General features: G+C 39.1%; 107 protein-coding genes and 2 pseudogenes (1 of these 109 running past the window's edge). 43 read left to right on the forward strand and 66 right to left on the reverse strand.

The genetic code is table 11. The features are described from left to right. Nucleotides 1-420 precede the first annotated feature (420 nt). Complete coding sequence (locus tag CWC16_RS07170) at nt 421-1,395, forward strand: transposase (RefSeq protein WP_138541035.1); 975 nt, start codon at nt 421-423, stop codon at nt 1,393-1,395. Nucleotides 1,396-1,729: 334 nt separating this feature from the next. Here the strand turns inward: CWC16_RS07170 and CWC16_RS07175 are convergent, their stop codons facing one another. After that, nucleotides 1,730-2,761, reverse strand: a complete 1,032-nt coding sequence (locus tag CWC16_RS07175; RefSeq protein WP_138541036.1) for a methionine synthase — start codon at nt 2,759-2,761, stop codon at nt 1,730-1,732. A gap of 29 nt (nt 2,762-2,790) precedes the next feature. After that, nucleotides 2,791-3,765 carry a DUF1852 domain-containing protein gene (locus CWC16_RS07180; RefSeq protein WP_138541037.1) on the reverse strand — a complete coding sequence of 325 codons (975 nt, stop codon included), beginning with the start codon at nt 3,763-3,765 and terminating at the stop codon, nt 2,791-2,793. Between the two features lie 557 nt (nt 3,766-4,322). Here CWC16_RS07180 and CWC16_RS07185 point away from each other — a divergent pair. From CWC16_RS07185 to CWC16_RS07200, 4 genes are all read left to right on the forward strand, one after another. Beyond that, nucleotides 4,323-5,336, forward strand: coding sequence for a DUF5924 family protein (locus tag CWC16_RS07185; protein ID WP_138541038.1), 1,014 nt, complete (start codon nt 4,323-4,325; stop codon nt 5,334-5,336). Nucleotides 5,337-5,407: 71 nt separating this feature from the next. Further along, nucleotides 5,408-5,644 (forward strand): hypothetical protein, encoded by a 237-nt coding sequence (locus CWC16_RS07190; RefSeq protein ID WP_138541039.1) that lies wholly within the window; start codon nt 5,408-5,410, stop codon nt 5,642-5,644. A 17-nt stretch (nt 5,645-5,661) separates the two neighbouring features. After that, complete coding sequence (locus CWC16_RS07195) at nt 5,662-6,105, forward strand: hypothetical protein (RefSeq protein ID WP_138541040.1); 444 nt, start codon at nt 5,662-5,664, stop codon at nt 6,103-6,105. Nucleotides 6,106-6,298: 193 nt separating this feature from the next. After that, entirely contained in the window at nt 6,299-7,204 is a 906-nt protein-coding gene (locus CWC16_RS07200) for a cation diffusion facilitator family transporter (RefSeq protein WP_138541041.1), read from the forward strand. A 13-nt stretch (nt 7,205-7,217) separates the two neighbouring features. On the opposite strand, the gene CWC16_RS07205 is transcribed toward CWC16_RS07200, so the two are convergent. Further along, nucleotides 7,218-8,417, reverse strand: coding sequence for an Nramp family divalent metal transporter (locus CWC16_RS07205; RefSeq protein ID WP_138541042.1), 1,200 nt, complete (start codon nt 8,415-8,417; stop codon nt 7,218-7,220). Between the two features lie 631 nt (nt 8,418-9,048). Between CWC16_RS07205 and CWC16_RS07210 the strand changes: the two genes are divergently transcribed. Beyond that, the gene (locus CWC16_RS07210; RefSeq protein ID WP_138541043.1) at nt 9,049-9,708 is read left to right on the forward strand and encodes an NADPH-dependent FMN reductase; all 660 of its coding nucleotides are present in this window, start codon (nt 9,049-9,051) and stop codon (nt 9,706-9,708) included. Between the two features lie 58 nt (nt 9,709-9,766). Here the strand turns inward: CWC16_RS07210 and CWC16_RS07215 are convergent, their stop codons facing one another. After that, nucleotides 9,767-11,782 (reverse strand): TonB-dependent receptor, encoded by a 2,016-nt coding sequence (locus tag CWC16_RS07215; protein WP_138541044.1) that lies wholly within the window; start codon nt 11,780-11,782, stop codon nt 9,767-9,769. A 234-nt stretch (nt 11,783-12,016) separates the two neighbouring features. Here CWC16_RS07215 and CWC16_RS07220 point away from each other — a divergent pair, with 234 nt between their 5' ends. Beyond that, nucleotides 12,017-13,834 (forward strand): protein kinase domain-containing protein, encoded by a 1,818-nt coding sequence (locus CWC16_RS07220; protein ID WP_138541045.1) that lies wholly within the window; start codon nt 12,017-12,019, stop codon nt 13,832-13,834. Nucleotides 13,835-13,882: 48 nt separating this feature from the next. On the opposite strand, the gene CWC16_RS07225 is transcribed toward CWC16_RS07220, so the two are convergent. Together CWC16_RS07225 and CWC16_RS07230 are read right to left on the reverse strand one after the other, a co-directional pair. Continuing rightward, complete coding sequence (locus CWC16_RS07225; protein WP_138541046.1) at nt 13,883-14,407, reverse strand: hypothetical protein; 525 nt, start codon at nt 14,405-14,407, stop codon at nt 13,883-13,885. Between the two features lie 23 nt (nt 14,408-14,430). Then, nucleotides 14,431-15,420 carry a YHYH protein gene (locus CWC16_RS07230; RefSeq protein WP_055019551.1) on the reverse strand — a complete coding sequence of 330 codons (990 nt, stop codon included), beginning with the start codon at nt 15,418-15,420 and terminating at the stop codon, nt 14,431-14,433. A gap of 166 nt (nt 15,421-15,586) precedes the next feature. On the opposite strand from CWC16_RS07230, the gene CWC16_RS07235 reads away from it, so the two are divergent. Next, nucleotides 15,587-16,018, forward strand: coding sequence for a DUF3859 domain-containing protein (locus CWC16_RS07235; protein ID WP_138541047.1), 432 nt, complete (start codon nt 15,587-15,589; stop codon nt 16,016-16,018). A 255-nt stretch (nt 16,019-16,273) separates the two neighbouring features. On the opposite strand, the gene CWC16_RS07240 is transcribed toward CWC16_RS07235, so the two are convergent. The 3 genes from CWC16_RS07240 to acuR all read right to left on the reverse strand — a co-directional run bounded on the left by CWC16_RS07240 (nt 16,274) and on the right by acuR (nt 18,436). Then, complete coding sequence (locus CWC16_RS07240; protein ID WP_055014778.1) at nt 16,274-16,690, reverse strand: VF530 family protein; 417 nt, start codon at nt 16,688-16,690, stop codon at nt 16,274-16,276. A gap of 73 nt (nt 16,691-16,763) precedes the next feature. Beyond that, nucleotides 16,764-17,753, reverse strand: coding sequence for an acrylyl-CoA reductase (NADPH) (gene acuI, locus CWC16_RS07245; RefSeq protein ID WP_138541048.1), 990 nt, complete (start codon nt 17,751-17,753; stop codon nt 16,764-16,766). 50 nt (nt 17,754-17,803) lie between these two features. Further along, entirely contained in the window at nt 17,804-18,436 is a 633-nt protein-coding gene (gene acuR, locus CWC16_RS07250) for an acrylate utilization transcriptional regulator AcuR (RefSeq protein WP_138541049.1), read from the reverse strand. Between the two features lie 602 nt (nt 18,437-19,038). On the opposite strand from acuR, the gene rmf reads away from it, so the two are divergent. Continuing rightward, on the forward strand, nt 19,039-19,209 hold the full coding sequence (gene rmf, locus CWC16_RS07255) for a ribosome modulation factor (RefSeq protein WP_004586522.1): 171 nt from the start codon (nt 19,039-19,041) through the stop codon (nt 19,207-19,209). Nucleotides 19,210-19,275: 66 nt separating this feature from the next. Here the strand turns inward: rmf and fabA are convergent, their stop codons facing one another. Further along, the gene (fabA, locus tag CWC16_RS07260) at nt 19,276-19,791 is read right to left on the reverse strand and encodes a bifunctional 3-hydroxydecanoyl-ACP dehydratase/trans-2-decenoyl-ACP isomerase (RefSeq protein ID WP_004586523.1); all 516 of its coding nucleotides are present in this window, start codon (nt 19,789-19,791) and stop codon (nt 19,276-19,278) included. A gap of 205 nt (nt 19,792-19,996) precedes the next feature. Between fabA and CWC16_RS07265 the strand changes: the two genes are divergently transcribed. The 3 genes from CWC16_RS07265 to CWC16_RS07275 are packed head-to-tail and all read left to right on the forward strand — an operon-like array spanning nt 19,997 to nt 22,105. Then, nucleotides 19,997-20,854 carry a 6-carboxytetrahydropterin synthase gene (locus CWC16_RS07265; protein ID WP_138541050.1) on the forward strand — a complete coding sequence of 286 codons (858 nt, stop codon included), beginning with the start codon at nt 19,997-19,999 and terminating at the stop codon, nt 20,852-20,854. Beyond that, nucleotides 20,847-21,665: a M23 family metallopeptidase gene (locus CWC16_RS07270; protein WP_138541051.1), complete on the forward strand. Its 819-nt coding sequence runs from the start codon at nt 20,847-20,849 to the stop codon at nt 21,663-21,665. Before CWC16_RS07265 ends, CWC16_RS07270 begins: the two co-directional genes overlap by 8 nt. A 5-nt stretch (nt 21,666-21,670) precedes the next feature. Next, entirely contained in the window at nt 21,671-22,105 is a 435-nt protein-coding gene (locus CWC16_RS07275) for an acyl-CoA thioesterase (RefSeq protein WP_138541052.1), read from the forward strand. 291 nt (nt 22,106-22,396) lie between these two features. Here the strand turns inward: CWC16_RS07275 and CWC16_RS07280 are convergent, their stop codons facing one another. From CWC16_RS07280 to CWC16_RS07300, 5 genes are read right to left on the reverse strand one after another with little or no spacing between them, the layout of a single operon-like run. Next, nucleotides 22,397-23,719: a Na+/H+ antiporter family protein gene (locus tag CWC16_RS07280; protein WP_138541053.1), complete on the reverse strand. Its 1,323-nt coding sequence runs from the start codon at nt 23,717-23,719 to the stop codon at nt 22,397-22,399. An 8-nt stretch (nt 23,720-23,727) separates the two neighbouring features. After that, entirely contained in the window at nt 23,728-25,689 is a 1,962-nt protein-coding gene (locus tag CWC16_RS07285) for a transglutaminase TgpA family protein (protein ID WP_138541054.1), read from the reverse strand. Then, complete coding sequence (locus CWC16_RS07290) at nt 25,682-26,695, reverse strand: DUF58 domain-containing protein (protein WP_138541055.1); 1,014 nt, start codon at nt 26,693-26,695, stop codon at nt 25,682-25,684. The genes CWC16_RS07285 and CWC16_RS07290 overlap by 8 nt, the downstream gene beginning before the upstream one ends. Then, a complete protein-coding gene (locus CWC16_RS07295; protein ID WP_138541056.1) occupies nt 26,679-27,584 on the reverse strand; it encodes an AAA family ATPase in 906 nt (301 codons plus the stop codon). The genes CWC16_RS07290 and CWC16_RS07295 overlap by 17 nt, the downstream gene beginning before the upstream one ends. Before the next feature lie 12 nt (nt 27,585-27,596). Continuing rightward, nucleotides 27,597-27,980: a response regulator gene (locus tag CWC16_RS07300; RefSeq protein ID WP_029772290.1), complete on the reverse strand. Its 384-nt coding sequence runs from the start codon at nt 27,978-27,980 to the stop codon at nt 27,597-27,599. Nucleotides 27,981-28,446: 466 nt separating this feature from the next. On the opposite strand from CWC16_RS07300, the gene CWC16_RS07305 reads away from it, so the two are divergent. From CWC16_RS07305 to CWC16_RS07330, 6 genes are all read left to right on the forward strand, one after another. Beyond that, nucleotides 28,447-29,769 carry a hypothetical protein gene (locus CWC16_RS07305; RefSeq protein WP_138541057.1) on the forward strand — a complete coding sequence of 441 codons (1,323 nt, stop codon included), beginning with the start codon at nt 28,447-28,449 and terminating at the stop codon, nt 29,767-29,769. Between the two features lie 139 nt (nt 29,770-29,908). Continuing rightward, entirely contained in the window at nt 29,909-31,213 is a 1,305-nt protein-coding gene (locus CWC16_RS07310; RefSeq protein ID WP_138541058.1) for an ABC transporter substrate-binding protein, read from the forward strand. A 118-nt stretch (nt 31,214-31,331) separates the two neighbouring features. After that, complete coding sequence (locus CWC16_RS07315; RefSeq protein ID WP_138541059.1) at nt 31,332-32,204, forward strand: carbohydrate ABC transporter permease; 873 nt, start codon at nt 31,332-31,334, stop codon at nt 32,202-32,204. 2 nt (nt 32,205-32,206) lie between these two features. Further along, nucleotides 32,207-33,037, forward strand: a complete 831-nt coding sequence (locus CWC16_RS07320) for a carbohydrate ABC transporter permease (RefSeq protein WP_004586533.1) — start codon at nt 32,207-32,209, stop codon at nt 33,035-33,037. Nucleotides 33,038-33,047: 10 nt separating this feature from the next. Beyond that, on the forward strand, nt 33,048-34,061 hold the full coding sequence (locus tag CWC16_RS07325; RefSeq protein WP_138541060.1) for an ABC transporter ATP-binding protein: 1,014 nt from the start codon (nt 33,048-33,050) through the stop codon (nt 34,059-34,061). Nucleotides 34,062-34,260: 199 nt separating this feature from the next. Next, the gene (locus tag CWC16_RS07330; protein WP_138541061.1) at nt 34,261-35,220 is read left to right on the forward strand and encodes a sugar-binding transcriptional regulator; all 960 of its coding nucleotides are present in this window, start codon (nt 34,261-34,263) and stop codon (nt 35,218-35,220) included. An 841-nt stretch (nt 35,221-36,061) separates the two neighbouring features. On the opposite strand, the pseudogene CWC16_RS07335 reads toward CWC16_RS07330, so the two are convergent. The 14 genes and pseudogenes from CWC16_RS07335 to CWC16_RS07400 all read right to left on the reverse strand — a co-directional run bounded on the left by CWC16_RS07335 (nt 36,062) and on the right by CWC16_RS07400 (nt 51,507). Further along, nucleotides 36,062-36,837: pseudogene (locus tag CWC16_RS07335) on the reverse strand (DNA/RNA non-specific endonuclease). Nucleotides 36,838-37,304: 467 nt separating this feature from the next. After that, on the reverse strand, nt 37,305-38,129 hold the full coding sequence (locus tag CWC16_RS07340) for an alpha/beta fold hydrolase (RefSeq protein ID WP_138541062.1): 825 nt from the start codon (nt 38,127-38,129) through the stop codon (nt 37,305-37,307). A 335-nt stretch (nt 38,130-38,464) separates the two neighbouring features. After that, complete coding sequence (locus tag CWC16_RS20230) at nt 38,465-41,296, reverse strand: response regulator (RefSeq protein ID WP_249929192.1); 2,832 nt, start codon at nt 41,294-41,296, stop codon at nt 38,465-38,467. Further along, the gene (locus tag CWC16_RS07350) at nt 41,293-42,456 is read right to left on the reverse strand and encodes a hypothetical protein (protein WP_138541063.1); all 1,164 of its coding nucleotides are present in this window, start codon (nt 42,454-42,456) and stop codon (nt 41,293-41,295) included. The genes CWC16_RS20230 and CWC16_RS07350 overlap by 4 nt, the downstream gene beginning before the upstream one ends. A gap of 9 nt (nt 42,457-42,465) precedes the next feature. Next, nucleotides 42,466-43,281, reverse strand: coding sequence for a type II secretion system F family protein (locus CWC16_RS07355; protein ID WP_138541064.1), 816 nt, complete (start codon nt 43,279-43,281; stop codon nt 42,466-42,468). Further along, on the reverse strand, nt 43,278-44,153 hold the full coding sequence (locus CWC16_RS07360) for a type II secretion system F family protein (RefSeq protein ID WP_138541065.1): 876 nt from the start codon (nt 44,151-44,153) through the stop codon (nt 43,278-43,280). The genes CWC16_RS07355 and CWC16_RS07360 overlap by 4 nt, the downstream gene beginning before the upstream one ends. Further along, nucleotides 44,146-45,444, reverse strand: a complete 1,299-nt coding sequence (locus CWC16_RS07365) for a TadA family conjugal transfer-associated ATPase (protein ID WP_138541066.1) — start codon at nt 45,442-45,444, stop codon at nt 44,146-44,148. The genes CWC16_RS07360 and CWC16_RS07365 overlap by 8 nt, the downstream gene beginning before the upstream one ends. Nucleotides 45,445-45,450: 6 nt before the next feature. Then, a complete protein-coding gene (locus CWC16_RS07370) occupies nt 45,451-46,218 on the reverse strand; it encodes a hypothetical protein (protein ID WP_054982510.1) in 768 nt (255 codons plus the stop codon). 64 nt (nt 46,219-46,282) lie between these two features. Next, nucleotides 46,283-46,672, reverse strand: coding sequence for a hypothetical protein (locus CWC16_RS07375; protein ID WP_024033620.1), 390 nt, complete (start codon nt 46,670-46,672; stop codon nt 46,283-46,285). A 393-nt stretch (nt 46,673-47,065) separates the two neighbouring features. Further along, entirely contained in the window at nt 47,066-47,743 is a 678-nt protein-coding gene (locus CWC16_RS07380; RefSeq protein WP_138541067.1) for a tetratricopeptide repeat protein, read from the reverse strand. Further along, entirely contained in the window at nt 47,740-49,659 is a 1,920-nt protein-coding gene (locus CWC16_RS07385; RefSeq protein ID WP_138541068.1) for a secretin GspD/PilQ domain-containing protein, read from the reverse strand. Before CWC16_RS07385 ends, CWC16_RS07380 begins: the two co-directional genes overlap by 4 nt. Before the next feature lie 183 nt (nt 49,660-49,842). Beyond that, entirely contained in the window at nt 49,843-50,415 is a 573-nt protein-coding gene (locus CWC16_RS07390) for a MiaE family protein (RefSeq protein ID WP_138541069.1), read from the reverse strand. A gap of 75 nt (nt 50,416-50,490) precedes the next feature. Next, nucleotides 50,491-51,120, reverse strand: a complete 630-nt coding sequence (locus CWC16_RS07395) for a sulfotransferase (RefSeq protein WP_138541070.1) — start codon at nt 51,118-51,120, stop codon at nt 50,491-50,493. A 12-nt stretch (nt 51,121-51,132) separates the two neighbouring features. Further along, on the reverse strand, nt 51,133-51,507 hold the full coding sequence (locus CWC16_RS07400; protein ID WP_138541071.1) for an MAPEG family protein: 375 nt from the start codon (nt 51,505-51,507) through the stop codon (nt 51,133-51,135). A 119-nt stretch (nt 51,508-51,626) separates the two neighbouring features. Here CWC16_RS07400 and CWC16_RS07405 point away from each other — a divergent pair, with 119 nt between their 5' ends. Then, complete coding sequence (locus tag CWC16_RS07405; protein WP_138541072.1) at nt 51,627-52,979, forward strand: DUF2254 domain-containing protein; 1,353 nt, start codon at nt 51,627-51,629, stop codon at nt 52,977-52,979. 1 nt (nt 52,980) lies between these two features. Here the strand turns inward: CWC16_RS07405 and CWC16_RS07410 are convergent, their stop codons facing one another. The 3 genes from CWC16_RS07410 to ggt form a co-directional block, all read right to left on the reverse strand. Then, nucleotides 52,981-53,709: an SIMPL domain-containing protein gene (locus CWC16_RS07410; RefSeq protein ID WP_138541073.1), complete on the reverse strand. Its 729-nt coding sequence runs from the start codon at nt 53,707-53,709 to the stop codon at nt 52,981-52,983. A 152-nt stretch (nt 53,710-53,861) separates the two neighbouring features. Beyond that, complete coding sequence (locus CWC16_RS07415) at nt 53,862-55,556, reverse strand: NAD-dependent malic enzyme (protein ID WP_055017630.1); 1,695 nt, start codon at nt 55,554-55,556, stop codon at nt 53,862-53,864. 142 nt (nt 55,557-55,698) lie between these two features. After that, the gene (ggt, locus tag CWC16_RS07420) at nt 55,699-57,477 is read right to left on the reverse strand and encodes a gamma-glutamyltransferase (RefSeq protein ID WP_138541074.1); all 1,779 of its coding nucleotides are present in this window, start codon (nt 57,475-57,477) and stop codon (nt 55,699-55,701) included. A gap of 97 nt (nt 57,478-57,574) precedes the next feature. Between ggt and rrtA the strand changes: the two genes are divergently transcribed. After that, nucleotides 57,575-58,165, forward strand: a complete 591-nt coding sequence (rrtA, locus tag CWC16_RS07425; RefSeq protein ID WP_138541075.1) for a rhombosortase — start codon at nt 57,575-57,577, stop codon at nt 58,163-58,165. 33 nt (nt 58,166-58,198) lie between these two features. On the opposite strand, the gene CWC16_RS07430 is transcribed toward rrtA, so the two are convergent. The 5 genes from CWC16_RS07430 to CWC16_RS07450 form a co-directional block, all read right to left on the reverse strand. Beyond that, nucleotides 58,199-60,703 carry a S9 family peptidase gene (locus tag CWC16_RS07430; RefSeq protein WP_138541076.1) on the reverse strand — a complete coding sequence of 835 codons (2,505 nt, stop codon included), beginning with the start codon at nt 60,701-60,703 and terminating at the stop codon, nt 58,199-58,201. Between the two features lie 104 nt (nt 60,704-60,807). Further along, nucleotides 60,808-61,971, reverse strand: coding sequence for an endonuclease/exonuclease/phosphatase family protein (locus CWC16_RS07435; protein ID WP_138541077.1), 1,164 nt, complete (start codon nt 61,969-61,971; stop codon nt 60,808-60,810). Between the two features lie 103 nt (nt 61,972-62,074). Then, nucleotides 62,075-63,226 carry a 5-(carboxyamino)imidazole ribonucleotide synthase gene (locus tag CWC16_RS07440; RefSeq protein ID WP_055014799.1) on the reverse strand — a complete coding sequence of 384 codons (1,152 nt, stop codon included), beginning with the start codon at nt 63,224-63,226 and terminating at the stop codon, nt 62,075-62,077. Nucleotides 63,227-63,228: 2 nt separating this feature from the next. Continuing rightward, complete coding sequence (gene purE, locus CWC16_RS07445) at nt 63,229-63,711, reverse strand: 5-(carboxyamino)imidazole ribonucleotide mutase (RefSeq protein ID WP_138541078.1); 483 nt, start codon at nt 63,709-63,711, stop codon at nt 63,229-63,231. A 150-nt stretch (nt 63,712-63,861) separates the two neighbouring features. After that, nucleotides 63,862-65,451, reverse strand: a complete 1,590-nt coding sequence (locus tag CWC16_RS07450; protein WP_082422686.1) for an ABC-F family ATPase — start codon at nt 65,449-65,451, stop codon at nt 63,862-63,864. A gap of 634 nt (nt 65,452-66,085) precedes the next feature. On the opposite strand from CWC16_RS07450, the gene CWC16_RS07455 reads away from it, so the two are divergent. Continuing rightward, nucleotides 66,086-67,297, forward strand: a complete 1,212-nt coding sequence (locus tag CWC16_RS07455) for a porin (protein ID WP_138541079.1) — start codon at nt 66,086-66,088, stop codon at nt 67,295-67,297. A gap of 16 nt (nt 67,298-67,313) precedes the next feature. On the opposite strand, the gene CWC16_RS07460 is transcribed toward CWC16_RS07455, so the two are convergent. Continuing rightward, on the reverse strand, nt 67,314-68,249 hold the full coding sequence (locus tag CWC16_RS07460) for a LysR family transcriptional regulator (RefSeq protein WP_138541080.1): 936 nt from the start codon (nt 68,247-68,249) through the stop codon (nt 67,314-67,316). 106 nt (nt 68,250-68,355) lie between these two features. On the opposite strand from CWC16_RS07460, the gene CWC16_RS20355 reads away from it, so the two are divergent. From CWC16_RS20355 to CWC16_RS07470, 3 genes are all read left to right on the forward strand, one after another. Continuing rightward, the gene (locus tag CWC16_RS20355) at nt 68,356-68,943 is read left to right on the forward strand and encodes an MFS transporter (RefSeq protein WP_283957365.1); all 588 of its coding nucleotides are present in this window, start codon (nt 68,356-68,358) and stop codon (nt 68,941-68,943) included. Between the two features lie 59 nt (nt 68,944-69,002). Continuing rightward, nucleotides 69,003-69,449, forward strand: a complete 447-nt coding sequence (locus CWC16_RS20360) for an MFS transporter (protein WP_283956917.1) — start codon at nt 69,003-69,005, stop codon at nt 69,447-69,449. Nucleotides 69,450-69,600: 151 nt separating this feature from the next. After that, nucleotides 69,601-70,686, forward strand: a complete 1,086-nt coding sequence (locus tag CWC16_RS07470; RefSeq protein WP_249929193.1) for an MFS transporter — start codon at nt 69,601-69,603, stop codon at nt 70,684-70,686. Between the two features lie 436 nt (nt 70,687-71,122). On the opposite strand, the gene CWC16_RS07475 is transcribed toward CWC16_RS07470, so the two are convergent. From CWC16_RS07475 to CWC16_RS07485, 3 genes are all read right to left on the reverse strand, one after another. Continuing rightward, on the reverse strand, nt 71,123-72,019 hold the full coding sequence (locus tag CWC16_RS07475) for an alpha/beta hydrolase (protein WP_138541082.1): 897 nt from the start codon (nt 72,017-72,019) through the stop codon (nt 71,123-71,125). Between the two features lie 20 nt (nt 72,020-72,039). Next, a complete protein-coding gene (locus tag CWC16_RS07480; protein WP_138541083.1) occupies nt 72,040-72,651 on the reverse strand; it encodes a MarC family protein in 612 nt (203 codons plus the stop codon). Between the two features lie 172 nt (nt 72,652-72,823). Further along, nucleotides 72,824-73,306 carry a GNAT family N-acetyltransferase gene (locus CWC16_RS07485; protein ID WP_138541084.1) on the reverse strand — a complete coding sequence of 161 codons (483 nt, stop codon included), beginning with the start codon at nt 73,304-73,306 and terminating at the stop codon, nt 72,824-72,826. 99 nt (nt 73,307-73,405) lie between these two features. Here CWC16_RS07485 and CWC16_RS07490 point away from each other — a divergent pair, with 99 nt between their 5' ends. Further along, on the forward strand, nt 73,406-73,606 hold the full coding sequence (locus CWC16_RS07490) for a hypothetical protein (protein ID WP_055014808.1): 201 nt from the start codon (nt 73,406-73,408) through the stop codon (nt 73,604-73,606). Nucleotides 73,607-73,667: 61 nt separating this feature from the next. On the opposite strand, the gene CWC16_RS07495 is transcribed toward CWC16_RS07490, so the two are convergent. Next, nucleotides 73,668-73,862 (reverse strand): CPXCG motif-containing cysteine-rich protein, encoded by a 195-nt coding sequence (locus CWC16_RS07495; RefSeq protein WP_138541085.1) that lies wholly within the window; start codon nt 73,860-73,862, stop codon nt 73,668-73,670. 223 nt (nt 73,863-74,085) lie between these two features. On the opposite strand from CWC16_RS07495, the gene msrA reads away from it, so the two are divergent. Then, nucleotides 74,086-74,685: a peptide-methionine (S)-S-oxide reductase MsrA gene (msrA, locus tag CWC16_RS07500; RefSeq protein ID WP_138541086.1), complete on the forward strand. Its 600-nt coding sequence runs from the start codon at nt 74,086-74,088 to the stop codon at nt 74,683-74,685. A 46-nt stretch (nt 74,686-74,731) separates the two neighbouring features. On the opposite strand, the gene CWC16_RS07505 is transcribed toward msrA, so the two are convergent. Beyond that, nucleotides 74,732-75,046 carry a hypothetical protein gene (locus CWC16_RS07505; protein ID WP_138541087.1) on the reverse strand — a complete coding sequence of 105 codons (315 nt, stop codon included), beginning with the start codon at nt 75,044-75,046 and terminating at the stop codon, nt 74,732-74,734. 174 nt (nt 75,047-75,220) lie between these two features. Here CWC16_RS07505 and CWC16_RS07510 point away from each other — a divergent pair. Beyond that, nucleotides 75,221-76,135 (forward strand): annotated as a pseudogene (locus CWC16_RS07510) (2OG-Fe(II) oxygenase family protein). 138 nt (nt 76,136-76,273) lie between these two features. After that, on the forward strand, nt 76,274-77,023 hold the full coding sequence (locus CWC16_RS07515) for a substrate-binding periplasmic protein (RefSeq protein WP_138541088.1): 750 nt from the start codon (nt 76,274-76,276) through the stop codon (nt 77,021-77,023). A 106-nt stretch (nt 77,024-77,129) separates the two neighbouring features. Here the strand turns inward: CWC16_RS07515 and CWC16_RS07520 are convergent, their stop codons facing one another. The 5 genes from CWC16_RS07520 to CWC16_RS07540 all read right to left on the reverse strand — a co-directional run bounded on the left by CWC16_RS07520 (nt 77,130) and on the right by CWC16_RS07540 (nt 83,833). Next, nucleotides 77,130-79,241, reverse strand: a complete 2,112-nt coding sequence (locus CWC16_RS07520; RefSeq protein WP_138541089.1) for a TonB-dependent siderophore receptor — start codon at nt 79,239-79,241, stop codon at nt 77,130-77,132. A gap of 84 nt (nt 79,242-79,325) precedes the next feature. After that, nucleotides 79,326-80,597, reverse strand: a complete 1,272-nt coding sequence (locus tag CWC16_RS07525; RefSeq protein ID WP_138541090.1) for a DUF3526 domain-containing protein — start codon at nt 80,595-80,597, stop codon at nt 79,326-79,328. Then, on the reverse strand, nt 80,594-82,042 hold the full coding sequence (locus CWC16_RS07530; protein WP_138541091.1) for an ABC transporter permease: 1,449 nt from the start codon (nt 82,040-82,042) through the stop codon (nt 80,594-80,596). The genes CWC16_RS07525 and CWC16_RS07530 overlap by 4 nt, the downstream gene beginning before the upstream one ends. Continuing rightward, nucleotides 82,042-82,857 carry an ABC transporter ATP-binding protein gene (locus CWC16_RS07535; protein WP_171037635.1) on the reverse strand — a complete coding sequence of 272 codons (816 nt, stop codon included), beginning with the start codon at nt 82,855-82,857 and terminating at the stop codon, nt 82,042-82,044. Before CWC16_RS07535 ends, CWC16_RS07530 begins: the two co-directional genes overlap by 1 nt. A 139-nt stretch (nt 82,858-82,996) precedes the next feature. Further along, on the reverse strand, nt 82,997-83,833 hold the full coding sequence (locus CWC16_RS07540; protein WP_138541092.1) for a LysR family transcriptional regulator: 837 nt from the start codon (nt 83,831-83,833) through the stop codon (nt 82,997-82,999). A 143-nt stretch (nt 83,834-83,976) separates the two neighbouring features. Between CWC16_RS07540 and CWC16_RS07545 the strand changes: the two genes are divergently transcribed. The 5 genes from CWC16_RS07545 (at nt 83,977) to CWC16_RS07565 (ending at nt 90,007) form a co-directional block, all read left to right on the forward strand. Further along, nucleotides 83,977-85,131 (forward strand): YbfB/YjiJ family MFS transporter, encoded by a 1,155-nt coding sequence (locus CWC16_RS07545; RefSeq protein WP_138541093.1) that lies wholly within the window; start codon nt 83,977-83,979, stop codon nt 85,129-85,131. Nucleotides 85,132-85,206: 75 nt separating this feature from the next. Next, nucleotides 85,207-86,400: a beta-ketothiolase BktB gene (bktB, locus tag CWC16_RS07550; protein ID WP_138541094.1), complete on the forward strand. Its 1,194-nt coding sequence runs from the start codon at nt 85,207-85,209 to the stop codon at nt 86,398-86,400. A gap of 277 nt (nt 86,401-86,677) precedes the next feature. Then, a complete protein-coding gene (locus tag CWC16_RS07555) occupies nt 86,678-87,940 on the forward strand; it encodes a hypothetical protein (RefSeq protein ID WP_138541095.1) in 1,263 nt (420 codons plus the stop codon). A gap of 2 nt (nt 87,941-87,942) precedes the next feature. Next, nucleotides 87,943-88,383, forward strand: a complete 441-nt coding sequence (locus CWC16_RS07560; protein ID WP_138541096.1) for a type 2 periplasmic-binding domain-containing protein — start codon at nt 87,943-87,945, stop codon at nt 88,381-88,383. After that, a complete protein-coding gene (locus tag CWC16_RS07565; protein WP_138541097.1) occupies nt 88,376-90,007 on the forward strand; it encodes a sensor domain-containing diguanylate cyclase in 1,632 nt (543 codons plus the stop codon). The genes CWC16_RS07560 and CWC16_RS07565 overlap by 8 nt, the downstream gene beginning before the upstream one ends. Nucleotides 90,008-90,017: 10 nt before the next feature. Here CWC16_RS07565 and CWC16_RS07570 read toward each other — a convergent pair whose 3' ends face one another. Beyond that, the gene (locus tag CWC16_RS07570) at nt 90,018-90,440 is read right to left on the reverse strand and encodes a hypothetical protein (RefSeq protein WP_138541098.1); all 423 of its coding nucleotides are present in this window, start codon (nt 90,438-90,440) and stop codon (nt 90,018-90,020) included. 224 nt (nt 90,441-90,664) lie between these two features. Between CWC16_RS07570 and CWC16_RS07575 the strand changes: the two genes are divergently transcribed. Both CWC16_RS07575 and CWC16_RS07580 read left to right on the forward strand, forming a co-directional pair. After that, nucleotides 90,665-91,366, forward strand: coding sequence for a metal-dependent hydrolase (locus CWC16_RS07575; RefSeq protein WP_138541099.1), 702 nt, complete (start codon nt 90,665-90,667; stop codon nt 91,364-91,366). Between the two features lie 223 nt (nt 91,367-91,589). After that, on the forward strand, nt 91,590-92,192 hold the full coding sequence (locus tag CWC16_RS07580) for a thiamine biosynthesis protein ThiC (protein ID WP_138541100.1): 603 nt from the start codon (nt 91,590-91,592) through the stop codon (nt 92,190-92,192). A gap of 178 nt (nt 92,193-92,370) precedes the next feature. Here CWC16_RS07580 and CWC16_RS07585 read toward each other — a convergent pair whose 3' ends face one another. From CWC16_RS07585 to CWC16_RS07625, 9 genes are all read right to left on the reverse strand, one after another. Continuing rightward, nucleotides 92,371-92,937, reverse strand: coding sequence for a PDDEXK-like family protein (locus CWC16_RS07585; RefSeq protein WP_138541101.1), 567 nt, complete (start codon nt 92,935-92,937; stop codon nt 92,371-92,373). A gap of 394 nt (nt 92,938-93,331) precedes the next feature. Further along, complete coding sequence (locus CWC16_RS07590) at nt 93,332-93,688, reverse strand: hypothetical protein (RefSeq protein WP_138541102.1); 357 nt, start codon at nt 93,686-93,688, stop codon at nt 93,332-93,334. A 105-nt stretch (nt 93,689-93,793) separates the two neighbouring features. Next, the gene (locus CWC16_RS07595; RefSeq protein WP_138541103.1) at nt 93,794-94,207 is read right to left on the reverse strand and encodes a hypothetical protein; all 414 of its coding nucleotides are present in this window, start codon (nt 94,205-94,207) and stop codon (nt 93,794-93,796) included. 366 nt (nt 94,208-94,573) lie between these two features. Next, nucleotides 94,574-96,484, reverse strand: coding sequence for an SMC family protein (locus CWC16_RS07600; RefSeq protein WP_138541104.1), 1,911 nt, complete (start codon nt 96,482-96,484; stop codon nt 94,574-94,576). Continuing rightward, on the reverse strand, nt 96,477-96,971 hold the full coding sequence (locus tag CWC16_RS07605; protein ID WP_249929194.1) for an ABC-three component system middle component 5: 495 nt from the start codon (nt 96,969-96,971) through the stop codon (nt 96,477-96,479). The genes CWC16_RS07600 and CWC16_RS07605 overlap by 8 nt, the downstream gene beginning before the upstream one ends. Next, entirely contained in the window at nt 96,971-97,585 is a 615-nt protein-coding gene (locus CWC16_RS07610; RefSeq protein WP_138541105.1) for an ABC-three component system protein, read from the reverse strand. The genes CWC16_RS07605 and CWC16_RS07610 overlap by 1 nt, the downstream gene beginning before the upstream one ends. Then, nucleotides 97,585-97,941 carry a hypothetical protein gene (locus CWC16_RS07615; RefSeq protein ID WP_138541106.1) on the reverse strand — a complete coding sequence of 119 codons (357 nt, stop codon included), beginning with the start codon at nt 97,939-97,941 and terminating at the stop codon, nt 97,585-97,587. The genes CWC16_RS07610 and CWC16_RS07615 overlap by 1 nt, the downstream gene beginning before the upstream one ends. A gap of 220 nt (nt 97,942-98,161) precedes the next feature. Continuing rightward, entirely contained in the window at nt 98,162-98,809 is a 648-nt protein-coding gene (locus tag CWC16_RS07620; RefSeq protein ID WP_138541107.1) for a hypothetical protein, read from the reverse strand. Nucleotides 98,810-99,069: 260 nt separating this feature from the next. Next, nucleotides 99,070-99,666 (reverse strand): cold shock domain-containing protein, encoded by a 597-nt coding sequence (locus tag CWC16_RS07625; protein ID WP_138541108.1) that lies wholly within the window; start codon nt 99,664-99,666, stop codon nt 99,070-99,072. A 416-nt stretch (nt 99,667-100,082) separates the two neighbouring features. Here CWC16_RS07625 and CWC16_RS07630 point away from each other — a divergent pair, with 416 nt between their 5' ends. Next, nucleotides 100,083-100,703 carry a trimeric intracellular cation channel family protein gene (locus tag CWC16_RS07630; protein WP_007586765.1) on the forward strand — a complete coding sequence of 207 codons (621 nt, stop codon included), beginning with the start codon at nt 100,083-100,085 and terminating at the stop codon, nt 100,701-100,703. A 71-nt stretch (nt 100,704-100,774) separates the two neighbouring features. Here CWC16_RS07630 and CWC16_RS07635 read toward each other — a convergent pair whose 3' ends face one another. Together CWC16_RS07635 and CWC16_RS07640 are read right to left on the reverse strand one after the other, a co-directional pair. Continuing rightward, nucleotides 100,775-101,284 carry a DUF421 domain-containing protein gene (locus tag CWC16_RS07635; RefSeq protein WP_138541109.1) on the reverse strand — a complete coding sequence of 170 codons (510 nt, stop codon included), beginning with the start codon at nt 101,282-101,284 and terminating at the stop codon, nt 100,775-100,777. 106 nt (nt 101,285-101,390) lie between these two features. Then, entirely contained in the window at nt 101,391-101,831 is a 441-nt protein-coding gene (locus tag CWC16_RS07640) for a GNAT family N-acetyltransferase (RefSeq protein WP_138541110.1), read from the reverse strand. 108 nt (nt 101,832-101,939) lie between these two features. Here CWC16_RS07640 and gloA point away from each other — a divergent pair, with 108 nt between their 5' ends. Beyond that, nucleotides 101,940-102,467 (forward strand): lactoylglutathione lyase, encoded by a 528-nt coding sequence (gloA, locus tag CWC16_RS07645; protein WP_138541111.1) that lies wholly within the window; start codon nt 101,940-101,942, stop codon nt 102,465-102,467. Between the two features lie 80 nt (nt 102,468-102,547). On the opposite strand, the gene htpX is transcribed toward gloA, so the two are convergent. The 6 genes from htpX to bioB all read right to left on the reverse strand — a co-directional run bounded on the left by htpX (nt 102,548) and on the right by bioB (nt 109,151). Beyond that, nucleotides 102,548-103,411, reverse strand: a complete 864-nt coding sequence (gene htpX / locus CWC16_RS07650) for a protease HtpX (protein WP_138541112.1) — start codon at nt 103,409-103,411, stop codon at nt 102,548-102,550. Nucleotides 103,412-103,640: 229 nt separating this feature from the next. Then, nucleotides 103,641-105,212, reverse strand: coding sequence for an FAD-dependent oxidoreductase (locus CWC16_RS07655; RefSeq protein ID WP_138541113.1), 1,572 nt, complete (start codon nt 105,210-105,212; stop codon nt 103,641-103,643). Nucleotides 105,213-105,358: 146 nt separating this feature from the next. Beyond that, entirely contained in the window at nt 105,359-106,042 is a 684-nt protein-coding gene (gene bioD / locus CWC16_RS07660) for a dethiobiotin synthase (protein ID WP_138541114.1), read from the reverse strand. 33 nt (nt 106,043-106,075) lie between these two features. Then, a complete protein-coding gene (locus CWC16_RS07665) occupies nt 106,076-106,945 on the reverse strand; it encodes a methyltransferase domain-containing protein (protein ID WP_138541115.1) in 870 nt (289 codons plus the stop codon). Continuing rightward, nucleotides 106,942-108,099: an aminotransferase class I/II-fold pyridoxal phosphate-dependent enzyme gene (locus CWC16_RS07670; protein WP_138541116.1), complete on the reverse strand. Its 1,158-nt coding sequence runs from the start codon at nt 108,097-108,099 to the stop codon at nt 106,942-106,944. The genes CWC16_RS07665 and CWC16_RS07670 overlap by 4 nt, the downstream gene beginning before the upstream one ends. Before the next feature lie 11 nt (nt 108,100-108,110). Continuing rightward, complete coding sequence (bioB, locus tag CWC16_RS07675; RefSeq protein ID WP_055017659.1) at nt 108,111-109,151, reverse strand: biotin synthase BioB; 1,041 nt, start codon at nt 109,149-109,151, stop codon at nt 108,111-108,113. 92 nt (nt 109,152-109,243) lie between these two features. On the opposite strand from bioB, the gene bioA reads away from it, so the two are divergent. From bioA to CWC16_RS07705, 6 genes are all read left to right on the forward strand, one after another. Continuing rightward, nucleotides 109,244-110,545, forward strand: a complete 1,302-nt coding sequence (bioA, locus tag CWC16_RS07680) for an adenosylmethionine--8-amino-7-oxononanoate transaminase (RefSeq protein WP_138541117.1) — start codon at nt 109,244-109,246, stop codon at nt 110,543-110,545. A 163-nt stretch (nt 110,546-110,708) separates the two neighbouring features. Continuing rightward, the gene (locus CWC16_RS07685; RefSeq protein ID WP_055014838.1) at nt 110,709-111,521 is read left to right on the forward strand and encodes a hypothetical protein; all 813 of its coding nucleotides are present in this window, start codon (nt 110,709-110,711) and stop codon (nt 111,519-111,521) included. Continuing rightward, complete coding sequence (locus CWC16_RS07690) at nt 111,522-112,562, forward strand: extracellular solute-binding protein (protein ID WP_138541118.1); 1,041 nt, start codon at nt 111,522-111,524, stop codon at nt 112,560-112,562. It begins immediately after the preceding gene. Next, nucleotides 112,563-114,062, forward strand: coding sequence for an ABC transporter permease (locus tag CWC16_RS07695; protein ID WP_138541119.1), 1,500 nt, complete (start codon nt 112,563-112,565; stop codon nt 114,060-114,062). It abuts the gene before it with no gap. 14 nt (nt 114,063-114,076) lie between these two features. Continuing rightward, nucleotides 114,077-115,096 (forward strand): ABC transporter ATP-binding protein, encoded by a 1,020-nt coding sequence (locus CWC16_RS07700; RefSeq protein WP_138541120.1) that lies wholly within the window; start codon nt 114,077-114,079, stop codon nt 115,094-115,096. 176 nt (nt 115,097-115,272) lie between these two features. Continuing rightward, nucleotides 115,273-115,343, forward strand: partial view of a Vat family streptogramin A O-acetyltransferase gene (locus CWC16_RS07705; protein ID WP_138541121.1) — the 5' portion only. Its footprint extends 568 nt past the window's final position; 71 of the gene's 639 nt are visible here — the first part of the coding sequence; the start codon lies at nt 115,273-115,275; its stop codon lies beyond the right edge, outside the window.

Consider the following 115,343-nt stretch of genomic DNA (forward strand, 5'->3'; position numbering starts at 1 on the left):
CTTAAGAACTAAGCTATGAACTAGTTATAAGTTTTATCCTATATCTATTAAGGATTCATCCGGTAATGAATGGGTTTATGAAAATGGAGAGAAGATTCTTAAACCACAAAAACCGATAATAGATGAGCTACCTTCATTAAATACTTACAGTCTCCGAATCTTAAAAAAAAGTCGTAAACCTAAAACTACGGGATCGTTACCTATAGGAGGCTCTCTTCCAAAGGTAATAAATTTAAAAAGCTAACAAGTCATTAAACAGGGACAATGCTAACAGTTGGCTCGGTTTCGCTTCGCTACACATTTTAGCCAACAATTATCAGCCCCTTGACAGAAAATAAAATAGACACCCATCTTAAATTTTGCTCTTTTTAAAATTGAAGACTACGTTTTAATCAGTGTAAAAAACGAGCTGGGTGTCTTATGGCAATTGCAAGAAAGCGACAAGTAAGTTTGGTTGATACAAAATACTACCATTGTATTTCACGGTGTGTTCGTCGTGCTTTTTTGTGTGGAGAAGACCGTTTTACTGGTCAATCTTACGAGCATCGACGAGGGTGGGTTGAGGATAAGTTGCTTGAATTAGCTAAGGTATTTTGTATCGACGTGTGTGCTTATGCCGTTATGAGTAATCACACGCACTTAGTACTGTATGTAGATGATAAAAAAGCGAATAGGCTAAATGATAAAGCGATTATTATTCGCTGGCATAAACTCTGTAAAGGCACATTGTTAACACAAAAATACATACAGGGTGAAAAGCTAAGTAAAGTTGAACTTATCTTTTTTAATCAAACAGTAAAGCAATACCGAGAGCGCCTATCAAGTATCAGCTGGTTTATGCGGTTGTTAAATGAAAACATTGCTCGCAGAGCAAATAAAGAAGATAACTGCACAGGACGATTCTGGGAGGGAAGGTTCAAATCGCAAGCATTACTAGATGAAGCAGCATTTGCAGCCTGCATGGCCTATGTCGATTTAAATCTCATTAGAGCTAAAATGGCTAACAAACCAGAAGAATCAGACCATACCAGTGTACAAAATCGCTTAACATGCGCGGCAGAAGGTAAACAACCTAAGCAGTTACTACGTTTTGCAGGTATACCACGTCAGATTATGCCTAAAGGGCTGCCGTTTGAGCTTAAATCTTACCTTGAACTTGTTGAGTTAACAGGGCGAATAATACGAGAGGATAAACGGGGGCACATTGATAATATGAACCCTCCTCTGCTAGAAAGACTTAATATATCCCCCGAAAACTGGTTAAAACTCACTACGCAATTTACGCGCGTATTTCATGGTGCAGTAGGCAGACCCACTTCACAAGTAAGTTACTGTGAAAATTTAAAGCGCAAACGGCGTTCAAATATTAGCAACTGCGAAAAGCTACTCGCATAAATTAAAAATTACTCAGTAAAAATTAAAACTGCAATCTTGCAGATATTTTCATGCGTGTAATTCAGGTTTGAGAATGCCACTGACTTATTTAATGGATGAAATGAAAAGTGAGCCAGCAATAAATAATAAATTCAGAATCAGAACAGCAAATTTAGTGACACATTTTGTATGTAAATTAACTTGGGTGACACTACTAATTCTATTAATCTCAAAGCAGTTATAAATTTTGAGAATGATACGCTTGAGCTTACAAGGCCTTAAATAACTAAGCCTGCGCATTTATATTTACATAAATGCGCAGGTTTTAATTACATAGCTGATTTTAAAGTAAGCTTTAATACCCTAATAGCTCTTTTCTTACTATTTCAGCGCCTTTGCTCAATGCATTAAGCTTAGCGTTTGCAACTTCGCGCGAAAGTGGCGCCATGCCGCAGTTTGTGCAAGGGTAGAGTTTATCAGCATCTACAAACTGTAGGGCTTTGCGTAAAGTAGCGGCTACTTCTTCGGGTGTTTCTATTTCATTACTGGCAACATCAATAGCACCCACCATTACTTTTTTACCACGAATGAGTTCGAGTAAATCCATAGGTACGTGCGAGTTATGACACTCAAGTGAGATAATATCAATATTTGATTGCTGTAATTTAGGAAAAGCTTCTTCGTACTGGCGCCATTCATTGCCCAATGTTTTTTTCCAATCGGTGTTAGCTTTAATGCCGTAGCCGTAACAAATATGCACTGCGGTTTCGCATTTTAACCCTTCAATTACGCGCTCTAAACAGGCAATGCCCCAGTCGTTTACTTCATCAAAAAATACATTAAACGCGGGCTCATCAAATTGGATAATATCTACGCCTGCGGCTTCGAGTTCTTTGGCTTCTTGGTTGAGTATTTTAGCAAATTCCCACGCTAGTTTTTCGCGACTTTTGTAATGGTCGTCATACAGTGTATCTATCATGGTCATGGGGCCGGGTAGTGCCCACTTTATAGGTTGGTTAGTTTGCGAGCGCAAAAACTTAGCATCTTCTACAAATACGGGTTTTTGGCGGCTAACAGGGCCCACTACGCTTGGTACACTTGCATCGTAACGGTCGCGTATTTTTACGGTTTTTCGTTTTTCAAAATCAACACCGTTAAGGTGCTCTATAAATGTAGTTACAAAATGTTGGCGTGTTTGCTCGCCATCGCTCACTATATCAATACCAGCGAGTTGTTGTGAGTGGAGTGCAATGCGCAAGGCGTCTTTTTTGCCTTCAATCAGTTCATTGTTTTCAAGCTTCCACGGCGACCAAAGAGTTTCTGGCTCTGCAAGCCATAAGGGCTTTGGTAAACTGCCTGCTGTAGATGTAGGTAATAATGTTTTCATAATAAGAGTGACCCTTTATTAAAATAAGGTTAAACGTTTGCTGTTGTAAATTGCTCAAGCACTGATTTATACGGTTTTATAAAATGCTCTTCAGCAAACTTGCCTTGCTCGGCGGCTAATTTACTGCGCTCATCTCTGTCGTAAATAATTTGCGTGAGTGAGTGGTCGGCATTTTTTAAATTAGGCTTAAAGGCGTTACCCGCTTTGGCATTGGCGTTATAAATTTCTGGGCGATAAATTTTTTGAAATGTTTCCATTGTGCTAATGGTGCTTATTAGCTCAAGGTTGGTGTAATCGTTTAGTAAGTCACCAAAGAAAAACAAGGCAAAAGGTGCGGCACTATTTGCAGGCATAAAGTAACGCACCTGTAGGCCCATTTTTTTAAAGTATTGCTCTGTTAACGAAGACTCGTTTGGTTGATATTCAATACCTAAAATAGGGTGCTGGTTGGCAGTGCGATGATAGGTTTTGTTATCTGACACACTGAGGCATATTACCGGTGGTTTTTTAAAGTGTTGCTTATAGGTGTTTGAGCTTACAAACGATTGAAATAATTTACCATGCAGCTCACCAAAATTATCGGGAATACTAAATTGCGCTTTATTTTTATTATGTTGCTGAAGTAACACGCTAAAGTCGTAGTCACGTACGTACGACGAAAAGTTATTACCAACAATACCTTCTATGCGCTTATTTGTTTTGTTATCAACAATATTTGTTTTTAATATTTCTATAGAAGGAAAGCGTTGGCTGTTTTCATCTAAACTAATATCTACAGAAATAATCTCAAGCTCAAGGTTGTAGCGCTCACCGGTGGGGTTATCCCAATTAGCAAGGGTGTTAAAGCGGTTTTTGATCATATTGAGCGCTTTTTTTAAGTTTTGTTGGCGGTGCTCGCCTCGTGCTAAGTTTGCAAAATTAGTGGTAATACGGGTGTTTTCAGCGGGGTGGTAGTTTTCATCAAGGCGCTGACTTTTAATATTAAATGTAATGTTTTTATTCATGGTGACTCTATCCATTTTGTATATTTAAAACCTGAGCCTTTGGTGTGCTCAAAAGATGGTTTTGTAATAAACAGGCTTAATGCTTATAAGCGCTGGCCGATGGATAATTTATACGCTGATCGGTGTTTTAATAAAAACGGTTTAATTTCACATAAAACATGAGTTTGATTCATTTATATAAATCAATGCAGTTACTGAGAGAGCATATCTCTGTGTTTGAGCGTGTAAAACAATTGAACAGCATCTAAATTTTAGATGTTTAGACGTCTAGGTGGGTTTGTTGTGGTGAATTCATGTTGTGCATTAATAAAATTCAGGCATGGCCGTAACCCTTATTTTAATTAGTGCTTTGTATTACCGTTTTAAAAATTACTGTCATTTTTAAAGGCGTGTTATAGCCAGTTATTCATTATAATAGCGGTTAAATGGGGTTTATTTTTAATACAACAACTAAAAGAATACCTGCAGGCATCTATGTGTTGTTCATCTACGCTTAGTTACACTGATTTAACTAACTTGATAATAATAAAGATCATTATGCACGGACGTTTAAATAAATGAATAAACTAAAAAATCTCATTACACAATTTATAGTGGCAATGCAAAAAAGACCTGGGTTATTGGCGGTATTGGCGTTTTGTTCAGGAGTTGCAAGCTATGTAATGGTTGATAGAAAAGAGTCGTTCTCGCAGGTTATTGCTATCGTTTTACTTATTAGCTGGTTTTGGTTGATTATCGATAATTGGCTACGCGATAAAGTAGAAGAGCGTTTTGGGGTGGCGGTATCTCCCAATGTAATGCGCTTTGCCCTGCAAATGGTGCAGCAAGAAAGCCTATTTTTTGCGTTACCGTTTTTTTTAGCGGTTACGCAGTGGGATCACCCACAAGCACTTTTTACATCGCTGATTGTTTTGTGTGCATTAATATCGGTAATAGATCCATTTTACTATAAAAAATTAGCTAAAAACCGCACACTATTCACAGTATTTCATGACTTTGCATTATTCGTGGTTTTACTTGTTACCTTGCCTATTTTATTAAACCTAACCACGAGCCAAAGTTTAGCCATTGCACTTGTAACCTCTGTGCTAATTACTTTACCTAGCTTAGCAAACTTAATGCCTGATGCGCGCTGGTGGCGTTTTCCTATTTTAGTTTTAATTTTATGCGCAATAAGTGCTGGAGTTTGGCAGCTTCGCAGTTTTGTACCGCCGGCAGCCTTGCGTTTAACCGATATTACCTTGGCACACAAGATAGATGTAGAGCATAAAAAACCGTTAGGCAGCATTGATACTCTTGATTTATATACACTTCATCGTGAAGGGCTGTACACGTGGACCGCAGTAAAAGCGCCACGAGGTTTAAACGAAAAGATATTTCATGTATGGATACAAAATAAAAAAGAGATTGATAGAATTACGCTCAATATTAATGGTGGGCGAAAACAAGGCTACAGAGCATGGACGCATAAGGTTAATTTTCCGCATGACGCTCAAGGTAAATGGCAGGTAAAAGTGGTAACCGAGTCGGGGCAACTTATAGGGCTTACGAAATTTATTGTTACACCTTAAGGCTATAAATAAACTGATAAACAAATTTAAATTTGATACGCTATTTTTAAATTACTTAATGGATGAGTGTTATGAGCATTGCTTTAGATATTTTTATATGGCTAATGATAGAAACCATTTTAGGGTTTATTTTGTACTCTACCGGCTGTGCAATTTTAAATGTATTCACCTTTGGTAAGTTTAAAGCTGATATTAAAGATTATGTGAGCTTTAAGGCAAATAAAGCTAAAAATGTTTACCTAATATGTTTACTTGGTTTTAGCTTTTACGCAGCGTTAATTGGTTTTGTTGCTTATATAAACCAATAACTTAGGTTTATAAGTCTATGAAGTTTAATAAGCTATTGGTTATAGCGGGGCTTTTAAGTTTTATAGCGTCACTTTTACATATTGCCTGTATCTTTGGCGGCCCTGATTGGTATCGCTTTTTTGGTGCTGGCGAACACATGGCGCAGTTGGCTGAGCAGGGAAGTACGTATCCTACCTTTGTTACTTTAATTATATCAGCCGTACTTGCTATATGGGGCTTGTATGCGCTCTCTGGCGCAGGTGTTATTTTAAAGCTGCCTTTATTAAAAACGGCTTTGGTATTAATCACTGCAATTTATTTAGTGCGCGGTATTGCAGGTTTAACCATTCCTTTTTTAACTACCAGCCAGGCCATTCATCATAACTCTATGCAGTTTTGGATTATAAGCTCAGTTGTATGCAGTATTTATGGGCTGTTTTATTTATTAGGTACGCTTAAATATCTTCGCACAAATACATAATACCAATCCGCAATAATATTTAATCATTTTGCGGGGCTAAACGTGTCGCTATCTGCGTTAAAAAATTCTCATTTAGAACAACTAAATAGCGAATTTTTTGCCTTGCTATCAACACGTTTATCCATCCTCAAAATAGATCACTTACCTATGCGGATTGGTATAATTAATGTTATTTACTGATGTAAGGAGTCGTATGAGTCACGATCACAGCCATCATATTAGTCATTATAACCGTGCATTTGCTATCGGTGTTTTACTCAATCTTATCTTTGTATTAATAGAAGCAGGCTATGGCTTTTTTGCTAACTCATTAGCGCTTTTAGCCGATGCAGGGCATAACCTTAGCGATGTTGTCAGTTTATTGCTCGCATGGGGCGCCAATGTGTTAGCTAATAAAGCGGCAACTAACAAACGTACCTTTGGTTATAAAAAATCTACCGTATTAGCATCGTTATTGAGCTCTGTTTTACTTATAGCTGCACTTATCAGCATAGCTTGGCACGCGATTGAGCGTTTTAATAATCCTCAGCCGGTTACCGGCATGACGGTTATTGTGGTTTCGCTTATTGGTGTAGTTATTAACACATTAACTGCATTGTTGTTTGTACAAGGGCAAAAGCACGATTTAAATATTAGAGGTGCCTTTTTACATATGGCGGCCGATGCTGCGGTGTCTTTAGGTGTGGTAATTGCCGGCATTGTTATTTTATTTAAAAACTGGCAGTGGGTGGACCCTGTTGTAAGTTTGAGTATTGTAGTGATTGTGTTTATTGGCACATGGGGATTATTTAAAGACTCGCTCAATTACGCCACCGATGCTGTACCAAAAAATATTAGTATAGAAAAACTAAAGCAGTATTTTTTAAGCATTGAGCATGTTGAAGGTGTGCATGGTTTACATGTGTGGCCACTAAGTACCACAGAGTCTGCGCTTATTGTTCACCTGGTCACTGACAACAACGCATTAAATAACGACTTTTTAATTGAAGTACAGCACCATTTACATGACCACTTTGATATTGAACATGCCACCATTCAGGTTGAAAGCAGCCAGGGGAGCGAAGGTTGTATGTTTAACCATGGGCATGCCCATGATTAAACGTTGATTAGTTTTAAAAAATCAACCCTGATAGCTTGTAACAACTTAACGAAAAAATAAGTAGTAGCACGGGTAATATAACTACATTTAAAAGTGTTGAGTTGGTGTATTTGCCCATTACTGTTTTTTGGTTAACTAACCACACCAAATACGCGGTAATTATGGGCAGTAGTAATCCATTTGCAGCTTGTGCAAATATAATCACCGCAACAGGGTCAAGCCCCAATGAAGCCACAAAAGCACCAAAAGCTAAAATAGTAATGGCGACTGTTTTAAAACGGGTGTTACTCATTTCGCTTGACCAGCCAAGCATGCCACATACAGCATACGCGCCAGCTAGTGGGGCTGTTATTGCGCTGGTTAACCCTGCAGAAAATAAACCAATAGCAAAAAAGTAGTGCGCTGCTTCGCCAAGAAGAGGCTCAAGTTGTACGGCCATATTTGCTGCACTAATTTTACCGGCATCGGTGCCATAAAAGGCAACAGATGCGGTTGATAAAATGGCAAGGGTGATCACACCACCGAGCGTAATAGATAAACCTGTGTCTAAATTAGTTTGTTTAATAACAGTGTCTTTATCACTTTTAGAATGATCTTGCGCTGCTAAAACACCAGAGTGCAAAAATAAGTTATACGGCACTATGGTTGTGCCAATTAGGGCAAGTACTGTTGTAATTGAGCCACTTGGCATTGTAGGTATAAACCCAGTAAGTACCTGAGTAATGGGTGGCGCAGCCATAATTAATGTAGATATAAATACCAGGCTCATAAGGATCACCAGCAGTATTAATGCGTTTTCTACCACCTTGTGCTTACCACTGTATAAAAGAATGGCACTACATACAGCAATTACGGGTGTCCATATTTGTGCACTTACCCCTGGAAAAATACCAACGAGCCCCATACTTGCACCACTGAGGTTTCCGGCTTCATAAGCAGCGCTGCCTACACCAATTGCACTTATTACTAAAAAGCTAGCAAGTGCTTTAAGATAAGGGGTTTTAATGTGAGCACGTAACGCTTGCGCTAAATTTTGCCCTGTTGTTACGCCTAATCGAGCAGCCATAGACTGCAACAAAATAGTGGCCATAACTGAAAAGAGTAATGTCCAAATTAATGCAAATCCAAAGTTTGCACCGGCAACACTTGCCGTGGTGATTGTTCCGGGGCCAATAAATGCAGCTGTTACAAGTAATCCTGGGCCAAATCGCATACTGTTACCTTAATATTTGCTTTTAAATTTAGAACAACGTTTTATTACGTTGAACCTAGATTGCTGCCACTATATGTGCCATGCAGCGAGAGCCCACCTTGGCTAATTTTTATAACAGGGTTATCAAAAAGCCGCGTAGGATACCAACTTATAAATAGAATTAAAGAGCCAAATGTTTACTTGCTGGTAAATTACACAATACGCTTAAATTGTATTTATATTTCAGCAATGTGCATAATCTATCCTACCCATAGATTGTAATACGAGCAAATAACGGTACATTTAAAAGTGTGAGCTATTTGCTAATAAAGTAGGGTCTGTAGGCTTTTCAAGGTTAAAAATTGCAGGAACCTATTTGGTATTTAGGTAAGTGTTTGAGCAGGCTTCGAAATCTTTTCGCGGTTTTTATTTATTATTACATGAATATAAGAGATTAAAATAACTTAGCCGCAGTTATTTAGGGCACTGGGCTTCACACTGCGATTAAATAGCCCCTAGTTTGAACTAATCTTAATCCGCAAAGGTCATCAAAGTTCAATCAAAATATGTTGTTATTTAAATGCTCCTTTTCTTTTGATCTAACAAGACTTAATCCATAAAGTGTAATAAGTTTTTAAATAAAGAGGCATTTATGAAATTTTTAGTTTTTTTAGGCACCATCAGAGATAGCACGCCACCTAAGCCAGCTCGGTTAGGTGAACGCGTGGCTAAGTCATGCCTTGAATGTTTAAACGATCGTTACAGCGAGCATGAGTATGAGCTTATAGACGCGCTCGATTTTCCTTCTGAGGATGTATTTAAGCCTCATTTTGCTTATGCAAAAAGCCAAGCTCCTGAACATTTAACAGCTTTAGCAGATAAAATTAGTCAAGCTGATGGCTATATTATGGTAAGCCCAGAGTACAATCATAGTATGAGCCCAGCATTAGCTGATTTATTAAATCATTTTGGTAGCTCGCTGTTTTCGTATAAGCCAAGCGCTATTGTCACCTATTCGGCAGGGCAATGGGGAGGGCTTAGGGCAGCAATTAGTTTACGCACTTTTTTATCTGAGCTTGGGTGTTTGCCGGTTTCAGCGATGATTCATGTACCTAAGGCGCAAGAGCGACTAAATAACGATGGCTCAACGTGTGAGAGCGAAGATAAAAAATCGTGGTTTAATTATTATTCGCGTACTTTTAGCCAACTTATGTGGTGGGCACAGGCGTGCAGTCAGCAGACTAAACGTGTCGATCCTCACAGTATGCTTAAAAGCTTTAAGACAGACCCATCTGAGCGTAACGCACCTTAATGTTGTAACAAGGTGCGATTTATATGGTTACTGTATTTATATACAGTATATTGATCGGTTAAAACAACAAGCTAATTGATAAGCGGGCTGTGCGAGGTTCAATTGGATGAAAGTGGTTATCTTCAACACCTTGCGCAGGCTCGCCCGGTAGGCGCGAAGCGTAGTAGTAATCTATATCGTGATCGGTACTGTTAAATAAATTGAGTAGTTCTAGGTCGATTTTCCAGTGCGTTTGTTTATAGCTAATAGCACTATTGACTACCGTTAATGGGTTTGACCGTTTATCACCGTCATCTGTTAATGTACGTTTACCAATATGGCGTACTCTAATTGATGACTGCCATTGATCACTTATATGCCAGTTTAAACCTGTACTTGCTACTACCGGCACAGCCCCTTCTATGTAGTTATTTTTATCATTAATATCTAAGCGAGAATGCGTAAACGAGGTTTCTAAATCAAGACTAAACTTGTCGTTTATCCAATAATAAGCACTTAGCTCTAACCCATAACGTTTAGATGCATCACTTGGCTCTGTATTACCGGCATCCCCCACAAATAATAGCTCTGAGTCGAGGGTTAACCACCAAAGTGCAGCCGATATATTATATTTTTTATCATCAGCAAAGCGTAATCCAATTTCAGCGCCTTCACTTTTTACTAATAGGTCGACTTGCTGTGCCGGTTCTTCTGTAATTGGGTCAATTGTAATTGTAGAGCCTCGTGCATCGTTAGAATGAAATGATTGACCCCAATTAGCATAGGCAGCGAGCAAATCAGTGAAACGGTAATTTAAGCTTGCTTTAAAATTAATTAAATCATCGTTTGTTTTACCTGAGTTTACAGCAGTAATACTAGTAACGTTTGTGTCAAAATAGTCGTACCTTACACCCGCGGTAGCCTCAAATTTTGGTGTAAGTAAAAGTTTAGACTCCCAATAGGCTGAGTAACTAGTTTGCTTGAGTGCGTCTTGCCTTACTGTATTCAGTCGTTTTCTGGCTTTTGTGTTATACAGCCCTACGTTATTAATGTCATCGTGGCGAAGCTCAATCCCTGCAGTATGTTGCATGTTTATAGCTGGTGTTTGCGTGTCGAACTGATAGCTTACATGGGTGCCATAAATACTGCGGCTATCTTGCTGATTAAATTGATCGCCATTAATTGGATCATTTAAAAAGTAACTAAAATTAGAATACAGGTTTAAATCGTAATTGATAATATAAGCGCTGGCTTTAACATGCCCGCTTTGCCAGTTAGTTGATAAACTGTAACGGCTAGAATTGCCGCCAAGGGTTGTATCAAGCGAGCCTAATTGATTTATTAAACCTTGCGTTACAGCCCGCTTAGGAATTTGATCGGCTGAGTTCCATGTATTGTCATAAGCCATTGCACTTATTGAAAGCTCCCCATTTAACGCTTTACCGATATAGCGTAAGAGGGCATTTTTTTTATTCACGTCTTCGTTTATTTTGTCCCATGGGCCGTCGTAACCTTGCCATTCAGCTGCTGCAATGAGCCTGCCTGTTTTTAGGTTTGTAGAGCCAAGTACTACAGCACGCTTATAATTATCTTCTCCTATGCTAAGCTCGATTTGTTGATGCTTTAAATTGTCAGCCAATTTAAACTGTGCACTCCCAGCACTTGAAAAGTCACCTTGTGACGCACTGTATGACCCTTTTTGATAATTTATAGTTGAAATAGCTTCTGGGATAATAAAATTAAGATCGGTATAACCTTGGCCGTGACCATGGCTTCGCATATTGATAGGCATGCCCTCAATGCTGGTGGCAAAGTCGGTGCTATGATCTAAATTAAAGCCTCTAATAAAATATTGATTCGCTTTTCCAGAGCCACTGTGCTGAGTGACTGCCATACCCGGTATAAGCTCTAACATTTCAGCGCTTCTGAGCATCGGGCGTTGCTGTATTTCACCTTGGCCAATAATGCCGCTCGAGGCACTTATAGAGTTACCAATTAATCCATCTCTATGCCCATACACTGTAATGGTTTCAATATTTGCGTAGCTAGCTGTGCAATAAAACGCGCTTATTGAAAGTATGACTACATTTTTCATGACTAAAATCCCTATGTATTGCTATCTATAATAAGCTGATAGTTTAAATACGGCTTAGCAGGTTAATTGGATGCGGTATTTGTTAAAAAGGTGTGTTAGTTGTTGTAAGTGTTGTGTGTAATCTCGCCTATAAGCACAGGTAAAAAGAGCTATCGGGCTATTGTAATCTACCTATATAACACTAATAATCATCTGGCTAACTCACTAATTAACGCAAACAACAAAGAGCCTGTATTGAAAGCCAAAGAAATTCGTAATTTTTATATAAACGAAGAGCAGTCTATTTATTTGCTCTCTCACCGGGATGCAAAAAAACATCGTCAATGGCTTAATATTTGTATTAAGCAATTGACCGCACTTGGCTATAAAAATGTTGAGATGATTGGCTCAGGCGCGTTTGGGTTTGTATTTGCTGGCACTGACGAAAATAATTTACCTTGGGTGTTTAAGTTCTCGCGTATTACGCTTGCCCAAAGTGTGCGCGACCGCCTAGAAGACGAAGCGTATATGCTCTCGCAAATTAATAACCCGCTCGTGCCAACCTTTTATGCGTTTGAGCGTATAAAAAAGCAAGGTATTTTAATGATGGCCCGCGCCATTGGTGAAGACCTTGAAAAAGTATCACTAAAAAAAGGGCGTTTTAGTGCCTCCCATATTATGCAATTAGCGGTGCGGCTGCGTAATGTATTAATTGATCTTCGTAATCATAAAAATGGTTTAACCCCTCAACCTATAGTGCATGGCGATATTAAACCTTCTAACTTGGTGTGGGATGAGCAAAGCGATGCGCTGTCTTTAGTTGATTGGGGAAGCTCTGTTTACGCACAGGTTGATAGTAATGGCGAGCCTATAGCCAGTAATTTTATGGATTTAATGTCGGGCGATTTAAGCACTACTAATGCCAGAATGGGCGATGTGTATTTTATAGGTGATGCGCAAATGTCGGGTGAGCAGTCATCCCCGCGCTTTGACGAGCAAGGTGTTGCCTCAACGTTATATGCACTTGCCTCTGCTCAATCATGTCGTTTTGGCGCGCAAGCCATTCCTGTAAGCTCGCTTGGTTTACCCAAAGAGCTTGCCAATGTTATTGATGGCATGCTGTCTAAAAATAAAACCATACGTGATGGTGCAGGCGATTACTTTATGCGTAACATTACCAAAATGGCTAAGGCCTATCTGCCTGAGCTTAAAAAAGAGCAGCCGCGTCCTGCTATTCCGTATTGGTTTGGCAAAGGCGATAAGCCCGACACCGTAGTATATAGCTCACGCAAACAGTTTTTACGCCAGGCCGATCATAATCAGCAACTGCTTGATGTTAACGATGCGCAACTAGACCGCTACTATAAAGAGTTTTTGTTTGATACTGGGGATACCGAAAAAGCCTTTTTGGCTTCTATTAGCCGCTTAGCTAAATACCCAGTTGTGGGTGGATTGAGTTTTCATTGGAAAGATGAGTCGTTGTTTGTTGAGTCATCGCTTATTGTGCATGATGAAAGTTTAAAAGCAGCCTTTACCGATGCCATTAACAATACCGTGATGCTGGCTCTAGCAATTAATCAAAAAGGGCTATTTAAATGTTGTTTATTTGATGCGCGTAAAACGATTCAATTAGAGCGAGATGGAACAGGGGCGTTTAAGTTTGATAATCTTCCTGAGCTTGATTATGAAGTTGTCAGTATGAAAGCCAATGAAATTGCACGGCCACATTCTTATTTTGAAGACGGTAAAGACCCTGATGAGCAGCTGCAATTGCCTAAAAAGGTAATTAAATGCGTGTTTGAGTTAAACCAAATTCATCATACGGGGTGTATTATTTTTGAAGCCTTGCCTGATAGAATGAAAATACATCATTATTATCGCTTACTCGATGAAAGCAAAGAAGCAGAGTTTAAACGGTTACTTAATAAATTAATGCAGTATGCTGTGAATATTACTGATGTGGGGGTAGCAGGATTTATGAAGCTTCCTTATAAAAACACTCGCGAATTTTCGCTTTGCGAAAAACAACCAGATAATTTCTATCCTAAAAACCCCAAATTATTAGCACAGTAAAAAGGGCAGCTTAATAGTAAGTCTGCCCTTGGCTACTTAATTGTTAGTTTAAAACACTGTGCTAAAAGGTGTACGGGGTGTAACAGCGAATTGATGACTCAATTTTTGCTGTTTATTATTGGCGGTAATGTGGTATTTGTTTAAATCAGAATTTTTACTAAATAACCTAACATTTAATTTAAGCTGCTTAGTTATAACTGGCACTGTATAGCGGCCTGTAATCGTTATGTGCTCAATATTATTAGCATCATCATGCGACACTTCAGGGTTTAATAATAAGCCTTCTAGGGAAAACTTATAAAGATGATCGTTTAAATAAATGCCTTGCTTTATGATTTTGCGGATTTGCTTTTTATGGGCGTTAAATTCATCCAAAGAGACTTTTTTGTTCAAATCGTCATCAAGGTTATTAAATGCCGAAATAGGCAACGAGAGAACTATAAAGGCATGATTATCAATCACGTTTAATGTTCCGTGTTGAGCCACCATTAAATGTGCATAAGCAACTGGAGCTATAACCATGTTAGCTACTAATATAAGCGCAACCAGTGCTTTTTTTTGTATATTCATCATACTCACTTTGCCTATAATCTAATTTACAGTTCGCCTTTCACACAGCGCTGAAAAAACGGGTAAGTATCGGTTGCGTAGTAATGGTATATGCCTTGTGGGAATTCAGGGGTAACACCAAAGCGCCCGTTACACTCATCTAAATCGCCAGAGCCAGCTACATACTCCCAATCTTGTGCAAAAGTACCCAGAGGATAAATTTCGATAGAAGGGCGGTTATCGCTTACTGTACTAATATGCTGGTAGCTACCTGTCATCACTTTAAGCGGCGAACTGGCATCATCAGCGGTGCTGTAGCCATAACGCGCATAAATAGGAAACCCGTCAGCCGCCCATGCAATTAGAGTCATTGTTGAGCTGTTGCCGCCTCTAAGGGTAACAAATCCCTCTGGCATGCCATGGTAATGATAGGTGCCATCGGGCTGGACATGTGCGTTGTTATCATCTGTACCAAAACTAAAAGTATCTTGGCTTAGAGCTTCAATACTCCAGTTGCCACTATTATCGCCAAGCGAACAGTTATCGCCAGAATCATCGCAGCTGCCGCCTGTACCAGCATCAATTTTAACGCCATTTAGTACTATGCCTAATACGCCACGAGGGCCGCCCATTAAGGTTGTGGTATCGCTTTGTATAGGCGTTAGCGTAAAGCTTTCACTCACAGTTTGTTCAGAAATGGTGTTTGGATTATCGGGGTTAGGGAACGTGCCTACATCATGATCTGGAATGCCATTAGCGACTACATCGCGTGTTGTCCCTGTGCATGCCCAATCAGCAGAGCTGGTGGTTTGCACTGATGTAGAGTCGTTGTATTCATTGTAACTGTAATCACATAGCACTTGTTCGGTAGAGCTGCTACCTGTTGCTGTTGTACTGTTACTGCTTGAAGGTGTACTTTCATCGGTAGCGGTTGTTATGCTTTGCTCATCACTACCGCATGCAACAATAGAGCAAATTGCTGCGCTTAATAACGAAATTTTTAATAGTTTAATTTTATTAGGTAGTGAGTGATTCATTGTACACAGCCAATTAAGTACTAATTGACGCTATTTTTAATCTTAAATGTGCAAGCAATGTGCAAAAATACAACAACATTGAGTATGTATGTTAATGGATGATTTTACTTAAGATGTAAGTATTATAAAATCAGTGTTTTAACAGCCCAAAATAAAGAATGGTGTAATGGCAAAATCAAAACCTGAGGTGTCAATTCAAAGCTTCGGCATTTATTCTACATGGGATAGTAAAAGTAAGACGCTGCCACAAATTGAGCAATTTACAACCAATGTTATTGCTAAGCTTGATGTTGAATTTGGTTTAATAATTAATATCAAAAAAGCCAAAGGGGAAAAACTCCACTTTTGTATTTATCACCCTGATATACCAAACAGTAATGGTGAAATAATGCCGCCCTTTGCAGGCGTTGAATACATTAAAGAGAATAACTGGCAGTTTTATTTAGGGGATACGCTGTGGGAGCCTATTGAAAATAAATTAGGTGATTGGCGGATGACACTTACCCTGAACAATAAAATTATTGCTGATAAAACATTTAAAGTTGCGCTTGAAGAGCAAGGCTCAGTTAATGACTTTTGGCGCAAACGTGGTTACTAAGCTCTTATATTGCAGCGCTAAAAAAAGCCAATATACATTGGCTTTAAAAATATAACTTAACCTGGACTCTGGTTAAGAGATATACCAACATAATTTATCATGATGATCTTTAAGCTTAATTCTCTAGCCAGCGGTTTTCGGTGAAAACAAGGCGAATTTATGCGTCAATAGCTAGCCTATTGCAAGTAAATTCAACGCTGTTAGCGCTGAAAATAGCTGCTAGAGATAGATTTATTATCCAGAGTTGAGGTTAACTTAGTTACCCCACGGGTTACTGGCGTTTGAACGTTGCTTTCGTGCTCTGGCGCGTTGTTTAGTGGCCTTTTTTTCCATAATTCGCTTTGCATCACTAAAGCTTAGTTCGCACGGCTCCCCCGGTTTATGATCCGCAGGAATAACTCTATCTCGTGGCGGTAATTGGTATTGTACATCGTCGGGTTTAGGCAAGTTTTTAAGACGGTATAGGTAAAAGTTATCTACCTTTTCTTGTGCCCATTGTGTTTTACGTAAAAATTTAACCGCCGATTTTATATCTGGGTTGTTTTTAAAACAGTTTAATTGCAAATAAGCGTGCAGTAGCTCCCACCCATATTGCTCAACCAGTTCTTCAACCACTTGCTCTAATTTTACGCCTTGCAGTGGGTTATTACTGTAAAGATCTTGGTTGCTCATAGGTGTTGCCTCATTAATAAAAATACAAATGTCATTATAAATTTAATAACGAGGCTTTAATAGATAAAATTGCTTAACTTTGGCAATTAACAACGACACGGCCGCGAATTTTACCGTCCATAAGTTGCTCGGCATTTTCAATGACTTGCTCAAGTGTAATTTCGGTTGAAATTTTATCAAGGTAATCGGCTTTAACTAAGCTTGCTAGTCTGTCCCATGCTTCGATTCTGTCTTTTTTAGGGCGCATAACGCTGTCTATACCAATTAAAGATACACCACGTAAAATAAAGGGCGCTACAGAGGCGGGTAAATCCATGCCTTGGGCTAAACCACACGCAGTAACCACACCACCGTATTTAAGCGATGCACAAATATTAGCAAGTGTGTGGCTGCCTACCGAATCTATAGCGCCAGCAAAACGTTCTTTTTGAAGTGGCTTACCTGGGTTTGAAAGCTCATCGCGGCTAATAATTTGTGATGCACCCAGCTCCTTTAAGTAATCGCTTTGCTTCATTCTCCCTGTTGCAGCGGTTACGTTATAACCCAGCTGATTTAATAAATAAATGGCAAAGCTGCCAACACCACCGTTTGCGCCGGTCACTAATATTTCACTATCACTTGGTGTAATACCTTGTTTTTCAAGGGCAATAACACTGAGCATTGCTGTGTAACCCGCAGTGCCAATTTGCATTGCTTGTTTTGGCGAAAGCGCTGCAGGGAGGGGGATTAACCAGTCACTATTAAGCGATGCCTTTTGTGCAAGGCCGCCCCAGTGTTTTTCGCCTACACCAAAGCCATTTAAAATTACATTATCGCCAACATTAAATTCATCCGTACTTGTTCCACTTACTGTACCCACCAAATCAATGCCGGGCACCATAGGAAAGCTACGCACGACAGGGCCTTTACCTGTAATGGCTAGCCCATCTTTGTAATTGAGCGTGCTATAAAGTACATCAAGTTGCACGTTTTGATCTGGTAGGTCACTTTGCTGCACACCACTAAGCGCGGCAGCGTAGTTTTCGTCTTTCGTAATTACAATAGCTTTAATTGGGTTACTCATAACATATCCTTTTAGACCGATCGGTTTTTAATGGCTAAATAAAATGCGCATTAGGTGAGTAATGCGCGTAAAAACATTTCTGTATACAGTGTTAGGGGTTTGCTTGATTGGGTTAATTTAGCGCGCATAACAGCGCCTTCCCAGCCAATCCAAAAATATTCACTCATAAGCTTTGTATTAACAGATTTAGCAAGTGTGCCTTGTTGTTGTGCTTCATTTAAACACTGCTCAACTTGCTGCTGCCATGCAACATAGCTTTGTAATAAGCGTGTTTTAAACTCATCACTTAAATGGTTGAGCTCTTGATTTAAGTTTCCGACTAGACAACCGCGTTTGTACTGATATTTTTGCATGCCCATTATGGCACTTTGCGTAAAGTGTATTAAACGTTCAAGCGGCGGGGTGCTGCTATCGGTTAAGTATTTTTTAAGCTTAGTGATAAAGTATTCATCGTAGGCATTTACTAAAGCAATACCAAACGCCTCTTTACTTTTAAAGTAATGATAAAACGAGCCTTTAGGCACACCGGCTTTTTTTAAAATGGTATCAAGGCCAGTTGCGCTAAAACCAAATTCAGTTAAGGTTTCTAGGCCAATCCGAATAAGATGCGCTTTCGTATCAGCGTTTTCGCGAGGTATTTTAGGGGGCCTTCCGCGCCGTGCAGGTGCCTGAGCTGTATTCATTATTAGTAACCCCTTATACCAATCAGCAATAATACTTAATCATTTTCAGGGGCTAAACGTGTCGCTATCTGCGTTAAAAAATTCTCATTTAGAATAACTAAATAGCGAATTTTTTGCCTTGCTATAAACACATTTACCCATCCTCAAAATTGATCACTTAATTATGCGAATTGGTTTTATAGTCTTTTTTGTGTTAACCCATATTAGACCGATCGACTTTAATTAATCAAGCACTAATACCAGTTGTTCAAAAATAAATCATTTGAACTGTTTTTTATTCAAAATTAAGAGTGCAATAAAATTGTCATGATTACATTATTGTAGGGAACTAAGCCAAAAATGGTGTGTCCGACATTAAGCACATAAGTGCATTTAAGCGGTTAGATAGCCGTATTGTAAATTAAATAAGCAGTAAGAAATTAAGTGGTATGACCACTGTGTTTTTATAAATGTTAAATTATTTTTGCATCAGCAGGTTAGTTAATGTCAAACAAATTAATTAATTTTGCTATTTGAATTTAACATTTTTATTAACTATTCATTAAATGTAGATTTCACTAATGCTACAAAATTTATAATTAAAAAAGGTGAGGATATTACCGATGAAGAGACAAAAAAGAGATCGTTTAGAAAGAGCTCATTCTCAAGGTTTTAAAGCAGGTTTGGCTGGGCGCTCAAAAGAACTATGCCCTTATCAGCAAATCGATCCTAAGTCTGAATGGTTAGGCGGTTGGCGCGAAGCAATTGAAAACCGAAACATGTACAAAACCTAATTCATCACAAAAGAATTAACGTAAAAAGGCCTCCATATGGAGGCTTTTTTGCATAAATATATAATATTAAAATGCGCTCGTATCTTGAAATAAGCCCACTTTTAGATCTTTTGCTTCGTAAATAACGCGGCCGTCTACTTCAACTGTGCCATCAGCCATGCCCATAAATAATTTACGCTTTATTACACGTTTCATATCAAGGCGGTACGTTACTTTTTTAGCTGTAGGTAAAATTTGGCCGGTAAATTTAACTTCACCTACACCAAGCGCACGGCCTAAACCGGGGCCACCAGACCAGCCCAAGAAAAAGCCAACCAGTTGCCACATAGCATCTAGGCCTAAGCAGCCTGGCATAACTGGATCGCCTTTAAAATGGCAGTCAAAAAACCAAAGGCTTGGGTCAATATCAAGCTCAGCTACAATTTGGCCCTTACCGTGCTCGCCGCCATCAGCAGTGATTGAAGTAATACGGTCCATCATTAACATGTTGTCGCTTGGTAAACGGCAGTTACCTTCACCAAACATCTCACCTTGACCACATAGGATCAAATCTTCTTTTGTATAGCTATTTTTAGGTTCCATAACACTTATCTTCGCTTAGAAATTGCCAAGTACTTTAGCGTACACTTGTACGCCAAACAACTCGGAGCAGTTGAAAAAAGACACTTTTTTGCGTGATTTACCGCCAATCAGTAGTGGAGACTGCTTTTTAGACCATAAAACCGCGCAATTATAATCAGAAATCATTATAATTACCCCTGACTTATAACCAGTTTAAAGGAAGTTTATGATCCTTTTTGTTAACTCACTAACAGTGATTGATTTTTCTTACTTATGTAACAAACGCGGCGCCGTTGGCGAGAGCTGGATTGTTGACTTAACGTTGCATGGCAAGCTAAACGAAGAGTCTATGGTGTTAGACTTTGGCTTAGTTAAAAAGCAAATTAAAGGCATAATTGACGACTGTTTAGACCACAAACTAGCCATTGCTAAAGGTTTAAATGGCACGGTACAAGAATTTGATACATACAAAACGCTCGATTGTACATTTGGTGATAACCACCATTTAGCCATGAGTGCTCCGCATCAAGCTTATTGCATGATAGATGCACCAGAAATTAGTGTTGAATCAGTTACTGAATTTTTAATCGACACTATTTTACCTAAACTACCAAGTAATATTGAAAAAATTGAATTGTCGCTAAAACCAGAGCACAGCCAAAGCTTTTATTATCACTACAGTCATGGCCTTAAAAAGCATGATGGTAACTGTCAGCGCATTATTCATGGCCATCGCTCGCAAATAGGTATTAGTTTAAATGGTATGTCTATGCCTCGCTTACAAAAGCAATGGGCTGAAAAATGGCAAGATATTTATTTAGCCACACGTGAAGACCAAATCGCTGCAAGCGAACTTAAACACATTAGTGCTAAAGGCGATGATGTGTGTTTTGCTTACACCGCAGCACAAGGCTATTTTGAAATGGCTATTAGTGAATCTCGTTGTGACATTTTACCCGTAGATACAACGGTAGAATGTATTGCTCAACACTTAGCAGAGCAAGTAAAGGCAGAATACCCAGATAAAGACGTAAAAATTACCGCTTATGAAGGCGTAGGAAAGGGATCGATTAGTTATGCTTAAAACTCTTTTAGCAACAGCGCTTGTAACCACAACTAGCTTTAGTGCATTAGCGCTTGAGCTAAAAGGGCACCTCACTCAAGGCGGCTTAGTGACAGGCAAGCTTGAAAATGTAAAAACCGTGTCGTTAGATGGTAAAACATTAAAGTTAACTCAAAGTGGGGATTTTGTATTTGGTTTTGGTCGCGATGCTAAATCAAAGCACACCCTTGAGTGGGTAGATAGTAACGGTAACACACACACGCAAGATTTAATGATCACTAAACGTGATTATAAAATTGATAAAATTACCGGTGTGGCAAAAAAATATGTGTCGCCCCCTAAAGAAGTAAGCGCACGTATTAGCCGTGAAGCGCAAGCAATACGTAAAGCGCGCGCAGTTAATTCTGATTTACAATACTTTTTAGATCCTGTACTTAAGCCTGCTCAGGGTCGTATATCCGGTGTTTATGGCAGTCAGCGCTATTTTAATGGCGAACCTCGACGCCCACATTTTGGTTTAGACATTGCTAATAAAACCGGTTCACCTGTATATGCGCCTATTAGCGGCACCGTGGTGTTTGCTGATCCCGACTTATATTACTCAGGTGGCACACTTATTATAGACCACGGACATGGCGTTACTTCAACCTATATACATTTAAGTAAGTTGGACGTAAAAGTAGGCGATACTATCACTCAAGGCGATAAAGTTGCTGAAATAGGTGCAACAGGGCGTGTAACAGGCCCACACCTAGATTGGCGTTTTAACTGGGAAGGCGAGCGCCTAGACCCAGCATTATTGATGCAAGATAAACTTGCTAATAAAAAGTAGAGACTATGACAGAAACAAACCGTGATGCAATTATTGCAAAGCGTATTAAAGACTCAACCACCTCGGTAACCAAAACTGTGTTTCCTGGGCGTACTAACCATCACAATACATTATTTGGTGGTGATGCTTTAGCATGGATGGACGAAGTAGCTTTTATTGCTGCTACTCGTTTTTGCCGTAAGCCCTTAGTGACTATTTCATCAGATAGGGTTGATTTTAAAGAAGCAATTCCAGTAGGTTCTTTTGCTGAACTTATTGCTAAAGTTGTTCACGTGGGTAATACCTCTTTAAAGGTAGATGTGGATATATGCATTGAAACCATGCATAAAGATGATAAACACTCTGCTATTTCAGGTAGTTTTACATTTGTAGCCGTTGATGATGACCACAGACCCACACCGGTTGTGTGCAATAAAATGATTTATGGCTTTGATAAGTAGAGCATCGGATAATATACCAATCTCTAAAAGCTATTTTCAGCGTTAATTGTGTTGAATTTACCTACAAAAAACAAGCCATAGATGCGTAAATTCGCAATTAAATAAGCACCAATTAAGGTGCTTATTTAATTGCGGTAAAAGAACACATCATACTAAATTTAATATATGACCAATCTTAACAACTATAAAAATATATAAATCTTATGTTCACAATAGGGTAGATATAAAAAAGGCATGAAATACATGCCTTAAAAATAATGAACTATCCAACAAACCATAAGTGCAAAAGTATTAAAGCACCATAGCCGCAATCCAACCAAATATAAGTAGAGGAATATTAAAATGCATAAAGGTTGGGATTACAGAGTCTCTTATATGGTCATGTTGGCCATCGGCATTTAAACCCGAGGTTGGCCCAAGTGTAGAGTCAGAGGCTGGAGAGCCCGCATCACCTAATGCACCGGCTGTGCCTACTAAAGCTGCGGTTGCCATAACCGAGAAACCTAAATCTAAGCACAAAGGCACAAATAAGGTAGCAATAATGGGCACTGTAGAAAACGAACTACCAATCCCCATTGTTATCAATAATCCCACTAACAAAATAGCTGCTGCAGCAAGGGGCTTATTGCCATCAAATAACGCAGCGCCACTGTGTACTAAACTTGCTACATCACCAGTTGCTTTCATTACTGAAGCAAATCCTTGGGCCGAAATCATAATAAAACCAATCATCGCCATCATGGCGACTCCTTTACTAAATACGTCGCCGTTTTCTTCCCACTTAACAACGCCAAATACACTAAATATCATTACACCTACAAGGCCGCCCAATATCATTGAGCCACTTAGGTTTTGTGCAACTAGTGATGAAATCACAGCAAATAAACCGACTATCATCACTTTTTTTGGTTTCTCAATGTCGGTAGCTTTACTTTGTGTTGTTAACGGTTGCGCATTGTAGTCACGGCGCTTAACGTAACTTATAAACACCGCAATAATTAAACCAATTAACATACCACAGGCAGGAATAATCATTGCCATAGGCACTTGTGTGTTTACAATTTCTAGGCCGTTATCAACTAAGTTTTTATGCAAAATAGAATATAAGTAAATGCCACCAAATCCATAAGGCAATACCATGTAAGAGGTAGCTAAACCAAACGTTAATATACAGGCAATGGCGCGGCGGTCCAGGCGTAGTTGATTAAATACAACGAGCAAAGGGGGAATTAAAATAGGGATAAAAGCAATGTGTACAGGCACTAGATTTTGAGAAGAAACAGCAAAGGCTAATATAATTAATAAAATAAAATAGCTTAAAAAGGTTTCGCTGCCTGCACCTTGTGCATTCACTTTGTTTAATAGCTTTTCGGCAAGGATACGGGTTAATCCCGATTTTGAAATAGCCACTGCAAAGGCACCTAACATTGCGTAACTTAAAGCAATTTCAGCGCCAGCAGATAGGCCAGAATTAAATGCATCAACACTTTCTTTTATGCCTAAACCCGCTGTTAAACCGGCTACAAGTGCACTAATTATCATAGCTACAATGACATTTACACGGGCTAAGGAGAGCCCAAGCATTAAAATAACGCCTATAACAACCGCATTCATAGTTTTCTCTATTTTGAAGATTTAATTAATTTTATCAGATCTTTAGCCTGATTTTTACGTTCTTTAGTAAAAGGTTTTTTAGCGTAGCGCACTTGATTAAATAAATAGCTAAATTCGCTTAAAGGTGCAGCCGCCTCAGGGCTTTGCTCTGCAAAGTATATTAGCTGCTGATTAGGAGAATAGTGACTAGGCGCCGTTATGTTGTTTTTATTTGCCCAATGCATAATGGCTTCAAATTCTGCAACTAACGGCGGGCGCTTACTTTTATTGCGTGGCCAATTTAAATAAATAAAATAAGCAGCAAAGCTAAAAGCAAATCCTAAAATAACCGCTAAAGGTACCAACCAAAGGTGTTTACTACCAAAAAGTGATTTTAAAAAGTTACTTTGTTTTTCTTCGTCAAAGCCAAGTACCCAGCTAGTCCATTGGTAATCAAGGGTTTCTAGTTTGAGCCTTAACCAATTAACGGCTGCAAAGTTACTTAAACTCACTAAGCCAAAATCAAGATTACTTTTAAATTCATCATTGAGTTCTTCGTTTTGTGAAAGTGAACCATTTAAACGCTCGGGGGCTACCACCGCTGTGGCATCAAAAATTTGCCACTGATTATTAATATACACTTCAACCCAGGCGTGGGCATCGTATTGGCGAACCGATAAATAGTTATTTGATTGATTTTTTTCGCCACCTAAATACCCACTGGCCAAGCGCGCGGGAATACCGGCGCTTCTAAAAATATAGGCTGCTGCACTGGCGTAATGGCCGCAAAAGCCGCGTTTTTTATCAAATAAAAATTGATCAATAGTGCTGTCACCCGTCATAGGCTCAGGGGTTAACGTGTAACTAAATTCTTGTTTAGCAAAGTAGTTAAGCAATGCATTATAAAAGTCGATTTGCGACGTTGTTGATTGTTTAAGTGTGGCTGCAAGTTTGGCTGCTTGTTGGTTTGTTTGGTTATTTAAGCGTGTGTAATAAGTGGTTTGCCAATTTGATAGCTGCTCTGTACTCAGTGCTGCACTTGATACCTGATACTGCAAGCTTTTAGCTTGATATTGCTTTTTTCGTAACAGCCCTAACGCATTACTTTCAACATTTTTATTATTACTGGTAGCGTAATTAAGCCCATATAGCCACTTTTGATTAGCAGGCTCGGCAATAATAGTATAGGTACTTTGTACTAATATTTTTTTATCGGGATCGGCGCTTTGATTATTATATTTTAGTAAATCAGATGTTTTCCACGCTTTACCATCAAAGGTGTCGTGCACAAGTGCGCGCCAATAATAAGGCGAGGCAGACGTTTTATTATCAAAGCGGGCTCTAAAAACCAGTTCATCAGAATTAGACAACTTTGCAATATCAAACGGATCAACCTGTTCAGAGAGGCCTGTTTTAGCAAGCTTTGGCCCAGGTAATTGCCAAAAAGAGGGCATTTTAGGTAAAAACAACAACAAAAATATAGCTAAGGGCAAAGCAATAAATAACAGCTTAGCACTTTGTTTAGAGGCTAATTTTAAACTATGAGAAGATTCAATTAAGCTCAATACCGCAAAGTTGAGTAAAAATAGGGCGCTCATAGTTAAGGTAGTTATTATGCTTTGGTTAAACAAATACGCCGATGAAATAGAAAAAAACGTAAGTGTAACAATAATATGGTAATGCTTTTTTGTTTTAGCCTGCAGTAGTTTAAAAATACTAGAGAGCAATAACATAGCAACAAACAATATTACTGTATCGCCTATACCTAGGGTGTAAATCATTAATATTAAAGCTAAACCAGCCAAAATATTTGCAAGCCACGCGTTAGGTTTGGGTGTGTCAGTCAGTGTTAAGTACACGTTCCACAGGCATAACATCGATAAAACCCCAATAAACAGTATGGGCATATGCGATAAATAAAACGCAAACAAACAGGCATAGATAAAGCTCATTGCTAAATTTATTGCCCGGTAATTTAATAGCTCAGCCATTATTTGCTCCGCCGAATTCGCTCAGAAGTGCTAAACACTGTGATTTATCGTGCGTGTCATTGGTTGCTTTGTAACTTGCTGAGGGCAAAATGAGTGTAAACGGTGTGTTGTTTTCGCATGCATTACACACTAAAAAGCAAAGCTGACTCAAGCGTTGCTCGGTATTACCCGTTAGCTGGTTAAAATCAAAAACAATATCGGACTTTTTATAATCACTAAATTCTTTTACGAGTAACTGCTGCGATTTAGCGTAATGTTTCCATGAAATTCGCTGCAGTCCCATTTCTGGTAAATGCGTAATTAGCTCATCAAACTCTTCGCTGCCGCTCTCTTTAATACTGCCTGTTTGCGTTGTATGTTCAAACGTATTGTTGTAAGTGTCGTTTAATACATGCTCTGGCGCAGGGTAAACATAAACAGAGTCATTGGGTTGTATATAACTCCACACGCTTACCAGCCCAAATGGGTAATTACTGTGTATTTTAAAACGTTTAAGGGGATATTTACCGCGGGTATTATAGGGTAGGTTAATAATTAACGAGCTGTCTTTGGGCGTAACTTGCGCTAAGTGCTTTGCGTATTTTGAATCACTTGAGTAGCTAAGCGATACTGATTGCGTAAGTGTTGGGGCTTTTAAAATAAATTTAACCGATCCTTTATTTGGTGAGAAGCTGGCAACGCTTTTTATATATTCAACCTTTAGCCCTTTGGCATTTGTATAACCAAGCAGTACGGCAATAATCATCACCACAAACATTAAATAAGCCATCACCAAAATTAAGTTATTTTGATAATTAATCCCCATAACAAAATTTAAAATTGCGACAACAATAAAGTAAAAGCCGAGCTGCGAGGGCACCACATAAATATTGTTATGAGCCAGCGTAATGGATTGCTTTGAATGCTTGTTTTTAAGTAGTTTATTAAGTAAACGCTTTTTAAATGCACCTAATATACTGACTTTTTTAGCTTTTTTTTTAAATAACACGTTAAACTGGCACAGCAACAGTTTTTAAAATTTCATTTACTTGCGCTTCGCCCGATTCGTTATGCAGTCCTAATCGGTGCTGGCACACGCTTGCAAATACAGCTTGTACATCGTCAGGGGTGACAAAATCACGCCCTTCAATAAATGCCCACGACTTAGCCGCTTTGGCAAGCGCCATACTTGCACGAGGAGACAGCGAGCCTGCAAATGCGGCGCTTTGACGAGTATGCGTTACTAATTCAATAATGTAGTCAACCACAGGGCTACTTATTACAATTTGATTAATTAAGGTTTGAATTTGCTGTAGCTGCTTAGCGTCTATTCTTTGAGGTAATTGGCTGTAGTCTCGCGGTTTAATGTTTAAAATAAGGTGTTTTTCAGCCTCTTTAGGAGGGAAACCTAAACTTATGCGCATTAAAAATCGATCTAACTGCGATTCAGGAAGTGGGTAAGTACCCGATTGATAAAGCGGGTTTTGCGTGGCAATTACAAAAAAAGAATTTGGTAATGTGTACTTACTGCCATCTACTGTAACTTGCTGCTCTTCCATTGCCTCAAGTAATGCACTTTGCGTTTTAGGGCCCGCGCGGTTTATTTCATCTGCTAATACAACTTGGCTAAAAATTGGCCCTTTATGAAATGTAAACGTATGTTCATTAGCGTTAAATACATTAGTTCCTAAAATATCGGCAGGTAAAAGATCGCTTGTAAATTGTATACGCTGATACGACAGCCCTAGCACAGCAGCAAGTGCATGTGAGAGCGTAGTTTTACCCATACCTGGTAAATCTTCTATCAGTAAATGTCCTTCACTGAATAAGCAGGTGAGTGCTAGTTTTATTTGTTGTTTTTTTCCAAAAATAACACTCGATAAATCGTCGATAATTGCCGAAACAGTGTTTTGCATACTGACCTTATTTTATTCGCTTAGTTCGAGGCGCTTCATAACAGAATTAACTTTTTTAGCGTTAAAAGGTTTTTCTATAAAGCCTTTGGCACCTAATTCCCATGTGTTTTGCACGTTTTCAAGGGTGTTATGACCCGAGCACATAACAACGTGCGCGTGAGGGTAACTATCATTAATGTGTTCTAGAATATCAGAGCTTTCAGAATCAGGTAAGTCTACATCCAAAAATATGACATTGGGTGATTTTTTATCAAGAAGGGGTTTAGCAGAAAGGTAATCGTTGCTTTCTAAAATATCTTCAAAGCCTAGCTCCGTTAATATTTGGTTTAGGTAGTCACGTATTTCCTTAACGTCATCAATAATAAGTATAGGCTCAAGCGGGCGCACAAATTCCATATGTTAATTACTTCTATTTATAATACATCTAAAGTAATTTAATTTTATGCTAAGCACTGTATAAGCTCAAGAAAGTAAATCAAAAAACAACCAATTAGCGCTTTTACGCACCTAAACCTGCCGTATTAATTAAACACCCAAACCATTAAATTGGTTAATAAATGTTAAATAATACTCTTCAATAGTTCTTTACAGAACAGTTTAAATAAGACTTTAGTCATAATTAGCAATTTTATTTTAAAATTCAAAACTATTAAATCCTTGTTTATAAATGCAAATTTTTATAAATACGATTTCATGTAAATGTTTTGTAATAAAAGATGTTGACGTTACATTATTCATTTGTGATTATGCTCACTAGCTGAGCCAATGCCCATTGCGAAGTTTAAAAACACATTTTAGTAAAATGCTCATTTGCTTTAGCTGCACACTGAAAATACACAACACACTAAATAGAGAGTTCATTATGTTAAATAATAAGAAAGCTAAATTTGCGCTAACGTTAGTAGCAGCAGCGTTGGCGGCGCCAGCACAAGCAGATATGTCAGATTACTTTGACCGCCTTGACGTTAACTTTCTAGCAATGCAAAACTTTCAGTCTATTCAAGCTAAAGACGGTGCATTTCGTCCTGAAGATGAAGAGCAGTCATCAGGTTTTGGGCGTATAAGAGCTAACTTAATGCTTAAGTTTCATATCAATGAATACATTACTGCCGACATTGATATAGCCGAAGAGCCGAACGATTTTGGCGGCGGCGACCGTGATTTTTCGTTCCATAACGACTTTGCAGGTATCGAATTCGATTTACTTGGCTTATACGGCACACCAAACGAAAACGAAAATCTAACGCTTCGTTTAGGTAATATTGGTGCCTCTCCATTTCAGTTTAAAGGTTTTCAAGATGGCGCTGATAACCAAGGTAATGCCTTAATTGGTAACGGCATTAACGACTACGCAACCGCAGAAAACGGTGTACAATTAAGCTACACAGAAACATTTGACAGTGGTGTGCTTCGTTCTTACAACGTGGCGGGTCATATTACGACATCAAGTTTTGGTGAGGCATTTCAAGAAGATAGAGGTTTTAACTACCGCTTACAAGGTACGTTAGAGTTTGAAGGTGGCTTTAAAGTTGGTTTAAATTACTTACAAGCTAACCAAGGCGACCAGCTTCGTTTTGAAAATGGCGTAGCAAGCTTAGATGGACTTACTACAACAAATTACCGTTTTGGTGATGGCGAAAACTATAACTTTTCGGCTTCTCCTTCAAGCGAACGTGATACTCACGTAGGTGTTATGCCAGGCCTTGATCAGTCTATCATTCAATTAAATTTAGCGTATCAGCCATCAGATCAAACCAGCATCATATTAATGTTAGGTAAATCGTCTGACGATTACACCTTTGCAGACTCTGCAGGTAACGCAGTGGCAGGTATTACCTACTTTGGCACAAATGGCGTAGCAGACGAAAACGGCACCACATTTGATTCAAACAGCGTAATTAAAGGCGAGAGCTCAGTAGAATATTACGCAGTTGAAGCGCAGCAATACATTATTCCTGAAAAACTTTACGTAGCCGCGCGCTATGCAGAGTCAGAAAACACTTCCGATTTAATCAGCCAAAACGATAACACCGTTGAGCGCTTACAAGTAGCCGCAGGTTACTGGTTTACTGATTCAACACTATTAAAAGTTGAGTATGTAAACCAAGAAGAAGGCGCAAACTCAGGTGGTCAAATTGGCCGTGGTTTTGACGGTTTCACCTCAGAAATCTCAGTTAAATTTTAAATAGCTTACTAACTTACTGTTTGGTTTAAAGGTAATTTCGGCGTTGTAAATACGTTGAAATTACTCACTGCTTTATTTACTAAGGCGCTTTACAGTTATTTTTTAAGCGTCATTTAACATATTTATGAGGGTTAACCCGATGAAAACTAAATTATTAATGCTCGCGTGTTCAATTATGGCTATTAACGTAGCTGCTAAAGAAACCATAACCATTGCCACTGTTAACAATGGTGACATGATCACCATGAAAGAGCTAAGCAATCATTTTGAAGAACAAAACCCAGATATTTCATTAAAATGGGTAACACTTGAAGAAAATATTTTACGTCAACGTGTAACAACCGATGTTGCTACAAAAGGCGGCCAATACGACGTAATGACTATTGGCACCTATGAAGTGCCAATTTGGGGTAAACAAAACTGGCTAACTGAGCTTGATAACCTAGGTGAAAATTACGACGTTGATGACTTACTACCTGCTATTCGAAGTGGTTTAACGATAGATAACAAACTATACGCGGCCCCATTTTATGGCGAAAGCTCTATGGTTATGTACCGTACAGATCTAATGGAAAAAGCCGGTTTAGAAATGCCAAACGCGCCTACGTGGAGCTTTATTCAAAAAGCTGCAAAAGCGATGACCAATAAAGATGAAGGTGTTTATGGCCTTTGTTTACGTGGTAAGGCAGGTTGGGGCGAAAATGTGGCTTTAATTACTTCAATGGCAAATTCGTTTGGCGCTCGTTGGTTTGATGAAAACTGGAAACCACAATTTAACACCCCAGAGTGGAAGGCTACACTCCAGTACTATGTAGATATTATGAAAGAGTCTGGCCCTGCGGGTTCGTCAGCGAATGGATTTAACGAAAACCTAGCGTTATTTCAAACGGGTAAATGTGGTATTTGGATTGATGCAACGGTTGCTGGCGCATTTGTAACCAATAAAAAAGATTCTGAAGTAGCTGATAAAGTAGGCTTTGCACTTGCACCTGATAATGGCCTTGGTAAACGTGGTAATTGGCTATGGTCATGGACACTTGCAATTCCTTCAAGCAGTAAAAAATCTGATGCTGCAATGAAATTTATTAGCTGGGCTACATCAAAAGAATACAGCCAATTAGTTGCCGATAACAAAGGCTGGGCAAAGGTACCACCGGGTACTCGCGCATCACTTTATGAAAACGAGCAATACATGAATGCAGCACCGTTTGCACAAATAACGCTTGATTCTATTAATTCGGCCGACCCGAAAAATCCTACTGTAAAACCCGTACCTTATGTTGGCATTCAGTTTGTAGCAATTCCTGAATTTCAAGGCATTGGCACGGCTGTTGGGCAACAGTTTTCAGCTGCACTTACTGGGCAAATGACTGTTGAGCAAGCGCTTAGCACATCACAACGCCTAGTTGAGCGCACAATGCGTAAAGCGCGCTACCCAAAATAAATAAGTAGGCGGGTAAGTTTATCGCTTACCTCGTATTTTTCGTCAGCATTAGCATGTTATCTAGTAGCCGTTTGTCGTTGTTACTAAGGTTAATGCTGACTTTTTGAAGGTCACTGATATGGCAACTACACAGTCTCGTACGCTTGCACGCATAATGCTATTTCCTAGTGTAATTTTATTACTAGGATGGATGATAGTGCCGCTGTGCATGACACTCTATTTCTCATTTGTAGATTACAACTTACTTATTCCTGGTGAACGTGAATTTGTAGGCTTTTTAAACTACGAGTTTTTTTTAACAGATCCTGCATTTGTTGAATCCTTTTTTAATACCCTTTATTTAGTAACGGGTGTATTAGCTATCACTATTTGTGGTGGTATTGGATTAGCTGTTCTCCTCGACCAAGCAATATGGGGGCGAAACTATGTTCGTATTATGGTTCTCGCCCCATTTTTTGTTATGCCAACCGTATCGGCTTTGGTGTGGAAAAACATGTTTATGAACCCTGTGAACGGATTATTTGCACATTTTGCAATATGGCTTGGGATTGAGCCAATCGACTTTTTTGCACAAATGCCGTTGTTTTCAATCATTATTATTGTTTCTTGGCAGTGGTTACCGTTTGCTGCGTTGATATTACTGACGGCAATTCAATCGCTTGACCGCGAACAACTCGAAGCTGCAGATTTAGATGGTGCCGGGCCTTTTAGTAAGTTTTTTTATATAGTGCTGCCGCATTTATCACGCGCAGTTACCGCTGTTATTTTAATTGAAACTATATTTTTACTGTCTATTTTTGCAGAAATTTTAGTGACAACCAGTGGCGGGCCTGGGTATGCATCAACCAACATTACCTACTTAATTTACACCCAATCGTTATTACAATTTGATGTAGGCGGGGGCTCAGCAGGGGGCATAGTTGCAGTAATTATTGCCAATATTGTAGCCATATTTTTAATGCGCCTTATTGGTAAAAACTTAGAGGGTTAATCATGGCTAGTGCAGCAAATAAAAAATCAAAACTAATTTATACCCTGGCAGCATGGACCATCAGTGGTATGATTTTTTTCCCAATTTTGTGGACATTAATCACCAGTTTTAAAACCGAAGCAGAAGCAATATCAGCCACACCCGCGTTATTTGCTTTTGATTGGACACTGGAAAACTACCAAGATGTGTTAGCGCGATCGCCGTATTTTGACCACTTTTGGAACTCTGTGGTTATATCACTAGGCTCAAGTTTATTGGGCTTATTAATAGCGGTACCAGCCGCGTGGTCAATGGCGTTTGTGCAAACGAAAAAAACTAAAAACCTACTTATGTGGATGCTTTCTACAAAAATGCTCCCGCCGGTAGGAGTGTTAATTCCTATTTATTTACTCTTTAGAGACTTTGCTTTGTTAGATACAAAACTGGGCTTAGTTATTGTTATGACCTTAATAAACTTACCAATTATGGTATGGATGTTATACACCTACTTTAGAGAAATTCCGGGTGAAATTTTAGAAGCGTCACGAATGGATGGCGCAACTATTGGCGAAGAAATATTTCATGTATTACTGCCAATCGCACTACCTGGCATAGCCTCAACATTACTGTTAAACGTAATTCTGGCATGGAATGAAGCATTTTGGACACTCATTTTAACCGCTGCAAATGCCGCACCACTAACGGCATTTATTGCCAGTTACTCAAGCCCAGAAGGGTTATTTTACGCCAAGTTGTCGGCAGCTTCTGCCATGGCCATTGTGCCAATATTAATTCTTGGTTGGTTTAGTCAAAAACAATTAGTGCGCGGCTTAAGCTTTGGCGCAGTAAAGTAGGAGAACACACATGGGCAGCATCACACTAAAAAAAGTAACTAAAAGTTTTGATGAAGTTAACGTAATAAAACCGCTTGATTTAGAGATAAAAGACGGCGAATTTATTGTATTTGTAGGGCCATCGGGCTGTGGTAAATCAACATTACTACGTATGATTGCCGGATTAGAAGACACAACCAGCGGCACAATTGAGATTGATGGCCAAAATGCAACACAGACGCCACCGGCAAAACGTGGTTTAGCTATGGTATTTCAATCATACGCTTTGTACCCGCACATGAGTGTACGCAATAATATTGCGTTTCCACTAAAGCGTGCAAAAGTAAGCCCTGCTGAAATTGAAAGTAAAATAGCAAATGCCGCTAAAATACTAAATTTAACCGATTACTTAGACCGTAAACCAGGCCAATTATCGGGCGGGCAGCGCCAACGTGTAGCAATAGGGCGCGCAATAGTAAGGCAACCGTCGGCATTTTTGTTTGACGAACCGCTTTCAAATTTAGATGCATCGTTGCGTGTAAATATGCGCTTAGAAATTTCAGAGCTACACAAAAGCTTAGCTACAACAATGATTTATGTAACACATGACCAAGTTGAAGCGATGACAATGGCAGACAGAATTGCGGTATTTAATGGTGGTATTATTGAGCAAGTTGGTACGCCGCTTGAGCTGTATCAGCACCCGGTAAATAAATTTGTGGCAGGCTTTATTGGTTCACCAAAAATGAACTTTATTGAAGTAGATAACGATAGCCATGCACAAACGCACAGTTTAGGTGTGCGTCCTGAGCACTTTGAAATTTCAACTGAGACAGGCACTTGGCAAGGTACTGTGGGCGTAATCGAGCATTTAGGCTCTGAAAGCTTTTTACATGTAACCATTGAAGGTGGCAGTACGGTTACAGTAAAAGCAGACGGCGATTGCCCACTAAAATATGGCGACACAATTTATTTAAGTGCGCCTGAGCACAAGGTACATAGATTTGATAGAAATGGGTTAACGATTAAAAACCCAACAGTTTAATCCGCCGTTTTAAGCCAATACTTTAGAAATAGCAATTTTAACTAAAGTATTGGTTATTAAATTAATGTGACACTTCGGCATTTTATAAATGAATGATATATTTGCAAATATTATAAAATGATTGAACGTTTTAAAACGGTTTAACCATAAATGTATCACAAACCTAAGGGCATGGCTCCTTTGACAGTAAGAGGTTTATGTGGCAAAGCTAACAAATACAGAAATACGTAAGCTCGATGACGCAGCTAGAGCAGGGTGGCTTTATTATGTTGCGGGTAAAACACAAGACGAAATTGCTAAAAAGCTCAACGTATCTCGTCAATCGGCTCAACGTATGGTGGCACTATCTGTAAGCCAAGGGCTTATAAAAGTAAGGCTTGATCATCCTATTGCTAAATGCATGGATTTAGCAGAAAAAATTAAAAGCCGCTTTGGTTTAGACTCCTGTGAAGTAGTGCCTAGCGATGGCTCAGATCCAAACTCTACAGTGGGTTTAGCGCAAGCCGGCGCAGCTGAAATACAACGCCATTTAAAATCAGAAACACCGAAAATTTTAGCTATGGGTACTGGGCGCGTATTACGTGCATGCGTTGATGAACTGCCAACGCTAGATTGTAGCCAACACAAAGTAGTGGCTATGCTTGGTAACATGGCACTTGATGGGTCGGCTTCACCTTATGATGTAGTTGTTAGAATGGCCGAGCATATAAATGCAAAGCATTATCCAATGCCGCTTCCTGTATTACCAAGAAGTGTTGAAGAGAAACAGCAATTGCATTCACAACATAATATTACCAGTAACTTAAAATTGGCCACCAAAGCCGATGTAACATTTGTGGGTGTAGGTAGCTTAGGCGAAAAATCGCCATTACATATTGATGGCTTTGTTGATGAGCAAGAACTAAAAGAGCTACAAAATTTAGGAGCTGTTGGCGAAATGATCAGCTGGGTTTACGACAAACGCGGCCAATTAATTGATTGCACTGTAAACCAACGTGTTGCCAGTACGCCACTAAAAATTGAAGGTAATAAACAAATTTATGCCATAGCTGCCGGTGAAGATAAAGTACTTGCGATACTGGGTGCTGTGAGATCAAATATGATCAGCGGTTTAATTACTAATGAATACACCGCAGAACGTATTTTAAGTATGGATTAGCCAATGTTGTTTTAGGCAACTTTTTAAAACATACGGTAAAGCTGGCTGAATGAGTTTTTATTTTCAAAAAGGAAAACAAACAGGCCTTTTAAATACGAACAAATTTAGGCTTTTTAAAACGTGTTTAAAAAGTACTGTGTTGAAAGAACGTTGATGCAAGTGACAATCTAAAAGCTAATGTCGTTAAAATTTTAAAGTAACCAACGTTTAAAGTACTTTGTGAGAAATACAGTCAGTAAAGTGCTGAGTGTAATGAATAATAAAAGCGTAATGATCAGGAATAAACTAAAAAGCATAGTTTGCTATAAACGAACTTAATGTCCGATACCGTCTAGTATTGGACATAGTAGGAGTGTATTGCACACTCCTTATTACAATATACATAACTACCTATAATTTATATTATGTTAAATAATGTGAATTATTACATAACCAAAGTAAGTAGCTTCTATTATTTAGGTATAAACCACTATTTCTGGTGTTTTGTAATTGTCTTTTTAAAGTTGGTATTTCAGAAAACCGTTCAAATTGTTATGCGCAGTAACTTTTACAACACCTTACGCGCTACATTGTTTTACACCTATATTTTCGCTAATGTTTATGTAGCATTTCAATCTTATAAAGCTTAGCAATTATCAATTCCATATAGCTGCCTCTATACTCCGTTTATAAAAATTAATTACCTTTTTAAACAGGCTCAAATTTTGTAATCGTCGTTTCAATCATTTTATTTAAAGCTAATTTACTGCTACAAGGTTTTTCGCGCCTCATATCAGGTTTAGATTAAAGCCTTAGATTTAAGTTTTTCGAAACCTAAGGCTTTACGCAAAAATAATATGACTTAGTTACAACCTAGTTCAGACCTTAAACCATACACTGATGATTCAATTGTTTGTGCACTGTTATACGATAAGTTTGGCATTACATTTATACCAGAGCGCGATTCAACTTCATCAATACTTACTTCGGTATTACAAAAGTTATCACTGCGACTCGCTGATTGCTCCATAATAAATGCCGACGCTTTAATTGAACTACCAGTTTGCTGCATAACAATTTTAAAATAGCCACTTGGAATGGTATGTGCTTCATTTGCTTGTGGTAACTCTGCAAAATAATATTCGTATAATGGACCTGTTACTACATATAAATCATTTCCATTTCCTACGTGATTTCGCACTGCAGATTCAAGCCTAACCCATGGGTCTTGATTTAATGCGGATGATTGCGGCGTAATATTAGAAAGTAAGTTTGTTAGTTTCCAATCAGCCGTATTACTAAAAGATGCTAATGGAACTTGATGGCCTCTATCGGTATTTATTGTTGCATACGCATCGGTGTAATCACTAGGCTCTAACGTGTAATGTGAGTATAGATCTGGATCGGCTTTCCAACTTCTGCTTCTCGATGGTCCACTCATAGTGCTAGTCGTAACATGGTAAGCCACCCAATCTGCAAACTTTGTATAACGATTATTTTTAAAGTATAAATACTTCGCTCAATTGTATTGCCATTATCTAAACCTGTTGGGCAACCTTGTAAACAGTTGTCTGCACTTGCACTGTGCGCAAAACATAAACCTGTAAGTACTATTGATGCCTTTATTATTGTCTTCATTGTTTTATCCTCAATTAAATGAGGGTAAAAATTAACAGTACATTATTACAGCAACATGTATCTAACTAATTGTTTATAAATACAATAATATCGTCTTAGGCTTTTGGTATTACTAATATAAGTCGCGAGTATACAGTTACCCTCGCCTTATATTTAACGCAATAACGTTGTTTGTAGACCTAGCGAATAAAGGGATTTTTATACACTTACATGCATTATGTTAAATTGAGTGCTTTGTAGCTTTCTATGCGTAATCACCCTGATATAAAGCGTATACGCACACTTTTAATGTATGAATGTTGAGCAATTAATAACGATTTATACTTAAATGGTTTAATACTAAAAAATAGATAAAACAAAAAACCGTTTGAATAACTAATTATACAAAAATTAATACAGCTCAAACGGCATGGTTTTATGTACATATTAGCCAAAGTGGCTAACTAGGCCTTTAAAATTAACGTGTTTTAAAACTTTTTATCAGCCAAAAATTCACCCATTAACGAAATTACTCGTTCTGGTTTTTCATCAATAACCCAGTGCCCTGCTTTTTCTATCCAAGTTAGTGTTGCATTTGGTAAGGTTTGAGCTAACTGAGGTGCATATTTAGGTTTTTGAAAGTTATCTTCATCACCCCATAAAATGAGGGTTTCATGCTTTAAGCTTTTAAGCTCACCGGCAATTGCTTGTGTGTACTCTTTATTAAGTCGGCGCATATTAGTGAATAACGCTGCTTTACCTCGCTCATTACTCCATTGCTTTAAATACTGTTTTTTAAGTTCGTCGGTCATTATGCTTTTATCGTATACACCTTTTGGCATAAAATCATTTAGCGTATCAACAAACTCATCAACCGATGTTTCTTGCTCTACACCAGGCTCAAGCAAAGGTTCAAACTCGGGTATTGGCCAAGAATCAAAGCAAACACTATCAATTAATATTAAGCTGTTTACTTTTTCTGGGTAATTTACCGCCATGAGTTGTGCTATTCCGCCACCTATATCATGAGAGGCAATGTTTGCTTTAGAAATACCTAGCTCATCCATAAATTGACTGATTATTTTGCACTGGGCATTAATTGATACATCGGTATTTATTGGCATATCAGATTCGCCGTAATTGAGTAAATCAGGTGCAATAACACGATGTTGCTCACTCAGTGTTGGCATAACATTTCGCCATAACGATTTGTTAGTCGGAATACCATGTAATAATAGTAGAGGTGTGCCCTCACCCATTTCTTGATACGCAATTTTGTGGCCTTCAACGGTAATGGTTTGTGTTTTACTCATACATACGATCCTCATCAATATTTAAAATTTAGCATAAACCTGTGTATGTATAGTGATGAGCAATTATCATCCCAGCTTGTTTTTTAAATAATTTTTTTGAGGTTTAAATAATTACAAAAATCTGAGAGCGCTTTAAAACGCGGTCTGTGGCTATTAATGGTAAGTAGGGTTAATTTTGAGTTAAGCGAAAAGAATAAAAATAAAGAGTTATAAAATAACCTTGATTTTTAAAATTATGAAATAAAGTAGTAGCTACATGAAATAATTACTGCCAGTTTGGGCCTATTAAAAATAATAGGCCCTGTGTATTTTAAATTTATATTTTTTAATTTGGACTAGCTTAGCAAATGCTTAATTTTATTAATTAATACTTGCTGCTTTACTGGTTTTTCAAGCATGTCGTCAAACCCAAGTTCAACATACTTAGCATTACTATTTATGTCAGAATCTGAAGTGTGGGCAATAATTTTGGTTTGCTTGTCTGCGTTATGTTTTTTTATTTTAAGCATCGCGTCTGTGCCCGAGAGTTCTGGCATAACAATATCCATTAAAATAATATCGTAATTATTTTGCGACACCATCAACATAGCTTCTATTGCATTGCTCGCATAATCTATTGCTACGTTTTCATCTTTCAGCATGGCTCTAATAACCATTTCTACGAGCGGTTCATCATCAACTAATAACAACGATTTGGTGTTGTTAAATTCTGTATGCGTTGTAGTTACAGTAATGGGTTCTTGATTGTTTGCACTTACGGGTAACAATTCTACGGTGTTAACTAATAACGATAAATTAATAGATGTTGTTTTCCCGCGCTCGTGCACAGTAATATTTTTACCGCCGAGCATTTTAAAAATTGAGATAAAAAACCGCAGCTCTAATGTAGCATCAAAATTAATATCGCTTTCAAAAGACTGTTGTTTGCATACCATTTGTAACTGACTATAAAAGCTCCCCTGATTTGCTAAGTTATTTATAGAAAAGTCCAGCGACAAATAATGTTTACCTTGCTCGTTAATCAGCTCAGAATTTAACGACAATTTGCCTTGATGTGTGCTTTCTATAAGCTCACTAGCAAGCTGAATAATTAATTGCATAATCAGCTTTTCATCACTGCTTATGCCTTTATCTATGGGCACATTGTTATTAATAATTATATTTTTATCATCAGAGTCTTTATTAAGTATATCGGCCGCATTTTTAAGTAAGTCGGCTAAATTAATTGTGTTCATTTTAAGCTTTAATTTGCCGGTATCGGTTTTATTTATATTAACTAACTGCTGCACAACGCAACTTAACTGTGTACATGCATTTTCTAACTCATTGCTAAAATTGGCTTTCCTGTTTTTATAATTAAGCTCTACTATAGATTGCAGTGAACTAAGTGGCGCTTTTAATTGCATTGCTAGGCGTGCTACAAATTTATCTTTTAGCTGGTTAGCTTGCTTAGATTTTTCTACTACTTGGGCAAGTAATAACTCTTTTTGATGCGCTTGTGTTTCATCTCTAAAGTAACAAACAAAGCCACCAAAGTCGGTATGCCTTTGCACAACGGTGATCCAGCGGCCATCACTAAAGCCGATATCTATTAATTGGCTATGTTCATTAGCTAATTTATTATGTTCTTGATAATGGGTAATAATATTGTTTTGTTGAGAAATACTCATTATTTGGCTGTAACTTAATTGTTTATTATTTTGAATAACATGAGAAAACAATTCGTTAAATGCCTGATTAGTTATTACCGGAAATTCGTTACTATTAAAAATGGCAAAGCCATGCGGCAGTGCATCAAGCGAGCTTGAAAACAGCGATTCTCTATTAAGTATATGGGTATTTTTTTGTTTAATTTCATCATGTAATCGCCTTGGTAAACGTAAAAAGTAATAAACAAATGCAAATATAGCTAAGCTAATTAATGCCAGTTTAAATAAGTCGAACCTAGATACATTAGCAGGCGTTATCGGTTTGATGGGTTGCACATGCAAGCGCCACGTAGCAGGAAAACGACTACTTGCTGCGCTTATGCTGTTAGGGATAGTTTTAACATTTAGCTCCCCCCTACTACCTAATATAAACTGAGGGGTTGATATAAATAAATTATAATTTTGCGTATTTAGCTTACCTATTATGGCATTTAAAAATTTACTTAAATCAAAGGCTGTGAGTGTATAAATAGCGCTATTACCCATATTTATTTCTGAAATTAAAAACGCTGTATCGGCTACAGTAAATACCTCTACTGATTGTTTATTTGCTCGCATTGAAAAGGCGTTTAGCCAATTAGTAAAGCCATAAGCTGCTAAATCAAAGTTGTTTTTAGACCATATGGCAAGTTGTTTATAGTCATTATCAAATACAACAAAACCTTTATACGTTAAACTGCTTGATACCTGCGTTTTTACTAAATCACTTAATTGTTGCTGAGTATAACTTTGTTGGCTTTTTAAAAAGCCTGCGACAATTTTATCTTTTTGAGTAATGTAAAGTGCTTGGTTGTCAAAGCGCTCTAATGCATCAAACAGCGTTTGCCTTAACTGCTGAGTTTGTATGGCATAGGCATTTTTTTTGTCTTTTTTATCTAACGTATATAAAAGCAAAGCCGAGAACGAGCAAATAACCAGCGCAATTAAAAAGGCCACCGGCGCTAAGCTAAATAAGTGAACAAATCTATTTAGTGATTTTGTCTCACTCGGTTTAATTGCCTTAGTTGGGGTAAAATGCTTATTAAGCTGGGTTTGCAGTAATTGCGCAAAAGATACAAATTGTTCTTTTTGAGAGCCAATAAGTGTTTTAGGTGAAATATCGGCAATGATCAGTACGCCTATTAAACTGTTATCTAAATTATAAATGGGATATTGAGAGAAAAAGCGTACCTGTTGGCAGCGCCCTTTTGTTAGTGGGTCAAATAAGGTGTCCTCAATAATGTAGAGTTTTTCTTGTGTGCACGTTTGTGCCAAGCTATTTAATTCACTGTCTGCTTTGTATGGGTCATCGCAGCTAATAATTTGTTGCGTATACAAAGCATTATGATCAACGAATTTAACAATAGAAACATCGTAAAACTGCTTCATTAGGGTTAGCGTTTCGGTTATTTCTTGTTTTATTTCATCTATTTGTGTGTTGCTAAATTCATTTATATTATTTACATATGAGCTGTTCATGGGCGCACTCCTTCACCTTTCGGCGGTGTAGAAATCCAACGCGTGCTGTTAGCACTTGTATGTGATGGAAGTTTTACTCTAAATGGCGGAAGTAAGTTATTTAAAGCGCGTTCGCCTTGTGCATTTAACACCGGCTCTGCCGAAGTTAAATTGAGCGAAGCCTCGCAGTAAGTCACGCCAGGCTCTATGCCAATAAGGGCCAGCGTTTGAATAATTATGTCGTTATTTATTAAATCGATACCTAGCAGCTCAAAGGTTGTTTCTAAAATAGTAAATACCAGTGTTTCTACTATATTTTCATCTTCTTCTAGTTGCGTACCTTGTGGGCAGCAAATACTGCCTAGCTCTACATCTACACTGCTTGCTACACCTACCAGCGCCAGTGCATCAAGCGCGGTTCCTAATAACACTTCAACTTGTGGCAAATATAAATCAAGAATATCGCCTTGTGGCTCATACCCTGTTTGGCAACTATTGCACGACTGCGATAATTGCTGACTGTCTATGCCTAATAACGGATTACCAAGTGCAGTTACACCAATCAAACAACTACTATCGGCTTGCTGTTTAGCAATTGAAAAGCTTTCGCACGGGTTACCAGTAACTACCTTTTGAGACATATAGCGCGATACAATTTCGTCACCTGTTGCGGGGCACGCTAATGCTGTACTTTTTAGTAATTGCCCCATTACGGAGTTACTTAATTGCCCAATGGCATAATTAGGGCCTTGCTGTAGCGCATTGATATAACTTACATTGCCACTATTAGCGGTGTTACTAACTCCTAAACTATCTGAAAACTCATCACTTAAACTTTTTATACACGGGTTGCCTTGGCAATTAGGCGCATCGTAATAAATGGCTTCTCGTGAGGTGAACCTGTCATCGCGTATCCCAATTAAAGCGCGGTATGTTGCATTTGCTTGGCGGTCTGTGTAAAAAATTAAAGGCGCTTGGTGCTCATCAAACCCAATGGCGATACCTAAGGGGGTGTTATTAGCATCAACCACTGTTATTTGGTTATCTACCTTTGTGTGATAGCGCTTAATGAGTGCATCGCGCACTAAAATAACACCACCAATTGAGCCAATAATTAAAATGGTAATAATTAAAATCAGCTCAATAGTGAGTATGTAGCCCTGTTGGTATTGTTTATTCATAGAGCGCTCCTATAGCACTTCAACTAGCATTTTTAGTACATTCATTACCTGCAGCGCTGCAGGAAAAAACACCAGTACTAAAAACATAGGAAAACAAATTAAGATAATGGGAAAGGTGGTATGCAGTGCTTTTTTATTTACTTTTTTAGCTAATAAGATATTTTTTTTAAGCGCAAAGCTTTCTAATTGTGACTCAACCGCCTGTATTAACGGGGTGCCAAGCTTAGAGCCAATAAGCATTAGATTAGCTAATTTTTTTAAACCCGAGACCCCTGTTCTGTCATATAACGAATTAAAGGCTGTTTCGCGGTCTTTACCGGCACTGAGCTCAAACAAAAATAATTTAAGCTCTTTATATAAAGGGTGTTTTTTACTTAACCCGTGATCAACCGCTAAAGCAAATGCACGCTCTAGCGAAAAGCCAGCGCGCATATACACTAACAGCACACTTAAAAAAAACTCTAAGCTATTGTTTATTTGTACTTTACGCTGGCCTTTTTTAAATAAAAACCACATATCAGGCGCAAAAAAGCTAATAAAACAGATAATGGCTACAAGCGGTGTACTTATTACATAACCAGTGATCTCTATGGCAGTATAAGCACAAAATGTGGCGGCCATTTTAAAGCAGTACATGCTCAATAAAATTTTATTTAACTGATACCCTGCTTGTCTAAATTGGCTTTTTGAAATAACAATTAATGGATACCAATTTATATTAGTTTTGATAGGTTGCTGAACCTCAGCCTTTAATGACTGCTTTTGAATATGGATAAATGCACCCATACTCACCAATAAGCCAACAAATAAAAATAGGTCTATCATAGCGTTACCCTCAAGCTTAGGCGAAGCCATAAAAAGCCAAATAACTGGCAAAGCACAGCAACGGTAATAAAGGCCATGCCATTGGGGTTATTTAACAGCGGATCGAACCAGGTTGGATCGGTGTAATTAAATAAAGGCACTAAAGCGTAGGGTAAAACGCCACTAAACAGCGCAGCGTATTTAGTACCAGAAAGCTTAGCTTTGAGCTGCTGGCGATCTAGCGTTCTTAACGACATCATTTTGCATACACTTTTAAGCATGTCAGTTAGATCGCACTGGCTTTTTGTATGAGTAATTATGCTATGTGCAAATAACCGTACGGTTTCGCAGTTGTAGCGTTTAATCAAAGGGGCGAATGAGCTTTGTATATCACTGCCCATATTTAAGCGCTGCAGTAATAAATGACTTTGCGGTTTAATGTATTTATCGGCGTGTTCGTCGGCAAATTGCATAGCCTGAACAAGTGAAAGCCCAGTACTTAAACACGATTGTACGGTTTCTATGTACTCTAAAAATAAGTGCTCAAACTTGGCTAATTTATAGTGCGCTAAATCAATAATCACTATAAAGCAGGTTATAAATACAACCAAAGAAACAATTAATGCACTTGTAGTTGCTTGAGGATAAAAGTACTGTGCAACATACCAAGTACTGGTGGCAAGCGAGCAAGCAACGCTTATAAATAAAGCATTACTGATGTTAATCCCAAGTACCCGCAGTGACACTGTGATAATGTCTTTTTCTTCAAGTACATCGATCTCGTGCTTAGTACTTGCAGCGTGCGTTTTTACTTTAAGTGTTATAAAAACACTCAGTGCTAAAGTAAGTGACATAACACTTGCTATGGCCAGTAAGTAATCAAGTTTATTCATAATTACGCTCCCTGGCCGGTTGCAGTAATGCACTTATTTCGTTTATGTTGGCACCTTGGCTTTGCATAAAGCTCACCACGCTTGAGGTACTAATTGCCTTATCATTTACTTGCTCGGTATCGCTTACGCTATACAGCGCAGAGTATTGCGCACGTCCGTCTACTCGCTTTATTTCGCCAATACTTTTTAGGGTTCTTACACCGTTTGTATTTCGAGAAACATGTACAATTAACTGAATGCTTGATGCGATTAATGCGCTGGTGTGGGTGTCGCTTAGCTGCGCGTTATGTAATTGCACAAGCGTTGATAATCGGGTAACCGCATCGCTTGCACTATTAGCATGTACGGTGGTCATTGATCCTTGGTGCCCGCAGTTCATTGCTTGCAGCATGTCTATTACTTCCCCTGCGCGTACTTCGCCTACAAGTATTCTGTCGGCGCGCATTCTTAGTGCCGCTTTTACTAAATCGCGCAGGGTAACGGCGCCTTTGCCATCGCTGTTGGTGTCGTGCGCCTCTAATTGCACCACATGATTATGGTGCAAATTTAGCTCTGCACTTTCTTCTATAGTTACTACCCGCTCGTTAGTATTTATTGAATTAGCCAATACATTTAACAAAGTGGTTTTACCCGCGCCGGCATTACCACACACTAAAATATTGACCCCTAAGGCCACCGCGGTTTTTAAAAAAGTGAGGCAGTTTTTGCTTAAAAACTTATTGTCGATTAAAAAATCATCGTTAATTTTTTTGTGGTTAAATTTTCTAATCGAAACAATTGCAGCACTGGTGCATGCCGGTGGCACTACAATATGTACCCTGCTCCCATCTTTTAGTTTGCCATCTACAATGGGATTCAGAGCGTTAACTTGTCGAGCGCAACTATCAAGTAATCTATCAACAAAACGACGTAAGTGACGTTCATCGTCAAACTTACTGGCTGTACATAGCAATTTACCTTGCTTATCTATCCAAATATTTTGCGTATCGTTAATTAAAATATCGCTTACTTGGTCATCCAGCATAAATTGTGCTATTGGTCCTAAACCTTGTATTTCGTCGTAAACGGCTTGTACTACTTGAGCTTGTTGATGGCTGTTAAATGATGATTGTGCAAATTCGTCAATATCAATGCAAAGGGCAGATATTTTTTCAAGCAGCGCATCATTCAGTAAAGCACTTGGGTCTTGCTCGTATTCTTCAATTACTGCATCGTGGAGAATTTTTTTAAGTGATTCAAAGGTATTTAAATTGGTTTCTACAGACTCTGGTTTACTTGATAAATTAAACATAGCGCCTCACTTAGCTACATATACAGCTTGGTTTTTAACGCCTTTAACCACTTGAATTGTTCGGCTAGTTTGTAATTGGGAGAAATTTTGTAAGCGACCTTGTTCAATGTCATAAGCGCTGTGCACAATTATCGATACCTTATCTTGGGTATCAATTGCGGCTAACGAATACACATCTTTAGGAAGTACAGCCAACACTAATGACACACCCGCGCTGGTTGCTGGCTCTTTTTTTGCTAGGCTGTCCATCACGCCATTTTTTTGCGCTTTACTGCCAGGACCTTTTGAAATGCCAATAAGCTGCACATCGCGCGCAACGGTTCTTACAAGCCGGTTTGTTTTAGCAACAATATCTAAGCGGTCGCCTTTGTGCACCCGCGATAATGGAATATCTAAAGTGGTTAATTTTAATGTGTAAAGCACTCTGCCTGCGGGGATCGCCTCTGATAAATTTTGGCTTTTAACCTGCATAAAATCTGTTTCAAATAGTGGTTGTTCACCCATTTTATTAGTGGCTAATTGCTTACCAATAAATGCGCGGGGATTTTGTATACTTAGCGCCATATTTGCATAGTTACTAGGGTTTACATCTTTTTGGGCAATGTCGTGCACACTCACTACTTGCCCGGCCGACATATTTTTATTTACCACCCAGGCAGTAACTAAGTCTTGTTCGTTTACTTGTCTGATGCCAAGCGCTGAGGCCAACATGCCAGAGGTGATAAGTAAGGTGAGTGCAGCGGTAGTCGCCCCTTTATTATTTTTACTTTTCATAATTTCCTCCTGACAAATTTCACTGCCACACGGTTGTGGCAGTGTGATTTAGGTAGTTATAAATTTAATTACCTTGTGAACCACCTGCTGCTGTACGTGTTGCAGCATCGCCACTTGGCGTTGCATTAATAAGTGCAGCACTTTCACTAAAGTCAGAGGCAACAAAAGTAAACGAGCTACCATCGCCTGCGTAAACATCTACGGCATCAACATAGCCAGAGCCTGAAATTTCTGCAGTGCCTTCGGCGTTGATCATGCCATCAAATACATAGCTTTGATCTAACGAGCCAATTGCTTCTGCTACATCTTCAAGCTCGCTGGTTACAGAGTCTCGTAGGGTTGATAAACCAATTACCAGCGCTGCCACCATAGAAGTTGAAAGAATAATTAGCTCAGAAGTAAGTACAAAGCCTTGTTGTTTTTTACCGTTTAAGTTGCTTTTCATAGTTTTCATAATGATCACCTTAAATGTGTTAGAGCTTATGCCCACTTTATATATAGCGAGGACCGTGCCATTTATTAAGTCTATAAAAATCAGTACTTTGCTTTTATTATTTAAAATATGCTTTTCTTATCCTTGTTATGATTCGCATTTTGCAAATCATTATTAAAGTGCGTTACAACGCAAGCAGAAATTAATTAAAAGGCAAGCTGTTACTCATTTATACAAAGCTTTTAAATTAAGAGTGGCGAGCAATTAGATGGGGGGATGAACAAAGCGAGATAGGTTTAAACAACGCCGAGTAAGGCTATTTTAATTGTTTAGGTAGGTACGTTGTTTTTACTTTTTATGAGCGGGTTTAATTAAGGAGTGCGTAGTTTAATAAAATAAAAAGGCCTCGCGGCCTTAACTTTTACAATTACCAAGTACCGAAAGCTTCGCGTAGCGCGCTGTGGCTTGGCTGTGCTGCGCATCAAAACCTATTGCCTCATTATAATAATGACACGCCAATGCGTTATCAGGTGTCGCCTCAGCTATTAGCCCTTTATGATAGTAATAATGGCTTTTCTGCGTGCCAAATTTATAGGCAAGCTCTAAATAGTTAGCTGCAATAACATAATGCCCTTGCGCATAATAAATAGAGGCCATTTGTAAATACGGTGAAGCCTCAGTACCAAATTCATCAATAGCGTACTGGGCAATTTGTTTTGCTTTGGCTAAATTGCCTTGCTCAATAGCCAAGTTAATACCTAAAGATAGCGCGTTTAAAGGCGGATTAGGTAAATTAAGAAGCTTGTTTATTACCGATTGCGCCTGATTAGCTCGTCCGCTTTTATACAGCGCATAAGCTGATACAGATAAAATAACCTTATTGTTTGGGTGCTCAAGCATTAACTGATTAAGCTCATGCACTAAGGCTAAACAATTAACCGCGCTTACCCCTTCACAAGTTAAATCACTGCTGTTTAGTGCATACTTAGTAACAATTTCACTGAGTGCAGTATGTGGGTTTACACTGGGCGCATAATCTATATGTGCGCAGCCCGATATACTCAGTAAAATAACGATATATATTATTTTCATAACCCTTGCTCCTGTATAAAACTGGCCATTTGGCTATCTAAATCAACTGTTTGCCACACACGTAAATTATTAACCGGCTCGCGGACTAAATTAGGGGTAACCACAATAATCAACTCGCGGCTGTTTTCGCTTTTACTGGTTGTTTCGCTTAATTTACCAAACAGGCTCTCGCCGTTTGCATCAGGTACAAAGTCGTGACTAGCGTTGTTATCTGTACTAATTAATCCACCAATAATTAAAGGTTGCCCGTCTTGCAAACGGGTAGATGTTTGCATACTGCGCGTATTAAATGCACTGCTGTTTAAACTGGTGCCGGTGCTTTGTGCTATTTCTGCTGTGAGTGTGGTGTCTGGCAATGAAATAACCGGATTTAAATCAAGGGTTATGCGGTCTTTGTTATCCACTAAAGCACGAACATTGAGCTCAACGCCGAACGATTTAAACTCAGTACCACTAAACACTGAACCGCTATTACCTTGTTGCCCGCTGGTAACGCCAGATGGGCTGTAGCTTGTAGGTACTGGCACTTCGCCGCCAACTTTAAATACCGCGCTTTCGCCTGCAAGTACGGTAAGTGTAGGCCGCGAAAGCGTTCTTGAAATTCCCTCTTGCTCTAGCAAAGAAAACAACATATCAATGGCAAATTGCGAGGTTGATAACTGCAAGTTATTTGTTAATTGTCCGCCAATTAATTGCAGTGCGTTTTCTATTGATGCTGAGCCAGACTCACGGGCATTCATGCCTTCTAGGCCAAATAAACCTTGCTCGTTGTTATACCCATTAGAAAGGACACTAATATCTGGACGCCATTGCTTTAAGCGGCGCTGATTAACTTCATAAAGCTGCACCGACACCCTCACTTGAGGTAAGTCTTCTACTTCAATGCTTGATAGCACTTTACCTTTAGCCACCGAAAGCAAAGTTGCCCGCGCTACGTTTGAATTTACATTACTTAAAGTCAGGCCGGAATCGCCATTTAATAACCCGCCAGACTCATTTGCGAGTACTTCAATAGCGCTTGTTTCGTTTTGCGTTGTGCTACTGATAAGCCCGTTTGGATCTAGTGCCGATGTGGGTGCTTGGCTTGCTTGCTCTGGTTCAAATAATTTATTGATGGTATTTAACAAACGCACCAGTTCAATTTGATTTTTAACTGTGCCGCTGAGCATAAACACATCGTTATCATCGTTTGATAACTCATCAACCGAAATACGTTTTACAGTTACTTTGTCAGCCCCCATCGATTTTAACACCTGCGCTATGCGCGCTTCCTTAGGCTTTGGCGCTTGCGTAACTTTAATAAGGTTAATAATCGCTACTTTACTTGAGCTTTGTGCTAAGCCATTGTTTAAATTACCCATGCCCTGTAAACGCTGCGCTAAAGAATTAAACATTCCTTGGTTAGGCGCAGAGGTAATAACAGGTTGCGCCGATTGCGAGCTACTTGCATATAAATAGTTTTTTGCCGCTTCGTGGGCTGCATGGCGATAATTAAGCGTAGGTACTTCGCCACGTAGTACTACCGCGTGTCTATCAGGTGCGATAGTGAGCGCTAAGTTGGGATGAATATCGTTAAGGGCATTTTCAAGTACGCTGTAGTCTTCGGTCACACCCAGTAAAAATGTTTCTGATGTGTTGTCGTCATACCACACCATCATAGAGGTGCGGCCCAACTTTTTAGCTAAAATTAACAGCTCGCGCCCGTTTACTACGTTTACATCGAGTGTGGTTTCGTGGCCTAGCGCAACACGTGCTATATCGCGGTTAAATACAAAGCGAGTATGGGTCCACTTAACTAAGTGGGATACTTTTTTTACTCTATCGCCATTGGCGTTTTCTATGTAATTTAAATTGCTTTGCTTGGCGTATACACAGCACGGTAAAAAAAGTATTACAAAAATAATGGCTTTAAACATATGCGCGTCCTCAAGTATGCGTTGAATTAACAGAGCAAGTTTAAGACCAGCAAATATTTAGCTTTAAATTCAATAAATTAAAATGATTGGAGATATAAGCACAGGCGGCTTTAGTATTTTGATTTGCAAAATGCAAATGAACTTAGGAGAGAAGGCACAAAGCAGTGCTTTGTGCCAAAAGTATTAATGCAGTGCGGCAGTAAAAGGAATGCTTTTACAAATTTCGGCTTCAGCGACTAGTAGCTCTTCTAAACGAACATCAACTTCTTCTTTATCAAAGTATTCGTACGCAAGCTCTACAAATAAGTTTTTATGTTTTTCTTCTGATTTAGCTATGGCTACATAAAAGTCTTTTTCTTTACCCTCTGGTAATGCTTGGGCAACCAATGAAAAGCGCTCGTGGCCACGGGCTTCTATTACGCCGCCGACCAATAATCTATCCATTAAAAATCCATCGCGGCCATGTCTAAATAAAGCACGTATTTGTTTGATGTACGGATCTTTTTTGTCATCGCCTAAGTTTGTATCGCGTTCAATAAGCAGTTTAAGCACTTGTTTAAAATGGATTAATTCTTCTAGCGCTAAATCGGTCATGGCTTTTACCAATTTACGTTTGTCTGGGTAATGAGACAGCATAGAAATAGCCATGCCCGATGCCTTTTTTTCAGCAGCGGCGTGGTCTTGTAAAAATGTATTAAAGTCGGCTAAAACCGCTTTGGTCCATTCAAATGGGGTGTTGTATTTCAATTCAAACATTTTTTGTACTACTTAAAAAAATATGCGAGGATTTTAGCGTATTTGCAAGTAAAAATCTTGCAGCCTAGCGCAAAATTATCGCAAATAAGGTAAATGCTTATCTATGCGCCCTTTTGCTGTTGAGTCAATTTTTAAAGGGTGTTTTATATCGTTCCAGGCGGTCACTTTGCCACCACTATTCATTTTTTCAAAGGCTGTGCGCTCGGTTTTAATACCCAAAAACGCAGTGAGCTGAGCAAAACTTTGTGGCTTAGCTATATCAATTTCTAAATAATCGTTATTACGGTGCTTAAAATACTCCCTCGCCTGTGTTAAATGGGTGTCGTAACACGTTGATAAATAATCATCATTGTTAATGTTATCAATGGTTAAGTCATTAAAGGTTGTTAAGTAACAGCGTTTAATATGAATATTAAACCCGCCATCTGGGCGCGCTAAATTAGTGTGCATACGCAGCAATAATTGCCTAATAGAGGGGATCCAAGCTGTTTTATCACGGGCTAAATAGATAAATTTAGCGCCGGGGTAATGGTTATCTAATGCTTTGTAGTCATTAAATACAGGGGTATCGGCTATTGCTGTGGCATTTTCAAAACAATACGCGGTGTACGCGGTGTGCGCTGTGGCAATGCCAAAATCTAAAAAAGCGTGGCATACACTCGTGGTGCCTGTACGAGGAAGTCCAATTATAAATAGTTTACTCATAACGGCTATTGCTTAACTATTTCGTGTTACAAGCAATATAAAGGCACTAATAACCATTACTAAAAAGGTGGCAATAGTCCCAATTTGGCGATATTTAAGGTTCTTTTCAACTATGCCTAAATTGTGAAACACGCGCCCTATTAATAATGCGCCACCTAAAATATTACAATAATGGCTGGCAAGGCCTTGGTATTCGGCTAAAAAAAGTAAAATAACCGCAAAAGGTACGTATTCCATAAAGTTGGCGTGAGCACGTACAGCACGTTGTAATTTAGTGTTGCCGTTATCGCCCAGAGACACTTGCTCACTGCGGCGCACTTTGATCACATTAAAACTTAAGTAAATATAATAAAACGCTAAAAGCGCAGCATACGTTGAGATTATCACGGTGTTGTCCTGTTTTTATTTTTGGCAATAATAACATAGTTTTGCACAATCATAAGTTTACTTAGTAAGTATGCTAAAGTGTGTATTAGTTGAACTTAATAATGCAATTAAAGGAATTTATGTTTGTCCCACGCAAAGTAGCCGACCGCTACCGTGAAATGATCAACAGTATTGGCTTTTATCCTTCTGTACTTTCTGTTGGTTTTTTACTTTTTGCTGTTTTAACCATGTCGCTAGAATATATTGCACCTGTAGAGCAGCTTAAATCGTTTATATCTGTGATGTTAGTAGATAGCGCAGAAAATGCCCGTACTATTTTAAGCACCTTAGCGGGTAGTATTATTTCGCTTACCGTATTTAGTTTTTCTATGGTGATGGTGGTATTAAATTCTGCCAGTGCCAGTTTATCACCACGAGTGGTACCTGGGCTTATTACCCGCAAATCGCATCAAATGGTATTGGGCTTTTATTTAGGCAGCATAATTTACTCAATTATTATGCTCATTAATATTAATAAGCTTGAAGGTGGTGATACCGCTATTCCATCGCTGGGGGTGTTGTTGTCTTTGGTGTTTGGCTTAGTGTCGCTTGGTTTGTTTGTATTTTTTATTCATTCAATATCTAAAGCTATTCAAGTAGATAATGTACTTAATGGTTTATTTAGCCAAACAAAACGCGAAATTAAAGCCATTGTTGATAGGCAATCAGAAAAGCCATTCTCCTACTTTCCTGATTTTACACAGTGGCACTCAGTTAATAGTACGACCGAAGGGTATTACAAAGGGGTGCATACAGATAAATTATGCGCCATATTAGCCGAGGAAGACATTCGGGTGTATATCTCGGTAAACCAAGGCTATTTTACCGTTAAAGGCTATCCGTTTTTAAAATGCGATAAAGACATTTCTAACAACGAAGAACTTATCGCTAAAATTTTAGACTGCTTTATTTTTTATATAGAAGAGTACATTAGCGATCATTACCGTTATGGTTTAACGCAAATTTCAGAAATTGCCGTAAAAGCGATGAGCCCAGGTATAAATGATCCCGGAACAGCGGTTAAATCGATAGATATGCTAAGTATTTTATTAATTGAGCGGCTGTCGCTTAACGATATAAACTATTCGTTTAAACACAGCGACAACGCCCCGCTTCTCTTTATACACGAAACCAGTTTTGATGAGTTGTTACATGATAATTTTACGCCACTGCGTAATTACGCAAAAGCGGATGCGTATGTGATGACGAACGTTTTAGAAGCCTTTAAAAATATATTGTTTGTGGCGCATAAAGATGAAGATGCACGAAACAGCCTATTTAATTACTTAATCGCCATAGTCGATGACATAAATGAGCATGTAAGTAATGAATACGACAGACAAGAAATAACAAATATGTTAAATGCCATAGCGCGTATAAGTGAACAAGAAGGTAAAAAATTAGTGGCGCGTTTTGAGCGCCACAAAGCGTAGCTTAATCTATAAAGTAAACGGCATAGCTTGATGCGGTCACTTTAATTTCTCCAGCATGATACGCATCAGGTACAAATTTTCCTGGTGCACTATCTGCTACCATCATGGTTTTTTCTGCACGTGCATAAGGCTGTGCTGATATATTCATAGGGCTAAGTGACGCCGTATACAGCCCTTTTAGTTCAACACCATAATCTGTACTTAATTCTTTGGCGGCTTTACGGGCATCTTTAATGGCCAGCTTTTGAGCTTGTTTGTGTAGCTCCTCATAATTACTCGCTAAAAACTGAGTTTGGTTTATTTGGTTAATGCCATTATTTACTAAGTTTTGTAACAACTGCGGGTATTTTTCGATTTGAGATAGTTTAACGCTTAACGTGCGTGATACCCTAAAGCCTTTAAACTCTTGATTACCCGATGTGCGGTTATATTGGCTTTCACGATTTATAGAAATATGCCCTGCATTAATATTAGCGTCTTTAATACCCAGCTCTTTTACTAATTTAATTGCTTTGGCCATGGTTTTATCGGCTTTGTTTTTAGCATCAATTAGGTCTTTATCTATTTCTACAATGCCTACGCTTAATTGTACGTAATCAGGCATAGTGGTAATGGTTGCTTCACCTTTAACATAAATATGTGGTGCGTTAGGCGTTGAGTTTGCATGCGCATCAAGGCTTAAGGTACTTAAGGCAATTGCGCTACTTAATATAAGAATGTGTGTTTTCATTGCATTATCCATTGTATTTCGTTGTCTCTATTAAAGAGCCTACGTGGTTAACAATAAATGAACAAGCACAAAAAAAACAGGCAATTGCCTGTTTTTTATAACGGGCTGTAACACAGTGTTCAGCCTTATTTACTTTACGTTACTCAGCGTAATTAAATGCTACAACGTTTGTAGTTACGGTACTTAGGTAACCAGTAGTTTTTGTTAATAGCAGCCCACAGTGCATCATCGCTAATCTCTAGCGCTACGCCCTCTTCGATTGCTTTTTTAGCTACTGCAAATGCAATACGCTTACTTAATGTTTCAATTTCGGTAAGTGCAGGTAATAAGCTGCCTTTGCCAGTGTTTGCACGAGGTGATGACTCAGCAAGCATTTCACTGGACATACTCAGCATCGCATCAGTAATGCGTGTTGCTTTTGCTGCAATTACACCCAGACCAATACCTGGGAAAATATAACTATTATTACATTGTGGAATTGGGAACTCTTCACCATTGAATTCTACTGGCTCAAAAGGACTACCCGTTGCTACAAGTGCTTTACCTTCAGTCCATTTAATAACATCGGCTGGGTGTGCTTCAACCTGCTTAGATGGGTTACTTAATGGGAATATAATCGGTTGCTCACAGCCTGAGTGCATAGCGCGGATAACTTGCTCAGTAAATAAGCCCGGTTGCCCCGATACACCAATTAAAATATCAGGTGCTGCACAGTGCATTACATCTAATAATGAAGCGTATTCGCCGCTGTAAGTCCAATCACTTAAAGCCGCTTTTGGTTGTGCTAGTGCTTGTTGGAAGTCGCGTAAGCCTTCCATGCCTTCTGTTAGTAGGCCAAAACGGTCAACCATAAATACTTGGCTGCGCGCTTGTGCTTCGCTAATGCCTTCAAATACCATTTGACTAATAATTTGTTCAGCAATACCACACCCGGCTGAGCCTGCACCAACAAATACTACTTTTTGCTCGCTAAGGGTTGAGCCTTTAACACGACACGCTGCTAATAAAGAGCCTACCGTTACCGCTGCTGTACCTTGAATGTCATCGTTAAAGCTACAAATTTCGTTACGGTAGCGTTTAAGTAACGGCATAGCGTTTGGCTGTGCAAAATCTTCAAACTGCAGTAATACATTTGGCCAGCGACGTTTAACTGCTTTAATAAATAAGTCTAAAAACTCATCATACTCATCTTGCGCTATACGCTTATGACGTGCGCCCATGTACATAGGGTCGTTAAGAAGCTTTTCGTTGTTTGTACCTACATCAAGCATTACAGGTAATGTGTACGCTGGGCTAATACCACCACACGCTGTGTAAAGTGATAATTTACCAATAGGAATACCCATGCCACCAATACCCTGATCGCCTAGGCCTAAAATACGTTCGCCATCGGTAACCACTATTACTTTTACTTTGCCTTTGGTAGCGTTGCGCAGGATATCGTCTATTTGATAGCGATCTTCGTACGAAATAAATAAGCCACGTGCACTACGGTAAATATCTGAGAATTTTTCACACGCATCGCCAACGGTTGGCGTGTAAATAATTGGCATCATTTCTTCAAGGTGATCGCGCACTAAACGATAGTATAGCGTTTCGTTGTTATCTTGAATGGCACGTAAGTAAATATGCTTGTTTAAGTTATCGTTAAAGCTTGAATACTGTTGATAACAACGCTCAACCTGCTCTTCAATTGTTTCAAAACGTGGCGGAAGCAAACCGGCAAGGTTAAAGTTTTCGCGTTCTTTTTTACTAAACGCACTGCCTTTGTTTAAAAGCGGGGTTTCAATTAGGCCAGGGCCAGAGTAAGGAATATAAAGGTAGTTAGGATCAGTATTAGTTGTCATATTTCCAGGCTTTAACGGAGTCTTAAGTTATGATCTGCCATTATCATTGTAAAAGGTTAAATTGCAATGACAATTCAGCTTGTCAGACCATTGAGAGAAAACACATGCAGGCCTCACTGCCTGCATGGCTATTATACATAAATTAAAATTTGATAGTGGCGTTTTTGTCAGTTAAATCCGACAAAGCAACCCCTTCGCGACGCGGGTCGGCACCGCCATACAATTTATTATCTTTGACCTCTACCGCATGTAAACCAGAGTTTAAATCAAGTACACGCACATTATGGCCGCGTTTAGTTAATTGCGGTGCTATGGCTTCAAGCGCGGTGCCTTTTTCAAGGCTTGTGTAATCGTTACGGTTGGTGGTTCTTGGCAGGTTAATCGCCTCTTGGGCCGATAAGTTCCAATCCAGTACACCAATAACCACTTGCGCCACATAATCAATGATACGGCTGCCACCTGGCGAGCCAACCACTAAACGTAAGCTGCCGTCGTTGTTAAATACCATTACCGGCGACATAGAGCTGCGTGGGCGTTTGCCCGCTTCAACACGGTTAGCTACTAATTTGCCGTCAATGCGTGGCGAAAGCGCAAAATCGGTTAATTGGTTATTTAAAATAAAGCCATTAACCATCACCGTTGAGCCAAACGCCATTTCAATTGAGCTGGTCATAGATACGGCATTACCAAAGCTATCTACAATAGATACGTGTGATGTTGATGGCAACTCAAAAGAATCATCTTTTGCGTAGCTTAAATAGCCTACGGGGTTACCTGCTACTGCTTTTGTGTCTTGCTCAGTAATAAGCTTGGCGCGTGATGCAATGTACTTTTTATTTAACAGCTCTTTGGTAGGCACTTGCGTAAAATCAGGGTCGCCCATGTACATATTACGATCGGCAAATGCTATGCGTGAGGCTTGGCTAAAGTAATGAATTGCCTCTTCGCTATTAGGCTTAAGCGCACTTATGTCTTTGTGTTCAAGTAAGCCTAAAATTTGTAATACCGCTACACCTCCGCTACTAGGTGGGGCCATAGAGCACACATTATAAGCACGGTATTTAATACACACAGCATCGCGTTGCTTGCTTTTATAATTAGCCAGGTCTGATTCGCTTAATGTACCCGGTGCAATTTTTGAATTTTGCACTGCGCTTACCATTTGTTTAGCGTTGTCGCCTTTATAAAATGCATCAATGCCTCGTTTAGCAATGTCTTTGTATAAATTTGCTAAAGGCTGATTTTTTTTAATAGTACCGGCTTTAATTAACTTCCCATTAGGGTAAAAGTACTCGTTAATCACCGGCATGCTCATTACACCTGGGTTTAATTGGCGAGCCAATAACCCGTGTAAACGTGGCGACACCTCAAAACCCTGCTCGGCCAGTTTAATAGCGGGTTTAAATAACTCGCTCCAAGCAAGCTTACCGTATTGTTGATGCGCGTTTGCAAAGGCGTGCAAAATACCAGGCACACCCACAGAGCGACCACCTACAACCGCCTCAATCCATTTAACGGCTTTACCGTGTTTATCTAAAAACAGATTTTCGTCTGCATTTTGTGGTGCGGTTTCACGGCCATCAAAGCTTGTGAGTGTGTTATCGGCTTTGTTGTAGTACATCATAAATGTACCACCACCAATGCCCGACGACTGTGGCTCAACTAAGGTAAGGACTAATTGCGTTGCAATTGCTGCATCGACTGCGCTACCGCCTTTGGCTAAAATTTGCTGCCCTGCTTGCGAGGCATAAGGGTTGGCCGCGGCCACCATGTATTGCTCACCCGTGACTAATTGCTTTTGTACAATTGAGGTGGTGGCTTCTGGCTCGCGGATCTCTACTTTGGTAGGTTGTTTGGCTATTGTTGGCAGCGTTACTGCAAACAAACCAATAGTAAATAATGACTTAAGTTTAAAATGCATAAAAATACTAAAAACACTTAATTACGTAGTTGTATTTGGCATCTTAAAGTTAAACGGGCACAATATGCAAAAATTTTGACTAAAAAAATACAATAAAATGCTTAATTTACCGCTTAAACCTCGTTATTTACTTCCACCATTATTTTTGATGCTTTTTAGTATTGTTTTTGCTGCATTTGATTTAAATAATTTACTTGAATTTAACCGAGCGCTCATTGAAAACGGCGAAGTTTGGCGGATGTTTACCAGCCAATTTGTACATGCTAATTGGGTGCACTTAGGGTTAAACGCATTAGGTGTATTTTTAATTTGGTTACTGCATGGTGAATACACATCGCCTGGGCGTTATGCCTTTAATGTGTGTTTTTTAGCCCTTTGGTGTGGACTCGGCGTATTATGGTTTTGCCCTGCCATATCTATATATACGGGGTTAAGTGCCCTATTGCATGGTGTCATTATTTGGGGAGCGGTGAAAGACATTACCCTGTCGCTTAAATCGGGTTATTTATTATTTATAGGCGTGTGGATAAAAATAATAATGGAGCAAGTAAACGGTCCCGATGCCACTATAGGTCAATTAATTGATTCAACCGTTGCTATTGATGCACATTTAATTGGCGCTGTTGGCGGCACATTGCTTGCCTTTCCATTGTTAACTAGCTACTTAAAAAATAAAAACGCCACTTAATTAAGTGGCGTTTTTATACGTTTTATAAGCTATTTACAGGGTTTCTTTAAATAGCTTATAAATACGGCGGTATTCATCTAACCAGCTTGATGGCTGCACAAAGCCATGTGGCTCTACAGGGAAGATAGCCGTTTCAAAGTTTTGTTTTTCAAGTTCAATTAATCGCTGTACTAAACGAACTGAGTCTTGAAAAAACACGTTATCGTCAACCATAGGTGCGTTAATTAATAAGCGCTTGTTTAACCCCTCAGCGTAATAAATAGGCGAGCTGCGCTCGTAAGCAATGGGATCTACATCAGGGTGGTTTAAAATATTAGCCGTGTAAGCGGTGTTGTAATGCGCCCAATCGGTTACTGGACGAAGTGCTGCCCCCGATTGAAACAGCTCAGGTGCAGTAAATAGCGCCATAAAGGTCATAAACCCGCCGTATGAGCCACCGTATGTACCTACTGCGTTAGTATCAACATTGGCGTTTTGCGCCATCCATTTTACGCCATCTGCTAAATCTTGCGTTTCAGGTGTGCCCATTTGACGATAAATGGCAGTACGCCAATCGCGGCCATAACCTTTAGAAGCGCGGTAATCCATATCCATCACTATGTAGCCTTCATCGGCAAGTAATGAATGAAACATAAACTCTCGGAAATACACAGACCAACCCATGTGTGAGTTTTGTAAGTACCCTGCTCCGTGGTTAAAAATAACCGCTTTACGGGTTTTGCCTGATTCACCTTCTACATAGTCACTTGGGTAATACACTTTTGCGTAAATTGGCTGGTCGGTATGACTCGATGGCACAGCAACAATTTTAGGTGCGGTGAGCTTTTTAGCTAAAAACTCATCTGACACCGTATAAGTTAAACGTGTTGCCTGTGTATTGGCTTTAGCATCGGCAACATAAAGCTCTGTTGGCATTGTAATTTTAGAGTGCTTAAGCAGCAATTTACTTTCATCCGGGCTTAGCGTGTAGTCGGTCATACCGTTTAGATCAGTAATTTGCTCATTTTTACCAGTCTGCGGGTTAACACGGTAAATTTCGTAAATACCTGGGTGCTCTACGTTTGCCTTGTAATAAATAGCGCTATTATCATGAGTTAACGTAATGTCCGATACTTCAAACTGGCCACTCGTTAAAGCGGTTGCTTTGCCATTAAGGTTTTTTTTGTAAAGCTGGCTATAGCCCGATTCTTCTGAGAGGTAATATAAGGTGTTTGAATTATGTAACCAGCCAAAATTGTTAAATGCGTAAGCTATCCACGCATCATCATGTAAGCGGTGCTGCGATACAAGCTGGTTTTTATCAAAGTCGATTGTGGCTATCCAGCGGTCTTTGTTATCCCATGCTTCTAGCATAATAGCGACTTGCGTGCCGTCATCATTCCATACTATGGGGGCTTGGTTTAAACCCCAATTAGTAATTAAGTTAATGCCACGTGGTGAGTTTTTAGATTTATACGTTTTACCCTCTCGCGCGTAGTTTTCTTTTTTAACCTCAGCTAAAACATCTTCATCAAAGCCCGGTAGCGTATCAAAGCTCAGTGGCGTTTGTGTTTTATCTACAAGATTAATGTGTATTACACGTGATGTTTGCTCTTTTGCATCAGCAACACGACGGCGCACTTTTTTAGGTTCAATGGTGGCATCATCGGTGATGTAGTTGGGCATAATATCGCTTTTATCACGCCAAGATTGCTGCTTTTGCAGGACAACAATTAAAGCATCGCCGTTTGGAGATAGCTGAGCTTCTTTAATGACGTTGCCATCACCTAAGTAAAAAGCAGTGTTAGCAATAGAGCTATTTTGCGCGTTTATTTGCTCATTGCGTGTTTGACTGTCCTGTTTGTTTTTATGCTGTAGCGCCACAAATTCAATTAGCTTGTGCTGCTCTTTGGCCAGGTAACTACTTGGCTCTTGTAACCCTTTTGGTTCATCTGCCAATTTTAAGTTAACAAGCTCTGAAGTTAGCCCTGTTTTTAAATCAACTTTAAAAAACACATTACCTTGGCGGTAAACTAAATCACCATTATTTAAAAACTGTGGTTTAGACTCGGTTGCAGAGGTGGCCGTTATTTGTTTAAGTTCACCTGTCGTTAGGTTTTTAACAAAAACATTGCCTTTAAACGTATAAGCTTGAAGTGCTCTATCAGATGAATAAACCGCTTTAGAAGCGCCTATGGTATGTAGCTTATCCAGTGATACCTGTTGAGCATTTTTGCTATTAATTTGTTGGCTATAAATATCGTTTAGGGTGCTGCCTTGCTGCTTTTGAGCATAAATAATGCTAGCTGAATCACTTGCCCAGTAGGCATTTTTAGGCTGGTTACCTATCCAATCAGGGTTTGCCATGGCTTGTTCTAAGGTAATATTGTGTGAGCCAGCATCAGCAGGTGTGTTTACAACCGCTGCAACGGGACTTGCTGGTAAAGCGCTTTGCTGTGATAAAGAGGTATTAGCGGTAGCACTACAACCTGCAAGCATAATGCTTGAGGTTACAGCAAGCGCTACTAATGTTTTTGATGACGATAAGTTAAAAATCATAGTGCTTCTGAACGGTTATTATAATTGAACCGTATTTAAGCAGAAGCACTTGAGTTATTGCAATTTTTTAAGATGAATAACACATTTGCACGGTAAAGCAGAGTTTACTCTATTAGCAAATCTAGCCACACCAATCGATGATCGCTCGATGCGTTTCTGTCTTTTATTAATCTATATTGCTCGCTGTTTTTAGTAGGCCAAAACACGCCGCCGTCTTTTATTTTAAACCCATAGGTAGAAGGTAAAACATAATCTACACGTGCTTGCCAATTAGCGGTAAAGTGCTTTGCGTATGGCTGCGGGTATTGCTCTTTAGCACCGGCGCTTTGCGGTATAAATTGCGAATTTATTAGCGGGTTATTTAAAATTTGATTGGTGGTTTCAATCCGTGCTTTATCCCCTTCAGGTGCGGCGTTTAAGTCACCTAAAATTACAAACCGCGAGTTTGCATTTAATCCGCCTTTTTGGCCCTTATCATCATAAATATAAGGCTGATTAGCGACATAATCAGCAATTAATCTCACTTCATCGTGGTTACGTTTGCCGTTTCTGTCTTCATCACCATCAAATACCGGTGGTGTTGGGTGCGAAGCAAGTACATGGACTGTTTTATTGTTTACGACAACGGGTACATCCCAAAATGATTTAGAGCTGAGCCTAAGCGCTTGCCATTCTTGCGTGTTATACCAATTTTCTTTTGTTTTAGGGTCAATTGGCATTTGCGCATCAGGCATATCTTTATATTTAAAGGTTTGTAATGTACGTAGTTTTTCAATATTAATTGGGTATTTAGACAATACAGCCATGCCATAATGCCCTTCAAAAAAACCAAAGCCTTGTGCATCCCCCATTACTTTTGTTTTTTTACCGTTGTTATCAAGGTCAAAGTCAGTCGCTAAGCCCGTATTCACTGGCGCTATAAAACTGTATGGGTAATCAATGGGGACTTGTTTATTTTGACTCACATTTAAAAAATGGCGTTTAAAATAATCAATACCTTGTGCTTTTGGTACGTAGTCAAACTCGTTTAATAAAATAATATCAGGGCGAACACGCTGAATTATTTCGGCAATATTTTTTATTTGCTGGTGGTTTGATTTTAGTGCATTAACAAGTGCATCAGGATTAACTTGCTCGCCTTTTGGCGTGTGATTAGTCGCATCCATACTCACGTTAAAGGTGGCAATACGAAGGCTTTCGCTGGCTGTAGCATTTAAACTAAATGAAGCGGCAATGGCTAATGCGCCATAAAGTAATTTTTGTTTCATTTTTTTACTTCAAAAAATTAAAAAATAGACTTTACCAGTATTACACAAGTAATACCTATTTTTATGACAAAAAAATACCGGCTAAAGCCGGTATTAAATTACGCTACTCACTTAGCATGAGCGCGGTTGCGGCTTTTAAAACACCGGGGTAGTCCTGCTCAGGAAGGTAATCGGTAAGTTGCCCAAGCTTATCGGCTAAATTGTTAATGCTATCAGCAGATACATTAATATGCCCCATTTTACGCCCAGGTTTTGCTGCCTTTCCGTACCAGTGGCTAGTTACATCACTAACGTTTAAAACCTCGGTAGGAATACATCCTTGGCCCAACACGTTAATCATGGCGGTAATATGTTTAAGCTCTGTATTACCTAGTGGTAAACCTGCAACAGCGCGCATATGGTTTTCGAACTGTGAACAATGGCTGCCTTGCTGTGTCCAGTGCCCAGAATTATGAACCCGCGGCGCAATTTCGTTAACCAGTAAAGTGCCGTTTACATCAAAAAATTCAATGGCAAGTACGCCAACGTAATTAAGCTCGTTGGCAATTTTTGTAAATGCACTATGGGCTTGCTGCTCAATCAGTGTGTTATTTTTACCTGCAATCGATAATGTAAGCACGCCGTTGGTGTGCTCGTTTTCAGTAATTGGGTAAATAGCTACATTACCGTGTTTATCGCGTGCGCCAATAATAGAGACTTCACGGTCAAACGGGATCATTTTTTCAGCAATAATACTGTGCGGTGCATCCTGAGTGCCTGAGGCAATAAAGTCAGCCATTTCAGACCAAATTTGCTCTATTTGGTCATCTGATTTTAAACGCCACTGGCCTTTCCCATCGTACCCTGCTTGGCAGGTTTTAATAACTAGCGGCTTGCCTAGGTTTTTAACTGCTAATTCTAAATGCGCTTTTTCTGTGATCAGTTGATACGGCGCACATGCAACGTTTGTTTTATCGAGTAACGCTTTTTCTAGTGCGCGGTCCCCACCGGTTTTAATGGCGGCTTTTCCTGGATAAAATTTATTACTGTTACAGCACAATGTTAGTACATCATCAGGAATGTGCTCAAACTCAGCCGTAATCGCATCAGCGTCACTAATTGCTTGCTCAAGTGTGGTAGTGAAAACTTCACCTGTTAGCGGGTGCATAATCTTTTGGCTGCCTACATCGTACGCAACCACATTTAAATTAAGGGGGGCGCCTGCTAGGCTCATCATTCGCGCAAGTTGGCCGGCACCTAAAATTAAAATTTTCATTTTTACTCTGCAGGATTAGGGTTAGCTAAAATACTCTCGGTTTGCTCTTTACGAAATGCTTCAATTTTTGCAAAAATCTCTGGGTTTTGGCACCCTAAAATTTGTGCAGCTAGTAAACCTGCGTTAGCAGCGCCTGGCTCACCAATGGCAAGTGTACCTACGGCTACACCTTTTGGCATTTGGCAAATAGACAATAACGAATCGACACCGTTCAAGGCTTTAGATTTAACCGGTACACCAAGCACAGGAAGCGATGTAAATGCTGCTGCCATGCCGGGTAAATGTGCAGCGCCACCGGCACCAGCAATAATCACTTTTATGCCACGATCTGCGGCTGAATTTGCATAATCTGCAAGAAGTTGAGGAGTGCGGTGCGCAGAGACCACTTTTGTTTCGTACTCAATACCAAATTTTTCTAGCATGAGTGCTGCGTGTTCCATGGTTGGCCAATCTGATTTAGAACCCATAATAATGCCAACAGTCATAAATACTCCTCAGTAATGTATTTTAAAAATAGCGGACTTATGTCCGGTTTTAGGCGGGTATTATACCCAAACCAAGTTTAATTGCGACTCACAAAAACAAAAAAAGCCATGTTTAAACATGGCTTTTAAAGAGATTCAATTACAAAGCGATTATACTTCTTTGCTCGCTAGGTACTCACTGTAGTTGCCTCTAAAGTCAATCACCTGGCCGTCTTTAATCTCCCAAATACGGGTAGCAACTGATGATACAAACTGACGATCGTGCGAGACAAATAATAATGTGCCTTCATAGGCTTCTAATGCAAGGTTTAACGCCTCGATTGATTCCATATCCATGTGGTTTGTAGGTTCGTCCATTAACAGTATATTTGGTTTATGCATCATAATTTTACCAAATAACATACGGCCTTGTTCACCACCTGAAATAACTTTTACAGACTTTTTAATATCGTTTTGCGAAAACAACATACGCCCTAAAAAGCCTCGGACCACTTGCTCGTCGTCACCTTCTTGTTGCCATTGCTCCATCCACTCAAACAAGTTCATATCTTTTTCAAACTCGTCAGCATGATCTTGCGCATAGTAACCAATGTTCGCATTTTCAGACCATTTAAACTCACCCGTTTTAGGTGCCAAACGCCCTGCAAGTGTGTTTAGTAATGTTGTTTTACCAACACCATTTTCACCGATAATGGCAATTCGCTCGCCAACTTCCACTAAGCCTTCTAAATTTGAAAACAAGGTATTGTCTTCAAAGCCTTGGCTAAGGTTACTTATCTCCAGCGCGTTACGAAATAGTTGTTTTTCTTGCTCAAAGCGAATAAATGGAGACTGGCGAGAAGAGGCTTTCACTTCTTCTAGCTGAATTTTATCAATGCGTTTTGCACGCGAGGTAGCTTGTTTAGCCTTTGATGCGTTTGCAGAAAAGCGTGATACAAACTGCTGTAGTTCAGCAATTTGGCTTTTCTTTTTAGCGTTTTCGCTTAATAGGCGTTCACGAGCTTGCGTTGCTGCAAACATGTACTCATCGTAGTTACCTGGGTAAATACGAAGCTCACCGTAATCAATATCGGCCATGTGCGTACATACTGAGTTTAAAAAGTGACGGTCATGCGAGATGATGATCATGGTGCAGTCGCGCTGATTAAGTACATCTTCTAACCATTTAATGGTGTAAATGTCCAAGTTATTGGTAGGCTCATCCAGTAACATAATATCAGGATCAGAAAACAGCACTTGCGCAAGTAATACACGTAGTTTAAAACCAGGCGCTATTTCAGACATTGGGCCGTAATGCTGCTCAGTACCAATACCAACACCTAGTAAAAGCTCACCGGCTTTAGACTCTGCAGAATAGCCGTCCATTTCGGCAAATTCAGTTTCTAAATCGGCTACTTTCATGCCATCTTCTTCGCTCATTTCTGGTAATGAGTAAATGCGGTCGCGCTCTTGCTTAATATCCCACAATTCTTTATGACCCATGATCACCGTATCAATTACAGAGTATTCTTCGTAAGCAAACTGGTCTTGGTTTAGTTTAGCCACGCGTTCATTTGGATCTGTACTTACGTTACCTGAAGATGGTTCTAATTCACCACTTAGGATTTTCATAAATGTAGATTTACCACAGCCGTTTGCACCAATTAAACCGTAACGGTTTCCTTCGCCAAACTTTGCAGATATGTTTTCAAATAACGGTTTAGCACCAAATTGCATGGTGATGTTAGCTGTACTAATAATAGCGCTACCCTCCAAGGGGACATGATGTATTTAAATTGCGCGCAGTTTAAACTAAATACAGCTTTTTTTCTATGAAAGTTTAAGGTTGAAAGCACACGAACTGTACCCTATTCCACTCATTAAATACCTAAATTAATCCCTAGCAAAGAGTGCTTAAAACGTGATTAAGTCAGTGAATGCTTATTCAACTAAAAAATGAGCTTATATAAAATATAACATTTCAATTTATGCGCCATTTCACAATTTTACTTGCCACTAATAAAGCCATTTAACTTAATAAGTCGATTGTTTATCGCAAAGCATTTTATAAAACAGATAGAAGCGTATATATTTATGATATAAAATGCTTTTTAGAGTTTTTACACTAGCGTTTTATTTTTATTCAACTTGAAAAATTCTCATTTCTAGCGCAGTTTGATCGCGCGTTTTTTAATCCTATTTAACTAGCTTTTAATCAAATAAAACCCATTCCTTAACAGTATAAAAACACCATTAACCTCCAGTGAATATTTATTCATATTAGAACCTAATTTCAATGATAATTTTTCACTTTTGAGCCCATAATGGCTTTGCTAGTCTCATCCTTTGAAAATTTAATCTCATATTTAAAGTTAACACACACAAGGCATCACAAATGATTAAAAACTTTGTAACCCTGCTATTAGGAACAAGCATTGTAGTCGCGCCAGCGGTTTCAGCAATAGAGCTCTATAAGGACGATAAAAACACAATTAAAGTAGGTGGTTACCTTGATGTGCGCGTTATTAATACGCAAAACCAAACCGAAGTGGTAAATGGTACATCGCGTATTAACTTTGGGTTTACTCGAGAACTAAAAAAAGACTGGTCGGCACTTGCGCTAGTTGAATGGGGTGTAAACCCTGTTGGTAGTAGCGATATTATTTACAATAACCGCTTTGAGTCTATTCAAGATGAGTTTTTATATAATCGTTTAGGTTATGCTGGCCTATCTCACGAAAAATACGGACAAATTACCATTGGTAAACAATGGGGAGCGTGGTACGACGTCGTTTACGGCACCAATAACAGCTTTGTATGGGATGGTAATGCTGCGGGTGTTTACACATACAATAAAGACGACGGTGCAGTAAATGGCACAGGCCGCGGTGATAAACTAATTCAATACCGTAATAGCTACAATGATTTTAGCTTTGCAGTTCAGGCACAGCTTAAAAACAGCGAATTTTATACCTGTGATGTTGATGATATTTCTGAAGATGCATGTGAAGCCCTTTGGAATAGTGGCGACAGTGCAGCCCAAGTAGTTGAATTTAACTACACATTTGGTAGTTCTGTAACTTATAACGCAACCGATATGCTAACGCTAACAGCGGGTATAAACCGTGGTGAATTTGATGTTACCTATGGCGATGGCACTACACAAACCGTTGAAGATTTAATTTTTGGTGCCGGTGTTATGTGGGGCAGCATTGAAAAGCCAGGTTTATACGTTGCTGCTAACATTAATAAAAGTGAAAACCACGATACGGATAACCTAGGGCGCTTAATTAAGGACTCTATTGGTGTAGAAACGTTTATGTCGTACCGATTTGACAACGATGTGCGCCCTTTTGTCGCTTATAACATTTTAGACGCTGGTGACGACTATGTTATTCAACCAAACTTTAATGCAGATCCTAACGATGTATTTAAGCGTCAATTTGCTGTAATTGGCGTTCATTACTTAATTGATGAAAACACCATTGCCTATGCTGAAGCACGTAAAGATTTTAGTGACTTTGAAAGTGACGATAAAGATCAACAAGCGCAAATGGAGCAATCTGAGGACGATGGTATTGCTATTGGTTTTAGATACAAGTTTTAACTTACTCGCTCAATTTTTAAGCCCAGCAATTTAGCTGGGCTTTTTTATGCCATACTTTTTGAATTTGTTGTCTTGAATTAAGTGCAATCTCAACAAATGCATCAACTGCGGCGTTGGTAAGTGTTTTTTTAAATTGGATTTCTACTGGAATTTGCGTAGTAATATCGTTAAGTGAAATAAAATGGCACCCCGCACTGTACAACTTGCGAACGCAGTATGGTGCAATAGCTACCCCAAGCCCTGCTGCTACCTCCGTAACTAATGTTTGCATATGCCTAGGTTGGCTAATAATATTTGGCGAAAAACCAGCTTTTTTGCATTGCATAATGGTTTCATCAAACAGGCCAAGCGCTTCTTCACGGTTGAAAATAATAAACTGCTCGTTTTTGAAAACCGCTAAATCAATACTGTCGGTAGTAGCAAGTGTATGGCTGGTATTTACAATAGCGACTAAAGAATCCACATAGATACAGTGACTAAAATATTCATCAACAATTGAAACCGGTAATGGCCGTGAAAACGCAATATCTATACGCTCGTTTTTAAGCGCTTCTATTTGCTCTGTGGCTGTCATTTCAATAAGTGTAACGTGAACGTTTGGGTATTTTTCTTTGTAGCTACGCACAATCGCTGCCATAAATGTTAAACATGCAGAGCTTAAATGGGGAATGGTGAGAGAGCCAATCTGGCCGATGTGGGCACGTTTTACATTTGTTGTCGCTTGCTCTGTGAGCGCAATAATTTTATTAGCATCATTTAATAATTGCTCCCCGGCTTCAGTAATAACTACTTCGCGCGAGTTGCGAACAAACAAACTTACACCTAGTTCGGCTTCAAGACCAGATATATGCCTGCTTATTGCGGGCTGCACTGTATGTAATTCTCTCGCCGCAGCAGAGAAGCTCTTATGTTTAGCCACACTAATAAAACTTTTTAGTATTTTAATATCCACAACTACACCAATAACAAAACTGTATAGATTCAATAAAATAATAATATTTTTGTTATTTCACAAAAAGTTTTATTGTTTACACATTAATTAAACATGGGTATTAAGTATGTCTAGGGTAGAAACTAGTAATCATATAAGTCGTTTTTTATTATTGTTAATGACAAGTGCCATTGCTGCAACCGCCGCAAACTTGTATTACAACCAACCTATCCTGCCCTTAATAAAAGAAGCGTTTAATTTAAGCGACGCGCAATTAGGAAGCATTCCGGCATTAACACAGTGTGGCTATGCCTTTGCACTTTTATTCATATCTCCCCTTGGTGATTCAATCCCAAGGCGTAAACTAATTAGTGTTTTATCTACTTTGTTAGTCTTAGCATCGCTTGCTGGCGCACTAGCGCCTAACCTTATAGTGTTGCTTATTAGTGTTTTTTTAATCGGCGTAGGTGCCAATATTAAACAGCAACTTATTCCTTTTGCGGCATCAATGGTAAGCGCTGAAAACGAAGGCGCTACGCTGGGTACATTAATGATGGGGTTAACACTTGGAATATTACTTTCCCGTACGTTAAGTGGTTTTGTTGGTGAGCACATGGGCTGGCAAAGTGTTTTTTATATGTCGGCGTTATTAGCCACCTTGTTTGGCGCCCTACTTTATGTATTTTTACCCGTTAATAAACCACATGCTAATTAAGTTACTTAGCGCTTATAAAAAGTAGTTTAAGTTTATTTAAGCAATACAAACAACTGCGTATGTTTACGTTTTCAGGCGCATTTTGGTTTGCCGCTTTTATTGTGCTTTGGTCAACCCTTGCAATTTATGTAAGCGATGAGCCATTTAATTACAGTTCGCAACAAGCTGGATTATTTGGCGTTATAGCCCTTGCAGGAGTTATAGGCGCAAAATTAGCGAGTAAGTTTTTAAATAAGCTTGGCTCTAAAAACGTTATTGCACTATCGCTTAGATTAATTGCAATAGGTTTTGTAATTACCGGACTATTTGGTAGCAGTTTAGTGGCGTTAATAGTTGGCATTATACTCATAGACTTTGGGGTGTTTAGCGCGCAGGTATCAAACCAAGTGCGGGTATTTAGTATAGATCCAAACGCACAAAGCAGAATAAACGGCATTTATATGCTGGGTTATTACATTGGTGGAGCCGTTGGCTCTGCGGCAGGTGTAAAAGCATTTGATTTATAAAAATGGGATGGCGTAATTGCCATAAGTATTATTTTTATAATTATGAGCGCTCTTTTCAATGCCCTTGCTAAAAAAGCGTAACTTATAAATTAATTGGAGCAACGATGAATTCACTCAAAGCGGCCGGCAGCTTTACCTTATTATGTATTGCATGGTTGGCACTCTTTTAGCGCCTGGCTTAGTTAGCATTTCAAACGGTTTAGGCATTACTAATAACACTGTACTTTTAATTACATTACCTTCTTTAGGTGCTGTTGTATTTGCGCCAATTGCCGGGCGGTTAATAGATAAATATGGCGCGTATAAGCTTTTAATCATCGGGTTATTTTTATATGGCTTTGTAGGTGCTAGCGGCTACTTTTTATATGGCCCAGCACTTGTATTTATTAACAGATTTATTCTTGGTGGCATAACGGCCATAGTGATGGCTGGCTGCACTGTATTAATTTCTACTTGGTACAAAGGTGAAGCTCGCTTAGGCATGATAGCCAAACAAGGCATGGCTATAGAACTTGGCGGTGTCATATTTTTATTTTTAGGTGGGTATTTAGCTTCAAAGTTTTGGGGTTTGCCACTGGCGCTTTATTTAATTGCCTGGGTATTTTTAGCCATGCTTTTGTTTTTTGTTCCAAGCAAACATAAAGCAAGCAACCAAGTGGAAGAACACGTAACTGAAAATACCAAAACCGTTATTGGCGCTTTTAAATTAAAAGGGGTTTATATAGTTTCTACCCTCGCAATGACTATATTTTTTACCTCGACCGTTTTATTACCTATTACTATGAGTGCACTTGACTATAACGAATCCCAAATTGGCCAGTTACTGGCGTTTATATCGTTAGTAGCTGTAGTTACTGCGGGCGTAATGCCTAAAGCAACTAAGCTAATTGGCGAAACAAACGTACTGGCACTGGCGTTTTTAGGATTTGGGTTATCGTATGTATGCTTTAACCAACCAAGTACCTTAGTTTTAATTTTAGGTGCAATATTAATAGGGATAGGTTTTGGGTTTAGTATCCCCCTTTTGAACCATATGACGGTAGAGCTAAGCTCTGAGAATGTTCGCGGTCGTAACTTATCGTATTTTACTATGGCGGTATTCTCTGGGCAGTTTTTTACCTCTTTTATGGAATATATACCTGGGGGGATTCATAATGTATTTATTATTTGCTCCATTTTAAGTGCCATTGTAGCTGTTACCTTATTTGTTAAAAATAAAAAGCAAGCAGCTGAGTAGAACATTAGTTAAAGTTAGTTAAAGCTAAACTCATGAGAGCTGAACGGTAATCCCTCAGCTCTCTGATTATCTACTTAAAAATATAATTAGTAGTTAAGATAGATACTAAATCAAATTTAGTATGATGTGTTCTTTTAATGTTCCACCAGCGGTAAAATTTAAATAAGCCTTATTTAGCTTAATCTCACGGTGTTTATTCAAAGCAAAGTCAGGTCGCTAGCCGTATTCATGTAAAGCATTAAGCAATTGGGTTAAGCATAATAACCAAAAAAGCCAGCGCTGTATATTGATACAGTACTGGCTTTTTAAAACTAAATACGCCTTACCTTTAAAAAAAGGCTAAAACTACATAAATAACAAAACATTAGGTAAATAGTAAACGAGTGCATGTTAACTTAATAATATAGCAAACAGCGTTAACTGTATAAATATACAGTTAACGCTGTTTAGTTAAGCTTTGTGCAAACTCTTTATAATCAATAAGTGCTTTAGCCACACTTTGCTTAGGGTTGTCATTATGTTCTGCGTTTGGGTTAACTGTGCTATTCCACATTAAATTAGCGTTAGGATTTGCGTTAAGCGTTGCTTCTAAATTTTGGAAAGCCTCCAACATTAGCGGATGCTCTGCCCCGCCAACCGTTAAATATAAAAATGTAGGAGCTTTAATTTTTGGGTTATTTGTTTTTAAAAAGTCACTAAAGCATTTAACAACACTCATATCGTCGTACCAAGCTGCAGGGCTAAATGCAAAATACCCATTAAATAGCTCAGGTTTAGTATGCAGTGTATAAAGTACAAAGCTTCCTCCTGCCGAAAAACCACTTAATATACGCTGATCATTCAATTTATAATGGGTTTGCAAATAAGGGAGTAATTCGGCTTCTATAAACTTTAAAAATTTATCAGCCTCACCATTGGGTTCTGGTAGCGTTTGAAGCTCAGGGCGAGGCTCAGTATTTACATCTTGGCGAGCATAAGGAGGCACTAAGTCACGATTACGTGTAGCTTGCCAAAACTTATTAGGGATAGATACTAATATAGCACCTTCCCATTCACCGGCTTTTCTTTGCGCGGTTAACGTTCGATCCCAATTATCTAAATTAAAATTACCGTCTGTTTTAATAATTAATGGGTAAGCTTTACTCTTATCGTAATTGGTAGGGAGTCTAATAAATACCTTACGCGATTCGTTAAGCGCTTTAGACTCTATGGTTATGTCAGTAAACGCCGATACATAATGGTTATAATACCTAATAGCGATAACAGCCAAAGCAAACATCACAATGGCCAAACACACATTTACTAAATGATACTTTGACATTGTAATTGCCATTAGCGTGCCCTCTTTAGCATTTAATCTATTTTTACCCACTGCTTAATTTCAAGTGCGGTCATTATTAGCTCTACAGAAAAAGCGGCCAGTATCATCCCCATTACACGCGTTAAAATAGATGCGCCTCCTGTACCAATTAGTTTTATAATTTTGCCTGACAGCAACAACAAAATTAAGGTTACACCCAACACTGCTAATGTAATTAACGCTGTCCCCATTTGGGTGGTAATTGGGTGAATATGATTATCGGTTAATAATATAACGGCTAAAATAGCCCCTGGTGTCGCGGTAGCAGGTATAGCAAGCGGAAACACTGCAATATCGTGCCCTGGGTCTTGTTTTGCTTTATTAGAATCGCTGCCAAATATCATTTGCAGGCCAAACAAAAATAAAATTATCCCACCCCCTAACTGAAACGATACCAGCCGTATGCCCATCGCATTTAAAATAAGCTGCCCTATTAAAATAGAGCCCAGTAACACAGCCCCTGCATAAAGCACCGTTTTAAACGCAGTTTTACGACGTTGTTGATCAGTTAAATGAGAAGTGAGCGCAGCAAAAAGCGCCATGGTACCTATTGGGTCTATGGTGGCCCAAATAACGAGGGCATCTTGAGATAGTTTTTCTAGCATATAAAATCCTTGTTAAGCGAACACGTTTAAAAAAACTCGGGTAACAAATTCATTTGCTTACGCTTAACTATAAGCCAAATTGGCTATTTTTTATATTGCATTTGTTCCTCTTATGATGAAATTTACTAACGTGTATAATAAAATGCAGCACTAATACATTACTAATTCAGCACTAAACGTGTTTATACCAAATTGAATGCTCACCTAAGCTAAAGCCTAATTTAACTAATAAGTTATGCGAACGCGCATTATCTGCACTTACTTGCGCCGCTAAGTAATTAAGCGGTATAGCCTGCTTAAGTGTTTTAACAAAGCCGGTAATCACCTCAAACATAATGCCCTTATCCCAATACATAGGGTCAAGCTCAAAGCCAATAAACGCACTACTTTTACAAGGCGATAAATTATAAAGCCCGCAGGTACCCATTAACTTGCCGGTAATATTATGTTCAATAGCCACTCTTATCACTTCGCCTTCGTAATAGGCGGTAATATCGTCTTGTATTAATTGCTTAATTTGGCATTTACTTAACGGGGTTTGATAGTCGTTAAATTCGCTCACCTGCGGGTGGTTCAAAATAGTAAATAACTGCGGGGCATGCTTATGAGTAATTAAACGCAATGTAACGCGTTCAAGCTGAGTTGTTTTAAACATTTTATACAGGAGTTAAAAAAGCGCTTTATGGTTAAGCATTATTAACTTACCATAACGTATTCACAAGCATTATCTTTATAGCCAATATTGAGAGCAATAATGAGCGACGATTTTAAAGTAATTCAACCTACCACAACCGTATATTGCCCTAAACGTGGTGAGGGCTGGACCCTAACAGGCATTACTAATATAAACGAGTTTACCTCGGTAATGTTTAACGGCACACGTTATACACTCCCCGCTCGCGAAATTGTAGAAGAGCTGTTACCAAACCAACTCGCCCGAGAGCAAAATAGCTAACGCCCGTGTATAAAAGCAGTAGTGGCTGCCAGTGTGCAGCCACCTAAAGTGTAACTAGTGGCTAAAATGTATCGTCTTCACTGTATACATTTACTTTTAATTCGTCTTCATCTTCAAAAACAACAAACGTAATAGGCTTACAACATACTTGGCAATCTTCAATGTATTGCTCATCAATATCTGCTGCATCTAGCAATACCTCAATACTTTCACCACAATACGGGCAACTTATCGATTTTTCGGTTAACTGGTTCATTTACCACCTGCTACTTTGATCTCAATGCTTTCACTTTAATAAACACACTTAAATAATACAACCGTGTGCTATACGGGTACTCACTCAAATGTGGCTTAAATTAAAAAGTATTACGTACATTATTCGTAACCTTATATACGCTCACAATGAAATAGTAATAACACTTAGCAGGTCTAGCTATTAAGAATATGTATTTAAACTCAAACTAAAGGTAGATTATCCTATGAAAAAATCACTGAAACTTGCATTAACATCTGCCGCAATTTTGTTTAGCACGTTTACTCATGCAGCTAAAACCGAAAAAGCAGTGTTAGCCGGTGGTTGTTTTTGGTGTATGGAAAGCGACTTTGAAAAACTCGAAGGCGTCAAAGATGTTATATCAGGCTTTACAGGCGGTAAAATTAAAAACCCGACCTACAATGGTAACCATCAAGGCCATTATGAAGCAGTACAAATTACTTACGACCCTGATGTAGTAAGCTACAAAGGCATACTTGATCATTTTTGGGTAAATATCGACCCCTTTGATGCCAAAGGCCAATTTTGTGATAAAGGGCCTAGTTATTTAAGCGCCATATTTGTAGCTAACGAGCAAGAGCGCAAAATAGCAGAGCAAACCAAACAAGCAGTAATAGCGCAATTCCCTAATCAAACAGTGGTCACGCCAATACTAAATGCCAGCACTTTTTACCCAATTAAAGGTAAAGAAAGCTACCATCAGGATTATTACAAAAATAACCCTATACGCTACAATACCTACCGTTGGCGATGCGGACGTGATGACCGTCTAGAAGAAATTTGGGGTGACAGAGTCACTCATTAAAAGCCAATAGTTAAATGCTTGATGGGTTAACACAAACCCATCAATTCTAATCGGTAATTTTAACCTGTTCTTTTAAATTATCATGCTCTGAAAGTTTATGTTGTTTAGGTATAAAAACCAATACTGTAACTGCTAGTACTAAAAGAAATACAAACCTTAATACCGAAGATGGGATAATAGTTTCTAAAATATTAACTAAAATTATCAGTGGAATTACAGCAACAATACCAATTAATTTATGCCTTTGGGTAAACTCATGGAGCGCCCCGCATTTAGTACACCTATATTTTGTAGACATACGAGCAACAACAAACCAAGCTAATGATATATTCGTTTGGCAATTCAGACATTTTGGCAACATACAAAATCCATTTAAAATTTTTAACGTAACAGCTAACTCTATTTAATCAGCCCATAATTATCAACATTATCTTGATTCTGTTTACTAAAGCAGCCCGTTTATCTACTTTATTAAATATAATAAATTGCATTCCTAGATTGATATAAGCTAATTCAACAACTGGAGTAACACATTATGTCTGCCACCCAATTACAACTTACTCGTGCTCTAGCGTTACCTCCAAGAGAGGCCATGTTAAATCGTGAGCACTCAGTACAGCATTTTTGGTACAACAACGACCAACTACTTACACAAGCCTGGAAAGAGTGGGAAGAAACCGAAGTAGATACAACCACCTTTACTCTTGACGATTCATTACTCGATAAAAACTTACGTGAAGCCGTTAATGTGGCATGGCAAAACCCATCAAAAGAGCATTTAGTAAAAGCGCTTTTAAAAGAAGTAGCAACAGATGTGTATCAGTTTCAGTTTTTTGACCCTGAGCGTTTAGCCGTTTTACGTGGTTACCTAGAAAAAGTATGGAATGCTAATATACCTCTGCGTCCACCGTACGGTATAGTATTGAACCGCCGCGGTGCCATGCTAGACAAACGCTCAGAGGGTTATTTAGCTGCGCCAAGTTTTCAGGCATTCTATAACCAAATATTAAATATTTATATGCGCCCTATTTCGCGTTTATTATTTCCCGAAATAATGGGTTACGATACGCAAACATTTGGTTTTTCTATTTATTACGACCCTAACACTGATGCGTCTATTCGCCCGCATACTGATGCATCATCAGTAACACTTAATATTAATTTAAATCTGCCAGGTGAGGAATTTAGCGGCTCATAGCTTGATTTTTACGACCAAGAAAATGGCAAAGTAGTGCAACTTAGCTTTAAACCTGGCACCGCCATAATCCACAAAGGCAATGTACCACATGCAGCAAAACCGATAACCAGTGGCGACAGAACAAACCTAGTATTCTAGCTTTTTGGCGATAATGGCCGTATACCCGCACCGGGTTCAAAGCGCACAGACATTGATGCAATAGCACGTTGGACTACACCTAAAACAACACCCGACGGCTATACTCCTTTTTAAAGCGGAGTTAAACTTGTCGTCATAAGCACTCATATAGCCCATTAAATTTATTAAATTGTACTTTAATGGGCTATTTACTTGTTACGTAATCACTTAGTTACTATCTTTTGAGTATGATGATTTAAATTATACACCCTAATGAAGTTACCCTTTTTTATAGCAATCACACTACTTTTATTTACTTTTACCAATACAGCAGCGGCTAAACAAAAACTGGTGGTTGGGTTTGGCGAAACACTGCCGCCATTTGTAATATCACATACACATAGTGGCTTAACCATTGATATTATTAAAGCGGCCTTAACGCCTTTAGGGTACCAAATAGAACCACGCTATTACCCCTATACGCGCCGCGCTAAAGGCTACATTACAGGCAGAATCGATGTCATTGCCGATATAAATTTAAATACCGCTAACGGAAACCTGCTCAATGGGTATATTTCTGATGAGGCGTACGTATACGAAAATATGGCAATATCTCTAAAAAGCAACAACTTCAACTTTACATCAATAGCAGACTTAGCGAATTTCAGCTTAATATCATGGCCCAGCGCCGCCATTCAGTTAGGCGAAGAATACGCAAAAATGGCTAAATCGAATACGCAATATTACGAGGTTCATGACCAATCGTTGCAAGTAAAAATGCTTTTTTCAAACAAGGCCGATGTCATTCAAATGGATAAACAAAGTTTTGATTACTATCGCTCAACCCTTAAAGGTATTGATACCACACAACCTGTAGATCGTTTCGCGTTGTTTGGTAAAAGCCCAAATGGCTATTTATTTAAGTCTAAAAAGCTACGTGATGACTTTAACTTACAGCTGCAAAAATTAAAAAACTCAGGGGAGTACTACAAAATTTTTGAAAAATACAAACACGCTAATTAATGTTTGTAGTAATTGAGTAAACAAACAAAAATAAAGGCCGCTTTAAGTAAGCGGCCTTTCGATTTTCAGCGAATGAGTGGTCGCTGAACTTTTAGCTTAAAGCATTTTAAAACTTATAGGATGCAGAAAACTTAACGTTTCTTGGTGTACCAGGTTGTACCCACGCATCAGCAAACGAGTTTGTGTAATACGTTTCATCAAACAGGTTATTTACCTCAGCCGTAATGCCAATCGCGTCTGTTACTTCATAATTTACAAATGCACGTGCGGTTGTGTGGCTTGGTAACTCAAAGTCAGTACCAAAAAAACCATTGCGGTTATCAACATATAATAACCCACCGCCAAATTTTATTGCTTTGCCATGTAGCTCACCCGATTTAACCAGTTGTAAGCTAAGTTGGTGCTCTGGTACGTTTAACAATGGCTCTCCGGCTTCAACGGTGTAGCCAAAGTTAGCATCAAAAAATGAGTTTTCTATTTGAGCATCAACATATGCATACGATGCCCAAATTTCTACACTATCGGTAAGCTCACCCGTTATATCAATTTCTATCCCTTTACTTTGCGCTTCACCAATCGCTGCATAAGTAAACGCGGTAGGGTCGTCTACCACTAGCATGTTGTCTTGCTCTACTTTAAATACGGCAACCGTTCCAAATAACGCGCCATCGTTTAATGTAAATTTAACACCCAGCTCTGCAGAGGTAGATTGGTTAGGCTCAAAACCGTCGCCGTTGGCATCAGCGCCCGAAAGCGGACGAAAGTTTTCGCCGTATGCGCCATAAACAGAAACATAATCACTGGCTTCATAAACCACGCCAAACTGCGGGCTCACGCGTGACTCAGTTTGTTTTGTTTTTGTGCCTGCTAAACGGTTATTTAAGCGCTGCTCGTAATCATCAAAACGCGCACCAATACGAATATCTAATTTATCGGTTAAGCTTATTTGGTCTTGAATGAAAATGCCTACAGACTCTTGAATTTCTACACGGTCAGTATTCGATGTGGGCGTGGGTAATTCATATGCGCCGTAAACAGGGTTAAATACATTAATGTATTGATCCCCGCGTACACGCAGAATAACTTGGTCGTTTTCAAATTTATCGCTATCTACACCCATAATTAAACGGTGCTCAAAACCGCCCAGCTCAATACTTCCGCTTAGCTCTGCACGCAATACGTGGTATTTGGCATCAAAGTCGCGGTAGCGTCTAAAGCGGTTTACTTCGCCATCTACTACGCCACCAAAACCCGTTTCGGTTGCAAAACCTTCCATAGAAGTATCGCGGTAGTTTGCACCAAACAAAATGCTCCAGTTATCATTAAAGTCATAAATATATTCTAACTGATGCCCCAGTACGTCGGCTTCAATCGGGCCATCCGCCGGCTCGCCTAAAAAGCGACTTTCAGGGATAAGCCCAAGCTCGCCATCTATAGCTAATACACCTCTATCAAACGGTACTTCTTGCTCGCTATATTCAAGCTCGTATATAAGCTGGCTGCTCTCGTTTATGTTCCATACTATTGATGGGCTAAACCCTTGCTTTGTGGTTTCTATTGAATCTCTAAAGCTTTTTGCGTCTTGGTAAAAGCCAACCAGTCTAATTGCTACGTCGTCGTTAAGTGGGGTTGTGTAATCAACATCGCCGCGGTAAGTATCAAAACTCCCTACTGAAACTTTAATTTCACCTTCGGTATCAAACGTTGGGCGTTTTGTAACTAAGTTTACTGTGCCACCGGGTTCGCCTCGGCCAAATAAAGCGGCACGTGGGCCTTTTAATACCTCAACCGACTCAATACCCGATAAATCACGCGATCCACCAAACCCACGCCCAGCATTAAACCCATTTACTAAATAATTACTGGGTAAGTTTTCATCGCCGACAAAACCACGTAATGCAAAACTATTCCAAAGCCCACCAAAGTTGTTTTGGCGCGTAACAGAGGCTGATAAATCAAGAGCTTGGTCAAGGCTCACTGCACCTGCGTTTTCAAGCGATTCTAAATCAATTTTAAGCTCGGATTGCGGTGTTTCTAAAGGGCTAAAGTTACCTTGATAAGCTTGGCGAGATGCAACAATCGTCACTTTTTCTATTGCGTCATCCTTTACGCTTTCACTTGGTTGGTTTTGCTCAGCAGCTATAACTTGGCTGCTAAATAAGCTTACTAAGCACGTACTTAAATAAGTGAGCTTAAGCCCTATTGGTTTGGTTTTCATTTTTAACCTTATGAGTAATATAAGTATTTTATAATTATGTTGTAATTTAAATAGCGCTAAACAGGTGCGTTTAGCGCTGTATTTTTAGTTACTGCTTTGAGTGGTGTTTTCAAAACGTGGCATGTTTTCAAGTGCTTTTTTGGTTGGATCGCCTTTGTAAAATAACCAAGGGTAGTAAAATTCCCGCAATTGCTTATGGTAATCCCTAATTTGCAGCTCATAATCATAAGCTGCAATTGAGTCAGTTTTAGCGGCACGGGTTAAGCTACGCTGAAGTAAAAGCGGTGGCGAAATCAACGATACAAAACCAGCTAGCTCATATTTTTTAGCTGCGGCATCGCGGTAGGCTTTCGAAAGTTCAGCGGCTTTTAAATCACCCATGTGTTGAAATGCGTAATACCATTTCCATTCAAACTCGCTACTCATATCTATATAAGGCGCAAGCGCTAGGTACTCTTTAATAAAAGGTTGCATGGTTGCCGATTTTGGTAAATCCCAAGCATCGTTTACCGCTTCTCGCTGGGTAAGCATAATGTCACCCCCTTTGGGAGAGTGCACAGACTGGTTAATAGCAAGGTCGCCTAAAATAGGGATAATAAAAGCAAATAATACCCATAAACCAATTAAAGAAGAGGCAACACGCGGTGCACTGCTGGCATTTTTACCCCACCACACACTAAGCGCGGTCCAAAAGGCAAGATAAGCAATACATAAAACCGATACATAAGCTATTTCAACTGCGTTGGCCCCAGCTATAATTGCCCCCACATAAAATGGCAGCATTAAACACACTATTACTGCTAAAAAGCGCACGGTAATACGTGCCCCCCACAATGCAAAGTAAGACTTAGCTGTAGTAACGAGTAAATCGTGCCTGCCGCTTGTACGCTCATTTGCAAATAAATCATGGAACAGCAAAATAATAACCAGTGGCGCTAACGCACTAATTACAAATACAAAATCGATTTTACCAGCTTGGGCAAGCTCAGCATTTTGTGCATCGCTTTCGTAAATTTGCCCCTCAAGTGCAAGCAAATTAATACGATGTTTCCACGGGAATATATCGCGCTCACCTAAAGCCGCAAAGGCAAGCGTTGAAGGCTGCGAATACGTTAAATGAAAACTGTAATACGCTAGCATGCCCGCATCACTTTGCTTTTGCTGCACTTTAGCGCGATCGCTTTGATCTGCTGTTTTTAGGCGCTCTATTGTTTGCTGCTGGGCATTTACTTCGCTAAGCCCGCTGTATATAGCAAAACCTGATAAAACAAAGCTACACAGCAACAATACCACTAGGTATTTTTGGCGCAGTAAAAAGCTCCATTCACGTGTAAGTTGTGTAATTAAATAACTCATATCAAACGTTTTCCTACAAATTTAATACCGCCTACCAGAACTACAATCCACAGCAATAACTGTAAAAACGCAGGTACACTCCTTTGTGCACGAACATCTGCACTGTCTACATCAAAGTTAAAGTTTTGCAGTATTTGCCAGTTTTGGGCACTTACACGTGCTTTTTTAGTCGCTGCAGCATTGGCATTGCGATTCATATCGGTTTGATAATCAAGTTTTTCAATGTGAACTTTGTTAAGCCCTTGAACAAAATTAAAACGTAGCTGCTCGGTTTCGCGTAAAAAACGATGATGCGTTTCTATGCTTGTGCCAACCACAATCATCGACAGCGATCGAATAGCTACCATAGGCGATACCCAACCAAAGTGACGCGACACTTGTGTTTGTTCAAGCTCACTTTGCATACGCTGCTCAGCAAATTGATTAAGCACTTTAGCTTGTTTTGCTTCTGATTCGCTTGCTACTAACCCTCTAAAGTTTACCGGCAGCTCATCAATACTATTTACGTTGTACTTTTTAAGGAGTGATTGTTTAAATTGCTTAAATGCAGGGTCGTTGGTGTTATGGCCATCACCTAGTTTTCTAAGCTCAGCTTTAACGGCAAAATCGGTTTCTATTTTACCGGCAGATGGCACAGCAGTAGAAGCACTGGTACTTGCTACACGCGGCATAACTACACATAGTAAAATCCATACAAACGCAAGTGCCGTAAAGCTACCACTGTTTTTACTAAATACGCTCGATGCGAGTAAAATAAGTAGTACCCACGCGGTTAAATATAAAACGTAACCTAAAACAAAACTTGCAACTGCTAATAGGCTTTCACCCGCCGATAGCGTCAATAAGGCCGATATAGCCAATGGCGTAATGATTAAACCCACAACAGAAAGTAAAGCCAACCCTTTACCGGCAATAAGCGTACTGCCTTTGGTGCCTTGCGCTAATAAGTACGACAGCGTTTGCGATTCACGCTCGCGGCTAATAGAGCTGTAACCAATTAATATAAGCAGTAACGGCGCTAACATTTGCACTATAAAAGCAGGCGTTAAGCTACCTAATTTAGTAAGCGCTGTACCTTGGCGCTGCTCTGCAAACATGGCGCTATTTTGTCTGTGCCCTTCTAAAAATATTGAGTTACCTGTGTAGGCATCAATCCCAGGGTCAAGTGTGCTAAGTGGTGTTGGCGTTCTAAAAGCGTAATGCCCATAATGCACCATTCTGTGTGGATGACGATCGGGTTGATCAACAAAGTTTTGCTGAGCATGTTTTTGTAACTCGTGGCGTGCATGGCTAAGTTCGTGCATTTTGATGGCAGTCACCACCACCGATGAAAGCGTTAATAATAAACCGATAGCTAAAACGGTCATTGCCAGTTTAGAGCGAAGCCAATAGCGCCACTCATCTTTTGCAACTATCACCACCTTTGATAAATTATTTAAGCCCATCACGCGCCTCTTTGTGCAAACGCAGCATGTACTTGCTCGGTATCAATGCGGCCATTTTCAGGCGCATCAAATTCGCCCACCAGCTCACCGGCTCTTAATAAACCAATACGGTTAGCTACTTGGCACGCGCCGTATACATCATGAGTCACCATTAAAATAGTCGCACCTGTTAATGCGAGCTCGCGTACCAGCTGGTTAAACTCATCTATAGCAACAGGGTCAAGGCCCGAGGTAGGCTCATCAAGTAAAAATATGGGTGCTTCACGTAAAATAGCCATTGCAATCGCAGTTTTTTGCCTCATGCCTTTGGAATACGTTTGCATAGGGCGCTCCCATGCAGCCTGTTGCAGCGCAACACGATTAAACGCTGCATTTACTTGCTCATCTGTTTTTTTAATATCAGCAAGTGATAAAAAATAGTCTACGTTTTCGCGGGCGGTTAAATGCGGGTATAACGTTGCCGACTCGGGTAAATACGCTGTTTTACCGCGTACAAAATCAAGCGCGTGTGTTACCTCTTTACCCGCTACCTTTACAGAGCCTTGCGTTGGCTTGTTAAAACCCAGTAACGTTTTTAACGTGGTTGATTTACCCGCACCGTTACCACCAAGTAATGCGTAAATTTCGCCTGAAGCTACATTAAAATTTAAGTTTTTTAAAATGGCGTTATTTTTAATGCTAAAACTTAACGAATTCACTTCAATAATGGCTTCGCTTTTAGCGGTTTGAGCATTATTTAATTCAGAATTACTAATATTTTCAAGGCGTTGAGATTCTATTGGTGATGTTTGATTAATTGCAGTAGGTGTAGCCACATTCACACTCTATTAAGGGGAAATTAGAATGCGGCGAATGTTATACTATATCAAATAATAATTGCAACACTATAACATTGTTAACTTAATAAATAAGTCATATTTATGTGATGAAAGCTAATTAAATAAATTTGCTTAGTTATTTTGTTTTTAAAAGATTGGCCAAAGTAAGTACGCCAGGCTCTAATGGGCAATCTTTTCTATACACAATAGAAAGCTCTACATGCTTAGGCCCAAAGTTAACAGGCCTTATACACAACGACTTTTCGTATCGGCTACCTACCACCATGTTTTTGCCAATTATTGTGTAACCTAAACCCGCAGACACACACCCTAAAACACCATCGGCGCTACTCATAATCATTAATTCATCATTTACTTGCCCTGATCTTTGTTGCCAAACAAGGGCATGTTTTCTATAGCCACATCCCTCATCTCTTACAAATAATACCGGGTAATGATCGCCATCAAGCGGAGTAACCAAAACTAACTCTTCATACACAACGGGAATTACTTCAAGGTTTTCATGTTTTGGTGCATTACCAATTGCGGCGCAATCAACCTTGTTATTTAAAACGGAAAATACGAGTCGATCACTCGTATCTGTAAAAATTTTAGCTCTAATATGAGCGTAATTATCCTTAAGTTGCTTTAAAGCTAAAGGCATATGTACAGCTGCAAACGTTTCGGGCATACCAATTCGTAACTCATAACTGCCCTTGTTATTTAAAATTGCTGATGTTGCCTGATACTCCAACTGCAATATTTTATCTGCGTATTCACAAAGCTGTTTACCGCTTGGGGTTAGCTCAAGCTTGCGCCCAGTTAGCGTAAATAGTTTTGTGTTTAGCTCTTGCTCAAGCTTTTTAATGCGATTAGTAACGTTTGATTGCACCGTATTTAGTTTTTCAGCAGCACCTTTAATACCGCCCTCATCAACAATAGCTTTAAACGTTTTAAGTATTAATATTTCCATAGGGTTCTTACATTAATTTTAAATAAGTCACTAAATACTTCTCTTTCTGAGAACTTTTAATTCTTAATAATTCAATTTTTTATATTAACAGAGCCACGTATTCTTAGCGAATAACAACTATAAACTTTAAGTAGAACAAACAAATGACCATCACAAAAACACGTGCTTACCTTGCGGGCATTTGCAGCATAATAGTCACCGTTGGCGTAGCTCGATTTTCGTATAGCTTACTCATACCCATAATGCAAAATGGTGCAGGTTTAACCGAGCTAGGCTCTGGCTGGTTAGCCACCTCCAACTTTATGGGTTATATGTTTGGTGTATTTATAGCTGCAAACATGCATAACTTAAATCACAAATATAACTTGCACCACATTTACCTTATTTTGAGTTTTATTACCTCTGCGGCAATGGTATTAACCAGTAATGTATACGTATGGGCACTACTACGTTTTATTGCAGGTACTTGCGGCGCAGGTGGGTTTATTATTGCCTCAGGCCTTATTTTAAAGTGGCTAGTTAACAATAATCACCGCGCAGAGCTTGGGATTCACTTTGCTGGTGCGGGTATAAGTATTGTTGCTACATCATTGCTCGTAGAGCATATGCTCGACATGGCGAGTAACTGGCAGCAACAATGGATAGCCTTAGCCGTTATGGCGGCTGTAATTGCAATACCCGCATGGCTATGGATGCCACACCCAAGCGCTCAACAACAAATAAAGGTCACTAAAAAAGACAACCCACCAACTAAAACCTTTAAATTATTAATAATGCTGGCCTATTTTTGTGCAGGATATGGTTACGCAGTTAGCTCTACATTTATTGTTGATATAGTGGAGCGTGTTGATAGCCTAAAAGGGCAAGGTAGCTTTGCTTTTTTATTACTAGGGATAGCAGCAATTCCTGCAGCATTAATATGGGATCGGATAGCTAGGCGTACAGGCTTTATTAAAGCGTTAATAGCTGCATACACCTTGCAAGCAATTGGTATTGTGCTCCCAACTCTAAGTAATACATTACCTGTAATTATAATAAGCGTATTACTGTTTGGAGGCACCTTTATAGCGTGTGTAAGCCTTGTATTAACCATGGCAGGTAACTTTTACCCCAGTAACCCAGCAAGGTTTATGGGCACAATGACCCTAGCCTACGGCGCCGCACAAATAATAGCCCCCATTCCCAGCGGATACCTTTTAACGTATTTTGGTAACTATAATATGGCGCTTTATTTATCGGCATTCATAGTAATGATTGGTACGTTGTTTTTACTTTGGCTTTTAAAACGTTCTAAGTAATTAATTTATAATTACATAACAACTCAAACTATGTTTTGATAAGTTAATAGGCATAAAAATAATAAGAGACAAAAAATGACAAAGTTTAATAACAATAGTGTAGTTATTCTAAGCGCAGTACGCACCGCTATAGGTGGCTTTGGAGGGAGTCTTAAAAATTACACTCCTGCAGAACTTGGCACACTTTGCGCTAAAGAAGCATTAGCCAGAGCAAATATATCACCAACTCAAGTGGGCTCATGTGTAATAGGTAAAGTTATTCATAATGGCCCTAAAGATGCTTACCTATCCAGAGTCATTGGCCTTGATGCAGGATTACCAATTAGTAGTCATGCAGTAACACTCAACCGTTTATGTGGCTCAGGTTTAGAAGCCATTATACAAGCAGCCCAACAAATTCAACTAGGTGACGTAGATGCAGCTTTAGCAGGCGGCGCAGAAAGCATGAGTAGCTCAGCCTACACACTAGAGAGTAACCGCTGGGGCCAAAAAATGGGCAATAGCACATTGCTTGATGAGCTAGCCACTACATTACAAGATCCATGGGATAACGACCCAATGGGGATCACCGCCGAAAACATTGCAGAAAAATATAACATTACCCGCAACCAACAAGACGCTTACGCAGCGCAAAGTCATCATAAAGCAGCTAAAGCGATAGCTAAAGGACACTTTAAAGAGCAAATAGTCCCTATAGAGATAAAAACGCGAAATAATATCCATGTGTTTGACACAGATGAGCATGTGCGTGAAAACACAACAGAGCAAAAGTTAGCTACGTTAAAACCTTACTTTAAACAAAATGGAACAGTAACAGCAGCAACCTCGTCGGGGATTAACGATGCAGCAGCCATGCTCGTGCTTATGTCGGAGCAAAAAGCGAATGAGCAAGGCTTAAAACCACTCGGCCGATTAATAGGTTATGCAAGAGCAGGTGTAGAGCCCGTATTAATGGGCACAGGGCCAATCCCTGCTGTACAACAGGTATTTAATAAAACTGGCTTAACAATTGATGACATGGACGTAATAGAATCAAATGAAGCCTTTGCTGTACAAGCATTATGCGTAGCAAATGAATTAAACTTTCCTGAGCATAAAGTAAACCCAAATGGGGGGGCTATAGCGCTTGGCCACCCTGTTGGCGCAACCGGTGCTATTTTATCTACCAAGTGTTTGTACGAACTAAAACGTATTAAAGGCAAGTATGGCTTAGTCACTATGTGTATTGGCGGTGGCCAAGGTATAGCAGCCATTTTTGAAGCGCTGTAATCAAAAAAGTAAATTAAAAAAAGTGCAGAGATTAATACTAACTTTAAGTCGATGCACTTTCTACACCTACCAATACCGTGACACAAAGCAGTCTAAAACTAAAACATATCTGAATTCACAAACGATTAAATACCAAAAAACAAATCTAATCCAAAAGAATGTAAATATTTTGGTTTAACATCCTAATTTATTTAGTCAAAACTGTGTCGTTAAGTTGGGTATATAAAATAATGTGCTATCTTTTTATTATATTAAGTGTAAATAAATACGAGCTAACATGCTGCATCGAGGCACAATTGCCATAGCGTTATTGGCAACCTTTGTTACAAATACAACCTATGCAAACGACTTTGATATACAATTTAGTGGATTTGCCTCTTTAACCCTCAGTTACACTGACGATTCAGATATTGGCTTTGCATCTAGCTACTCAAATGAAAACGAAGCCGGTTTTTCCGCAACCCGAGATTCTATTTTAGGTGGACAAGCTAATATATCACTGGCTAAAAAATGGGATTCGGTTTTTCAAGTTGTAATACAAGATCATGCCTTTAAAAGCTTTGATAATTTTTTAGAGCTGGCCTTTATACGTTATCGCCCTACCCGCCATTGGGCTATTCGGGCTGGCAGGCTAAATAGCGACCTTTATTTGCTTTCTGAATACCCTTACGCAGGGTATGCCTATTTATGGGTGCGCCCGCCTCATTCGTATTATTCGTTTGCAAATATTGCCGGTAATTTTGATGGTGTTGATGTTGAATACAGTAAAGCCATTAACGATGGATTTTTACGTTTAAAACTTGCTTACGGTAGTACAACAGCCAAGCTACAAGCCTATAATGACGACTTTTTTATTGATTTTGATAATTTAACAACCCTAAGTGCAACATACATTCAAGATGCATGGACTATGCGTTTTTCGCTATCAAGGTCAGATTTTGGAAATTATAAACAAAGCTCGTTGCGTGAGTTTATTGCCGCACTCGACTCAGTACCGCAAAGTATTTGGCCGCAAGCACAAAGCATATCTAACAAATTTAACACCAAAGGCAACAGTATTGAATACGCAGCTTTTGGCGCTACTTACGATAATAATAATTGGCTTATTCAGTCTGAGTTAGGGGTTTCAGAGTCTGATTGGATAGTGGCACCATCTGTAATTAGTGGCTACATCAGTGCAGGTTATAGAGTAGATGATGCAATTTTTTACGCCGGTTTTTCAGCAGCTAAAAACCGCCATGACGTAGTTAAAGTAAACAACCCAGTGTTTTTACCAGGCACACCCGATCAGGTTTCTGTGCCCATACAGCAACTCGCTGTTGCAACTCAAGCCGCTGCAGGAATTACAAATGTTCACCAACACTCAATTAACGTAGGCGTAAAATGGCATTTTTCGGATCGTTTAGTATTTAAAGCCCAGTTAGACCGCTTTGACATAAAGCCTCAAGGTGCTGGGCTGTGGAGCCTTAGTGATCCGTCAGACGCAAATAAAGGCAATAAAGTACATATACTTAGTTTAAATGCTAGTATGGTGTTTTAGTTATGATAAGCGCACGTAACCTAACCCTTAATGTAATGCTCCCCTTATGCCTGCTTTTTGTGAGCTCTTATGCACAATCAACAGAGTTTGCCGTAGTCGTAAATAAGAACAATGCTATAAATAGCCTTTCAAAACGAGAGATTATTGATATTTACATGGGCCGCTATTTAACATTCCCAGACGGTGAAACCTCACAACCCTTTGATTTACCCGCACAGTCAGCACTTAAAAACGATTTTTACTTAAAGCTAGTTAATAAAGACGAGCAAAAAATAAATGCCTATTGGGCAAGGCTGTTATTTTCAGGCCGTGCTAAGCCCCCCTCGCCCTCAGCTTCTGTAAAAGATGCGTTAAACAAAATAGCATCATCACCATTTGCGATTGGCTACATTCCGTCATCGCAAGTGACCGATGCAGTAAAAGTGGTTTATACAGTTGATTAAATTTATTAGCCAAAAACTTTATATACGGGTTGCTCTATCAATAGCTATGGTTGCTATTGTTGTGTCTATCGTCTCGTCCATGCTGTCTTATTACTCAGGCTTTAAAGAAAAGAAAAACACCAATTACCTACTCGTTAAACAACTAGCGCAAACAATGGAAAAAACAGCCGCTATAGCCGCTTACTTAAACGACAAAGAATTAAGCCAAGAAATTATTAATGGCCTTATAAGTAACGATTTAGTACAAGGCGCAAGCCTACAAGGAGAAACAAACGCAAAAGGCGACATAGCGTTGTTTATTGCCAATGGCACGATTAATAAACAAAAAGAAGCCGTGTCAGTGAAGCTCGTTCACCCTTTTTTAGAAGGCGCCTATATAGGGGTATTATCAATATACCCCGACGATAAATTTATACAGCAACAAGCACAGGCAGCACTTAAAAAAGAATTTATTTTAATGCTAATACAATCTATTGTAATCGCATTTTTTGTCTCGCTGGTTGTGCAGCGCTGGCTTACTCAACCCATTCAAAACCTAACCGACAGCTTTGCTAAAATAAACCCGAGCGAGCCAGAAACCCTTAAAATGCTAACGTTTAAGCAAGGCAAGCGAGACGAAATAAGCCGCTTAACGCAGGGTATAAATGCCCTAATGCACGAGCTACATTTAACCATTAGTAATGAGCAAACACTGCGTAAAAAAACCCAAGCGCTTGAAGCTAAATTTAGACTGATATTTGAACAAGCCAGCGCTGGTATTTGTTTACTTGATGATAAAAACACAATCACCACCTTCAACCCAGCATTTGAGCATTACTTTACGGTACCTGGCGAAAAAGAATTACCAAGTTTGCATTTTCCTGATCTTTTGGGCAATGTAGACGAACTACAAAGCCTACTAGTCGCTATTCGCTCAGCGCAAAACCCACCGCAAACGACCTTAGATGTAGAATGCAAAGTGGGTCACAAAACGCTCTGGTTTCATTGCTTATTTGTAAGGCTAACCGACCAAAGAGAAAGCAAACGACACTCACACCCACAGCAACTAGTAGAAGTTATTTTACATGATGTAACCGATCGTGCAGAACGTGAACTACAAACCCGCTTTGAAGCCGATCATGACCCACTCACTGGCTTATTAAACCGACGCGCTGGTGAAAAACGCCTTAATAAAGCCTTACAAGAATGCACTGAACACAACCAACACCTAGTTCTTATGATGATAGATTTAGATAAATTTAAACCCATAAACGACACCTACGGCCACGAAGCCGGAGACAAAGTACTGATTGAAACAGCGCACAGGTTTAAAACACTTTTTCATGAAAAAAACGATATGTGTATCCGCTTAGGCGGTGATGAATTTATTGTTGCAAGGCTCGTAACTTTTTACGATAAAGCGGCAACACATCAGCAAGCTATTACTTTACTTAATGAACTACAACAAGCCATTACTATTGCGCCAAGTAAAACATGTGCCATTGGTGCCAGCATAGGTATTGCGATAGCCCCTACTGATGGCACACAACTTCACCAATTAATGCACAATGGCGATAAAACCCTCTATCACGTAAAAGAAACAGGCCGAGGAAAAGTGGCCTTTTATGACGATATAAAAAATTAGCTAGCAAATGCTATAACATTTTTAAGGCTTTTAAATAATCTTTATTATAAAAATAAGCCGCTAAACCAAAATACGAAATAACACCTAAATAAGCGATTGGAAAGTGACTATATGCGCTAAGGTAGATAAGCAATAATATAAAGAACAGGCTAATGCTAAAGCAAACCACTGCCAAAAGCCTGCCTAACCAAGATATAGATTGGGCAGCAATATTTAAAACAAACAAGACAATAGCGCCAAATATTACATACCCTAAAGTGTTTAAATCTTCCCCATGCGCTAAACCGTCATCGCTGTAGTACATCATGTAATGAGCAAGCGGAGTCAGTGCTAATAAAGCCCAGAAACCATAACTACTCCACGTTGATGAAACAAAATAGTGACTACCAATGTTAGGCGCAGGAAACGATGCTTTATATCTATTTTGATTCATAAAAAGTGACCTTTCATTTAGTCTGCTAAACTAAAATAGCTACGCTTATTATTGATTTTTATAAAAATAATTACAACTTACTTCATAGCTCACAAATCCACACTAGTAAAAAGTGATAAATCAGCCCTCTAAAACATAGATTTACAACTAAACCTTTAAAGTAAATTGAACAATTAAGTTTTCAATTGATAGAATGCCAACCTATTTTTCTATCAAGAGATACAATGGCAAATTTCAATACTCATCTTAATACTGCAGTCATCATTACCGGCTTAGGTTCAGCCACTTTATTATCTGCAGGCCATATTGATTTAAACGACGCTCTTTGGTTATGGTTTTTAGGCTCAATTGGCGGCTTATTACCCGACATAGACTCAGATAACTCTACATCATTGGATACTATTTTTAACTTATTTGCACTGAGCGCGGTATTACTGGTGCTGCATTACATAACCACCGAGCTTATTATTACAATTAGTTTTGTAGAGTTAATTGTGGTGCCATTATTGGTGTACGGATTCATGAAATACATTGTTAGGCCCATTTTTGAATGGATAACCGTACATAGAGGCAGTTGCCACTCGTTATTATTTTTGCTGCTTTGCGCGCTATTAACCACGCAAGTAACGTGGAAGCTTAATGACCAATCAACCGCACACGCCGCTACTTTTGCCTGGTTAACAGGTGGGTTTATTTTACTTGGCGGGTTAATTCATTTATTACTTGATGAGCTTTACAGTGTCGATCTAAATAATGTCACTATTAAACGCTCTTTTGGTACTGCGCTTAAAATTGCCGACTTTGATAATAAACTGATAACGTTAGCATCGGTTATTGCTATTGCGGGTTTAATTTATGTAGCCCCGCCTATCGAGCAAACGATTACCGCATTAAGTGATTGGTCTGATTTTAGGCTTTTATCTTAAAAAGAGCGTTTAATAGCTTAAATCAATGCCACTTTGCTAGTTTAAGTTTTATTAAACGTACTCATTTTAGCCTTTTTGTAATTAATTATTATTTTTATTGGTTTAACTGAAATTTTTAAATCGCTTTACCTGTCTTATAGCGGCAATACTTTCATCTGTTTGATGTGTGCAAAGCGACTGAAACTTTTAAAGCGTCAAATATAAAATCAAAAAGAGGTTCATAATGGAATTTACACATAAACGCACCACCCTAGTTACAGCATCGTTATTGTTGATATTAGCAATATCACAGGGTATTTATTCAGCGCTTTATACTGCTGAAATTAGTTTTTCAAGGCAAGTTGCGTGGGGGCTAGAAGCACTGGTATTTACTTTACTCGTTGCCTTTGCAGGCACAGCTATGGTGCAAGCAAAAAACGCTCAGTTAGGCTGGTCTGCTATCGCGTTTAGCGCAGTGCTTAACATAGTGCAGGTAAGCGTTGGCCTTACGTTGTTTTCAACATTTGGTAAAGTGGCGGGCACAGTAGAAGGCGCACAACCTTTAATTGGTGGCGTGGTGTCGTTGTCATTCATGATTTACTACGCAGCTAAATTATTATTAGGCTTAGCAGCACTTGTATTTGGCCTATCATTTATTGCTAAAGGTGGCAAAGCCTTAGGTAGCCTTACAGCCCTTGCAGGCGCAGTTGCAATGCTTGCCAATGCAATATTAATTACCTGTGGCCGTGATGGATTCTTGCCATCAGGTGTTGCTGGCGCATCAGGCATGATTGCAACATTACTTTTAGCAATCTGTTTATTTAGCCTTAACCGTAAAGCAGACTAAGGTTTAAAACCTTACAAGTAATGTGCTTATTTGAATAAGTTATAAACATCGGCGTGTATTAGAGTGCTAATCCGCCGATGTTTTACATTTGGTCATAGCGCTCTTATTTTTAAGACAGATTCACAAAGAGGATTAGAGGCGCTTCGCTTTTAGAGGCTATAAATAGCATATAACCAATTTATGTTTGATACGTGAAGTCAATAGCATTGAAAATATTTTCCCATTTCATAGCAAAAACTTTAACATCTTCAACGTTGTCGATTACATTCTGCATTTCGCTTAAATACCAACCTTTAGACAAAAATAACTCCGAAGTTAGAACTATCAATATTTTGTTTTTAAAACCACTTTTCTTAAGGAATTTTGCTTGCCTTATAAGCTGAGTACCTGCGCTTGTAAATTTACTTCCAATTTTATTTTCGATTAATACGATTGTATTTTCATTTTTAGAAAACGAAAGTAAATCTGCAGGCATCTGCCCCCATATATCTACAGTTTCTGAATCTGAAAAAAGAGGATATTCACAGTAAAACGGGGATGAGCAATTAATATATTCTGAAGCACTGAATTTGTCAGATAAATATGGAATTGAATAAAGGTCAACGTTACTCCAATCAATAGAGCTATTTGCATGATGATAGGCCAATAACGTGCTCAACTCTGTCTCATTGCTAGCTTTAAAACCAGTAATTGGATCTGTCATTTTATTGGGAATACTTTGAATGAATTTTCTTTTTGTTGTCAATGTAAGGGTCCTTTTTGACAAACTATATGTGTACAGTTTCTTACTTTGGGAGTTATTATACTGTAGGTATAAACTTAATTTTTTAGTTAATCCCCTCTTTGCAATCTAAAAAATAACTTACAAAAAGTTTATGAGGCGCTTCGATTTAAAGGGTAAAATAGCTAAATCAAAAACCTTTTAACCAATTCGTATTTGATGTGTGAAGTCAAGATTTGACCCCATGTAACTTGACCCCATGTAACTTACCTTTAGAGTGACAGCCATCTTATTTTTAAGACTAATTCACAAAGAGGATTAGAGGCGCTGCGCTTTTAGAGGGCTAATAGATTGAATCAAAATTTATAAGATTAGACGCTCTCTTTGACTGAATTGGCTTTTTCTAATGGGTGCCTTGTTAATTTTCATTACTCATCGCTGTAATTAAGCTTTCAACAAACTCAAAACCACCATTACGACTAAATAATAAAATAAAAAACGCGAGTAAAAATAAGCGTAAACTAGATTTGAGCTTAGCCATAGCTAGTAAACGTTGCGTATTCATATTGCTATCAAATAATGAACTAGCAAAGACACTGATTAGAAATTTAAAATATGACAATTCTTTAGCAGTGCTATCTGCTAACCAAAAATGATTCAAAGCTTTAAATCCTACAACGAATCTTTGTACAGATAATAAAAAGATAAGCATAGAACTACCAACAAGTAGCAAAATGGTATATCCATGTTCCAATGAAATTTGAGGCGTATTCATATATCCCTGTGCAAATTAACGCCCAAATAACAGGCTAAAAATTGTTGGCTAAAATGTTGTGGAACGAAAACAGCCAACTGTTTTTTATCCTTATTTATTAGCTTTTTATATACCATCTTCTTCTGCGGCATGTTGCTTTATTTTTGGTAATTGTATATGAAAAGTTATATACACAATTACTAAAGGGAAAAAGCCAACCCAAGTTAAGTCATGGAATACCCAAAAATATGCAAACCAAGTTTGAATACCAATTAAAGTAAACAATTTCAGTAATCGAGGAAAAAGTAAAAGACTCCCCATACCTAAAACAGGAAAAGCGAATATACAATTCCCGGCCAGTGATAGCAGGAAATACCCAAAGCTTTCAGAAAACTCTAAACCAACAACAAATTTAGAATAAATGAGATCTGCATAGAAAGGCAATAAGCCTAACAAAACAAAATACGTTAAGAATTTTTCATCCTTTTTTATTTTATTATGTTGGCGGTTTCTCTCCGCTAATTTTTCGAGCGCATCCATTTCTGGAGATTCCTTTGCATATAACAGCTTATTGAAACCCACTTTGGGGGATTATAACACCCCAAAACGGCGTATATTACGTTGCTTGAAAATCACACCAAACAACTCGTTTATAATCAGACAATAACAATTGCTACCCAGTAGCCTTTGTTATTTAACCCCATAACGCCTTTTAATAATGTTATGGGACAAAACTCAAACCACTGTATTTATAACGAGAATTAGGATGACACCCGTTCAATTCATTTAGACTTACACATCTTAATTTCAAAATTTAAGATGTGTGTCTTGTTAAGTTTTTTACTAAATACGAAAAGGCAAAAAGAAAGACCTGACCCCCTTTGTCTGGTATTTCATGTGAAAATGTTAAACATTAATTACATTCCCCACGTAATAAGGACCAACACCATATTTATCATTATTTAAATCATCTAAAGCCATTGAGGTACAAAGTATTATTTGAAAGTCTTTTTTATCTTTAAACATTTCTACGATGGAACGTTGAAAGTTATGACTTCTAAAAGCTTTCATGCCACCATTTTCAATGGCATCTAGCATTAAAAATCTCGGTAGTCTGTAAAGCGGATCTGACAATGACTCTAGTAAAGCAGAAAGATAAAAAGCGTTCTTTTTTATATAGTTAGAGCTGCCTGAAAATTTCACCCTTCCATCTATTAGTGTTCTATCTCTTGAAAAATCAATTTCAATATCATTACTCTCCGCAGCCGCGAAAACTTCTTCATAAGGCTTTCCATTATCTCGTAAATCGGAGTGAAGAATAGGTAACATATTTTCACAGATTCCTAGATTAACCTTATCTCTTCTACTCTTGCTTGAGACGGCTGCGGCTACAATTTTTTCACGGAGATCTGTAATTGTGCTATTTAGCTCGGATTTCTTAGATTTATATTTATCTAAATCGCTGATTATTTTTATTTGTTTTTCAATATTTTTAATTTCAGACTCTAAATACCCAATCTTCTTTGATCTTTTAATCAACTCCTGAGTTTCTATATCTACAGTTTTTGAACTTGACTGTAACTCACTTTGAGAATTTTTTAGGTGAGACTCTGCAATTATATGTGCAGATTTCAGACCTCCTAAATGGCTTTTGTAATCACCTAAAACTTTAGCATTGCTTTTAATTTGAAAATCAAGCTCTGTCAAAATTTGCATATAATTATTCGAATGATTTGACGCTTTATTTGGGGCATTACATAAATGGCAAGTATCCTCATTAGAAGAATTAATCTCTTCCAAGCAGCAAGGACAGTGTGTGTACTTCATTGCACCTATGCAATCAAAAGCAGATTTTGATTCTAGCAATGATTTTTTTCTAAAATCAAGTGAGTCTCCAAATAGTTCACAATCAACTATTTCACCAGTTGTTGCTTGTATTTCAATATTTAAAGACTGAAGTTGTCGGCTAAATAGGTCGACTTTCTTTTCTAGATCCTTGTAATTAGATGCAGAATCGACTTCAATTTCAGTAGTTGCTTTTAAGTCAACGCCTTTATCCTGTAAAGATACAATCTCATCAGAAATATTTATTACTTGAGCATTTAAAACATCAAGTGTCAAACCTGAATCACTTCCTAATACTTTATACATTGCATTTAAATCAGCAGCTACCTTATCAAATTCTCTTTCTGCCAAAATAAGTTGTTGTCTCAATTTATGCGTGTCAAGATTATCTAAGCCCAATAAAAATTCAGCAATTGCAGTTCGTATACCTTCACTATCACCACGAGGATTATCTTCTGCACGAAAAATTTTTGTAGATCCAGTTTCTTGATCTACATATAGGAATCTAAGAATTTGGTGCATTGTCAAATTGGCATAATCATCAGACTTATGATTGTCCCAGCCTAACAAATCAAACATTTGTTGTGAAAAAGAAACTCGTTCACCAGATTCACTTCTTCTAGGGCCAAATTTTTTCCAACCTAGATTATCTAAGCTCGTAACATCATAAGAACCATCTTGGATTCGTATTGGGGGAATTTTACCCTTTTCAATATCTCTTTTTATTGTAAAGGAAGTTCCATTAATATTAATCTGACAATATATTTCATCACAGTGATCTGCAGGATAGAGCCATTGGTTGTCTTTAATTTCTCCGCCAAGAACATAAAATAAAAGTTCTAATATTGTTGTTTTTCCAACAGAGTGATCACCCCTAATAACATTTATTCCTTGGTGAAACTCTTCATCATAAACACTACTTCCTGACTTTATGATTACTAGGCGCTCTACAAAAAAATTTGACCTAATCATATTTATATTCCATTAATCCACTTTTTGCCTTAAGGCCATTGTCCCCATCCAATTTAACTTTAGGTAAACACTCAACAAGGATTTTAAAAAGATCACTCTTTGTAAGTTTATCTTTTTTAAATTCCTGAATTAGTTCATTTGGAAGGTTTTGTTTTTCGAGACTTACAATATTGCGTTCAATATTAATTAAAGATCTCTGATACAAAGAAAAAATTGCTGCTTCGTGTGTTGAATGCATTTCAAAAAACAGACTAGTTGGGCTTGGTGTTAACTCAAATGAATCACTTATATTACTAATTTTTTTTGCTTGATAGTTTAATGGTCTTGGAAAGCTTTCCATGCGTTTTAATAGATGAGGGTATACATAATAAAAACTAACAATTTTTAGCATGTCACAATGTACTTTATTATTCTTCGTCCCATATAAAATATTCAATATTCTATAAGAACAATGATTTACATCGTGAGCTGGATGATAAATAATCATTATACCCACTCCACATGACACTTTTCTGTAAGGAAATACAACATCCCTTCAATTAACTCAGTAGTGATATAGCCGCCAGCTAAGCTTACTTCTTGATTTAAGGGCTCAACAATAACGGTATTAATCATCGTTTTAATAGTTAAATCGTCTACACCATCTTTAATCAAAGGGGCTATTTGTGAGCGAAACCTTGTTATAATAAGGCTTAAAACATGATTGAATATAATTTGATATGACTTTATGTTCTGAAACCTTAAAATCATTTTTGAAGCTTTCTGACTAGATATAAGGGCCTCATCAAGAAAAACAGCTTTATTTGCTTTGATTAATTTGTTTTCTAGCCCAATTACTTCTCTAGACTCGCTATCTGTAATTTTACTTTCAAGCTCTTCAAGAACATAAAGATAAATGGGGCTTTCTTCTTTCAATTTTTCATGTTCATTTATTAATACCTTAAGAGACTCTGCTCCCACTGAAATGTTATATGATGGAATTTTAACCACCGTACTTCCAATATTTAAGTCTCCACCAATATCATTATCTTTAATTTCATTACCAGAAATATCTTTAGAATAAATTGGAGTTAATGATCTATTTTGGTCTTGTATACTCATTATTTACTACCAATGTTTATAGAGCCTTCTACCTTGTTTTTAGAAATTTTGTTGTCGACAATATTCGTATCTATACTACCAACTGATAAATCATTACCTACTTCATTATCACAAATTTCATTCCCTTTAATCTTCTTCTCTGTTGGTTCTACCTTATTTTTTTCATTACTACTACGTACCCATAACCACCCCATAATTACACAAAAAGAAAATATGATAATAAGGAGCGTGAAATTTAAATACATACTCGTTTTAAAAATTTCAGAAGTAGATAAATAGCTTTTAATCAATTCAACAAAAACCCAAGCGGCTATCGCTGATGGTCCTGCGATTTTCAATGCACTCTTCCAATCCATAACTCACTTGCCCTTAAAATAATTAATATAAACTTTAGCAGAAGGCACATTGTAATAAACTAGGCTGTAAAACAACTACATCATCCTAAATCACTAAACTATCTTCTTAAATCAACGCTAAGCTTTTAAAGAATTTGGTTCTGCGTTCGGAAACCATAATATATGAAGTAAAGCGGAATTAACCAACAGTCCTTTGTCCCACTCTAAACGCATATTATGTTTATTTTTTATCTGTAATTGCTTCAATACCCTTAATTACAAATTGCTTGGAATATAAAGGAGACTTAAAGCGAACATTAGTCATTTTAACTGCAGAAGAAATTAAAGCACTTATAGCTTCAGCTAAACCTTCTTCTTTATACGCAGTTGAAGGCTCACCAATATTACTAAACCCCATATCAGGGTTTCGAGTAATACACTCTACTCTAGGATGATTTATTTCTTTTAAATATGTAAAAAAAGCATCTTTAGATATTACTAAACCAAACTCGCGCCAAGCATACTTTTTACCCCAATAATAGCCGTCCTGTGCAGTATGGCTGACACGGTCATCATTTTTACCTTTATTAACTTCATGCTTGCCTTCAGATAGCTTTGTTGCATATAAGTAACTAAGCATAGGGTTAACTTCGGTGTTTTTTGATAAACATGATGTTTCTATTATTTTATTACCATGTTCGTCATCATAATATCCAATATTATACCGTTCACCTTCTTTGACTTCAGGTGTACCGTTTGCCTCAAACTGGTACACAGTTTTTGTTGTGGCAGGTTTAAAGGAGTGAACGAATTTTCCATTACCGATTGGTTCAATTTTATAATCACTGATAATTAAATCGTGAATAGTTTTTAGATCTCTAGACTTCATTACATCTCCTTATGATGGAATAGGCAGAACAACTTATTTAACGCACCAAAACGGCATCTAATAATTTATTGATAATTATGCTAAATAACTCCATTAAAACAAGTAACTACATGATTTATATGCAGACATTGTTATTTAACCTAAAACGATTTTTAATAATGTTATGGGACAAACCTCGCATTACTGTATTTACATACATCTTGTAATAAATCCTATCTTTACTTAACCTTTGACTACAAAACTTATAAATGCCCTAGCCACTAAAACCTTGTATCTCTTTCACAAGGATCACCATCCCTATCACCATCCATTTTTGTGTTCGGGCAGTTATTAATAAAAAACACCGCTTCTGCACGTGAAGTCATTTGGCTACAGTGCTGCCTGCCATCACAGGTAAAATTTTGCGTGTTTTTAGGAATAACGACTTTTGGATATTGCTCGTCAAAGGTGGCTAAATCGGCGTTGGTAATAACAGGTGTTTGGCCATTAAATTGCTCGTTACTTTTATAATGGTTGTATTTATTTACCGCGATAAAGCCAAGTACGGCGATAATACTAATTGAGGCGACTTTGCCTAAAAAGCTGTTGGTAAAATTAGATTTAGCAACACGATGATGGTTTGATTTTTTAGGCGTGACTTTAAGTGCAGCTATGCCTTCAATTCGGCAATTAACGGCTTTTGATTTTCCGTCGGGTTGTGTGGCGACTTCAAAATAAATAGTGTCGCCCACTTTTGGCTTGCGGCTCATGTGTTTGAGCGATGAAATGTGTATAAAGGTGTCGTGCGCTTGGGTGTCTGATTTAATAAAACCAAAGCCCTTTTCGTCATTCCACGCTTTTAACAATCCTTTGTTCATGTATTTACCTGTGCTGATTAAGCTGCAATTACGCAAATTCCATTTAAGTTAACGCTTGTTAGTATACGTTCCTAAATTAGGACGATGCAACCAAATATTCATACTAGGTTAATTTAAATACTTAAAACAAGTGCCACAGCACTAATACACATGTGATAAATAGCTAGCTGTTAGGTTTAAAAAGTAGAAAAACAAATGGCCTGTTTTATTTTATAAGTTACGGCCATTTGCCCTTCGTTTTATTACTGCTAACTATACTTTATCATTTAACTTAACAGCTTGTTTACACTGCGATTATGCATTAGTTATTTTTATCTAAATTAAGCCAATTTAGTATGATTTCTCATTCGTTATTTGGCGTGTTTATCTATACAATTGCGGCTTTATTTTAGATACAAATTTCAAGTGATTATCGTATGCTACTAACCGTTGTTTATATTATTGGTATTACCGCAGAAGCCATGACCGGCGCACTTAGCGCAGGGCGAATGAAAATGGATTGGTTTGGTGTTGTACTGGTTGCCAGTGCAACAGCCATTGGTGGTGGCAGCGTGCGCGATATATTACTTGGCAATTACCCGCTTACCTGGGTACAGCACCCAGAATACCTGTTAATTACGTGTATTGCCGGTATTGTCACTACGTGGCTGGCTAAATGGGTAGTTAAATTTAAGGGAATATTTATGCGCTTAGATGCGCTGGGCCTTGCGGCGTTTAGCATTATTGGCTGCCAAGTGGGGCTAAATATGGGCTTGCATTATGGTATTTGCGTAGTGGCTGCGGTTGTAACCGGTGTGTTTGGAGGATTACTGCGAGATTTAATATGTCGCCAAGCGCCGCTTGTATTACATAACGAGCTATACGCGAGTGTATCGTTACTGGTTGCATGTTTATACTTGGCACTGCACCATTACAATATTGATGACAACATCAGCATTATTGTAAGCCTTGTTGCAGGCTATTTAATACGTATGGCGTCAATACGCTTTAAATGGCGCCTACCAACCTTTAGTTTGTTAGAGCAACACGCTAAATAAAAATACGCTTTACTACAAAATAAGGCAGGTATTAAACCTGCCTTAATTAATATAAGTACTAGCGCCTTACTTTATTGCTCGCTTACATCACTTAACGCGGTTTTTAACCCACTGTTATTTTGTTTAAGTACACTAAAACTGCCATCGGTTTCTAGCACTACGGCGGCTACATCTTCTATAGCTAATATACCCGCACCACGAATAGCCGCGCGAATTTCTGATTTTGTTACCCGCTGCGATTTAAGAGCCGCCGTGCAGTATTCACCCTCACTTAGTAACAGCGTAGGCTCTGCTTTTATAAGCGAAGCAAATGTAGATGAGCGCACACTTAGCCACGTAATGAAATATTGCAGCCCTATTAATACTACAAACGCGAGCATGCCCTCTAGCAGCGCAACGCTTTTTGTAATGATCACCGAGGCTAAAATAGAACCCAGCGCAATAGTGACAATAAAATCAAACACGTTCCATTTAGAAAGCGTACGCTTACCCGATATACGTAGCCAAAATACAAGCGCTACATAACCCAGCACGCCAATAATAAGTACGCGCATTAAGCCCTGCATATCATCAAAAAACATAGTCACTCCTTTATATACGTTATTTTCTGTATAAGTAATTGCCCGCAGTAGTTATTTGAACCCTACATGGCACTTAGTTAAATAACGATGAATAAAGCGCCCTATTTTATTTTGCTAATTGTTTTACAAACTTAATTTTACTGAGCATCGTACTGTGTTTATCGACATAGCCAGCTATGTGATAGCCATTTGTGATTAACATACTAAGCATTTGAGGAAACCGGTTCATCGATTTTACATGTATATGGGTATAGCCTTGCTCAGCGGCCCATTGCTCCTGCTGAATAAGTAGCTTTTTAGCTATACCACGCCTTCGGTATTTATGATGTACGCCACCAAGCCAGCTATAAAATTGCGAATTAGACTGCTCATAGCCAATTTTAAAACCGACTAATTCATTTTCATGGTAGGCCACTAATATAAGTGCTTTTTTATTATTTAAGCGGCTATCCAAAGCTTGGTTATCAATAGTGGTTAAAAGTTCGGGAATATGTTTACTTACAGCAGTTATATCCTTCAATGTGCCCGTGGTTATTGTAATAGCCATGTACTTCCTTATTTTAAAATTGCGCTATGTAATTTAAACGACGGTTGATTATAATAATTTAAGCATTATATCTCTATTTTCGCTTCTTAATTTATACAAAGGATTACCATGTCTAGCTACAACGAATCGCCAGAGCAAATTGAACAAGCCACTAAAGGCTATGTGATGCAACAAACTATGTTGCGTATTAAAGATCCCAAACCGTCACTCGAATTTTATCAAAATGTATTAGGTATGAAGCTATTAGGTAAGTATGACTTTCCTGAAATGAAGTTTACACTGTACTTTTTAGGCTACGAGCCAGAGCAGCCCCAAGGTGATGATAAAAGCAAAGCTAAATGGGTATTTGGCCGCCCTGCGCTTATTGAGCTTACTCATAACTGGGGCACAGAAGACGACGATAACTTTGAGGGCTACCACAGTGGCAACCAAGAGCCTAAAGGCTTTGGCCATATTGGCATTAGCGTGCCAGATGTTTACGCTGCCAGTGAGCGCTTTGCAAAATACGATGTAGAATTTGTTAAAAAGCCAGATGATGGCTCAATGAAGGGCTTAGCATTTATAAAAGACCCCGACGGCTACTGGATAGAAATACTTTCACCTGAGGGCATTACTGATATTATTTTTGGTAAATAACCTGAACGCTTGATAAACCAGTCAGCACATACTAAAAAGCCAGCTATTAAGCTGGCTTTTGTGTTTTAAATAAGGGTTACTTATTTACGTAGTGCGTCTATTCGCGCATCAAGTGGTGGGTGAGATGAAAACAGCTCAGCCATCCCTTTTCCACTTGCAATACCAAAGGCCATCATTGAGCCTTGTAATTGCGACGGGTGGTTTTGCTTTAATCGCTCAAGGGCAGAACGCATTTTGTCTGCACCTACCAATTTAGCGGCGCCACTGTCGGCAGCAAATTCGCGTTTACGGCTGTAACTTGCAACCACTATGCTTGCCAGTACTCCAAATACAACTTGGAATAACATGTCGAATAAAAAGTAAGACCAGCTGCTACCGCCCTCTTCTTCATCGCCATTTAAAAAGTTATCGACTATGCCTGCCAGTACTTTGGCGGCAAATATTACAAAGGTATTTACCACGCCTTGTATTAGCGTAAGCGTTACCATGTCGCCATTAGCAACGTGCGAAACCTCGTGGGCAAGTACGGCTTCGGCTTGGTCTTGATTCATGTTATGTAATAAACCTGTGCTTACCGCCACCAGCGAGTTGTTTTTACTTGGACCAGTTGCAAAGGCGTTCATTTCTGGACTGTCGTAAATGGCTACTTCAGGCATGTTTATACCTGCTTTTTGAGCTTGTGCAGATACGGTTTGTACAAGCCAATGCTCGGTTTCATTACGCGGTTGGGTAATTACCTGTGCGCCTGTTGATTTTTTAGCAATCCACTTAGACATAAATAACGAAATAAACGAGCCACCAAAGCCAAATACAGAGGCTATAAGTAATATTCCGCCAAGGCTACGATGGCTTAAACCCAGCGCGCTCATTATTATTGAAAGCACTACACCTAATACCAACATAACCGCTAGGTTAGTTAATAAAAACAAAAATATACGTTTCATATTGTCCTCACAAAAATAGGTTTGATCACCGAACATAAAATAAAATTAGGTTAAAGCAATCATTACGCTATGACACACTATGTCATAGCGTTGAGGCTATTCTGTGACAAACTATGTCATAACGCAAGGGTTATTTGCAGGTTTATTAATAAATTTTTTGAGGAGTTTAAAAAGGGAGTTAAGTGTGGCGTAACGCAGTTATTAAACCTCGTTACGCCAATAAAAACAATTAGTTGCTGGTTATGCCGCTACTTGTAATGCAATTATTGATCGTTGCCATATCTGTAGGAAAGCCACGCTCTTTTGCGAGTAATTGTGCCACCTTGGTTATATCTGCATGGTTGTGTTGTTGAAGATACGTCCACTGGTGATGTGTACGATGCTCATTTATGTGCGCATCGCCGCTTATTAAGCCAAGTTTAGTAAATTCGGCGACTATTTCATCTGCAGCGATTAAGGTAGATGATGCTTTTACGTTTTCGGCTCGTGCGTAGCTAATATGCGAATATAAGCTAACATCTGCGACGCGCAAAGTGTCGTCTTCGCCAGGGATTTGCTGGCCGCCAAACAAAGCATTGTTTTGTGTATTGGCACTTTTAAATGCTGGTACAAACTCGGCTACATAATCAATGGCTTTTTGACTACGTGCTTTTAATACCCGCTGATCCCACCCATTATTAATATAATTTAAATATTTATCAGGCAGTTGTGGCTGCGCCGTTTGCTCAGTAGTATCGGCTAAGCCATCGTTAAACAAGGTAATTGAGTTGGTCATACCATGAATTTGATAATAGCCATTAGGATAAGGCGTTAATTGTGCCATGCCCTCGGGTGTACCCCGATTACCATAAATAATAATTTCGGGTATTTGCCCGCCAGCCCCTTGCCAGTGCGTAATGTATGAGGCTTTAAATTCGACCATACGCTTGGACTTTACGCCGACCATGTCATCAACAATACCAGTTTGAAAGCCACAGGCATTTATAAGGTAATCTACCTCTACTGTTTGGGTTGTGCTACTTTGGTTGTTTTGGTATTCAATTTTCCATTTTGGCATTTGGCTGCCAGCACTGTTTTGCTCAACTTGGCTAACTTGCTTAACCTCAGTACTGGTAAGTACGTTCGCGTGTTCGTACTGAGCAAGGGCCAGTTGCGCACTGGCCGATAACCTAAAAATATTCCAGCCGTATTCTTGAGCAACAATTAGCGGGTATTTTACTTTGTTTAAGTTTAAGTGCTTAGCTACGGGGATCATCCATTCATCGAGCGTTTTAGGCTGTGCAACTTGCTCTTTTTTACTCAGCGCTATCATTTGCTCATGGCTATACAGCTGATAGTAATTATCAGGCTCGCCAAGCACCTTGTTATTACAATCTTGTTCAACGAGCTCTTTATATGCGTTGGTAATTTTATCTAAACGTGGCAGTAAATCGTCGGGTGAATCGTCATCGCGTGTTGGTACTGCAAACACGGTTGGGCGCACGTCTATGGTGAAGGGGTATAGGCGTAATATATCAATACATTGTTTGAGTAAGTCTATGCAGTCTTCGTCTGGTATTTCACGGTATAAGTTACCGCCCGCATGTAAATGACACATGGGCGGGCCATCTATTAGTGACTTTTTTTTCTCAAAAATAGTGGTTTGAATACCAAGCGCAGCCAAACGTATAGCTATTGTTGCTCCCGCTGTGCCGCCACCTAAAATGCCCACACGGGTTTTAGGCTGAGTACTTTGCGGTACTTGCGGCTCTGCCGTGACCTGTGTGTTTTGAGCATAGCGTTTAATATATGGGTGCGTCATATAGCGGGTTATTTCCTTAGTAACAAAAGCTGTAACCTTTAATATGTGTACTAAAGTAGGTAAATTCAAGGCGTAAATACAATTAATAAGCTCATGTATTTAATATAAAAAACTGCTTTGCATTTGAAAACACAAAGCAGCCCAAATTAGCCCTCTATACTGAGGGTATTAAGTAAGGTTTTGTATATTTGCAGTTTAGGGGTTTGCTCGCTGTATGGGCTTATAGCCAATATAGGAAATGGCAAGCGTGCTTTTAACGAATCAAGGTTAGCTTGGTATTCGTCCATATTTGGGTCTACTTGGTTGGCAATCCAGCCTACACAGTTTATGCCTAAACTTTGCATATGGGCAGCGGTAAGTAAGGCATGGTTTAAGCAGCCTAGTTTCATGCCTACGACTAAAATTACCGGAAGTTGCTCGGCTTTAACCCAATCGTATAAATAATCGGTGTTATTAATTGGCAGTGCCCAACCACCCGCGCCTTCGGTTAAATGATAATCGGCACCTTGTTGTTTAAGGGTTGCGTACGCTGTGCTTAATTTATCAAGTGTAATAGTGACCCCTACTTGGTCTGCTGCTATATGCGGTGCAATAGGTGGTGCAAAGGCAAACGGATTTATTACATCGTATTTGGCACTTACCGTGGCGCTTTCCATTAGCATAAGTGCATCAGCATTTACCAGCTGATCAAACGCCATTTCGCAGCCTGCGGCAAGTGGTTTAAAGCCAATTGCGTTTTTTTTATGTTGGGCGAGTAGCTTTAACAGCAAACTAGTAACGTGGGTTTTTCCGGCGTCGGTGTCGGTACCGGTAATAAAAAATTCTTTCATTTTACTGCCTTGATCAATTTTAACGTGTGCTACTTACGTATTTGTAATCGGTTTTTTTAAAGATAATAATACCACATGGTACGACACACACGCTTGATTGTTTAAAAGCGGATACGCATTGCACACCCGTTGTAGCGCCGACTTAGTTAATAGCCCTTGGCGTGAGTTAGCATGGTTTTGCGTTGTAGCACCAATGGCTTTAATAGATTTAATGGCTTTTAACGGGCTTGAGTAACAATCGGTATAAATTACTTTTTGCGAGCTATTAATACTAAACCCCGCTTTTTGGACCGACTGGTTTATATAAGCGTGTGTATTAAAGGTATTTATATGGCTGCGGTTATCAAGCGCTGCAAACGCTGTTTTAATTTCGTTAAGCGACCCTGCCACCACTGTGCTTATATAAGCCTGCCCACCTGGCTTTAAGCTTTTATAAAGCGCCTGCATTAATTTTTCAAAATTGGCCGACCATTGCACTGCAAAGTTACTAAATACAACGTCAATACTGTTGGCTTGAAGTGGCAGGTTATCCATATCGGCGCAAACTTTTGGGTTAGTTAATGCAGCGCTTTTAAGCATGTTTAAGCTTAAATCTATAGCAATTACTTGGCCGTATTGTTTGCTTAGCTGTGAGGTATTAACCAGTGGGCCAGCTCCTAAATCAACACACCATTTATTTTGCTTGTATGACTGGGTGTTTATTAATTTAAATAAATCGCTTGATGCCTGTTTTTGTACATTTGCATGGCTGTTGTATTGCTCAGCTGCTTTAGAAAAATTATTACTTGCCCCCTTTTTAAGGGCTGAATGGGGGCGAACTTGCTCAGCATTTATATCTGAAAACGCCGGCTTTTTATTTACAGTTTGCGCACTGTGGTTATCAGTTAAGGCCTGCGTAATCATGCTATTGCGCCTTTTAAGTGCTCAACAAGAGTGGTTATATCTGCATGGGTATGCGCTGCAGTTAAGGTAACACGTAACCGCGCGGTATTATGCGCAACAGTAGGCGGGCGAATAGCCGTTAACCAAATACCCTGCTGTTTAAGCTTTTGCGCTGCGTGCAAGGTTTGCTCGGCGCAGCCAAGTACAATGGGCTGAATAGCAGTGTCTGAGTTCATTACAGCAATAGCGTGGTGTTTACAAAGCTGCTTAAAAAAAGCAATGTTACTACTAAGCTGCTGGCGTTTATTATCTGCGCGCTTTATGGCTTGCAAGCGCGTAAGCGTAAGTGCTGCCATAAGTGGCGACATAGCCGTTGAATAGGTGTAGTCGCGATTAAACTGCAGCATGTAATTAATTAATTGGTTATTTGAAAGTACACAGGCCCCGCTACTTGCGACCGCTTTTCCAAATGTAATAACCAGTATTTCAGGCAGTGCTAAGCCCTCATCCAACAATGCCTCGCAGCTACCTAAACCGGTTTTACCTAATGCGCCAAAACCATGTGCATCGTCAATCATAAGCCAAGCATTGTGCTCTTTAGCTAAAGCAAGCAGCTCTTTTAAGGGGGCGGTGTCGCCATCCATCGAAAACACCCCTTCGCTAATAATCAGCTTATTGTGTGCTTTTGATTTTTCGAGCCGCGAACGTAAGTGTTTTAAATCGTTATGATTAAAGCGCACTAGTGCGGCATTTGAGTGCATTGCACCATCAATCAAACTGGCGTGGTTTAGCTTATCTTGAAAAATTGCACTGTTTTGTGCAGCACTTTTATCACTAAACAGCGCTTTAATTACACTGCTATTTGCACTAAACCCCGAGTTAAACACCATGCCAGCTTCGTAGCCAAGCGCGCTACATAAGTATTGCTCTAACTCTTGTTGCTGCGCCTGATAGCCAGTAACTAAGGGAGAGCTGTGGCTACCAAGTAGGTTGTTTTGCTCAAGCTTTATACTGCAATCACCAAAGCCTAAGTAATCATTACTGGCAAAGTTAAGGTAAGTTGCGTTATTTACCGTAATGGTACGTGCTGTAGCGCGTTGCACTACATGGCGTTTGCGTAATAATGCATCTTGCTGGCGCGCTTGAATATGCGTATTTATAAATTCAAATGGCATAAAGGCTAGGCTTACGCTTCGTAGAATAATTCAGATGTTGCTTTATCAGCTACTTGCGATGAAAGCGACGCCGCAACGGCTTCGTCTGAATAGTCTTGGTGTTTTTCTGGGTTCATGCCTAACTTTTTAATAAGCTTCATGTCGGCATCGGCCTCTGGGTTTTCTGTTGTTAATAGCTTATCACCATAGAATATTGAGTTAGCGCCTGCAAAAAAACACATCGACTGCATTTGCTCGTTCATGGCGCTGCGCCCTGCCGATAAACGCACGTAGCTGTGTGGCATCATAATACGGGCAGTTGCTATGGTGCGTATAAATTCAAAATGATCTAAATCGTCTACGTTTTCAAGCGGTGTGCCTTTTACTTTTACCAGCATATTAATAGGTACGCTTTCTGGTTGCTGTGGTAAATTTGCCAACTGCATTAATAAACCGTATCGGTCTGCAGGCTGCTCACCCATCCCTACAATACCACCTGAACATACTTTCATGCCGGCATCACGAACGTGATCTATGGTATTTAATCTGTCTTCAAAGGTACGGGTCGATATAATTTGTTCGTAATATTCAGGCGAGGTGTCGAGGTTATGGTTGTAATAATCAAGGCCTGCATTACTTAGTTCATGTGCTTTTTCGTTGGTAAGTTTACCAAGGGTCATGCAAGTTTCTAGGCCGAGTTCTTTTACTTCTTTTACCATTTTAGAAATATAGGGCATGTCTCTGTCTTTTGGATCTGACCAGGCTGCGCCCATACAAAAACGCGTCGCGCCTTTTTGTTTAGCTAGGCGTGCTTGTTCTACCACTTTTTCTACCTCGATTAAGCGCTCGCGCTCTAAGTCGGTTTTATAGTGTCCCGATTGTGGACAATATTTACAGTCTTCTGGGCAAGCGCCTGTTTTAATAGATAGTAAAGTAGATATTTGTACTTCGTTAGGATTAAAATTAGCGCGATGAACCGAGGCCGCTTTAAACAATAAGTCGTTAAATGGCATTTCAAATAATGCTTTTACTTCTGCGTGGGTCCAATCGTGGCGAACAGGTGCATGTTCCATAGTAGTCTCTTATTTTTCTCAGTGGTGATGTTGGATTAGTCTACGTCTTGAAGTACCATTGTCAACGAAACTCACCACCCCAAAGTTTACATATGAATAAAAAACAATCGATTGACCTAGATTTTGATCGTGATCACATTTGGCACCCCTACACATCTATGACACAGCCTATCCCTGTGTACCCTGTTACTCATGCCAAACACAATATAATTTACCTAGAAACCGGCGAGCAACTTATAGATGGTATGGCCTCATGGTGGAGCGCAATTCATGGCTATAATCACCCAGTATTAAATAACGCCATGATTGAACAAATTAATACCATGAGCCATGTAATGTTTGGCGGCATTACCCATAACAGCGCGGTAGAGCTGTGTAAAAGGCTTATTACAATTACCCCACCGGGTTTAACTAAAGTATTTTTAGCCGATAGCGGCTCGGTTAGTGTAGAAGTAGCCATAAAAATGGCGCTGCAATATTGGCTAAGCCAAGGCATTACCATCAAGCAAAAGTTAATGACGCCGTATAAGGGTTACCATGGCGATACGTTTGCCGCTATGAGCGTGTGCGATCCGGTTAATTCTATGCACAGTTTGTATAAAGGTTTTTTACCTGAGCATGTGTTTGTACCTGCCCCTGTAAGTAAATTTGATGGCGATTTTGACCAAGCAGAAGCACAAACGCTAGAGCGCTACTTTAAAGCGCACCACCACGAGGTAGCCGCTTTTATAATTGAGCCTATTGTACAAAATGCCGGAGGCATGAACTTTTATCACCCCGCGTATTTGGCCTGCGTTCGTAAATTATGCACGCAATATAATGTTTTACTGATTTGCGATGAAATAGCCACTGGGTTTGGCCGCACAGGTAAATTATTTGCTGTAGAGCACGCTAATATAGAGCCCGATATTTTATGTATTGGCAAAGCCCTTACCGGTGGCTCAATGACCCTTTCAGCCGCACTAACCAGTGAAAAAATAGCCACGGGTATTAGTGAAGGCGAAGCCGGTGTTTTGATGCACGGACCTACTTTTATGGGCAACCCCCTTGCCTGCGCAGTTGCCTGCGCCAGTATAGATTTGCTCTTAGCGCAAAACTGGCAGCAACGCATTAACGATATAAATACGCAACTACAACAACTTAATAAATGTAACGAATTAGATGCTGTAGCCAATGTACGTACTTTAGGTGCTATAGGCGTTGTAGAGCTCACTGATGTTGCTGGGAGTGTGGATGTTGCAAAAATTCAAGCTTACTTTGTTGAGCAAGGCGTATGGATTCGCCCGTTTGGCAAACTTATTTATCTAATGCCCCCGTATATTAGCGACTCAGCTAGTATAAAAACCCTATGCGATGCTATTTACACAGCTATTGCTGGTAAGCATTACTGCTAAGCGTTAAATTATACCTATGAAGCAGAGCCATCATTTGCCTGTTAGGTATTAATTTTGCTCAGGTTTTGAGCTTTTTATTAGCGTATTAGTTATATTGATTTTAGTAAATATTACGGATATGATAATGTCTATCATTTACAATTACCTTTTCGGACTCTCTACTATGAAACACCTTTCTAAATCTGTAAAAACACTAGGTGCAAGCCTATTGTTAGCTTCTGCTTTTGCTACACAGCCTGTGCTAGCTAACGGCCCAATTGGTGAGCACGTAAACCACTTACAAGAAAACATTAAAGACTATTCAGAAGAAGTTGAATGGATGGTTGGTAAAGTAGACACCATGGTAACTGACTACAGCAAAAACGGCGCTAAAGCAGTTAAAAGTGATGATTTAATTGAGTATTGGGAGTCGGTTAAGTTTCACAGCGCCATTGAAACTAACTACGTACCCGTGTACGCCTCTATTTGGCAAGGAATTTATGGCGTAAAAATGGCTATTGATAACAACAAGCCTGCCCAAGAAGTGCGCAAACAGCAAAAAGCCATGAACATAGCCTTGTGGCAAGGTCTTGGTGCTGTTAAGCTTGCCGCAAAATTCCAGCAAAAAGGCTTACTTGATACAGTTAAAGCCACTGCAACAGAAGGCATGACCCAAAGTGCCACAATTGACGAAATCAAGCATAAGCTTGACCGTGTTGTTGCTAAGTTTGCAGAGCGCTTAAACGAAGAAGCCACTGAAATTGTTCACGATACGTATTTACACCTGTTTGAAGGCGTAGAAGGTACGCTTATTGAACAAGATGCAAAATTAGTTGAAGTACTGGAAAAAGATTTTAACGTAACACTTCCACAAACTATTAAAAGCGCTAAAAGCGTTGATGAAGTACGTGACGTGGTAAGTGATATGCACACTAAATTAGACCGCGCTAAAACGCTAATTGAAAAAGCGGAGAAGTCGCGTAAGGATGTTTTTTAAGTGAAGCGTAGGACCTTTATACAAGGCCTAGCTGCGTTAGGGGTTGTTGGCGCTATGCCACTGCCCCTTTCTCGCGCACTAGCTGCCGATATAGCAAACCCAGTGTCTGTTGATAATTTACCAAAGCTTAAAGGTGATTTAACCTTATACCTTGGCCGTGGTGAAGGTGGTTTGTATGAAAATGTATTACAAGCGATTCAGAAAAAAAATCCCGATTTTAATTTAGCTATTCGCCGAGGTCCAACCGCTGCGCTTGCCAATACCATAGTGGCAGAAGCCAAAGCAGGCGTACGTAGAGCCGATTTGTTTTGGGCGGTTGACTCAGGCGCTATAGGCCTAGTGACTGATGCAGGCCTTGCAAAGCCGCTGCCTAGTGATTTATCTGCACAGTTACAACCACAATTTAGATACGATCAATGGGCGCCGGTTACCGGTCGGATCAGAACTTTGCCGTATAACACATCGCGTTTAACTAAAGATCAAATTCCTACAAGCATAATGGACATTGCAGATAGCGATTTATCAATTGGTTGGGCCCCTGCTTATGCTTCGTTTCAATCGTTTGTTACCGCTATGCGTATTTTAGAAGGCGATGATAAAACGGCTAAATGGCTTAAAAAAGTTAAAAAGCGCGCTAAAACCTATGCTGGTGAACTCGGTGTTGTTATGGCGGTTGAACGTGGTGAAGTAGATATTGGCTTTGCTAATCACTATTACACATTACGTCTAAAATCAGGTAAACCCGATGCTAAACTTGATTTAGCCTTTACCGAACAAGATGCAGGCTGTTTAGTCAATGCCTCGGGCATACTTACGCTTAATGATGACCCGCTTGCGACTAACTTTATGCGTTATTTACTAAGCGAAGAAGTGCAAGGTTATTTAGCACGCGAAGCTTACGAGATACCGCTTGTTAATGGTATTACTCAGCCCGAAGGCTTGCCTTCTTTAAGTGATATTTCTCCACCAAAAGTTGATTTGACACAACTTGCGGATTTACGCCCTACCATCAACTTGATGCGCAACAACGGCGTTTTATAAATGCGAATACCTGCTTCTTACCCAATGGCGCTGCTTGCAGCGCTCATTACGATTACCCCTGTTTATATTTTAATTACCCTTGCTAGCGACACCAGTACCCTTTTTGACAGTCATAACTTAAAAATACTGGGCAATACGTTATCGCTAATGGGCTTAACCGTATTAGGTTCAATTCTAATTGGGGTGCCACTGGCTTTCATAAGTGCTTATGTGCATTTGCCTTTTAAAAAAATATGGCTGGTAATTTTTGCCGCGCCATTGGCTATTCCAAGTTATATTGGCGCATTTACTTTATATGCTGCGTTTGGCCCAGGCGGTGAAATAAATAATCTACTTGGCTTTGAAACCCCACCCATGTACGGGTTAAGTGGTGCAGCCATTGTAATGACCTTATATACATTCCCTTTTGTAATGATGACCACACGCTCATCTTTACTTAGTTTAGATGCCAGCATGGTAAACGCAGCGCGTACTTTGGGTATGTCGATGACACAAAGTGTGTTTAAAGTGATTTTACCTCGTGTAGTAAATGGTATTGCAGCAGGCTCGTTATTAGTAGCGCTTTATACCCTTTCGGATTTTGGTACTCCCGCCATGATGCGCTTAGATACCTTCACTCGGGTAATTTATGTAGAATACAATGCGTTTGCGTTAGGGCGTGCTGCCATGCTGTCGTTACAATTAATGGTAATTGTGGGCTTTTTACTATTAATAGAGTCACAAATAAAAACCGCCTCTGAGCGCCACGGTCGTCCACTTGTTTTGTTTCCATCTAAATGGCAAGTAACAGCGATGATTGCTACCTTTGGCCCTATTTTATTACTCGCTATTGGTTTACCGCTGGCAATATTTTTTGTTTGGTTAGCGCGCGATGGTTACAGCAATTTTGACTTTAGCATAGCGTGGAACTCAGCCTATGCCTCAGCGATTGCCGCCATAGTGGCAGTTATTGTGGCTATTCCTGTTGCTCACGCTGCTTTAAGCGGAAAGGCCGGTAGAGTTATGGAGCGTGTTACCTACTTTGGTTTTGGTATTCCCGGTATTGTAATGGGCACTGCCCTTGTTTATGGTGGTTTACAGCTGCCATTTTTATACCAAACGTTAGCGCTTTTAATTATCGCTTATATGCTTAGGTTTTTACCACTTGCCGTTGGCTCTGTTCGCACTAGCACAGAACATTTAGATCAAAGCTTAATTAAATCGGCACGCGTACTCGGTGCTAGCCCACGTGAAGCCTTTACTCGCATTACCTTACCATTAACAATGCGTGGTCTTATTGCCGGCGCTGCATTAGTGTTTTTAGAGTCAATGCGCGAACTTGAAGCAACACTATTGCTAGGCCCTACCGGGTTTGAAACCCTCTCAACCTATTTATGGCGGGTCTACGAAGCCGGATATTTTGGCCGTGCTGCCATTCCCGGTTTATTGTTAGTGGTGATTTCTGCCTGTGGCTTAGCTATTATGATGTCTGGCGAAAAACGTAACCAACTCGAACATTGAGGATTTAAATACAAATGCTATCTGTAAGCCAGTTGTCTATAGATTACGGCAGTAACCGTGTTGTAAGCGATTTAAATATATCGTTAGGTGACAATGAAATTCTCATGCTAGTGGGCCCTACGGGTTGTGGTAAAAGTACAATATTGCAAGCACTTGCAGGGCTTATCCCTATCAGTGAGGGTGAAATAAACGTAGGTAAGTGGCGAGCAACGCCCACCCTCAATGTGCCCCCTGAAAAACGCAGTGTGGGCATGGTATTTCAAGATTTTGCGTTGTTCCCTCATTTAACCGTTGAGCAAAACATTTGTTTTAGATTAAAAGACACTGCCATTGCCGATCACTGGATTAAACTACTTGGTCTAAATGACTTTAGATCAAAAAAACCAGCCACCCTCTCTGGTGGTCAAAAACAGCGTGTGGCACTTGCCCGTACACTTGCCCACCAGCCTGATTTTGTATTGCTCGATGAGCCACTTTCTAACCTCGATGCCGCATTAAAAGATATGCTGCGCTGGGATATTAGAAATGCCCTTAAAGAAGCCGGTGTGCCTGCAGTGTGGGTTACTCATGACCAAGAAGAAGCGCTTTCTGTAGGTGATCGTGTGGGTGTATTACAAAACGGTAAAATACAGCAGCTCGATAGCCCTGAACAATGTTTTAGCATGCCAAACAACCGCTTTGTGGCACGCTTTTTAGGTGAGGCAAGCTTTATTGCTGGACAGTTTGAAAATGGCCAAGCAACCACCAGCATTGGTGTAGCACCTGGCCAAGGTGTAGACTGTGATAGGGGCGATGTAGATGTATTGCTGCGTCCCGATGATGTACAGCTTATCCAAAACTTAAATCAACCTAATGGTGAAGTTGTTTGGGTACGCTTTGAAGGTGGCAGCCGTTTATGTGCGGTTAAATTAAGCTGTAATACGCTCGTTACTAGCCGTGTCAGCCACGAGGTTGTGGTCAACCCCGGCGACAGCGTTCATGTTTCAATTGTGACTACTCACCCGCTGGCTGTGTATAATACCAACTCGCAATAATATCTAATCAATTTTGCGGAGCTAAACATGTCGCTATCTGCGTTAAAAAATTCTCATCTAGAACAACTAAATAGCGAATTTTTTGCCTTACTATCAACACGTTTTTCCATCCTCAAAAGAGATCACTTACTTATGCGGGTTAGTATAAAAAACAATAATTAAACGATGAGGTAGCTATGCCTAAACAGGGTCCTAATCCAAATAATCCTGCCCCTGTTGAGGGCTTTCCTCAGGTTGGCTTTTTAAA

The sequence above is a fragment of the Pseudoalteromonas sp. S3776 genome, assembly GCF_005886915.1.
In the GTDB taxonomy this organism is placed as follows: domain Bacteria; phylum Pseudomonadota; class Gammaproteobacteria; order Enterobacterales; family Alteromonadaceae; genus Pseudoalteromonas.

Excerpts from the sequence above, each read along its gene's own strand:
- CWC16_RS07170 (WP_138541035.1), top strand. The coding sequence starts at position 421 with ATGGCAATTGCAAGAAAGCGACAAGTAAGTTTGGTTGATACAAAATAC.
- CWC16_RS07175 (WP_138541036.1), bottom strand. The coding sequence starts at position 2,761 with ATGAAAACATTATTACCTACATCTACAGCAGGCAGTTTACCAAAGCCC.
- CWC16_RS07180 (WP_138541037.1), bottom strand. The coding sequence starts at position 3,765 with ATGAATAAAAACATTACATTTAATATTAAAAGTCAGCGCCTTGATGAA.
- CWC16_RS07185 (WP_138541038.1), top strand. The coding sequence starts at position 4,323 with ATGAATAAACTAAAAAATCTCATTACACAATTTATAGTGGCAATGCAA.
- CWC16_RS07190 (WP_138541039.1), top strand. The coding sequence starts at position 5,408 with ATGAGCATTGCTTTAGATATTTTTATATGGCTAATGATAGAAACCATT.
- CWC16_RS07195 (WP_138541040.1), top strand. The coding sequence starts at position 5,662 with ATGAAGTTTAATAAGCTATTGGTTATAGCGGGGCTTTTAAGTTTTATA.
- CWC16_RS07200 (WP_138541041.1), top strand. The coding sequence starts at position 6,299 with ATGAGTCACGATCACAGCCATCATATTAGTCATTATAACCGTGCATTT.
- CWC16_RS07205 (WP_138541042.1), bottom strand. The coding sequence starts at position 8,417 with ATGCGATTTGGCCCAGGATTACTTGTAACAGCTGCATTTATTGGCCCC.
- CWC16_RS07210 (WP_138541043.1), top strand. The coding sequence starts at position 9,049 with ATGAAATTTTTAGTTTTTTTAGGCACCATCAGAGATAGCACGCCACCT.
- CWC16_RS07215 (WP_138541044.1), bottom strand. The coding sequence starts at position 11,782 with ATGAAAAATGTAGTCATACTTTCAATAAGCGCGTTTTATTGCACAGCT.
- CWC16_RS07225 (WP_138541046.1), bottom strand. The coding sequence starts at position 14,407 with ATGATGAATATACAAAAAAAAGCACTGGTTGCGCTTATATTAGTAGCT.
- CWC16_RS07230 (WP_055019551.1), bottom strand. The coding sequence starts at position 15,420 with ATGAATCACTCACTACCTAATAAAATTAAACTATTAAAAATTTCGTTA.
- CWC16_RS07235 (WP_138541047.1), top strand. The coding sequence starts at position 15,587 with ATGGCAAAATCAAAACCTGAGGTGTCAATTCAAAGCTTCGGCATTTAT.
- CWC16_RS07240 (WP_055014778.1), bottom strand. The coding sequence starts at position 16,690 with ATGAGCAACCAAGATCTTTACAGTAATAACCCACTGCAAGGCGTAAAA.
- acuI (WP_138541048.1), bottom strand. The coding sequence starts at position 17,753 with ATGAGTAACCCAATTAAAGCTATTGTAATTACGAAAGACGAAAACTAC.
- acuR (WP_138541049.1), bottom strand. The coding sequence starts at position 18,436 with ATGAATACAGCTCAGGCACCTGCACGGCGCGGAAGGCCCCCTAAAATA.
- rmf (WP_004586522.1), top strand. The coding sequence starts at position 19,039 with ATGAAGAGACAAAAAAGAGATCGTTTAGAAAGAGCTCATTCTCAAGGT.
- fabA (WP_004586523.1), bottom strand. The coding sequence starts at position 19,791 with ATGGAACCTAAAAATAGCTATACAAAAGAAGATTTGATCCTATGTGGT.
- CWC16_RS07265 (WP_138541050.1), top strand. The coding sequence starts at position 19,997 with ATGATCCTTTTTGTTAACTCACTAACAGTGATTGATTTTTCTTACTTA.
- CWC16_RS07270 (WP_138541051.1), top strand. The coding sequence starts at position 20,847 with ATGCTTAAAACTCTTTTAGCAACAGCGCTTGTAACCACAACTAGCTTT.
- CWC16_RS07275 (WP_138541052.1), top strand. The coding sequence starts at position 21,671 with ATGACAGAAACAAACCGTGATGCAATTATTGCAAAGCGTATTAAAGAC.
- CWC16_RS07280 (WP_138541053.1), bottom strand. The coding sequence starts at position 23,719 with ATGAATGCGGTTGTTATAGGCGTTATTTTAATGCTTGGGCTCTCCTTA.
- CWC16_RS07285 (WP_138541054.1), bottom strand. The coding sequence starts at position 25,689 with ATGGCTGAGCTATTAAATTACCGGGCAATAAATTTAGCAATGAGCTTT.
- CWC16_RS07295 (WP_138541056.1), bottom strand. The coding sequence starts at position 27,584 with ATGCAAAACACTGTTTCGGCAATTATCGACGATTTATCGAGTGTTATT.
- CWC16_RS07300 (WP_029772290.1), bottom strand. The coding sequence starts at position 27,980 with ATGGAATTTGTGCGCCCGCTTGAGCCTATACTTATTATTGATGACGTT.
- CWC16_RS07305 (WP_138541057.1), top strand. The coding sequence starts at position 28,447 with ATGTTAAATAATAAGAAAGCTAAATTTGCGCTAACGTTAGTAGCAGCA.
- CWC16_RS07310 (WP_138541058.1), top strand. The coding sequence starts at position 29,909 with ATGAAAACTAAATTATTAATGCTCGCGTGTTCAATTATGGCTATTAAC.
- CWC16_RS07315 (WP_138541059.1), top strand. The coding sequence starts at position 31,332 with ATGGCAACTACACAGTCTCGTACGCTTGCACGCATAATGCTATTTCCT.
- CWC16_RS07320 (WP_004586533.1), top strand. The coding sequence starts at position 32,207 with ATGGCTAGTGCAGCAAATAAAAAATCAAAACTAATTTATACCCTGGCA.
- CWC16_RS07325 (WP_138541060.1), top strand. The coding sequence starts at position 33,048 with ATGGGCAGCATCACACTAAAAAAAGTAACTAAAAGTTTTGATGAAGTT.
- CWC16_RS07340 (WP_138541062.1), bottom strand. The coding sequence starts at position 38,129 with ATGAGTAAAACACAAACCATTACCGTTGAAGGCCACAAAATTGCGTAT.
- CWC16_RS20230 (WP_249929192.1), bottom strand. The coding sequence starts at position 41,296 with ATGAACAGCTCATATGTAAATAATATAAATGAATTTAGCAACACACAA.
- CWC16_RS07350 (WP_138541063.1), bottom strand. The coding sequence starts at position 42,456 with ATGAATAAACAATACCAACAGGGCTACATACTCACTATTGAGCTGATT.
- CWC16_RS07355 (WP_138541064.1), bottom strand. The coding sequence starts at position 43,281 with ATGATAGACCTATTTTTATTTGTTGGCTTATTGGTGAGTATGGGTGCA.
- CWC16_RS07360 (WP_138541065.1), bottom strand. The coding sequence starts at position 44,153 with ATGAATAAACTTGATTACTTACTGGCCATAGCAAGTGTTATGTCACTT.
- CWC16_RS07365 (WP_138541066.1), bottom strand. The coding sequence starts at position 45,444 with ATGTTTAATTTATCAAGTAAACCAGAGTCTGTAGAAACCAATTTAAAT.
- CWC16_RS07370 (WP_054982510.1), bottom strand. The coding sequence starts at position 46,218 with ATGAAAAGTAAAAATAATAAAGGGGCGACTACCGCTGCACTCACCTTA.
- CWC16_RS07375 (WP_024033620.1), bottom strand. The coding sequence starts at position 46,672 with ATGAAAACTATGAAAAGCAACTTAAACGGTAAAAAACAACAAGGCTTT.
- CWC16_RS07380 (WP_138541067.1), bottom strand. The coding sequence starts at position 47,743 with ATGAAAATAATATATATCGTTATTTTACTGAGTATATCGGGCTGCGCA.
- CWC16_RS07385 (WP_138541068.1), bottom strand. The coding sequence starts at position 49,659 with ATGTTTAAAGCCATTATTTTTGTAATACTTTTTTTACCGTGCTGTGTA.
- CWC16_RS07390 (WP_138541069.1), bottom strand. The coding sequence starts at position 50,415 with ATGTTTGAATTGAAATACAACACCCCATTTGAATGGACCAAAGCGGTT.
- CWC16_RS07395 (WP_138541070.1), bottom strand. The coding sequence starts at position 51,120 with ATGAGTAAACTATTTATAATTGGACTTCCTCGTACAGGCACCACGAGT.
- CWC16_RS07405 (WP_138541072.1), top strand. The coding sequence starts at position 51,627 with ATGTTTGTCCCACGCAAAGTAGCCGACCGCTACCGTGAAATGATCAAC.
- CWC16_RS07410 (WP_138541073.1), bottom strand. The coding sequence starts at position 53,709 with ATGAAAACACACATTCTTATATTAAGTAGCGCAATTGCCTTAAGTACC.
- CWC16_RS07415 (WP_055017630.1), bottom strand. The coding sequence starts at position 55,556 with ATGACAACTAATACTGATCCTAACTACCTTTATATTCCTTACTCTGGC.
- ggt (WP_138541074.1), bottom strand. The coding sequence starts at position 57,477 with ATGCATTTTAAACTTAAGTCATTATTTACTATTGGTTTGTTTGCAGTA.
- rrtA (WP_138541075.1), top strand. The coding sequence starts at position 57,575 with ATGCTTAATTTACCGCTTAAACCTCGTTATTTACTTCCACCATTATTT.
- CWC16_RS07430 (WP_138541076.1), bottom strand. The coding sequence starts at position 60,703 with ATGATTTTTAACTTATCGTCATCAAAAACATTAGTAGCGCTTGCTGTA.
- CWC16_RS07435 (WP_138541077.1), bottom strand. The coding sequence starts at position 61,971 with ATGAAACAAAAATTACTTTATGGCGCATTAGCCATTGCCGCTTCATTT.
- CWC16_RS07440 (WP_055014799.1), bottom strand. The coding sequence starts at position 63,226 with ATGAAAATTTTAATTTTAGGTGCCGGCCAACTTGCGCGAATGATGAGC.
- purE (WP_138541078.1), bottom strand. The coding sequence starts at position 63,711 with ATGACTGTTGGCATTATTATGGGTTCTAAATCAGATTGGCCAACCATG.
- CWC16_RS07455 (WP_138541079.1), top strand. The coding sequence starts at position 66,086 with ATGATTAAAAACTTTGTAACCCTGCTATTAGGAACAAGCATTGTAGTC.
- CWC16_RS20355 (WP_283957365.1), top strand. The coding sequence starts at position 68,356 with ATGTCTAGGGTAGAAACTAGTAATCATATAAGTCGTTTTTTATTATTG.
- CWC16_RS20360 (WP_283956917.1), top strand. The coding sequence starts at position 69,003 with ATGTTTACGTTTTCAGGCGCATTTTGGTTTGCCGCTTTTATTGTGCTT.
- CWC16_RS07470 (WP_249929193.1), top strand. The coding sequence starts at position 69,601 with ATGGTTGGCACTCTTTTAGCGCCTGGCTTAGTTAGCATTTCAAACGGT.
- CWC16_RS07475 (WP_138541082.1), bottom strand. The coding sequence starts at position 72,019 with ATGGCAATTACAATGTCAAAGTATCATTTAGTAAATGTGTGTTTGGCC.
- CWC16_RS07480 (WP_138541083.1), bottom strand. The coding sequence starts at position 72,651 with ATGCTAGAAAAACTATCTCAAGATGCCCTCGTTATTTGGGCCACCATA.
- CWC16_RS07485 (WP_138541084.1), bottom strand. The coding sequence starts at position 73,306 with ATGTTTAAAACAACTCAGCTTGAACGCGTTACATTGCGTTTAATTACT.
- CWC16_RS07490 (WP_055014808.1), top strand. The coding sequence starts at position 73,406 with ATGAGCGACGATTTTAAAGTAATTCAACCTACCACAACCGTATATTGC.
- CWC16_RS07495 (WP_138541085.1), bottom strand. The coding sequence starts at position 73,862 with ATGAACCAGTTAACCGAAAAATCGATAAGTTGCCCGTATTGTGGTGAA.
- msrA (WP_138541086.1), top strand. The coding sequence starts at position 74,086 with ATGAAAAAATCACTGAAACTTGCATTAACATCTGCCGCAATTTTGTTT.
- CWC16_RS07505 (WP_138541087.1), bottom strand. The coding sequence starts at position 75,046 with ATGTTGCCAAAATGTCTGAATTGCCAAACGAATATATCATTAGCTTGG.
- CWC16_RS07515 (WP_138541088.1), top strand. The coding sequence starts at position 76,274 with ATGAAGTTACCCTTTTTTATAGCAATCACACTACTTTTATTTACTTTT.
- CWC16_RS07520 (WP_138541089.1), bottom strand. The coding sequence starts at position 79,241 with ATGAAAACCAAACCAATAGGGCTTAAGCTCACTTATTTAAGTACGTGC.
- CWC16_RS07525 (WP_138541090.1), bottom strand. The coding sequence starts at position 80,597 with ATGAGTTATTTAATTACACAACTTACACGTGAATGGAGCTTTTTACTG.
- CWC16_RS07530 (WP_138541091.1), bottom strand. The coding sequence starts at position 82,042 with ATGGGCTTAAATAATTTATCAAAGGTGGTGATAGTTGCAAAAGATGAG.
- CWC16_RS07540 (WP_138541092.1), bottom strand. The coding sequence starts at position 83,833 with ATGGAAATATTAATACTTAAAACGTTTAAAGCTATTGTTGATGAGGGC.
- CWC16_RS07545 (WP_138541093.1), top strand. The coding sequence starts at position 83,977 with ATGACCATCACAAAAACACGTGCTTACCTTGCGGGCATTTGCAGCATA.
- bktB (WP_138541094.1), top strand. The coding sequence starts at position 85,207 with ATGACAAAGTTTAATAACAATAGTGTAGTTATTCTAAGCGCAGTACGC.
- CWC16_RS07555 (WP_138541095.1), top strand. The coding sequence starts at position 86,678 with ATGCTGCATCGAGGCACAATTGCCATAGCGTTATTGGCAACCTTTGTT.
- CWC16_RS07560 (WP_138541096.1), top strand. The coding sequence starts at position 87,943 with ATGATAAGCGCACGTAACCTAACCCTTAATGTAATGCTCCCCTTATGC.
- CWC16_RS07570 (WP_138541098.1), bottom strand. The coding sequence starts at position 90,440 with ATGAATCAAAATAGATATAAAGCATCGTTTCCTGCGCCTAACATTGGT.
- CWC16_RS07575 (WP_138541099.1), top strand. The coding sequence starts at position 90,665 with ATGGCAAATTTCAATACTCATCTTAATACTGCAGTCATCATTACCGGC.
- CWC16_RS07580 (WP_138541100.1), top strand. The coding sequence starts at position 91,590 with ATGGAATTTACACATAAACGCACCACCCTAGTTACAGCATCGTTATTG.
- CWC16_RS07590 (WP_138541102.1), bottom strand. The coding sequence starts at position 93,688 with ATGAATACGCCTCAAATTTCATTGGAACATGGATATACCATTTTGCTA.
- CWC16_RS07595 (WP_138541103.1), bottom strand. The coding sequence starts at position 94,207 with ATGGATGCGCTCGAAAAATTAGCGGAGAGAAACCGCCAACATAATAAA.
- CWC16_RS07600 (WP_138541104.1), bottom strand. The coding sequence starts at position 96,484 with ATGATTAGGTCAAATTTTTTTGTAGAGCGCCTAGTAATCATAAAGTCA.
- CWC16_RS07605 (WP_249929194.1), bottom strand. The coding sequence starts at position 96,971 with ATGATTATTTATCATCCAGCTCACGATGTAAATCATTGTTCTTATAGA.
- CWC16_RS07610 (WP_138541105.1), bottom strand. The coding sequence starts at position 97,585 with ATGAGTATACAAGACCAAAATAGATCATTAACTCCAATTTATTCTAAA.
- CWC16_RS07615 (WP_138541106.1), bottom strand. The coding sequence starts at position 97,941 with ATGGATTGGAAGAGTGCATTGAAAATCGCAGGACCATCAGCGATAGCC.
- CWC16_RS07620 (WP_138541107.1), bottom strand. The coding sequence starts at position 98,809 with ATGAAGTCTAGAGATCTAAAAACTATTCACGATTTAATTATCAGTGAT.
- CWC16_RS07625 (WP_138541108.1), bottom strand. The coding sequence starts at position 99,666 with ATGAACAAAGGATTGTTAAAAGCGTGGAATGACGAAAAGGGCTTTGGT.
- CWC16_RS07630 (WP_007586765.1), top strand. The coding sequence starts at position 100,083 with ATGCTACTAACCGTTGTTTATATTATTGGTATTACCGCAGAAGCCATG.
- CWC16_RS07635 (WP_138541109.1), bottom strand. The coding sequence starts at position 101,284 with ATGTTTTTTGATGATATGCAGGGCTTAATGCGCGTACTTATTATTGGC.
- CWC16_RS07640 (WP_138541110.1), bottom strand. The coding sequence starts at position 101,831 with ATGGCTATTACAATAACCACGGGCACATTGAAGGATATAACTGCTGTA.
- gloA (WP_138541111.1), top strand. The coding sequence starts at position 101,940 with ATGTCTAGCTACAACGAATCGCCAGAGCAAATTGAACAAGCCACTAAA.
- htpX (WP_138541112.1), bottom strand. The coding sequence starts at position 103,411 with ATGAAACGTATATTTTTGTTTTTATTAACTAACCTAGCGGTTATGTTG.
- CWC16_RS07655 (WP_138541113.1), bottom strand. The coding sequence starts at position 105,212 with ATGACGCACCCATATATTAAACGCTATGCTCAAAACACACAGGTCACG.
- bioD (WP_138541114.1), bottom strand. The coding sequence starts at position 106,042 with ATGAAAGAATTTTTTATTACCGGTACCGACACCGACGCCGGAAAAACC.
- CWC16_RS07665 (WP_138541115.1), bottom strand. The coding sequence starts at position 106,945 with ATGATTACGCAGGCCTTAACTGATAACCACAGTGCGCAAACTGTAAAT.
- CWC16_RS07670 (WP_138541116.1), bottom strand. The coding sequence starts at position 108,099 with ATGCCATTTGAATTTATAAATACGCATATTCAAGCGCGCCAGCAAGAT.
- bioB (WP_055017659.1), bottom strand. The coding sequence starts at position 109,151 with ATGGAACATGCACCTGTTCGCCACGATTGGACCCACGCAGAAGTAAAA.
- bioA (WP_138541117.1), top strand. The coding sequence starts at position 109,244 with ATGAATAAAAAACAATCGATTGACCTAGATTTTGATCGTGATCACATT.
- CWC16_RS07685 (WP_055014838.1), top strand. The coding sequence starts at position 110,709 with ATGAAACACCTTTCTAAATCTGTAAAAACACTAGGTGCAAGCCTATTG.
- CWC16_RS07695 (WP_138541119.1), top strand. The coding sequence starts at position 112,563 with ATGCGAATACCTGCTTCTTACCCAATGGCGCTGCTTGCAGCGCTCATT.
- CWC16_RS07700 (WP_138541120.1), top strand. The coding sequence starts at position 114,077 with ATGCTATCTGTAAGCCAGTTGTCTATAGATTACGGCAGTAACCGTGTT.